This window comes from Enterococcus sp. HY326, from assembly GCF_026157065.1.
In the GTDB taxonomy this organism is placed as follows: domain Bacteria; phylum Bacillota; class Bacilli; order Lactobacillales; family Enterococcaceae; genus HY326.
Genome location: NZ_JANLGQ010000002.1, coordinates 1 through 115343, shown reverse-complemented (window position 1 = coordinate 115343; position 115343 = coordinate 1). Strand labels below are relative to the sequence as shown.

120 protein-coding genes, 1 other RNA gene, 1 pseudogene and 1 riboswitch (1 of these 123 running past the window's edge) are annotated in these 115343 nt (G+C 38.9%); of the genes and pseudogenes, 32 read left to right on the top strand and 90 right to left on the bottom strand.

The window, feature by feature from the left end; all coding sequences use genetic code 11:
- From thrS to ORH16_RS05160, 5 genes are all read right to left on the bottom strand, one after another.
- Positions 1-288, bottom strand: the 5' end (the start) of a protein-coding gene (thrS, locus tag ORH16_RS05180) for a threonine--tRNA ligase (protein ID WP_265456874.1). Its footprint begins 1653 nt before the window's first position; only the first 288 of its 1941 coding nucleotides appear in the window; its start codon is at positions 286-288; its stop codon lies beyond the left edge, outside the window.
- 311 nt (positions 289-599) lie between these two features.
- Positions 600-776 (bottom strand): 2-hydroxymuconate tautomerase, encoded by a 177-nt coding sequence (locus ORH16_RS05175; protein WP_265456872.1) that lies wholly within the window; start codon positions 774-776, stop codon positions 600-602.
- A 109-nt stretch (positions 777-885) separates the two neighbouring features.
- Complete coding sequence (locus tag ORH16_RS05170) at positions 886-1437, bottom strand: GNAT family N-acetyltransferase (protein WP_265456870.1); 552 nt, start codon at positions 1435-1437, stop codon at positions 886-888.
- Between the two features lie 98 nt (positions 1438-1535).
- A complete protein-coding gene (locus ORH16_RS05165) occupies positions 1536-2042 on the bottom strand; it encodes a DNA topology modulation protein FlaR (protein ID WP_265456868.1) in 507 nt (168 codons plus the stop codon).
- Between the two features lie 19 nt (positions 2043-2061).
- Entirely contained in the window at positions 2062-2514 is a 453-nt protein-coding gene (locus ORH16_RS05160) for a GNAT family N-acetyltransferase (protein ID WP_265456867.1), read from the bottom strand.
- 128 nt (positions 2515-2642) lie between these two features.
- Here ORH16_RS05160 and ORH16_RS05155 point away from each other — a divergent pair, with 128 nt between their 5' ends.
- The 4 genes from ORH16_RS05155 to ORH16_RS05140 all read left to right on the top strand — a co-directional run bounded on the left by ORH16_RS05155 (position 2643) and on the right by ORH16_RS05140 (position 6646).
- Positions 2643-3236, top strand: a complete 594-nt coding sequence (locus ORH16_RS05155) for a YdcF family protein (protein ID WP_265456865.1) — start codon at positions 2643-2645, stop codon at positions 3234-3236.
- Positions 3237-3358: 122 nt separating this feature from the next.
- Positions 3359-5635, top strand: coding sequence for an RNA polymerase recycling motor HelD (gene helD, locus ORH16_RS05150; protein WP_265456863.1), 2277 nt, complete (start codon positions 3359-3361; stop codon positions 5633-5635).
- Between the two features lie 19 nt (positions 5636-5654).
- The gene (locus tag ORH16_RS05145; protein WP_265456861.1) at positions 5655-5975 is read left to right on the top strand and encodes a hypothetical protein; all 321 of its coding nucleotides are present in this window, start codon (positions 5655-5657) and stop codon (positions 5973-5975) included.
- Positions 5972-6646 (top strand): hypothetical protein, encoded by a 675-nt coding sequence (locus ORH16_RS05140; protein ID WP_265456859.1) that lies wholly within the window; start codon positions 5972-5974, stop codon positions 6644-6646. The genes ORH16_RS05145 and ORH16_RS05140 overlap by 4 nt, the downstream gene beginning before the upstream one ends.
- A gap of 126 nt (positions 6647-6772) precedes the next feature.
- Here ORH16_RS05140 and ORH16_RS05135 read toward each other — a convergent pair whose 3' ends face one another.
- Both ORH16_RS05135 and ORH16_RS05130 read right to left on the bottom strand, forming a co-directional pair.
- Positions 6773-7495 (bottom strand): YebC/PmpR family DNA-binding transcriptional regulator, encoded by a 723-nt coding sequence (locus ORH16_RS05135; RefSeq protein WP_265456858.1) that lies wholly within the window; start codon positions 7493-7495, stop codon positions 6773-6775.
- A gap of 107 nt (positions 7496-7602) precedes the next feature.
- Entirely contained in the window at positions 7603-8757 is a 1155-nt protein-coding gene (locus tag ORH16_RS05130; protein WP_265456856.1) for a nucleotidyltransferase, read from the bottom strand.
- 134 nt (positions 8758-8891) lie between these two features.
- On the opposite strand from ORH16_RS05130, the gene ORH16_RS05125 reads away from it, so the two are divergent.
- Together ORH16_RS05125 and ORH16_RS05120 are read left to right on the top strand one after the other, a co-directional pair.
- Positions 8892-9620 (top strand): hypothetical protein, encoded by a 729-nt coding sequence (locus tag ORH16_RS05125; protein WP_265456855.1) that lies wholly within the window; start codon positions 8892-8894, stop codon positions 9618-9620.
- Positions 9621-9624: 4 nt separating this feature from the next.
- Positions 9625-10149, top strand: a complete 525-nt coding sequence (locus ORH16_RS05120) for a hypothetical protein (RefSeq protein ID WP_265456853.1) — start codon at positions 9625-9627, stop codon at positions 10147-10149.
- Positions 10150-10347: 198 nt separating this feature from the next.
- On the opposite strand, the gene ORH16_RS05115 is transcribed toward ORH16_RS05120, so the two are convergent.
- Both ORH16_RS05115 and ORH16_RS05110 read right to left on the bottom strand, forming a co-directional pair.
- Positions 10348-11844, bottom strand: coding sequence for a sensor histidine kinase (locus tag ORH16_RS05115; protein WP_265456850.1), 1497 nt, complete (start codon positions 11842-11844; stop codon positions 10348-10350).
- Positions 11841-12563, bottom strand: coding sequence for a response regulator transcription factor (locus ORH16_RS05110; RefSeq protein ID WP_265456848.1), 723 nt, complete (start codon positions 12561-12563; stop codon positions 11841-11843). Before ORH16_RS05110 ends, ORH16_RS05115 begins: the two co-directional genes overlap by 4 nt.
- Before the next feature lie 217 nt (positions 12564-12780).
- On the opposite strand from ORH16_RS05110, the gene ORH16_RS05105 reads away from it, so the two are divergent.
- The 4 genes from ORH16_RS05105 (at position 12781) to ORH16_RS05090 (ending at position 15720) form a co-directional block, all read left to right on the top strand.
- A complete protein-coding gene (locus tag ORH16_RS05105) occupies positions 12781-13551 on the top strand; it encodes a Cof-type HAD-IIB family hydrolase (protein WP_265456846.1) in 771 nt (256 codons plus the stop codon).
- A 131-nt stretch (positions 13552-13682) separates the two neighbouring features.
- Positions 13683-14050, top strand: a transfer-messenger RNA (tmRNA) gene (ssrA, locus tag ORH16_RS05100).
- 281 nt (positions 14051-14331) lie between these two features.
- Positions 14332-14910 carry a histidine phosphatase family protein gene (locus ORH16_RS05095; protein ID WP_265456844.1) on the top strand — a complete coding sequence of 193 codons (579 nt, stop codon included), beginning with the start codon at positions 14332-14334 and terminating at the stop codon, positions 14908-14910.
- A complete protein-coding gene (locus ORH16_RS05090; protein ID WP_265456842.1) occupies positions 14911-15720 on the top strand; it encodes an MBL fold metallo-hydrolase in 810 nt (269 codons plus the stop codon).
- Between the two features lie 84 nt (positions 15721-15804).
- Here the strand turns inward: ORH16_RS05090 and ORH16_RS05085 are convergent, their stop codons facing one another.
- From ORH16_RS05085 to ORH16_RS05060, 7 genes are all read right to left on the bottom strand, one after another.
- Positions 15805-16788, bottom strand: coding sequence for an aldo/keto reductase (locus ORH16_RS05085; RefSeq protein WP_265456841.1), 984 nt, complete (start codon positions 16786-16788; stop codon positions 15805-15807).
- Between the two features lie 60 nt (positions 16789-16848).
- Positions 16849-18312, bottom strand: coding sequence for a 6-phospho-beta-glucosidase (locus ORH16_RS05080; RefSeq protein ID WP_265456839.1), 1464 nt, complete (start codon positions 18310-18312; stop codon positions 16849-16851).
- Between the two features lie 21 nt (positions 18313-18333).
- Positions 18334-20175, bottom strand: a complete 1842-nt coding sequence (locus ORH16_RS05075; RefSeq protein WP_265456837.1) for a beta-glucoside-specific PTS transporter subunit IIABC — start codon at positions 20173-20175, stop codon at positions 18334-18336.
- Between the two features lie 175 nt (positions 20176-20350).
- Positions 20351-20752, bottom strand: coding sequence for an SIS domain-containing protein (locus ORH16_RS18900; RefSeq protein ID WP_322597288.1), 402 nt, complete (start codon positions 20750-20752; stop codon positions 20351-20353).
- Positions 20725-21243, bottom strand: a complete 519-nt coding sequence (locus ORH16_RS18895) for a MurR/RpiR family transcriptional regulator (RefSeq protein ID WP_322597287.1) — start codon at positions 21241-21243, stop codon at positions 20725-20727. The genes ORH16_RS18900 and ORH16_RS18895 overlap by 28 nt, the downstream gene beginning before the upstream one ends.
- Before the next feature lie 154 nt (positions 21244-21397).
- Positions 21398-22378 carry an aldo/keto reductase gene (locus tag ORH16_RS05065; RefSeq protein WP_265456835.1) on the bottom strand — a complete coding sequence of 327 codons (981 nt, stop codon included), beginning with the start codon at positions 22376-22378 and terminating at the stop codon, positions 21398-21400.
- Between the two features lie 150 nt (positions 22379-22528).
- Positions 22529-23536 carry an aldo/keto reductase gene (locus tag ORH16_RS05060; RefSeq protein WP_265456833.1) on the bottom strand — a complete coding sequence of 336 codons (1008 nt, stop codon included), beginning with the start codon at positions 23534-23536 and terminating at the stop codon, positions 22529-22531.
- Positions 23537-23813: 277 nt separating this feature from the next.
- On the opposite strand from ORH16_RS05060, the gene ORH16_RS05055 reads away from it, so the two are divergent.
- Positions 23814-24716: a diacylglycerol/lipid kinase family protein gene (locus tag ORH16_RS05055; protein WP_265456831.1), complete on the top strand. Its 903-nt coding sequence runs from the start codon at positions 23814-23816 to the stop codon at positions 24714-24716.
- Positions 24717-24778: 62 nt separating this feature from the next.
- Positions 24779-25252, top strand: coding sequence for a TspO/MBR family protein (locus ORH16_RS05050; protein WP_265456830.1), 474 nt, complete (start codon positions 24779-24781; stop codon positions 25250-25252).
- An 82-nt stretch (positions 25253-25334) separates the two neighbouring features.
- On the opposite strand, the gene arcC is transcribed toward ORH16_RS05050, so the two are convergent.
- The 4 genes from arcC to ptcA form a co-directional block, all read right to left on the bottom strand.
- Complete coding sequence (arcC, locus tag ORH16_RS05045; protein WP_265456828.1) at positions 25335-26267, bottom strand: carbamate kinase; 933 nt, start codon at positions 26265-26267, stop codon at positions 25335-25337.
- Positions 26268-26281: 14 nt separating this feature from the next.
- Positions 26282-27379, bottom strand: a complete 1098-nt coding sequence (gene aguA, locus ORH16_RS05040; RefSeq protein ID WP_265456827.1) for an agmatine deiminase — start codon at positions 27377-27379, stop codon at positions 26282-26284.
- On the bottom strand, positions 27333-28757 hold the full coding sequence (locus tag ORH16_RS05035; RefSeq protein ID WP_265456825.1) for an APC family permease: 1425 nt from the start codon (positions 28755-28757) through the stop codon (positions 27333-27335). The genes aguA and ORH16_RS05035 overlap by 47 nt, the downstream gene beginning before the upstream one ends.
- Positions 28758-28829: 72 nt before the next feature.
- Positions 28830-29849, bottom strand: a complete 1020-nt coding sequence (gene ptcA, locus ORH16_RS05030) for a putrescine carbamoyltransferase (RefSeq protein WP_265456824.1) — start codon at positions 29847-29849, stop codon at positions 28830-28832.
- A gap of 284 nt (positions 29850-30133) precedes the next feature.
- Between ptcA and ORH16_RS05025 the strand changes: the two genes are divergently transcribed.
- From ORH16_RS05025 to ORH16_RS05015, 3 genes are read left to right on the top strand one after another with little or no spacing between them, the layout of a single operon-like run.
- Positions 30134-31102, top strand: a complete 969-nt coding sequence (locus ORH16_RS05025) for a response regulator transcription factor (RefSeq protein ID WP_265456822.1) — start codon at positions 30134-30136, stop codon at positions 31100-31102.
- Positions 31099-31239, top strand: coding sequence for a hypothetical protein (locus tag ORH16_RS05020; RefSeq protein WP_265456820.1), 141 nt, complete (start codon positions 31099-31101; stop codon positions 31237-31239). The genes ORH16_RS05025 and ORH16_RS05020 overlap by 4 nt, the downstream gene beginning before the upstream one ends.
- Positions 31178-31885 (top strand): HAD hydrolase family protein, encoded by a 708-nt coding sequence (locus ORH16_RS05015; protein WP_265456818.1) that lies wholly within the window; start codon positions 31178-31180, stop codon positions 31883-31885. Before ORH16_RS05020 ends, ORH16_RS05015 begins: the two co-directional genes overlap by 62 nt.
- A gap of 274 nt (positions 31886-32159) precedes the next feature.
- Here the strand turns inward: ORH16_RS05015 and ORH16_RS05010 are convergent, their stop codons facing one another.
- The 5 genes from ORH16_RS05010 to ORH16_RS04990 all read right to left on the bottom strand — a co-directional run bounded on the left by ORH16_RS05010 (position 32160) and on the right by ORH16_RS04990 (position 37795).
- A complete protein-coding gene (locus tag ORH16_RS05010; protein WP_265456816.1) occupies positions 32160-33800 on the bottom strand; it encodes an amino acid ABC transporter ATP-binding/permease protein in 1641 nt (546 codons plus the stop codon).
- Positions 33797-35515 (bottom strand): ABC transporter ATP-binding protein/permease, encoded by a 1719-nt coding sequence (locus ORH16_RS05005; protein ID WP_265456814.1) that lies wholly within the window; start codon positions 35513-35515, stop codon positions 33797-33799. The genes ORH16_RS05010 and ORH16_RS05005 overlap by 4 nt, the downstream gene beginning before the upstream one ends.
- Positions 35508-35912 carry a YbaN family protein gene (locus ORH16_RS05000; RefSeq protein ID WP_265456812.1) on the bottom strand — a complete coding sequence of 135 codons (405 nt, stop codon included), beginning with the start codon at positions 35910-35912 and terminating at the stop codon, positions 35508-35510. The genes ORH16_RS05005 and ORH16_RS05000 overlap by 8 nt, the downstream gene beginning before the upstream one ends.
- A gap of 111 nt (positions 35913-36023) precedes the next feature.
- On the bottom strand, positions 36024-36695 hold the full coding sequence (locus ORH16_RS04995; protein WP_265457761.1) for an ABC transporter ATP-binding protein: 672 nt from the start codon (positions 36693-36695) through the stop codon (positions 36024-36026).
- Positions 36695-37795, bottom strand: a complete 1101-nt coding sequence (locus tag ORH16_RS04990; protein WP_265456810.1) for an ABC transporter permease — start codon at positions 37793-37795, stop codon at positions 36695-36697. The genes ORH16_RS04995 and ORH16_RS04990 overlap by 1 nt, the downstream gene beginning before the upstream one ends.
- Before the next feature lie 250 nt (positions 37796-38045).
- On the opposite strand from ORH16_RS04990, the gene ORH16_RS04985 reads away from it, so the two are divergent.
- Both ORH16_RS04985 and ORH16_RS04980 read left to right on the top strand, forming a co-directional pair.
- Complete coding sequence (locus ORH16_RS04985) at positions 38046-38519, top strand: GNAT family N-acetyltransferase (protein WP_265456808.1); 474 nt, start codon at positions 38046-38048, stop codon at positions 38517-38519.
- 129 nt (positions 38520-38648) lie between these two features.
- A complete protein-coding gene (locus ORH16_RS04980; RefSeq protein ID WP_265456806.1) occupies positions 38649-38798 on the top strand; it encodes a hypothetical protein in 150 nt (49 codons plus the stop codon).
- A 410-nt stretch (positions 38799-39208) separates the two neighbouring features.
- Here the strand turns inward: ORH16_RS04980 and ORH16_RS04975 are convergent, their stop codons facing one another.
- The 7 genes from ORH16_RS04975 to ORH16_RS04945 all read right to left on the bottom strand — a co-directional run bounded on the left by ORH16_RS04975 (position 39209) and on the right by ORH16_RS04945 (position 45530).
- Entirely contained in the window at positions 39209-40060 is an 852-nt protein-coding gene (locus ORH16_RS04975) for a GRP family sugar transporter (protein ID WP_265456804.1), read from the bottom strand.
- 22 nt (positions 40061-40082) lie between these two features.
- A complete protein-coding gene (locus tag ORH16_RS04970; protein WP_265456803.1) occupies positions 40083-40868 on the bottom strand; it encodes a glucose-1-dehydrogenase in 786 nt (261 codons plus the stop codon).
- Positions 40869-41021: 153 nt separating this feature from the next.
- Positions 41022-42185 (bottom strand): MalY/PatB family protein, encoded by a 1164-nt coding sequence (locus tag ORH16_RS04965; RefSeq protein WP_265456801.1) that lies wholly within the window; start codon positions 42183-42185, stop codon positions 41022-41024.
- Positions 42182-43039, bottom strand: a complete 858-nt coding sequence (locus ORH16_RS04960; RefSeq protein ID WP_265456799.1) for a DUF3737 family protein — start codon at positions 43037-43039, stop codon at positions 42182-42184. The genes ORH16_RS04965 and ORH16_RS04960 overlap by 4 nt, the downstream gene beginning before the upstream one ends.
- Before the next feature lie 191 nt (positions 43040-43230).
- A complete protein-coding gene (locus tag ORH16_RS04955) occupies positions 43231-43632 on the bottom strand; it encodes a cyclophilin-like family protein (RefSeq protein WP_265456798.1) in 402 nt (133 codons plus the stop codon).
- A 162-nt stretch (positions 43633-43794) separates the two neighbouring features.
- Positions 43795-44511 carry a DUF2087 domain-containing protein gene (locus ORH16_RS04950; RefSeq protein ID WP_265456796.1) on the bottom strand — a complete coding sequence of 239 codons (717 nt, stop codon included), beginning with the start codon at positions 44509-44511 and terminating at the stop codon, positions 43795-43797.
- Between the two features lie 98 nt (positions 44512-44609).
- Positions 44610-45530 (bottom strand): ROK family protein, encoded by a 921-nt coding sequence (locus tag ORH16_RS04945; protein ID WP_265456794.1) that lies wholly within the window; start codon positions 45528-45530, stop codon positions 44610-44612.
- A 424-nt stretch (positions 45531-45954) separates the two neighbouring features.
- Between ORH16_RS04945 and ORH16_RS04940 the strand changes: the two genes are divergently transcribed.
- Positions 45955-46302 carry a DUF2200 domain-containing protein gene (locus ORH16_RS04940; protein WP_265456792.1) on the top strand — a complete coding sequence of 116 codons (348 nt, stop codon included), beginning with the start codon at positions 45955-45957 and terminating at the stop codon, positions 46300-46302.
- Between the two features lie 62 nt (positions 46303-46364).
- On the opposite strand, the gene ORH16_RS04935 is transcribed toward ORH16_RS04940, so the two are convergent.
- From ORH16_RS04935 to ORH16_RS04885, 11 genes are all read right to left on the bottom strand, one after another.
- Positions 46365-47102, bottom strand: coding sequence for an EAL domain-containing protein (locus tag ORH16_RS04935; protein WP_265456791.1), 738 nt, complete (start codon positions 47100-47102; stop codon positions 46365-46367).
- 37 nt (positions 47103-47139) lie between these two features.
- On the bottom strand, positions 47140-48990 hold the full coding sequence (locus tag ORH16_RS04930; RefSeq protein WP_265456789.1) for a lantibiotic ABC transporter permease: 1851 nt from the start codon (positions 48988-48990) through the stop codon (positions 47140-47142).
- Positions 48956-51202 (bottom strand): glycosyltransferase, encoded by a 2247-nt coding sequence (locus tag ORH16_RS04925; RefSeq protein WP_265456787.1) that lies wholly within the window; start codon positions 51200-51202, stop codon positions 48956-48958. The genes ORH16_RS04930 and ORH16_RS04925 overlap by 35 nt, the downstream gene beginning before the upstream one ends.
- A 4-nt stretch (positions 51203-51206) precedes the next feature.
- Entirely contained in the window at positions 51207-52253 is a 1047-nt protein-coding gene (locus ORH16_RS04920; protein ID WP_265456785.1) for a bifunctional glycosyltransferase family 2/GtrA family protein, read from the bottom strand.
- A 62-nt stretch (positions 52254-52315) separates the two neighbouring features.
- Positions 52316-53359 (bottom strand): sensor domain-containing diguanylate cyclase, encoded by a 1044-nt coding sequence (locus ORH16_RS04915; RefSeq protein ID WP_265456783.1) that lies wholly within the window; start codon positions 53357-53359, stop codon positions 52316-52318.
- Positions 53360-54103: 744 nt separating this feature from the next.
- Positions 54104-54847, bottom strand: coding sequence for a hypothetical protein (locus tag ORH16_RS04910; RefSeq protein WP_265456782.1), 744 nt, complete (start codon positions 54845-54847; stop codon positions 54104-54106).
- Positions 54844-55503: a hypothetical protein gene (locus ORH16_RS04905; RefSeq protein WP_265456781.1), complete on the bottom strand. Its 660-nt coding sequence runs from the start codon at positions 55501-55503 to the stop codon at positions 54844-54846. Before ORH16_RS04905 ends, ORH16_RS04910 begins: the two co-directional genes overlap by 4 nt.
- Positions 55503-56195 (bottom strand): ATP-binding cassette domain-containing protein, encoded by a 693-nt coding sequence (locus ORH16_RS04900; protein WP_265456779.1) that lies wholly within the window; start codon positions 56193-56195, stop codon positions 55503-55505. Before ORH16_RS04900 ends, ORH16_RS04905 begins: the two co-directional genes overlap by 1 nt.
- A complete protein-coding gene (locus ORH16_RS04895; protein ID WP_265456777.1) occupies positions 56192-56557 on the bottom strand; it encodes a GntR family transcriptional regulator in 366 nt (121 codons plus the stop codon). Before ORH16_RS04895 ends, ORH16_RS04900 begins: the two co-directional genes overlap by 4 nt.
- Positions 56558-56719: 162 nt before the next feature.
- Positions 56720-57892 carry an NAD(P)-dependent malic enzyme gene (locus ORH16_RS04890; protein ID WP_416207835.1) on the bottom strand — a complete coding sequence of 391 codons (1173 nt, stop codon included), beginning with the start codon at positions 57890-57892 and terminating at the stop codon, positions 56720-56722.
- Between the two features lie 48 nt (positions 57893-57940).
- On the bottom strand, positions 57941-59278 hold the full coding sequence (locus tag ORH16_RS04885) for a 2-hydroxycarboxylate transporter family protein (RefSeq protein ID WP_265456775.1): 1338 nt from the start codon (positions 59276-59278) through the stop codon (positions 57941-57943).
- Positions 59279-59833: 555 nt separating this feature from the next.
- Here ORH16_RS04885 and ORH16_RS04880 point away from each other — a divergent pair.
- From ORH16_RS04880 to ORH16_RS04870, 3 genes are all read left to right on the top strand, one after another.
- Positions 59834-61387 carry a Spo0B domain-containing protein gene (locus ORH16_RS04880; protein ID WP_265456774.1) on the top strand — a complete coding sequence of 518 codons (1554 nt, stop codon included), beginning with the start codon at positions 59834-59836 and terminating at the stop codon, positions 61385-61387.
- Positions 61359-62093: a response regulator gene (locus ORH16_RS04875; protein WP_265456773.1), complete on the top strand. Its 735-nt coding sequence runs from the start codon at positions 61359-61361 to the stop codon at positions 62091-62093. Before ORH16_RS04880 ends, ORH16_RS04875 begins: the two co-directional genes overlap by 29 nt.
- A gap of 108 nt (positions 62094-62201) precedes the next feature.
- Entirely contained in the window at positions 62202-62807 is a 606-nt protein-coding gene (locus ORH16_RS04870) for an HAD family hydrolase (RefSeq protein ID WP_265456772.1), read from the top strand.
- Positions 62808-62868: 61 nt separating this feature from the next.
- Here the strand turns inward: ORH16_RS04870 and ORH16_RS04865 are convergent, their stop codons facing one another.
- From ORH16_RS04865 to ORH16_RS04785, 17 genes are all read right to left on the bottom strand, one after another.
- The gene (locus ORH16_RS04865) at positions 62869-63267 is read right to left on the bottom strand and encodes a phage holin family protein (RefSeq protein WP_265456770.1); all 399 of its coding nucleotides are present in this window, start codon (positions 63265-63267) and stop codon (positions 62869-62871) included.
- Positions 63268-63364: 97 nt separating this feature from the next.
- On the bottom strand, positions 63365-63667 hold the full coding sequence (locus ORH16_RS04860; RefSeq protein ID WP_265456768.1) for a DUF5960 family protein: 303 nt from the start codon (positions 63665-63667) through the stop codon (positions 63365-63367).
- A complete protein-coding gene (locus tag ORH16_RS04855; protein WP_265456766.1) occupies positions 63664-64068 on the bottom strand; it encodes a hypothetical protein in 405 nt (134 codons plus the stop codon). Before ORH16_RS04855 ends, ORH16_RS04860 begins: the two co-directional genes overlap by 4 nt.
- A gap of 214 nt (positions 64069-64282) precedes the next feature.
- Entirely contained in the window at positions 64283-65626 is a 1344-nt protein-coding gene (locus tag ORH16_RS04850; RefSeq protein WP_265456764.1) for a Y-family DNA polymerase, read from the bottom strand.
- A 435-nt stretch (positions 65627-66061) separates the two neighbouring features.
- Complete coding sequence (gene lepB / locus ORH16_RS04845) at positions 66062-66862, bottom strand: signal peptidase I (RefSeq protein WP_265456763.1); 801 nt, start codon at positions 66860-66862, stop codon at positions 66062-66064.
- On the bottom strand, positions 66859-67545 hold the full coding sequence (locus ORH16_RS04840) for a hypothetical protein (protein ID WP_265456761.1): 687 nt from the start codon (positions 67543-67545) through the stop codon (positions 66859-66861). The genes lepB and ORH16_RS04840 overlap by 4 nt, the downstream gene beginning before the upstream one ends.
- Before the next feature lie 17 nt (positions 67546-67562).
- Positions 67563-68696 (bottom strand): DUF916 and DUF3324 domain-containing protein, encoded by a 1134-nt coding sequence (locus ORH16_RS04835; RefSeq protein WP_265456759.1) that lies wholly within the window; start codon positions 68694-68696, stop codon positions 67563-67565.
- Between the two features lie 231 nt (positions 68697-68927).
- Entirely contained in the window at positions 68928-69812 is an 885-nt protein-coding gene (locus tag ORH16_RS04830; RefSeq protein ID WP_265456758.1) for a WxL domain-containing protein, read from the bottom strand.
- 89 nt (positions 69813-69901) lie between these two features.
- Positions 69902-70714, bottom strand: coding sequence for a WxL domain-containing protein (locus ORH16_RS04825; protein WP_265456757.1), 813 nt, complete (start codon positions 70712-70714; stop codon positions 69902-69904).
- The gene (locus ORH16_RS04820; protein ID WP_265456755.1) at positions 70704-71057 is read right to left on the bottom strand and encodes an LPXTG cell wall anchor domain-containing protein; all 354 of its coding nucleotides are present in this window, start codon (positions 71055-71057) and stop codon (positions 70704-70706) included. The genes ORH16_RS04825 and ORH16_RS04820 overlap by 11 nt, the downstream gene beginning before the upstream one ends.
- A gap of 18 nt (positions 71058-71075) precedes the next feature.
- Positions 71076-73847: an isopeptide-forming domain-containing fimbrial protein gene (locus ORH16_RS04815; RefSeq protein ID WP_265456753.1), complete on the bottom strand. Its 2772-nt coding sequence runs from the start codon at positions 73845-73847 to the stop codon at positions 71076-71078.
- Positions 73848-74238: 391 nt separating this feature from the next.
- On the bottom strand, positions 74239-74553 hold the full coding sequence (locus tag ORH16_RS04810) for a hypothetical protein (protein ID WP_265456751.1): 315 nt from the start codon (positions 74551-74553) through the stop codon (positions 74239-74241).
- A gap of 212 nt (positions 74554-74765) precedes the next feature.
- Positions 74766-75320 carry a hypothetical protein gene (locus ORH16_RS04805; protein ID WP_265456749.1) on the bottom strand — a complete coding sequence of 185 codons (555 nt, stop codon included), beginning with the start codon at positions 75318-75320 and terminating at the stop codon, positions 74766-74768.
- 295 nt (positions 75321-75615) lie between these two features.
- Complete coding sequence (locus ORH16_RS04800; RefSeq protein ID WP_265456747.1) at positions 75616-76344, bottom strand: winged helix-turn-helix domain-containing protein; 729 nt, start codon at positions 76342-76344, stop codon at positions 75616-75618.
- A 302-nt stretch (positions 76345-76646) separates the two neighbouring features.
- Entirely contained in the window at positions 76647-77750 is a 1104-nt protein-coding gene (locus ORH16_RS04795; RefSeq protein ID WP_265456746.1) for a tyrosine-type recombinase/integrase, read from the bottom strand.
- Between the two features lie 446 nt (positions 77751-78196).
- Positions 78197-78268, bottom strand: a riboswitch (Fluoride riboswitch).
- 109 nt (positions 78269-78377) lie between these two features.
- Entirely contained in the window at positions 78378-78872 is a 495-nt protein-coding gene (locus ORH16_RS04790) for a GAF domain-containing protein (protein WP_265456744.1), read from the bottom strand.
- A gap of 46 nt (positions 78873-78918) precedes the next feature.
- Positions 78919-79575 (bottom strand): GAP family protein, encoded by a 657-nt coding sequence (locus ORH16_RS04785; protein ID WP_265456743.1) that lies wholly within the window; start codon positions 79573-79575, stop codon positions 78919-78921.
- A 342-nt stretch (positions 79576-79917) separates the two neighbouring features.
- Here ORH16_RS04785 and ORH16_RS04780 point away from each other — a divergent pair, with 342 nt between their 5' ends.
- Both ORH16_RS04780 and ORH16_RS04775 read left to right on the top strand, forming a co-directional pair.
- Positions 79918-81183 carry a murein hydrolase activator EnvC family protein gene (locus tag ORH16_RS04780; protein WP_265456741.1) on the top strand — a complete coding sequence of 422 codons (1266 nt, stop codon included), beginning with the start codon at positions 79918-79920 and terminating at the stop codon, positions 81181-81183.
- Positions 81184-81331: 148 nt separating this feature from the next.
- Entirely contained in the window at positions 81332-82309 is a 978-nt protein-coding gene (locus ORH16_RS04775; RefSeq protein WP_265456739.1) for a peptidoglycan DD-metalloendopeptidase family protein, read from the top strand.
- Between the two features lie 61 nt (positions 82310-82370).
- Here ORH16_RS04775 and ORH16_RS04770 read toward each other — a convergent pair whose 3' ends face one another.
- The 18 genes from ORH16_RS04770 to folB all read right to left on the bottom strand — a co-directional run bounded on the left by ORH16_RS04770 (position 82371) and on the right by folB (position 98175).
- The gene (locus ORH16_RS04770) at positions 82371-83603 is read right to left on the bottom strand and encodes a serine hydrolase domain-containing protein (RefSeq protein ID WP_265456737.1); all 1233 of its coding nucleotides are present in this window, start codon (positions 83601-83603) and stop codon (positions 82371-82373) included.
- Positions 83604-83620: 17 nt separating this feature from the next.
- Positions 83621-84892: a D-alanyl-lipoteichoic acid biosynthesis protein DltD gene (gene dltD, locus ORH16_RS04765; protein ID WP_265456735.1), complete on the bottom strand. Its 1272-nt coding sequence runs from the start codon at positions 84890-84892 to the stop codon at positions 83621-83623.
- Positions 84892-85134, bottom strand: coding sequence for a D-alanine--poly(phosphoribitol) ligase subunit DltC (gene dltC / locus ORH16_RS04760; RefSeq protein ID WP_265456733.1), 243 nt, complete (start codon positions 85132-85134; stop codon positions 84892-84894). Before dltC ends, dltD begins: the two co-directional genes overlap by 1 nt.
- 23 nt (positions 85135-85157) lie before the next feature.
- Positions 85158-86366, bottom strand: a complete 1209-nt coding sequence (dltB, locus tag ORH16_RS04755) for a D-alanyl-lipoteichoic acid biosynthesis protein DltB (RefSeq protein ID WP_265456731.1) — start codon at positions 86364-86366, stop codon at positions 85158-85160.
- The gene (gene dltA, locus ORH16_RS04750) at positions 86366-87880 is read right to left on the bottom strand and encodes a D-alanine--poly(phosphoribitol) ligase subunit DltA (protein WP_265456729.1); all 1515 of its coding nucleotides are present in this window, start codon (positions 87878-87880) and stop codon (positions 86366-86368) included. The genes dltB and dltA overlap by 1 nt, the downstream gene beginning before the upstream one ends.
- Positions 87881-87891: 11 nt before the next feature.
- On the bottom strand, positions 87892-88041 hold the full coding sequence (locus tag ORH16_RS04745) for a teichoic acid D-Ala incorporation-associated protein DltX (protein ID WP_265457757.1): 150 nt from the start codon (positions 88039-88041) through the stop codon (positions 87892-87894).
- Between the two features lie 139 nt (positions 88042-88180).
- Complete coding sequence (locus ORH16_RS04740; protein WP_265456727.1) at positions 88181-88915, bottom strand: hypothetical protein; 735 nt, start codon at positions 88913-88915, stop codon at positions 88181-88183.
- Positions 88915-89637 carry an ATP-binding cassette domain-containing protein gene (locus ORH16_RS04735; protein WP_265456725.1) on the bottom strand — a complete coding sequence of 241 codons (723 nt, stop codon included), beginning with the start codon at positions 89635-89637 and terminating at the stop codon, positions 88915-88917. Before ORH16_RS04735 ends, ORH16_RS04740 begins: the two co-directional genes overlap by 1 nt.
- Positions 89638-90130: 493 nt before the next feature.
- On the bottom strand, positions 90131-90838 hold the full coding sequence (locus ORH16_RS04730; RefSeq protein WP_265456723.1) for a response regulator transcription factor: 708 nt from the start codon (positions 90836-90838) through the stop codon (positions 90131-90133).
- On the bottom strand, positions 90835-92301 hold the full coding sequence (locus ORH16_RS04725) for a sensor histidine kinase (RefSeq protein WP_265456721.1): 1467 nt from the start codon (positions 92299-92301) through the stop codon (positions 90835-90837). The genes ORH16_RS04730 and ORH16_RS04725 overlap by 4 nt, the downstream gene beginning before the upstream one ends.
- A 70-nt stretch (positions 92302-92371) precedes the next feature.
- Positions 92372-93520 carry a serine hydrolase domain-containing protein gene (locus ORH16_RS04720; protein WP_265456719.1) on the bottom strand — a complete coding sequence of 383 codons (1149 nt, stop codon included), beginning with the start codon at positions 93518-93520 and terminating at the stop codon, positions 92372-92374.
- Positions 93521-93728: 208 nt separating this feature from the next.
- Positions 93729-94832, bottom strand: a complete 1104-nt coding sequence (locus ORH16_RS04715; RefSeq protein ID WP_265456717.1) for a glycerol dehydrogenase — start codon at positions 94830-94832, stop codon at positions 93729-93731.
- A 158-nt stretch (positions 94833-94990) separates the two neighbouring features.
- A complete protein-coding gene (locus ORH16_RS04710; RefSeq protein WP_265456715.1) occupies positions 94991-95308 on the bottom strand; it encodes a hypothetical protein in 318 nt (105 codons plus the stop codon).
- Positions 95309-95329: 21 nt separating this feature from the next.
- Positions 95330-96121 carry a dihydropteroate synthase gene (gene folP / locus ORH16_RS04705; protein ID WP_265456713.1) on the bottom strand — a complete coding sequence of 264 codons (792 nt, stop codon included), beginning with the start codon at positions 96119-96121 and terminating at the stop codon, positions 95330-95332.
- A 59-nt stretch (positions 96122-96180) separates the two neighbouring features.
- Positions 96181-96771, bottom strand: coding sequence for a non-canonical purine NTP pyrophosphatase (locus tag ORH16_RS04700; RefSeq protein ID WP_265456711.1), 591 nt, complete (start codon positions 96769-96771; stop codon positions 96181-96183).
- Entirely contained in the window at positions 96764-97330 is a 567-nt protein-coding gene (gene folE, locus ORH16_RS04695; RefSeq protein WP_265456710.1) for a GTP cyclohydrolase I FolE, read from the bottom strand. The genes ORH16_RS04700 and folE overlap by 8 nt, the downstream gene beginning before the upstream one ends.
- Positions 97331-97813: a 2-amino-4-hydroxy-6-hydroxymethyldihydropteridine diphosphokinase gene (gene folK / locus ORH16_RS04690; RefSeq protein WP_265456708.1), complete on the bottom strand. Its 483-nt coding sequence runs from the start codon at positions 97811-97813 to the stop codon at positions 97331-97333.
- The gene (gene folB, locus ORH16_RS04685; RefSeq protein ID WP_265456706.1) at positions 97810-98175 is read right to left on the bottom strand and encodes a dihydroneopterin aldolase; all 366 of its coding nucleotides are present in this window, start codon (positions 98173-98175) and stop codon (positions 97810-97812) included. Before folB ends, folK begins: the two co-directional genes overlap by 4 nt.
- Before the next feature lie 200 nt (positions 98176-98375).
- On the opposite strand from folB, the gene ORH16_RS04680 reads away from it, so the two are divergent.
- The 5 genes from ORH16_RS04680 to ORH16_RS04660 are packed head-to-tail and all read left to right on the top strand — an operon-like array spanning position 98376 to position 102018.
- A complete protein-coding gene (locus ORH16_RS04680; protein WP_265456704.1) occupies positions 98376-98753 on the top strand; it encodes a GntR family transcriptional regulator in 378 nt (125 codons plus the stop codon).
- Between the two features lie 5 nt (positions 98754-98758).
- Positions 98759-100135, top strand: a complete 1377-nt coding sequence (locus tag ORH16_RS04675) for a PH domain-containing protein (protein WP_265456703.1) — start codon at positions 98759-98761, stop codon at positions 100133-100135.
- A gap of 19 nt (positions 100136-100154) precedes the next feature.
- A complete protein-coding gene (locus tag ORH16_RS04670) occupies positions 100155-100346 on the top strand; it encodes a PLD nuclease N-terminal domain-containing protein (protein ID WP_265456701.1) in 192 nt (63 codons plus the stop codon).
- The gene (locus ORH16_RS04665) at positions 100346-101257 is read left to right on the top strand and encodes an ABC transporter ATP-binding protein (RefSeq protein ID WP_265456699.1); all 912 of its coding nucleotides are present in this window, start codon (positions 100346-100348) and stop codon (positions 101255-101257) included. Before ORH16_RS04670 ends, ORH16_RS04665 begins: the two co-directional genes overlap by 1 nt.
- Positions 101254-102018 carry an ABC transporter permease subunit gene (locus ORH16_RS04660; RefSeq protein WP_265456697.1) on the top strand — a complete coding sequence of 255 codons (765 nt, stop codon included), beginning with the start codon at positions 101254-101256 and terminating at the stop codon, positions 102016-102018. Before ORH16_RS04665 ends, ORH16_RS04660 begins: the two co-directional genes overlap by 4 nt.
- Before the next feature lie 72 nt (positions 102019-102090).
- On the opposite strand, the gene ORH16_RS04655 is transcribed toward ORH16_RS04660, so the two are convergent.
- Positions 102091-102582, bottom strand: a complete 492-nt coding sequence (locus ORH16_RS04655) for a GNAT family N-acetyltransferase (RefSeq protein ID WP_265456695.1) — start codon at positions 102580-102582, stop codon at positions 102091-102093.
- A gap of 202 nt (positions 102583-102784) precedes the next feature.
- Between ORH16_RS04655 and rplS the strand changes: the two genes are divergently transcribed.
- The gene (rplS, locus tag ORH16_RS04650; protein ID WP_265456693.1) at positions 102785-103132 is read left to right on the top strand and encodes a 50S ribosomal protein L19; all 348 of its coding nucleotides are present in this window, start codon (positions 102785-102787) and stop codon (positions 103130-103132) included.
- A gap of 614 nt (positions 103133-103746) precedes the next feature.
- On the opposite strand, the gene ORH16_RS04645 is transcribed toward rplS, so the two are convergent.
- From ORH16_RS04645 to ORH16_RS04630, 4 genes are read right to left on the bottom strand one after another with little or no spacing between them, the layout of a single operon-like run.
- Positions 103747-104445, bottom strand: a complete 699-nt coding sequence (locus tag ORH16_RS04645; RefSeq protein WP_265456691.1) for a CPBP family intramembrane glutamic endopeptidase — start codon at positions 104443-104445, stop codon at positions 103747-103749.
- A gap of 33 nt (positions 104446-104478) precedes the next feature.
- The gene (locus tag ORH16_RS04640; RefSeq protein WP_265456689.1) at positions 104479-105165 is read right to left on the bottom strand and encodes a hypothetical protein; all 687 of its coding nucleotides are present in this window, start codon (positions 105163-105165) and stop codon (positions 104479-104481) included.
- Between the two features lies 1 nt (position 105166).
- Positions 105167-105961 (bottom strand): hypothetical protein, encoded by a 795-nt coding sequence (locus tag ORH16_RS04635; protein WP_265456687.1) that lies wholly within the window; start codon positions 105959-105961, stop codon positions 105167-105169.
- Positions 105951-106676 carry an ABC transporter ATP-binding protein gene (locus tag ORH16_RS04630; protein WP_265456685.1) on the bottom strand — a complete coding sequence of 242 codons (726 nt, stop codon included), beginning with the start codon at positions 106674-106676 and terminating at the stop codon, positions 105951-105953. Before ORH16_RS04630 ends, ORH16_RS04635 begins: the two co-directional genes overlap by 11 nt.
- Positions 106677-107031: 355 nt before the next feature.
- Between ORH16_RS04630 and ORH16_RS04625 the strand changes: the two genes are divergently transcribed.
- Together ORH16_RS04625 and ORH16_RS04620 are read left to right on the top strand one after the other, a co-directional pair.
- Positions 107032-107718, top strand: coding sequence for a response regulator transcription factor (locus ORH16_RS04625; protein ID WP_265456683.1), 687 nt, complete (start codon positions 107032-107034; stop codon positions 107716-107718).
- Entirely contained in the window at positions 107688-108767 is a 1080-nt protein-coding gene (locus ORH16_RS04620) for a sensor histidine kinase (protein WP_265456682.1), read from the top strand. The genes ORH16_RS04625 and ORH16_RS04620 overlap by 31 nt, the downstream gene beginning before the upstream one ends.
- A 308-nt stretch (positions 108768-109075) precedes the next feature.
- Here ORH16_RS04620 and ORH16_RS04615 read toward each other — a convergent pair whose 3' ends face one another.
- The 3 genes from ORH16_RS04615 to ORH16_RS04605 all read right to left on the bottom strand — a co-directional run bounded on the left by ORH16_RS04615 (position 109076) and on the right by ORH16_RS04605 (position 111827).
- Positions 109076-110287 carry an ABC transporter permease gene (locus ORH16_RS04615; protein WP_265456680.1) on the bottom strand — a complete coding sequence of 404 codons (1212 nt, stop codon included), beginning with the start codon at positions 110285-110287 and terminating at the stop codon, positions 109076-109078.
- A gap of 289 nt (positions 110288-110576) precedes the next feature.
- The gene (locus ORH16_RS04610; protein ID WP_322597286.1) at positions 110577-110969 is read right to left on the bottom strand and encodes a hypothetical protein; all 393 of its coding nucleotides are present in this window, start codon (positions 110967-110969) and stop codon (positions 110577-110579) included.
- A gap of 300 nt (positions 110970-111269) precedes the next feature.
- The gene (locus ORH16_RS04605; protein WP_265456678.1) at positions 111270-111827 is read right to left on the bottom strand and encodes a DUF6434 domain-containing protein; all 558 of its coding nucleotides are present in this window, start codon (positions 111825-111827) and stop codon (positions 111270-111272) included.
- A 148-nt stretch (positions 111828-111975) separates the two neighbouring features.
- Here ORH16_RS04605 and ORH16_RS04600 point away from each other — a divergent pair, with 148 nt between their 5' ends.
- Positions 111976-112350, top strand: coding sequence for a hypothetical protein (locus tag ORH16_RS04600; protein WP_265456676.1), 375 nt, complete (start codon positions 111976-111978; stop codon positions 112348-112350).
- A gap of 57 nt (positions 112351-112407) precedes the next feature.
- Here the strand turns inward: ORH16_RS04600 and ORH16_RS04595 are convergent, their stop codons facing one another.
- The 4 genes and pseudogenes from ORH16_RS04595 to ORH16_RS04580 all read right to left on the bottom strand — a co-directional run.
- Positions 112408-112809 carry a DUF805 domain-containing protein gene (locus ORH16_RS04595; RefSeq protein ID WP_265456674.1) on the bottom strand — a complete coding sequence of 134 codons (402 nt, stop codon included), beginning with the start codon at positions 112807-112809 and terminating at the stop codon, positions 112408-112410.
- Between the two features lie 150 nt (positions 112810-112959).
- Positions 112960-114355: pseudogene (locus tag ORH16_RS04590) on the bottom strand (oxaloacetate decarboxylase subunit alpha).
- A 12-nt stretch (positions 114356-114367) separates the two neighbouring features.
- Positions 114368-114493 (bottom strand): OadG-related small transporter subunit, encoded by a 126-nt coding sequence (locus ORH16_RS04585; protein ID WP_265456672.1) that lies wholly within the window; start codon positions 114491-114493, stop codon positions 114368-114370.
- A gap of 91 nt (positions 114494-114584) precedes the next feature.
- On the bottom strand, positions 114585-115343 hold a 759-nt coding region (locus ORH16_RS04580), incomplete at its 5' end, for a sodium ion-translocating decarboxylase subunit beta (protein WP_265456670.1).

Genomic DNA, 115343 nt, shown 5'->3' with positions numbered 1-115343 from the left:
ACCCACACCAAAATGAATGTGAGGGAACAAACGGCGTAGTGCATTGGCCATTAAATGCGCCGTTGAATGCCGTAAAATGCCTAAAGCATCTTCATGATCGGGAGTTACAATTTCAATTGTACCGTCCTCTTCAATTTCACGGTTTAAATCAATCAGCTCACCGTTAAATTTGCCGGCTAGCGCTTTTTTAGCTAAACTTTTTGAAATTCCTTCTGCAACATCAAAGGTTGTCACACCTACCTCGTATTCACGAATGGCGCCATCAGGAAAAGTAATTTGAATTGACATGGAAATCCTCCTTTATTTTGATTGATTGAAGAACCGGACAAATAAAAAAGCCCTAGTATCTGTCTAGATACTAGGACGAATCATCGTGGTTCCACCTAATGTTTGAACATATTGTTCCTTGAACGTGATAACGGAACGACCGCCTCTGGATTTAGCAAAGGTTTAAAAAAGTGGTCAGCACTTGCGGATTTAGAAAACTTACAGCCGGGGTTTTCCTCTCTAAAAAATCTTTAACAAGCTCTGTTGTCTTTTTCTTCAATCAATTATAGAAATTATTTAAACACTTATTCAATGAAAATGCAAGTAAAAATCTAGCGCCACTCGCCACCTTGCGCATAAGTCCCTTTTTTCATCTCATTAATAATCACATGGATGTTTTCCTTGGGTGCACCAGAATTCTTGGCAACAACCTCAGTGACCTCCTTGACCATTTTTGTCAGCTGCTCTTGCGTGCGACCTTCTAAAAGTTCAATGTGAACAAATGGCATGATGTTTTCCTCCAGAAATTTTATTTTTTTATTTTCATTAAGTTTAGCAAAACTTGACAAAATTTGCTAAGAATCCCGTGACATAAATACAACTTTTTTCTATCTTATTTCATTTCTCTTCATTCAAATTAACCAAAACCGCAGTCCCGTGTAACTTGCTTATACCCCGCAAGGATTCCCGTTTTTCTCGGCTCGTTTCTACAAAACCATTTTTTTCTAGCACACGACTGCTAGCAGCATTTTCTATCAAATAATGTCCAACTAATTCTGTAAGCTCCATATCAGCAAATGCTAATCGGATGATTTCTGCGACTGCCTCTGTCGCATAGCCTTGATTCCAGAAATTTTTATTTAAGGTATATCCTAGTTCTGCTGACTGTTGGTCCTCAGCTAATCGCAGCGTAATATGACCAATCATTTTGTAATTTTCCTTCAAGATGATGGCATAGCGGCCTAATGGTTGAGCCAAATTCCACAATACCAGCGACTCTTTACTTTCAGCCAGTGACGTTGTTGGAAAGAATTCATAGGTCAACGTCTCTTCATCTGAAATATATTCATGGTAATCTAAAAGATGGTCAAGTTGCAAAGGCTCTAGCAAGAGTCGCTCAGTTTTTAAATACTGCTGCTTTGCTAATACAACCAATTTATTTTCTTCCATAGAACTCTCCTTTAAAATAAATCTCAAATCTGCAAAAGTTTACTATCAAAATTTCCTGTTGAACTGATGTAAAAAATAGGTTTGCAGAAAAAAATTTATCAAGAAATTTTTTGATAAAAAGCGTCTAACTGTTTTTGATTTTTAATTAAGACAACCTTTTGCGGATAGCCTTGCTGGATATCAGTAAACATTTGCCGACGTTCTTTGGTGCGACCTTGATAGAGAACCCACCAGATAAAATCCCAATCCAGCTTTTCAGGATTGCCTTCTGCCATCGAGGGTCGGGTTTTGCCACGATAGGTCAGATATCTTTTGAAGACCCGCCACAAAGCAGCAAATCTAGAAAAGGTCATGATAATTATTTGATCAGCGGCGGCAATTCGTTCTTCGAAAAAAAGTGTTTGATAATTGCCGTCAATTATCCAAGCTGATTGCTGCAAAAAGGTTTGCACTAGCTCTTCTTTTTCTGCGAAATCACGCTCCTGCCAGTTTTGGGTAAACTGAACCGAGTCTAAAAAAAGCAGCGGTAATTTTTTCTGCTCGGCCAAATAGCTGGCCAGTGTTGATTTGCCGCTGCCAGAATATCCGACAATTTGAATTTTCATAAGACCTCCTTAAAGGTGTTTATAAATCAATAGCTAGACGTACCATATCCTTTAACACTAAATTATTTTCAATAATCGGTTCTGGATAGTGTTTAACAAAAAAATCTTGTTCAATCGCCACCATACGAAAGCCGCATTTTTGATAGAGATACAATTGCTCAAAACCAGTCGAGCCAGTGCCAATCTCCACTCTATGGTATTTAGCTTTACGGGCGTAATCCAAAGCAAATTGAATTAATTTGGTAGCGATACCCTGCCCACGAAAATTGGCATCGGTAGCGATATTGACAATTTCTAATGTGTCTGGTCTCGTTGGCAATAACACCATGATGCCGACAACTTTGCCAGCTTTCTCCATGCCAAACACACGGCTGCGATTTACATACGCTGCCACCAACTCTTTTGCGGGGTCGGCGTCTAATAAAAGTGCCCATTCAACTTCAGTTATTTCTGTAATTTCATGAATCTCCATTAGTAGTCCTCGTTTTTCTCTTATTATAACAAAGTTTATCTTCAAAATTTATTTAAAATATTGTTTTGTTCTCGAAAAATGCTAAGAAGACTGCTAGACTGTTCAAGGAGAAATGGAGGCTTCACAGCGTGAGGAAAAAAATTTATAAAACACTGATTGCAAGTGTTGCACTTATTTTCATCTTGTTCACTGGCGTTGGCCTGTTGATTTTTTTGCTAATTTTTTCAAAACGCAAGGCTCGGCCAAAAAAGTCAGCTGAAACCATGCTGATTTTGGGCACTCAAGTAAAAACTAGCCACGGCACCACCCTTCCTAGCCAAACTTTAAAGGAACGGCTGGATACCGGCTTTACTTACCTGCAACAACATCCTTCAACCACAGTGATTGTGTCTGGTGGCCAGGGAGCCGACGAATCAGCTAGCGAAGCTGCGGTGATGAGTCGCTATCTACAGCAGCGTGGTCTAGCCAAAGAGCGAATTATTGAAGAAGATCAGGCGACAACCACCAAAGAAAATCTGCAATTTTCTCATCAGCTTCGCTCTTTAACGGATGCCGTTTTAGTCACTAGCGACTTTCATATGTACCGTAGTTTACTGATTGCCAACCATCAAGGGCTGCATCTGCAGGGCTTAAGTGCAGCCACTGAAAATTCCTCAAAATATTACAGTTATCTGCGGGAAACTTTGGCGCTGGCCTTCACGCTGTTGAAAATTTATCTTTAATAAACAGCCTTTTGTCTTTTTAGCGCTGGCTATGCTATAATTTTTAATCGCAAATATAAAAAAAATCACGAATAATTTACCGACTGAAGCGTTTAGGCTGAAGCTAAAGGAGCTCTTTTGATTTGAAAACAGAACGTCAATTAGAACAAGGACATGTGGCTGAAACTATTGCCATTATCGATAACGAAACACAATTATTAAAAAAACAACAACAGGTTGCCCAATCGATTATGAAGGAAGCCAGCAGTCAAACCGGCGAGCAGCAAATTCGCTTTGGCTCGGATGAAGCTTTTTATGAATCGGCGATGGATTATCGCCTGCATGAGCAGGAATTATTAATCCGCTATAAAACCTTGGAGGCCCAAGAAAAACGCCTAAAAGCGCTGGATATTATGGAGGGCAATCCTTATTTTGCCCGAATTGATTTCACTGAAGAAGCCGAGCAGGAAAAACTTTATATCGGCATCGCCTCTTTAAGAGATACGAAGGAAAATCCAGTGGTCATTGACTGGCGGGCCCCGATTGCAAATCTGTATTATGAAAGCGAGCTTGGGGAAACTTCCTATGAAGCCGTCGACGGCTGGCACGATGTCAGTCTTGATTTAAAGCGTCAATTTAAAATTCGTGATGGCGAAATCCAGTCGATGGTGGATACCTCCGACACCTTGACGGATGATTTTTTGTTGGATATTTTGGATGAGACCTCCTCTGATAAAATGAAAAACATTGTTTCAACTATCCAGAAATCGCAAAATGCTATTATTCGGGACAAACACAAACACCTGATGGTCCAAGGGATTGCCGGTAGCGGCAAAACCTCGGCGTTATTGCAGCGGGTCGCTTATATTATTTATAGCAATCGCAAATGGCTGGACCCAGAACAAGTGTTGTTATTTTCTCCCAATCATTTATTTAGCGATTATATTTCTACCGTCCTGCCTTCATTAGGGGAAAGCGGCATCCCGACGGAAACCTTTCAGATTTTCCTGAGACGTCTGTTGCCACAATATACGATTATCAATGAAATGCAACAGGAGGAGAATTTTTTAACCGGCAAGGAAAATAAAAGCAATCGCTTAAAATCTGGTATCAGTCTGCCGGCCTTTTTAGATAAATATGCGGCTTCTATCACTGAGCTGGGACCTTTGTTTAGCGATTTGAAAATTTCCGGCGAAACCATTATTCCAAAAGAAAAAATTCGTTTTTGGTATCAAGAAACCAATGATCAGTTGCCGATGTATCAAAGAATGCAGCTCTTACAGACGAAGCTCTTGAAAAAAATCGGCGGACTCCAAAAGGACGAAGCGAAAAAAGATTGGGTCAAAGCTGCCGTTGAAGCGGTGATTGATGAAGTAGTCGCCAACGATCCAAATTTTGAAGACACGGAGCAAAATGAGCGCAAACTTCGTCGGAAATTAGCTCAAAAAATTGTGGCAGAGCGCTTTAAGCCGCTAGTCAGAAAAATTCATCGCTACCGCTTTATTAATTATGGCAAACAGTATTTACATTTTCTACAATCAGTCCCGCAAAGCATTTTGCTGGCCCGCAATGTCAGCCCAGCCGAATGGGCGCAAAATAGTGGTGAAGTTAAACAGCGTTTGCGCCAAAAGGAACTTTTACAAGAAGACGGCGTCCTCTTTTTCCTTTTAATGAGTAAAATTTATCCTGTGGATGTCTATCAGAAGGCTCGCTTCATTTTCATCGATGAAATGCAGGACTTCTCTCCTTCACAGGTTTGGCTTTTAAGAAATTTATATCCACGAGCTGGCTTTAACTTCTGTGGAGATTTGAATCAAAAGGTGTTTGATAACGAAACGATTGTCACCTTGATTGACCAGCTCTTTCCTGATCAAGAGGTACATCAGTTTGAACTGACTACTAGCTACCGTTCTACCAAACAAATCACTGATTTTTCCAGTTTTCTTTTGGCTGAAGAAAGCCCGATTGAAGCCACCGCTAGAGATGGAAAACTGCCAGTCCTCCTGGAAACTGACAATCAAGATGCGGGAGTCTTGCAACTCTCTGCAAAACTCACAGAATTTTTGCAAAAAAATTCCTACTGGCGCACAGCCATCATCGCTAAATCTTTGGCGGATTGTCAGGCGCTGTATCGCTCCTTAGCAGAAGACTTGCAAGTTGAGCTTCAATTTATTGAAACAGAAGATGATTTCATGAAAAAACAAATTATTTTGATTCCCGCTTATTTAGCAAAAGGTTTAGAATTTGACCAAGTTTTTCTTTGGGATGCCAATGAAACGAACTTCAATTCGCCACAGGATCAATTGATTCTTTACACAATGACCACTCGTGCCATGCATGAATTAACAATTTTTACCAATGGTCCAACTAGTCACTTTTTACAAGCTGTTCCAGAAACGGCTTATTTACAAGAAGATTAAAAAATCTTTTAGGCAACAAATGAAACGCCCAGTCAATTTTTTGAGAAAGTTGATTGGGCGTTTATTTTGTGGAGGTGTTTGTGAAACTGATGTAAAAAAGGAACAATACTTGGTTTCAAAACTTATAAAGATTATCAAAATTAATTTTCAGCAAATAAAAAAGCCGTTTAAAATGTTTGTTCAAATTTACCAAAACTATCAAACGCTCATTTTATCGCCGCAAAAACAAAACCGAAAGAAAATGATAACCTTTCGTAAATCTCCTTTAAAAGCTCTATCTCAGTCGCTAAATTTTTGTTATCATAAAAAAAAAGTGATTATTTTCGGAGGCATATTGTGAAAAAAATATTGGGAATCCCTTTAGTTCTAACTACAGCTTTACTTTTGACTGCTTGCTCAACTGATGACACGCAAACCGATTCATCCTCCAGCAGTGAAACCGTCAGCAGTACTACGACAACTGATTCAAGTAGTTTAAACAATTTGAGCACATCAGCAACGGAAACCTCCACAGCTGATTCTGAAGGCTCGACACCTGCGATTGAATTAGGAGCAAAAGAAAATCCAGCGCCATTAGGTCAGCCGTTGAATTTTCAATTTAATTTTACTGACCAAAACGATGCGCTTCAGTCCGCCATGCTTTCAATCAACTTGACCAATATTGCCACCGGTGAAGAAGCCTACTACCAAATGCATGATTTGGACCCTTCTAATCCAAATGTGCCTGAAGGGCAAGAATGGCTCTTGTTTGAAGTGACCATCATGATGAATGCAGAAGACGCTACTGCACAAGTAACCCTTGAAAATACGTTTAGCATTGAAAATGCTGAAGGACAGCTGATTGAACAAACCTTAAGTCCTAACATGGCAGAACAGGCTCTGCAAACTTCTATTTTAAGTAACGGCGCAATGGTTAGCGGCAAATTTGCCTTAATGCATCCAGTTGGCGATGCGTCGACCATTGTCTTTACCGCCCCTGATGGCACAACACAAGCTTACTGGCATCTATAAAAAAAGACTGTGACATTAGTTAAAACAGAACTGATTTTTCCGAATTATCTTATATTTGGCAAACACCACCAATTACAAGATAATTCGGAATTTCATCTGTTAGAAACTAATGCGCAGTCTCTTTTTCTATTCTTCAGCGTCCGCTACGTTATGGTAAACGTTTTGAACGTCATCTAAATCTTCTAAGACGTCAATCATTTTTTCAAATTTTTCTAAGTCCTCACCAGTTAACGTCACTTCGTTTTGCGGAATCATTTGCATTTCTGCAATTGAAAAATCTTCAATGCCTTTTTCCTTCAAAGCTTCTTGAATAACGTGGAAATCATTTGGTTCACCGTGAACGATGATTTGGCCATCTTCTTCAACGACATCTTTGACATCGATATCTTTTTCCATCAAATATTCTAAAATATCATCGGCATCATCGCCTTTAAAACCAAACAAAGCAGTGTTATCAAACATATAGGCAACAGCACCAGAGACACCCATGTTTCCGCCATTTTTACCAAAGGCGGCCCGCACGTCAGCGGCTGTCCGATTGACATTATTTGTCAATGTATCCACAATCACCATTGAGCCATTTGGTCCAAAGCCTTCATAGCGCAACTCTTGGAATTGTTCATCGCCAGAGCCTTTTGCTTTTTCAATCGCCCGGTCAATAATATGTTTTGGTACGTTATAAGTTTTTGCCCGTTCAATAACGAAACGCAATTTTTGATTGGCATGGGGATCAGGATCACCTGATTTTGCTGCTGCATAAATTTCGATTCCGAATTTTGCATATACTTTACTGTTGTTTGCGTCCTTGGCGGTTTTTTTCGCCACGATATTCGCCCATTTACGACCCATTTGTCTCACTTCGCTTTCTGCAGTTTATTTCTTTAAAAAGAAATTCATCCTTTAATATTATACTCGCCCACGGCTTTTCTGTGAAGTATTTTCTTTGATTCGCGATTTTAAACTCTAATCGGTGGTCGTCCAAAATTTTCCTCGGGGATTTTAGCATCTGCTAGTTGATACACCCGATCCAGTTTAACCGTCAAGTTCCACGCTGAGCCACTTTCTTTACTGAAGCGGCTCAGCCATGGCAAGTGGCGATTTTCGCTGATAAAATGTTGACCACTTTCTGTAAAGCCTAAAATTCGCAATTGCGAATTTGCTTGTGCTTGTATGACTTCCTCTTCGGTCACTTTTCCTAAAACATAAAGACAGAGCCGTTGCAATCTAACCCACGTATAGCGTTTGCTTTTTAAAGCTTCAATAAAAGTTCCAAAATCCTTAGCTGTCACAACAGCTTCTTTAAATAAATATTCCAACCCTTCATTCATCTGATAAATCTTTGCTAAATCCTCTAAGCTGCTAGTCAGAATTTGATATTTTAAATAAGGCCACAGTTTTTCCCAGTCAATCAGCGGTGAGTCCTTTAATGTTGCCGCCATTTCTTGCGGCATAAAATCATCAACGGCTGCGTTTTCCTTCAGCAAATTGCGAATCGCTGTCGCGCTGGCAATATCACCGTTACCGGCTTTTTGGTCATGATAGCCGGCCTGCTCCCGCTGAATCGGCAACAGTTTCATTGGCTGAGGATACTTGGCGTTTTCTTTGGCATAGCTCAGGCCCAAAATATGATTCGGTGTAGCAAAATCCAATTGATTCTCAGGGTAAATTTTGCGAAAGACGGCGGTCATTTTTTGCGGATAATTTAAATCACTATCTGCTAAGCTTTGAAATGTTTCGTCAATTAGAGGCTGCTGCTGGCTAACAAACTCACCAAATTTTTGATAATCAAAATGGTTTTGACTGTCTGTCCCAAAACAAAGGGCCTGACAATTTATTTCCTGCAGTATTTTGACAGCCCCTTTTGCAAAATAATCCGCAGATTGGACTGACCATTGAACAGGTAATTCCAAGACTAAATCGGCGCCATTTAATAAAGCAGCGTTGGCCCGTTGCCATTTATCGACAATCGCCGGCTCGCCTCTTTGCAAAAAATTGCCACTCATCACAGCAATCACAAGATCCGCTTGACTTTCCTGGCGAGCCTTTTGCAGATGATAACGATGCCCGTTATGAAAGGGATTGTATTCAACAATCACACCACAAGTCTTCACAGTTTTCCTCCTCATTTAACATAGCTGCCATAATCATAGCTTAAAAACTTGGGAATTTCCAAACAAATCCTTACAGTTTTCATAAATTATTCACAGTTTACTTTTATAATTAGTTGATAAAGAGGTGACTAAAAATGCAAGAGTTGCGCTATGCGCTGTCGGGGGCCCAGTATTACAAAAAGCAATCGATTTTAACCGGTATTGTTTTAGGGCTTTTTATTTTTATTATCAGTTTGTTATTCAATTTACGTTCCAGTGCACAATTGCTCTATATGCAAATCTTGCAAAAAATCAGTTACTTCAGCTCAGACACCAGCACACCTTTTTCAGCAAATCGATTAGCATCGGTTGAGGAGGTTTATGAAATTGCCATTCTCGTAACGATTGCGATTTTTGTTGTTCTGATGTTTGCGATTTTATTTTTCTTTTTAAAAAATAAATTAGCTGAATTACTTAATTGGAAGCTTCTTGGTTTTAACTTTTGGCAAATTTGGGGCATTTCCCTTTTAGAATTGCTGATTCCCCTTTTATTTGTTTGTTTGATTATTGTGACTTTATTATCAGTTTTTGATAGCTATTATGAAACGCTTTTGCAACAAATAAATTTTGGCGTATTGCAGCATTTGACAAGTGAAAATCTAGCGAATCAATCGTTAGCAGTCGCCACCAACGATACTTTTTCTGTGACCTTCTCTGATTTAAGCAGCTCGCTGTTTTATATAAATTTTGAAGAAGGCTTTAACCTACTGATGATTTTACAAAACTTTGCTAAAAGTTTAGGCTTAGTGCTCGTCCTTTTGAGCCTGATGCTCGGGCTTTGGCAGTTCATCGGATTACGCTTTTTAACCAAAAAATTGAGGTGAGGATATGATTGCAACACCCGGAGCATTAGACAACCAAAAATCAGGACTCTTCATTCATCTAGATTCCTCTGAAAATATCGGCCAGCAATTAAACCAAAAGCTGGCGCAACAACTGGTCAAGCCAGATAAAAATTTAGCGATTATCAGCAGCAATCAAGAGGGACAGATACTTGGTATCCCCTACCTTACCGTCAATGATACCCTTTATCTTGGCAGTAAAAAAAATAGCATCAACGAAACCGAATTGCAGGCTTTAGCAGCTGAATTAGCGATTCCCACTGCTAATTTTCAAAAGAAGTTTTCAGAAGTTACTTTGCTAAACGCAATTAAGCTACAGCTGTTGTTGGCCCTAATTCAAAATAAAAAAATTATCTATCTAAACGATTTTTTTGATCAGCTAGATACCAAGGAAATTCAGCACCTGCTGATGCTGTTGCACCAAGTGGCCTACAATGAACATTTGGAAATTTACTGCTATACAAATAATATCGCCATTGCCAACAGCAATTATGTGGACGCTACATTTTAAAATAAGTTTCATCCCACACTGTGAGTTTGATTTTACTGCAAAGTAAAAGTCGAGCTTGCAGTGTTTTTTTGTGTTGACTATTCCTCTTAACTAAAGAACTTCATCAATTAGGCGGTTCTGAAAAACTTGACGGCACAATAAAATACCGCCACTAACTACCAGCCCATTTTGGCTATAGTTAGCGGCGGTTCTTTATTCTTATTTACTGCTTTCTTCAGGCAGCTGCGGCTTTTCTTCCCCATCAGCCAATTCAATATCAGGGAAGGAAATTCTAAAGGTTGTCCCCTTACCGGCTTCACTCTCCACCTCAATCGAACCTTTGTGCAATTTGACTAACTGTTGCACAATCGATAAACCTAAACCAGACTCACCATATTTCGTGCTGGTTCTCGAAGGATCTGCCTTGTAGTACCTCTCCCAAATATTTTTCCGTTGGGCTTCGTCCATGCCGATACCCGTGTCCGTAATTGATACGATGGTTTCCAGGTAGCCTTTGTCAACAGCAACTGAAATGGTGCCGTCATTGGTAAACTGAATAGCATTTTGTAAAATATTAACCATAATCTGAGTAAACCGGTCATAATCTGCAAAGACATCGACTGCGTCTGTGGTCAGCAATTCCAATTTATCATTGGAGGCTTGGGCTTTACTTTCCAGCTGATTTAAAATTTTCGCCATTGTTTCCGTGGCGTCAAACTTCTTGATCACAATGCTCAACTGATTGGTCCGAATTTTTTCGTAATCGAGATTTTCCGTAACTAAGCGAATCAAACGCTCCGTTTCCGTCTGCATCAAATGAATCGCATTTTCCTTTTGATTCTCAGGAATCGCATTGTATTCTAAGCCCTCTAACAAGCCTTTAATCGTCGTCAATGGCGTCCGCATTTCATGGGAAGCATCCGCCATAAACTGCTTGCGGCGTTCCTCCTGACGTTCGATTTCTTCATTTGATTCTTTTAACGAGCCCGCCATTTTATTGAAATCTTGCGCTAATTCATCAAACTCATCTTTGTTGTGATTGGGAATTTCCACATCAAAATTCCCTTCAGAAATTTGCTTGGTAGCCTGCTTCAAACGATTGATTTTTTTGACTTGGAAACGGGCAAAATAATAACTCATGATTAGGGCGATAAATAAGGACACGATAAAACCTTTGATTAAGTTTGAATTAATCGCTTGGATACTTTGTTGCAGATTACGGGCAGGTTGGCTAGTGACTAAAACGCCTAAAAACTCGCCAGTAGAACCATTATACATTGATCTGAACACGTATGAAGTTGTTTCTGTTTTGCCGTAAAGATCTGTGCTCAGGGTTTTCGTAATCATTTGTGTATTATTATCATCACTGAGTTGCGCCCATTCACTGCTAGTAATCAAGACTGAGCTTTCTTCAACAGAAGATTCCGCATTTTCAGTTGCTGAGACATAACTTAAACTGCCGTCCGTTCCAAAGATAGCAAAAGTAACACCTTGTGGACTAAATAAGTTGGATGCCGAATCTAAAACCTGATTAAACTGCAATTGTGAATTATTTTTTGCCAAATTAAATGCAGAACTCGAATAACTAAACAGCTGCTGATAATTATTCTGCTCCATGGTGTTTCTGGTCAGTTGGGTGAAAGAAAAGCCAATGATCAGCATCACGATAATGATGACTGACCAAAAGGCTAAAAGTTGTTGATAGAGGTATCTCATTGTTCAGCACCGGAGTCGTCGAATTTATAGCCGACTCCCCAGACGGTCTGAATAACTTGTGGACCGACCTTTTCAATTTTTTGCCGCAATTTTTTGATATGGGCATCAACCGTCCGCTCATCACCAAAATATTGATAATCCCAGACTAATTCCAGCAGCTGTTCTCTGGAAAATACTTGCCGTGGTTTGTTGGCTAAAGTATGAAGCAAATCAAATTCCTTCGGCGTCAAGCCTTCAATCAACTTACCATTGAGATAAGCTTCCCGGGTTTTAGTATTCATTTTGAAATGATCTGTTTGCACATCAAAACTATTATCACCGCCGCCTTCACTCGGTCCAGCTGTTTCGGCAATTTCTGAACGACGATGCAAGGCTTTAATTCGAGCAATCAAGGTCAACGGGCTGAAGGGTTTTGTCACGTAATCATCCGCACCCATTTCTAAACCGATAACTTGATCACTTTCTGAGTCGCGGGCCGTCAACATAATAATTGGCACCGTGGAGGAAACTTTGCGAATTTCTCGACCAATAACCATACCATCCATCGTTGGCAGATTTAAATCCAAGGTGACCATATCCCATTTTTCGGGTTCAGCTAAAAAGGCATCTAGGCCCTCTTTGCCGTCATATTTAAAGGTTGCATCCCAGCCTTCGTTCAAAAAGAACATCTGCATCATCTCAGAGACAGATTCATTGTCTTCAATCATTAAAATATTCATCCATTTTCGCTCCTTTTACAATTTCATGATATAAAATTTCTATTTTAAAAAAATTCTGCACTAAGCAAACCACTTTTTATCTAAAAATGAAATATCCTCTGCTTTAGTATACAAGAAAATCCTTAAAAGACCAATGTTGACGGTCTTTTTTCAAGAAAGTTTCCGTTTTTCTTCACAATCTGCTAAAATGAGAGAAAATTGTCTAAAGGAGTTTTCCATGAACGAGCTAAAAGCGGTGGCATTTTTTGATTTAGATGGCACTTTATTAAATGAGAACAGTCAAATTACTCCAGAAATAACCGAAGCCATGCAGCAACTAAAAGAAAATCATGTGCTGCCGGTGATTGCTACTGGCCGGACAGAAGTTGAAATAGACACAATTATGCAGGCAGCTGGCATTGATTCCTGCATTGTGATGAACGGCCAATTTATTCGAGTTAATGGCGAAACGGTCTATCAAGATATTTTCCCGCCAGAACTCTATCAGCGTTTTTACCAATTTGCCAAAAATTTAGGTCATGAGGTCAGCTTTTACAATGCCCGCCGAATTTGGGCCTTTGACACAAATGATTCGATGGAAAAAGCCTACAGTTTTATTCATGCCAACATGCCAGAAATTGTTTCCGAATTTCCAGATGAAACAGTGAATATGCTATTGGTTCTTGGTAGCGACCATGATGAACAATATCTTGCCGCATTTCCTGAGCTAACTTTTTATCGTAACTCGCCTTTTTCAATTGACACGGTAAAAAAAGGCACCAACAAAGGAACTGGTGTAAAAAATTTATTACACAATTTGAACTTAACAGATGTGCCAACTTTCGGCTTTGGCGATGGTTTAAATGATTTAGCTTTGCTAGAAGCTTGTGATACAGCAATTGCGATGGATAATGCTCGCCCAGAAGTGAAGGAAGCAGCTGACTACATCACGGCTAAAAATACTGAAGGCGGCATTGTGCCGGCGCTAAAACATTTTGAATTAATTTAAATTTCCACCCAGCAGATTTCAATTAATTTCTGAGTACAACAAGTTTCTTACTTTTTGAACTGCGAGCTTTGCTTTTTTTTGCAGACGTGTTATACTGTTTGAGCACAAATCCCGTGCACCCTTTAATTTTCGGGGGCGTTACGGATTCGACAGGCATAGTTTGAGCTTGAATTGCGCTTCGTAGGTTACGGCTACGTTAAAACGTTACAGTTAAATATAACTGCTAAAAACGAAAACAACTCTTACGCTTTAGCAGCCTAAAAACTGCTTGCGTAGATCCTCCCGGCATCGCCCATGTGCTCGGGTAAGGGTCTCAAAACTAAGTGGGATACGCTAAATTTTTCCGTCTGTAAAATTTAGAAGAGTTCATCAGACTAGCGAAGTTCGTCGCCTGTCATTCGGCAGCGGGCCAAGCGAAACTCAATTGAATTGACTATGAGCGTAGAAGTTGAAGTGGCAATGTGTTTGGACGCGGGTTCGACTCCCGCCGTCTCCATTTCTATTAATTCTGTGGAAATGAGCAAAACTCCGAAACCTGAGCATCAAGGGTTTCGGAGTTTTTATTTTCTGAGTTTTCAACGACAGAAAAATATTTCTGCATCATTTCTGCATTATCACATTCATCCGCCAGATTAATTTCTTATCTTCTCTCTCCCCCCACCTGTCTATTTCAAAAATAATTAAACCACTCTTTTCTCCAGCAAACATCATTTTACAAATCCCCCCTTGACTTCCAGTGACCTTTAAGTTGTACACTAAAGAAAAACTTTGGAGGCCACAATGAAATATTTATACCTTATGCGCCATGGCGAAACTTTATTTAATCAGCTGCACAAAATCCAAGGCTGGTGTGATTCCCCGTTAACGGAAGCTGGTAAAGCACAAGCCTTGCAAGCAAAACATTATTTAACTCAGCATAATATCACTTTTGACCATTATTTTTCTTCAACACAGGAGCGGGCCTGTGATACACTTGAATTAATCACGGATCAGCCGTATAGCCGCCGAAAAAATCTCAAAGAAATGAATTTTGGCAGCTTTGAAGGAGAAAGTACGCGCCTGCAACCGGTAGGACCGGAAAATTATGAGCATTTTTATGAACAGTTTGGCGGAGAATCAGCGGAGGAAGTGCGTCAAAGAATGCGTAAAGAATTGACTTCTATTATGAAGGAGACTCAAGAAAATGCTTTAGTCGTCTCCCACAATGGTGCTATTTTTTATTTTTTACAACAATTTTATCCTTTGAGTCAGCAACCCTTACAGCTGGCAAATTGCGGCTATATAAAATTTGCCTACCATGAAGAAGGCTTCACTTATATTGAAACGATTAATCCATCAACGGAAAGGAAATCAAATTAAATGAAAAATCAAAAAGGCCAAGCCATTCCAAATGAGACACAACCTATTCCAACGAAGGCTTTTAACAAGCAAGAGGGAACCACTTTATACTGGTTGGGAAATTCTGGTTTATTAATGAACAGTAGGGGGACGACCATTTTGGTGGACCCAGTGCTTGAAGGCTTTGACATTCCGCTTTTAATTGATATGCCTTTGAATGCAGCGGACATTCCTCAACTGGATGCAGTGCTCTTAACTCATTCTGATAATGATCATTTTAGTGTGCCCACATTAACAAAATTAAAAAAATTAGAACCGGCTGTCTACGGACCAAAATATGTCGCTGAATTATTTACAGAAAAAATTGGCGCACCAGCTAGCGGCCACGACCTTCATGACCATTTTAAGGTCAAAGATATTGAAATCGAAGTCACACCGGCTGATCATGCTTGGCAAAATGACACGACAAAATTCGATCGTGTCTTTCAGTTTGAAGATTTTTGTGGTTTTTATCTAAAAACCGTTGATGGTTCACTTTTTATTCCCGGTGATTCGAGATTGCTGCCAGAGCAATTGACTTTGCCTGAACCGGATGCAATTCTTTTTGATTTTTCAGATAACAGCTGGCATATTGGTTTTGAGAATGCTATGAAATTAGCCAACACTTATCCCCATGCCGATTTACTTTTAAGCCATTGGGGTACTGTTGACGCCTTTGATAAAGATGTCTTTAATGGCAACCCTGATGATTTATTTCCAGTCGTCACAAACCCTGAACGAATTCAGGTGTTGGCCGCTGGAGAAGCTTTTTCATTAGTCTCTCATCAGTAAAAATATAATCCTCATCCTCTGTTAGATTAAAACAATCTAGCGAAGATGGGGATTTTTTTTGACTCATCTATCAATTTTGTAGAATTACTTGCCTGTGCGTTCTTTTTCACTTTGGGGATAGCGGTCTCCGACAATTGTAATCGCAGCAAGTGCTTGATTCAACTTGCTTAATTCTTCTGCTGTAAAAGAAATTGTTGCAGCCTGAGCATTTTCTTGGACACGCTCGTTATTTGTGGTGCCTGGAATCGGAATAATCCACGGCTTTTGCGCTAAAATCCAAGCAATTGCAATCTGGGCCAAGCTGGCAGCTTTTTCCTGAGCAATTATTGTCAAGAGGTCTAATAATTTTTGATTGGCTTCTAACGCTTCTTTGGTGAAGCGGGGCAGCTCTTTGCGATTATCATTTTTCGTAGCAATCGATGCAGCCGTGACTTTCCCGGAAAGATAGCCTCTGCCTAATGGACTATAGGCTACTAAACCAATCGACAGCTCCTCTAAGATTGGAAAAATTTCTTTTTCCAAGTCACGCCACCAAATTGAGTATTCACTTTGAATAGCTGTCAAGGGCTCAATGTTATGGGCGCGTCGAATTGTTTCACCATTGGCTTCAGAAAGTCCCCAATGTTTGATTTTCCCTTCTTTTTTAAATTGCTGCATGGTAAAAGCAACTTCTTCGATGGGAACATGGGGATCAACACGATGAATGTAATACAAATCAATGGTTTCAGTTTGCAATCTTCTTAAGGAACCCTCAAGCGATTTCCTCAAGGTTTCAGGGCGGCTGTCTGGCCAATTTTTCAAGCCATCAATTTGAAAACCGCCTTTTGTAGCAATTTGTAACTGATTGCGTTTATCCTTTAAAGATTGTCCCACAAGTTCTTCATTTGTATAAGGTCCATACACTTCCGCAGTATCAAACATCGTATAGCCAGCATCGAGGGCTTGATCTAAAATTGCTTTGACTTCTTTTGCTGATTTAACAACGCCTCGATGGTGGTTTAATCCCATGCAGCCAAACCCGATGGCTGATGAAAGAAAATGATTATTACCTAACATTCTTGTTTGCACATTTCTACCTCCTTCAAGTTGGCTTTCCATAAATTATTTTTTTGATAGTTAAAATCAATTTCAGCTCTTGACTGAACTTGGTGCTGCCATTTCAATTGTTGCCAAATTTTCTCCGTTGGTTTCAATGACTTGTCTGTACCAATAAAAAGATTTTTTTCTGCTTCTAGCAAAGCTGCCATTGCCTTGATTGTCGCAATCGACATAAATGAAGCCATAGCGTTTGCTCATCTGTCCGGTGGAAGCGGCAATTAAATCGATACAGCCCCAAGTTGTATAACCGATTAGTTCAATGCCATCGATTGTGACCGCATCGGTGAAAGCTTGGATATGCTGTCTTAAATAATCGATACGGTAATCATCTTCAACAAAGCCTTCAGCATTGGGGGTGTCAACGGCCCCCAAACCATTTTCAACAATAAAAAGTGGCTTTTGATAGCGATCATAGAGCTGGTTTAAAGAATTCCGCAGACCCAATGGATCAATTTGCCAGCCCCATTCAGTATTTGTTAAATGAGGATTTTTAATCGTGCCATAAATATTGCCGGTGTTTTGTTCATAATCCTCTTCGTGGGCACTGACGGTTCGGGAAGAATAATAAGAAAACGATACAAAATCAACCGGCGCACTGGCTAAAATTTTCGAATCTTCTGGATCCATCTCAATTTTTAAGCCTAAGCGTTCAAAACGCTTTAAGGCATAATTGGGATATTTGCCTCGTGCTTGCACATCGATAAAGAAATACCCTTCACGGTCGCGATTGATGGCTTCTTGATAATCTTCAGGACGGCATGTATAAGGATAATTATTGCCTCCTGCTAACATGCAGCCCACCAAATTCTCCGGGTCAATTTCGTGGGCCTTTTTAGTCACTAAGGCACTCGCAACTAACTGATGATGGGCAGCTTGGTATTTGATTTCTTCTTGGTTCTCCCCTGCTTCAAAAACTAATCCGCCGCCGACAAAGGGTTGGTGCAATAAAATATTAATTTCATTGATGGTCAGCCAATATTTTACCAGACCTTTAAAGCGAGTCAGAACAGTTTGGGCATAGTTCACATAAGCCTTGATCATCTGACGGTCTCGCCAAGCACCGTATTTTTTAATCAAAGCCAACGGCACATCAAAATGGGCAATCGTTACTAATGGTTCAATTTGATGCTTTCTTAGTTCTTTGAAAATTTTTTCGTAAAACAGCAGGCCAGCTTCGTTGGGCTCGGCATCGTCACCATTAGGAAAAATTCTGGTCCAAGATAACGACATACGATAGACCTTGAAGCCCATTTCTGCAAATAATTGAATATCATCTAGATAGCGCTGATACATGTCAATCGCCTTTTGAGCGGGATAATAATGCTCATCATCCCACGCCAACATTTTCAATTCTCCCAAACCGACCGCTTTACGATCAGCTCCTAGGGGCAACATATCAATATTTGACAAGCCCCGATTGTCTTCAAGGACACTTCCTTCTGCTTGATTAGCAGCTGTTGTACCGCCCCATAAAAAATTTTTAGGTAAAGACATTAGTCATTCCTCCACTTTTTCTTAAACTTTAATTGCTAAAACATTTTCATTGCAAGTTGTTGGACCGGCCACTAACGGTTCAATTATTGAATATTGCGGCGTGTTAGTGACCACAACTGGTACTTGAGTGCTGTAACCAGCGGCTGTAATTTTTTCAATGTCAAAAGTCGACAACAGCTGCCCCTTCGTAACTCGTTGACCATCTTCAACAAAGGTTTCAAAAAATTGACCGTTTAACTCCACTGTATCTAGGCCAACGTGAATTAAAACCTCGACGCCAGTATCAGATTCCAAACCGATTGCATGCTTCGTTGGGAAAATTGTCACGACTTTGCCATCAAAGGGCGCTAAAACTTCCCCTACACTTGGTTCAACAGCGAAGCCTTTTCCTAAGGCTTCTGAAGCGAAAACTTGATCTTTTACTTCACTTAAAGGAATAATCTTTCCTTTAAGCGGACTAACCAAGGAGATATCTTCTAAAATAATTTCTTTGACCTCTGGAATCGTCGTGTCTTCAAATTTAAAACTTAAAACATAAGTTAACACCGCCGTCACGGCAGCTGAAATAATCAAGGCGATAATAATATTCCAGAAAAACGTCATCGTGTTGTCGCCAATATAAAGTAAAACCGCAGGCAAACCAGACGAACCTGTAGCAAAACGATGGGTGTTGGTTAAGCCGGCGTACAAGCCGCCTAATCCGCCACCAATCATTGCCGCCACTAACGGATATTTTTTCGGTAAATTAACGCCGTACAAGGTTGGCTCGGTAATGCCCATATAAGCGGTGATTGAACCGGATGTGGCAATCTGCCGCAATTTTTTATCCTTTGTTCTAAAGGCCACCACGGCTGAAGCTGTTGCTTGAGCGATATTGGAACAAACGCAACCGGGACCAAAAATACTATCGTAGCCTAATTCTGCCATTTGCATCATCCCTAAAGGTGCAACCCCATTGTGTAGACCAAACATCACCATGATTGGTAAAAAGCCACCGATTAACACTGCTGGTACCCAGCTGGCGTTGACGCTTAAGAAAGTAAAGAAGCTGGCTAAGTAGCCACCCAAGACACTGCCAATAGGACCTAAAACTGAAAAAGCTAGCGTTCCCATAATTAAAAAGGTCAACAGCGGTACAAAAACCAGTTCGACTGATTTTGGTATAATACGATTCAAAGCTTTTTCAACATAAGATTGTACAAACACAATAATTAATATCGGAATAACCGTGCTGGAATAAGTTGCTAAAGAAAAAGGAATAATATTAAAAAGTTGCACGGGGTCCCCTGCGGCGACTAAACTGGCCCAATTGGGATGCATCATCATCGCTGCCACCGCCACGGCTAAAATCGGATTTGATTTTAATTTCTGCGCTTCGGTAAAGGCCAATAACATTGGTAAGAAATAAAAGACACCATCAGCAAAAAGATTTAATAAATAATAGGTTTGTGAATCCGTAGTAGTGAGATTAAAAACAACTAGCAAGGCTAAAACCGCTTTAACCATCCCCGCACCGGATAAGGCTGGAATAACCGGCTGAAACGTACCGGAAACAAATTCGATGATTGTATTTAAGATGCCTTTTTTCTCGCCATTTTCAACAGGACCACTGACATCAATATCTTTTTCGACTTCTTCAAAGACCTCTTTCACATGGGTGCCAATCACCACTTGATGGACCCCACTGCTGACAAGATATTTTGCTACTCGATCCAAATTTTCAAGGGCTTTTGTCTGCACCTGGCTGTCGTCTTTGTTTTTAAACCGCAATCGGGTTTGACAATGATAGGCGTCACTAATATTTTCTTTGCCGCCTAAATCTTGGATAATTTCTTTGGCTAATGCTTTGTATTTTTTACTCATGAAGAGGCTCCTTTCAAGTCCCACAAAAACTTTTCAACGTTTGAACTAGTTCTATAGCAGAAGATTAACACGGAAAGTTAACGCTTCCAATAGTTTCCAGCAACAACGAAACGGGTTTCGAGAAAGTTCTCAAAACCCGTTTTTTTATGAAATTTATTCCATCTTTTGAGCGTTTTTAAAAATCCTCCTGCATCGCTTTAAAATTACTCGCCCGTTCTGATTCCAAATCTTTGGCATTATTAATTTTGATTGCAAGATTTTTTTGGTAATCCAACGCAAAAACTTTTCCGTATAACACATCTAGGACTAGCATAATTGATTCTTCCGTCGCAAAGTTAGTAATTTTAGAATAGAGCTTTTCCCGACTAGAAATATTTAATACTACCGTCGCATAATCCCGCAGATAATTTTGCCCACCGCTAGTTAAACCGATAATCGGCACCCCGTTGCGCTTTAAAATTTTGACACTGCTGATGGGATCTTTTTCTGGACTATTACCAGAGTATGAAATGATTAAGCCGCAATCAGCAGGAGTCAGTGAGTGGGAAATCAGCCCCATTTCACTGGGGCGGGCCATAAAGGCTTTTTTTGGATGGAGAGTAGTTTTCGACGGAACAATTCTCCGTAATAAGAATTAGGGCTCGCTCCATAAATCACTAAATTTTTGGCTTGATTAATTAAAGCCGCCGCCATATTTAAATCCTCTTCTTCAAAAAGGGCCACTGTTTCCTGCAGGCTTTGCATTTTCAAATTGGCAATGTTTTCAATGATTTCCAGGGTCTTAGAATTTTCGTCGAAGGGTAGATTAGGGGCGACACTGTCACTGGCGCTTAATTCTAAGCTGGCAACCTCATGGGTGAAGGCGTAAATAAATTCCCGCCAGCCGGAATAGCCGAAATATTTGGCAAAGCGCACCAAGGTCGGCTTAGAAGAAAACGTTCGCTGGGCGATTTCCTGCATCGTCAGATTCGCCAGCTGATCTTTATTTTCTAAAAGAAATTCGCCAATCGAACGGCGGGCATCGTTTTCTTTAAAGGCCGCATCTTCTATTTTTTGAAATAAATACATCTTCTCACTCCTTAAAAAAAGACTGGAGACCTAAGTTTCAGCAGCAGCAACTTTTTTCTTTGTCCATAGCCGGCAAATTTTGAGACGGTAGACAAGATTTCAGTTGCTGCTGTGATAAAACTTATACACTCACAGTCTTTTTGCAAACATGCTATTAGTTAAAGCCGACGATTGAATGAGGCAGATAAGGTTCTTCTAGATAAGCGATATCGGCTGGTGTTAATTTCATGTCGACAGCCTTCACTGCGGTTTCAACGTGGGACAATTTGGTAGCACCAATTACTGGGGCCGCTAAAGTTGGTTTACTAAAGAGCCAGCTTAAAGAAATTTCGACACGGCTCACACCATAGCGCTCTGCTAGTTCTCCAACGCGATCAATAATCAGCTGATCTTGTTCAGCAGTTTTATCATATTTAGAACGAGCCGTATCATCTGTTTCCAAGCGTTTAGAAGATTCATTATTATTGCGGGCCAATCTGCCAGAAGCCAGTGGACTATACGGTGTCAGTGCAATTCCTTTTGATTCACAATAGGGAATCATCTCCCGCTCTTCTTCCCGATAAATTAAATTCAAATGGTTTTGCATCGAAACAAATTGAGTCCAGCCATTTTTTTCAGCAACATTATTGGCAGCTTGAAATTGAAACGCATGCATGGCCGACGCACCGATATAACGAGCTTTGCCAGCTTTAACTACATCATGCAAGGCCTCCATTGTTTCTTCTATTGGCGTTGTATAATCCCAGCGGTGAATGATATACAAATCGACATAATCTGTTTGCAGGCGTTTTAAACTTTGGTCAATTTGCGACATAATATGCTTGCGGGACAGCCCGCCGCCGTTTGGCCCGTCAAACATTTTTTGATGAACCTTGGTAGCCAAAACAATTTTATCCCGGTCAGCGTAATCCTTTAGGGCAGCACCTAAAATTTCTTCGCTGCGGCCAATTGAATACACATTGGCCGTGTCAAAAAAGTTAATGCCTAAATCCAACGCGCCTTTAATAATCGGGCGACTGGCATCTTCCTCTAGCACCCATTTGTGAAACCAGTTGACTGGGTCGCCAAAACTCATTGCTCCCAAACAAATTTTTGAGACATCTAAACCAGTATTTCCTAATTTTGTATATTCCATAAGACCGCTCCTTTAAAATTAATTACCCATTAAGTTTACTGCTAGGGCTTTTTTTCGTCCAATACTTCTCTAGCAAACTTCACTATGCTTAAAAGGCATTTGACGTTTTTTTGGTTCAACGGACTGCTGCCGCTTAAACCGTAATTTTTCTTATTTTTTTGACCATTGTTGGCCAAAACTTGCCTGTTGTGATTCAACATGGCCCCGATGACCATGAACAGTGATTTTATCAAGGGCGGCTTCTAAAGCACTAAACTCTTCTTCAGTTAGTGTCACATTCCAAGCTGCTAGATTTTCTAAGATGCGTTCTTGATTTTTAGAACCGGGAATCGGCACGACATTCGGATATTTATGGAGCATCCAAGCTAAAGAGATTTGCGCATTGGTCGCTTTTTTTTCTGTTGCAAAGCGCTTTAAAATTTCCAACACCGGTTGATTGGCAGCAATATTTTCTTTAGAAAGCTGGGGCACAAATTTGCGCACATCGTCGCCTTCAAACTTAGTTTCACTGGTCACTTTTCCCGACAAAAAACCACTGGCAATCGGTGAAAATGGTATCACTGTGATCCCATTTACTAAGCAGTAAGGAAAAATATCTATCTCAGCATCCCGCTCCAGCATTGAATACAAATTTTGAACAGCGGCCACTGGTGTGACTGCATGGGCTTTGGCTAAAGTTTCCGCTGAAACCTGTGACAGCCCCCATTCTTTGATTAAACCTTCGGCAATTAATTCGCCCATCACCGCTGCGACATCCTCTAAAGGAATCGCTTCATTGATACGGTGGAGATAGTATAAATCGACATAGTCTGTCTGCAAATTTTTTAATGATTGCTGCAGGTGTTCCCGAATGACTTGGGATAAATTTTTTTCAGCCGTCAGCTCTTTTTCGTCAATATGCAGCTTAGTAGCAAGGACGACCTCGTTACGAAAATCTTTAACCGCTTTGCCTAAAAGCTGTTCATTGTGACCCGCAAAAAACATTTCTTTTCCGTAAGCTTCTGCTGTGTCAAAAAAATCACAGCCAAATTCATAGGCTTTTTGGATAGCCGCAATGGCGTAATCTTCATCAGGTACTGCACCGTAGCCGTGGGAAAAGCCCATACAGCCCATGCCAATTGGTGCCACTGTTAAACTGCCGATTTTTCTTTTTTCCATTGAATACGCCTCCTAGATTTTTCATTCTACTTAAGCCTACAAGTTATAAAAATATTTGTCTAATACTCTTTCAAATTTCACCTATGCTTTTCAGGCATGTAAGTAACTGGTGAGATGACGCTAAGCACTACGAAAATTTTTCCTTCGCATAAAGTTGAATTTCTTCACTCAAGCGCTGTCAAAAATTTCGCATATTATTTTTTTCAAAAATCAAAATAGCTTACCCTTAAAAAAATCCGTGCTATCCTTAGTGTAAATCATTTAAGGAGGTCATCACATGACTAAAGTTTTATTAATTGTCAATCCAAGTTCAGGCGGCGAGAAAGCCGCAGAGTACAAAAAAATGGCGCAGGAAAGTTTACAAAAAATGTTTACTGAGGTCGTAACCAAAGAAACGACTGGCGATGGTGATGCGACAAAATTTGCGAAAACCGCCGTTCAAGAAAACATGGACGCTGTCTTCGTTATGGGGGGTGACGGCAGTGTCAACGAAACAATCAGTGGCTTGGCGGGTGCTGAGCAGCCACCAAAATTTGGTTTCTTTCCTTTGGGCACCGTCAATGACTTAGCGCGGGCTTTAGAGATTTCGCTAGACCCGGAACAAGCGATTCAAGAGGTCGTCGCTTATCAGCCACGTCCATTAGATGTCGGCAAAATCAATGACAGCTATTTCATGAATTCCGTTGCATTAGGCGATATTTCTGAGGCGGTGAACAATGTCAGCGTTGAGGAAAAAACGAAATTAGGTAGTCTAGCTTATTTCGTTGCTGGTGCCAAAAGTTTTATTAAAAATGAGCCCCATGAATTCCAGATGGTCATTGACGGACAGCAGGAAATTTTTGTCGGTAGTACGGTAATGATTGGTTTGACCAATTCGATGGGGGGCTTCGAAAATTTATTTCCTGATGCGAAAGTTGATGACGGGAAATTTCATATGATTTATTTAGAAGATCAAAATAAATTAGACATGATTCGTTCTGCTCCCCAACTGCTGATGGGCGTCACAGAGGATGGTGCCAAATTAAGTTATCGCACCTTTACCGAGGCTGAAATTTCTTTAACTGATCATCAGCAGCTACCCGTGAATGTCGATGGTGATGGCGGTTTGAAGCTGCCAATTCATTTAAAGCTCCTACCGGCACACTTAGAAGTTTATTGTCCAGTAAATGATTTGTCCTAATCAGTCAATCCGCTCTTTTCGCCTACTTCTGCTAGACTAAAGAAAAACAAGGAGGCGTTAACATGAACAAGAAAAGATGGCTGATTTTACTAGCCGCCGTTGTTGGGACAGAATTAGTTGGTAGCTTGTCAGGACTTTTAGCCGGCGACATCCGCGGCATGTATGAATCCTTTAATCAAATTCCCCTCTCACCGCCAGGCTCACTTTTTGGCATTGTCTGGCCGATTTTATATTTTCTAATGGGGCTTTCACTATTTTTGATAATCATCACTCCGGCAAAACGCTCTACTAAGATGTTTGCCTATGGAATTTATGGCCTGCAGCTTTTATTAAATTTCACCTGGAGTTTGGTTTTCTTCGGTGGCGATCAAATGTTTTTGGCGATTTTTAATATTTTAGCCTTAGACTTACTCGTCTTGTGCCAAATTATTTATTATCGGCGGATTTCCAAGTGGGCGGCTTATTTATTAGTCCCTTATCTGGTGTGGATTTTATTTGCCACTTATTTAAATATCGGCTTTGCCTTGGTCAACTAACAGAATTTTTTAATTCTTAGTAAAATACTAAAAACCTATTTAAAGCCCGATGAAAAACCGGGACTTTAAATAGGTTTTTGGATTAATTGACAATCACTGTTCCACTAGTACCGGCAATCGCTTCTGTCGCTTTTTCCAAAGAAGCGATAATCGCTTTGCGGCCCTTTTTGGATTCTGCAAAATTAATGGCGGCTTCCACCTTAGGCAACATGCTACCGGGGGCAAATTGGTTCTCTGTGATATAGTTTTGCATCGTTGAAACATTTTCTTCAATTAAAGCTTTTTGATTTTCTTGTCCAAAGTTGACAAAGACATGGTCAACAGCTGTTAAGATGATGAAAATATCGGCGTCAATCAGAGCCGCCATTTTCGCTGCGGCAAAATCTTTGTCAATTACCGCTTCAACACCTTGATAGCGAGTCCCTTTGTACTCAACTGGAATACCGCCACCACCACAGGCAATTACAACTTGCCCAGCCTCTACTAAAGTTTTTAAACTAACTTTTTCATAGATATCAACCGGTTTTGGCGATGCAACGACTCGCCGCCAGCCACGACCAGCATCTTCTTTATAAACATCGTGACTTTCAGCCATTATTTTTTTTGCTTCCGCTTCTGAATAATACCCGCCAATCGGCTTTGTAGGATTTGAAAAAGCTGGGTCATTGGGATCGACTACAACTTGTGTCAACATTGAGATGACTGGAATATTTTGGAAGCCACGGCTGACTAACTCCTCATCAATCGCTTGTTGCAAATGATAGCCGATATACCCTTGGCTCATTGCTGTACATTCTGGAAAAGGCATTATTTTTTCTGGTTCAGCTGCATCAAATTTTTCAAAAGCCAAACGAATTTGTCCCACCTGTGGACCATTGCCGTGGGCGATGACCACCTGATGGCCGGCACTAATTAAATCGGCGATGGATTTAGCCGCTAATTCAGCCTTAGTCAACTGCTCGTTTGCAGAATTTCCTAATGCATTGCCCCCTAAAGCAATTACTACTTTTGCCATACTATCCTCTCCCTCTACCGTTCTGGTTGTTGTTGGGTAATGCAATGAATATTACCGCCGCCATAGACCACTTCAACCGTGTTGACGCCAACCACTTTTTTATCAGGAAACATTTTTTGGATTTGTTCTAACGCTAAAGCATCATTGACATCACCATACTGAGGAACAATCACGCCGCCATTAGTAATTAAAAAATTCATATAAGAGGCGATGCAAATGTCGCCATCTTCTCTCGGCATCGTCCCTTCAACATAATCGATTTTAAACTCCCCTTTAATCGTGACATTTTCAACGGGGCAAGTCAGCTTGTGAACCTTTAACTGACGACCTTTGGCATCGGTCATTTTACTGAGACGTTCATAGGCATCTTTAGCGGCGGCATAAAAAGGACTGCTTTGATCTTCGGTGTAAATACAAGCAACTTCGCCGGGAGCGACAAAGCAAGCAACATCGTCGACATGGCCATTAGTTTCTTCTGGATCAATACCGTCTTTCAACCACAAAACTTTTTCACAATTTAAATATTCACAGAGCATTTTTTCAATTTCTGCTTGAGTCATCTGAGGATTACGGCCCTCACTAAGCAGACACATCTCAGTTGTCAAGACTGTTCCCTCTCCATCAACATGGAAAGAGCCCCCTTCTAACACAAAATCCTCTGTTCGATAGGAATCTGTTTTTTCAATTTCGCAAATTTTTTGTGCTACTAAGTCGTCTTGGTCCCACGGAAAATACAAACCGTCTACCAAACCGCCCCATGCATTGAATTTCCAATCGGCAGCCCGCAGCTCACCTTGGTCGTTAATTAAAAAAGATGGTCCACAGTCTCTGATCCAAGCGTCGTTATTCGACATTTCATAAACCGTAATTTCCGGTGGCAGCTGGCGGCGGCAATTTTGAAATTGCTGCTGGGAGACCACTACATTCATCGGAGTAAACTCACTAATTGCTTTAGCCACAGCGGTAAAGGCCTCCTGTACTGGTTTACCTCCGTCCCGCCAATTATCTGGACGCTCTGGCCAAATCATCCAAACCTTTTCCTGAGCTGCAAATTCAGCCGGCATTCTAAAGCCGTCCTGTTTCGGTGTTGATGTCGCAATTCTCTTTGCCATCTTGATTTTCTCCTATCTTCGTTTTCTTTATTTTTTTTATCCAAATAATTCCTTCACCAAATAAGATAAAAACGATTGCCCCGATTGTAATCGGCAGCTGCTCACTTAACGAAGCTGCATCGAATTGTAAAGGCAGTGCCGTGAAAATGAGTGAGATAATAATCATCACCATTGGTAAAACGACTAGTGAGCCTAAAAAGAATTTCCCGCCGCCAACCTTAAAAGGTCTTGGCGTATCTGGATCAATTTTTCTCAGTTTATAAAATGCTGGAAAGACTGGCACATAAGACAGTAGGAACATCACCAAATTCAAAGAGAAAAAAGCCCAGAATAAATCTTGATTTGGTAAAATCGGTGCAATCACCACCACGACAGAAGCGACGATACCATTCATTAAGGCCGCACCAGTTGGCATGCCGTTTTTTTGACTGCGTTTTGTGAAAAATTTTGGCATATCGCCATTTTCAGCGGCGTAGCAGGCTGTGTTATTGACTCCTAAGGACCAAGAAATCATATTTCCAAACAGCGTCAGTAAAAATAGAAAGGCCATCGCAATAATAAACCAGCCGGTAGTTGAACCGGTCAACAATTTAAAGCTATCCATCAAGCCACTGCTGGTGCTAATTTGATCAGTCGGAATTGCCACACCGATCCCAAAAGCAGAAAAAATATAGATCGCGGCAATCACTAAACCAGCGGCAATAATTGATTGGGGAATTTGTTTTTTTGGATTTTCCATGTCATCGGCAAAGGTACAAATGACCTCAAAGCCCAATAAATTAAAAATAATCACCGAAATAAAGGATAAGCTGTTCAAATCAAAGCTCGGTAAAAGTGAGCTTAAAGTAAATTCATTGGCCATACCTTTTGTCAACGCAACATAGACACCTAAGCCGCCGATTAAAACCGCCAGTAGCATTTTAATGACTGCTGCACCATTTAAAATCCAAATGCTATCGCTAACCGGATAAAAACTAATCCAAACAATCACCCAGATAAAAATCAGCTCGATGATGATCGCACCGATTGTCGGAAATTCGATTCCGGTAATAGTTGTCACCAACTCCGGACACATGACCGCTAAAGAAGCCAGCCACAAAGGATAATTAATCCAATAATACCAAGAAACCCGTGAACCCCAACGATGACCAAAAGCTTTGGTGACCCAATCATAAATGCCGCCATCGCCAAGGTAAGTCGTGCCTAATTCAGAAGAAATCAAACCATAGGGGAGTAAGAACGTTATCAGTAAAAAAATCCACCAGAAAAATTGCGAATTGCCGATGGCTGCTACCGGAGCTGCTGCTTCTGCTACAAAAACGACACAGATAACCGACAAGATGGCACTCATCAAGCTAAATTTTTTCTTTTTTTCCATGCTGTTCATCCTTTCTATCACTGCAATTGTGGAAGCAAATGAAAAATTTGCTTCCACAATTGCCACGAATTTTTACAGTGGTTTGCCTAAGAAAATTTCCAAATCAGCTTTGGCTTCGGCTTGTTTAGCACTATCAATTAGATGATTGGCTGCATAGTTGTCCATTAAATACACCAGCAGTCCCCGAATTGAGGTCAAACGATTTTCTGCTTCGTCAAAACAAATTGAATTTTTGCCATCAATGACGTCATCGGTCACCTCTTCACCACGAGTGGCCGGCAAACAGTGCATAAATTTCGCATTTTTTCCTGCTTTGTCCATTAATTCTTGGTTGACTTGATATTTTGGATAGAAGACATTCATTCGTTCCTCTTCCGATAACTCCGCTTCGTATAAGCCATACCAAACGTCTGTGTATACAAAATCAGCGCCGACAATCGCTTCCAAGTCATCGGTCACCACAAACGTTCCACCGGAGACTTCACAATTTTTTTGCAGTTTCGCTTGATGGTCGGCATTTAATTGGAAACCCTTTGGTCCAAATTGCACAAAATCCATGCCCATTTTGGTTGTAATCAATCCTAAAGAGAAACAAACTTGCGTCGCATCTCCAATAAAAGCGACTTTACAGTCTTCGATTTTCTTACCCGCTGGTAGATGTTCAAACATAGTACACAAATCGCCGATTTCTTGTGTCGGATGGTTGTAATCAGACATGCCGTTAATCACTGGAATCGTTGCATGGGTCGCCAAATCATTAACACTGTGATGGCGTTCTACTCGAGCCATTAAAATATCAACTAAACGTGACAAAACACGACTTGTATCTTCAATTGTTTCGTGACCGCCTAATTGAATTTGTCCAGGAGCTAAATATTCGGCATGACCTCCCAATTGCGTCATGGCTGTTTCAAATGAAACCCGTGTTCTAGTAGAAGATTGTTGGAAAATCATACCTAAAGATTTGTTTTTCAGCAGCTGCGGATAAAAACCATTTTTGATGGCTGCTTTAATCTTTAATGAAAGATTGACGATTTTCAAAATTTCCTCCTTGTTGTAATCTTCTGTTGTAATAAAATCTTTTGTACTCATTTGTGTTTCCTCCTCAAATTTATCTTTCTTGCACCCTCAAGTTAACAATTTTTTGGGGGGTTTACGATAAACCATAAGATGTAAACGCTAACAAATTAAAAAAAACAATGAAAATACGGGTTTAAATTGAGGTATAAACCTAAGATTTATCAAGGGTTTAGAAAAGTTTAGGTGAAAGTTTAGCAGAGAGGACAAAATAACTGCGGGGAAAAATGTTATACTGAACCTGTCAAAGAAAAAGCAGCTTGATATTTTTGTCTCTGCTGATTGAAAGGGTTTTTACGATGATGGTTGCTATTTTTATTTATAATATTTTACTCCTCTTGCTTTACACATTTAGTTTGTCATTGGTTTTTGTCAACTATCTTAAAGAGAAAAAATCGCTTCTTTTAGCTATCATATGCTTATTGAGTTTTTTTATTCTGGATAATGTCATCATTTATATGACGGAATTTTTAGCTGGTTTTGCAGACGGCTACAACTCATTATTTATGCTTGTGCCAATTGTCAAAGCCCTCATTTTATTAATGAACAGTTTTTGTTGCATTTGGATTACTAATTCAATTTTGGAAGAAAAAATTAAAACCAGTCAAATTGCCATTTTAATCATCATGGCAATTTGGATGCTCTCAGTGCCGATGTTAGCCGATTCAGCTTTAAAAGTTTGGCTCTTTTACCTGCCAAACCAGCTCCTGCTGTTTTACTTAGGCGGTTATTGTCTGCTTCAATTAAAAAGCAAGCAGCTCAGCCAAACAGCAACTTTTTATTTAAAGGCAATTGCTGTCTTAGCTTTAATCAGCGGCATTTGTATTTTAAGTGAAGATACGTTTGTTATCTTTAATCTTGACCAATACAGCTCTTTAACCTTAAAAATTTTCAATCGCAACTTTAGTGAAGATTTATTTTCAATCGTCAGTTGCCTTTTAATTTTACGTTACATATTGAAGGACTTTTCGTTTACACAGACCAGCTCACAAGCATCATCTGACAAGTCTGAATTAATTGATAAAAAAATTTGTCGGGCCTTTGAAAGCCATTATCAACTGACACAGCGAGAAACCGAAATCTTTCAGCGGCTATTGCAACAAGAATCTAACCAAGAAATTGCCGACAGTTTGTATCTATCCATCGGCACTGTCAAAACCCATGTCCATAATATTTTTATTAAGTTGGAGATTAATAAGCGCAATCAGATAAATTCTGTCTATCAAAAGTTTATCTCTGACTTTAATGTTAAAGGAGAGTCCCAATGACCGCTTATAAAATTGCTTTTTTTGATATTGACGGCACTTTAGCTGATAATCAGCTGCCTAAAAATTTAAGTATTTATGATCGAATTCCCGCTTCGGCTAAAAAAGCGTTGTTGCGATTACAAGAACAACAAATTTGAAACGGTAATTGCCACCGGGCGCAGCTATTCTTTCATCAAAGATTTAGCAGCTCGTTTAAAAATTGGCAGTGTCATCGCTTCTAACGGGGCCCAAGTTACTCATCACGGGCGAACTATCCAACAGCATGCATTAGCCCCTCAACTAGCTCAGCAAGTTATTAAAGAATTGGAAAAGCGCCAGATAGACTATTTGATTGAAACAACGGAGGCTATTTTTTATCCTCCGGGAGCTGATTTCCGTGGCGATAGTCAGCTGAATCCACAACCTTTAACAAGTAAAGATCAATTGCCACCAAATATTTTACAATTTATTTGTCAGCAAACTGATAACCAGCCACTTTCCCTAACTAATCCAGCGGTAATCGGTGAAAAAGTTGCCCCGACAATTGCTAATATCCACGCCGAAAATGTCAGCAAAGCATCCGGAATTTCAGCGCTGCTTCATCAGTTAAAGCTTACACCTGATGAAGCGATAGCCTTTGGTGATGAAGAAAATGATTTAAAAATGTTTGAAGCCGTTGGTCTTCCAATCGCCATGGGCAATGCTACTGCCCAGCTGAAAGAAAGAGCTCGCTTAGTCACTGCAGATGTGGGCGATGATGGTATTTGGAAAGCCTACCTCCAGTTAGGATTGATTCAAGACTAACGATTGAAATTTCCGGCTGAGGTTATCTTTCATTTGATAGACTTTTCTATTTTTCAGCTATCAGGATACATTTTTTTGACAGCAAATTTTTGAGATAAGATAATTACAAAGCAAATGACAAGGAATCACAGCAAACCGCTTGATTCCTTGTCATTTTTTTGTTACTTGATTTTATGCTCTAAGTGCAACAAAAAAATTCCTCGATTAAACTCACCACCACTCAATTAACTGTAAAATTAATTGAGTGGCTCGTCTGTTCAATCGAGGATTTTATTTATGGTTTTAGAGTTTTTCCACTCACATGCAATTGTTTTTGTGTGATAGCCAAAGTCGTTGGACGATGGGAAATCAATAAAACAGTTTTTCCGTGAATTTTCTTGGTCAAGGTGCTGAGGATACTCCGCTCATTTAGATAATCTAAATTGCTAGTCGGCTCATCTAATAAAAGTAGCGGAGCATCATAGGCTAACATTCTGGCAATGCCGATTCTTTGCCGCTCGCCGTCAGATAAGCTGCGGGCCTGGCTACCTACCACCGTCTGCAGGCCATCTGGTAGAGCGTTTATCCATTCTGCAATTTCGGCTTCCTCAGCAGCTTTTAAGACAGCTGCTTGTGAAATAGCGGCATTATCTAAACGAATATTTTCCAACAAAGTCGTCTCAAAAATAAACGTCTGCTGCTCCATCAAGCCTTCTAATTGATGGAGGGCTTCTTCCGAAAGTTCACTGAGATTATTTTGATTGATATCAATTTGACCACTTTCAGGATTCCAATAGCGCATCAATAATTTCACCAAGGTGCTTTTACCACTACCGCTTTCACCTCCGATACCCAGCCATTCCCCAGGTTTCAAAGTAAAATTTATATTTTCTAAAATCGTTTTGCCCTGCTCGTAGCTAAAAGCAACGTCTTGCAAGCTCACCTCATCTAAAGCAAAAGTTTTATCTGTTGTTCCAAAAGTCACAGCTGGAACTTCTTGCATTAAAGCATAAATGCGGCGGCCACTGGCAAAGGTCATCAATAGATCATTTCCCAAGCCATTTAAAGCTAACACTGAACCAAAGCCGCTTAAACTCAAAATTGGTGCCACGATGATGGTTTCCATTGGCAGCTGCCAAAAAACAGCTAAGACTAGAATAATTAGCGATGTGGCGATCAAGGTCACTTCTCCAGCTATCCGCAAAACACTCCCCTGTTGCAAACGCAAGCGATATTGCTGATTCAAATTGGCTCCTTTTTGCTGCAGCTCTAATAATTTTTCTGTCTGGAGATTGTATTGGTCAATGTCCTGTAGACTGGCAATATCCTCCATCACAGCTTGATTTAAAGCGACAAAATTCTTTTGATAATGATCGCCAATCTGCTGATGCTTTCGATAACTGAAAAATGGCAGCAAAACGCCAACAATTAATTGCCCCGCTAATAAAATCAGAGCCAAACCCAAATGATAGCGAGCTAAAAAACCAACTGTCAAAATGGTCGTGCCGCAAGCAATTAAAACTGGGGAAACGGTATGAGCAAAAAAGACCTCTAGCGCTTCAACATCGGTGGTAATGGCTGTGATTAAATCGCCACTTTTTTTACCACCCAAGCGAGCCGGTCCTAAAAGGCGCAATTGAGCAAAAATTTTCTCCCGAATAATTGCCAGCAAGCGAAAGGCAATATTATGATTTAAATACTGCTCGCAATAGCGGGCAACACCACGAATGACACCACAGCAAATTAAGACAATCATAATCGCTGTCAAATTGATCGTTACACCACTAAAAATTTGAAAGGCGGTCACCGCCGCTAATACCGGAATGATAATCACTACAATATTACTAATGATGCCTAAGCTGACTGCGCCAGCCATCAGCCATCGGAGTGGTTTGACAAAAGCTAAAAGCCAGCGTATTAAATTTAGATTCGTCATTCTATCACGACTCCTTCCAGCTGACGTTTTTCCTCAGCAAAATAGTCTCGATAAAAAGCTGATTTTTCGGCTAATTCTTCAGCCGAACCTTGAGCAGCTAGTTCGCCATCTTCAAAGACCAAAATTTGATCAGCATGGGCAATATTGTATAACCGATGGGAAATAAAAATCACGATACGATCTTTGGCTAATTCTGTCAGCACCTGCAAAATAATTTTCTCACTGGCTAAGTCAATCCCCGAAGTAATTTCATCAAAAATAAACAACTCGGCTTCACTTAGTAAAGCCCTAGCCAGCAATAACCGTTGACGCTGGCCGCCGGATAAATTGCCGCCATTTTCAGTTAGAACTTCTGCCAATTGCTGCGGCAATTGTTCTACAAAATTTCGCAATTGAACTTTTTCTAAGACCCTCCATAACTCAGCCTCCGTGGCAGTCGGCTTAGCCAGTAATAAATTTTCTTTTAAGCTGATGGGATAGAGATAGCCGTGATTATTAACCAGTTTGCCCCGCTGATTAATTTCAGCGCGGGATAAATTACTTAAAGACTGCTGATTCCATAAAATTTCCCCTTGATAATCCACCAGCTGATGGGTCAGCAACTGGACAAAGGTGCTCTTGCCGGAACCTGATTTACCGACAATGCCGGTGAACTGTCCTTTTTTAAAGGTCACCTGCAGGTTTTTCAAAATGCTCCCTTGATTTTGATAACCAAAGCTAAGATTTTTCGCGGTAATACTGGTTAACTCTTCTGTTAATTGTTGACTACCGTAAGTTATTTCCGGTCGTTCCAAATAATCGAATAAATTTTTGCAGGCACTGATGCCATTCATCGCTACATGAAAGAGTGAACCTAGCTGTCGCATTGGTAAGAAGAATTCAGCGCTCAATAAAATAAACATCAGTACACCTACCAATGTGAGTTGTTCACCTTGATAAGCGATTAGCGCTAGCCCGATGCCCAAAGCAGCACCGCTATAAGAAACAATATCCATAATCGTGATTGAATTTAATTGCATCGACAAAAGACTCATGGTCACTCTGCGGAATTTTTCAGCATCCGCTGCCATCTCTTGTTGTTTAGCTCGGTCCCGATTAAACGCCTTTAAGACACTTAGACCCTGAAGATTTTCGTGAAATTTAACTCCTAGATTTGTATAATTTTGCCAATAGCCCGCTAAAATTCTTTTAGCCAGCTTCATCACCGCCATGATGACAATCGGAATAATCGACAAGCAAATTAATAAAATTAAAGCCGGCTGCCAAGCAAATTGCGCCAGCACAATAAAAATAACTAACGAAGCGGCTAAACAATAAAAAAGCTGCGGCAAAAAGCGCGCGTAGTAAATTTCTAACTGCTCGATACCATCGACTGAGTATTGACTCAAGCGGGTAGCTGAAATTTGGGCTTGGCTATTGCCTAGACGAAATGCTTTGGCCATCACCTGTTCTCTTAATTGTAGACGCAAATTGGTAGATGCCGCATAAGTTGCGTGATCCGTCAGCTGGCTCAAGCAAATTTTACCAAATAAAACCACCAGTCCGCCGCCTAAAAGCACAGCTGGATTGATGGTACCCTTTTGGATATAAGAATCAATCGTTTCTGCGATTAAAAACCACAGCAAAACAGATAATAAAAGATTGATTAGTTTATAACATACTAATAGAAGCAGCGGCTTTTTCGCCGTCAACTGAAAAAGTCGTTTATCAATCATAAGGTTTTTGCACCTCAGCAACTTTCCTATTTTTAGTTTTACGTCCTTTGATATACCAAGACAAGGCAATCACATGGACAACATAAACAATCGCCATTGTGACCCGCATCACGAGATTATCGACTAATATAGCGGGAATCAAAAAGACCAGTCCAATCACAAAAAACATGCGAATCAAACTTTTTGTTGAAATATTTTTTTTGACAAGCGTCTCTACCACATAATTTTGATATGCATCTGAAGAGACTAGCTTGCCATGTAATTTCTCAGAACTTCTCACCCAGAAAAAGGCGGTCAGCAGATAGAAAACAGCCGTTGGTAGAAATGGTAAAAAAATACCTAACGTGCCTAAACCAAACATCAAGCCACCTAAAAGAATAAACAGGATTTTTTTCAACAACCACACCTCACTCGCTTTATTCGTTAAGTATATCACAACTAAGCAGAGTTGAGAATGGTTATCAGTTATAAAAAAATCAGTCCAAAATAAATTTTGGACTGAACTTTTTTACATTTGCGGAATTAATTGACCGTCTTCCATTTTTAAAACGCGATCAGACCATTCCACCATTCTTTGGTCATGGGTCACCATCACTGTTGCTTTTTCCTTGGCATGGGCTTCTTTAACTAAAAGCTTAACCACATCATAAGCGTGTTCTGTATCGAGGCTGGCAGTCGGTTCATCTGCTAAAATTAAATCTGGGTCATTGAAAAGCGCCCGACCGATAGCCACCCGTTGTCTTTCACCACCGGATAAATCTTTCGGATATTTATCTTTTAAGTCATAGATATCGAGAGACTCTAATAAATCTTTGGCAAAGTCAGCCTTTGCTTTGTGTTCAATTTTTTCAACAAATTGAAATTGTTCTGAAACCGTTAAAAAAGGAATTAAGTTGGCTGATTGTAAAATAAAACCAATTTCTTTAAAACGCAGTGCAGCTCTTTTTTTCTCCTTTAAATGCGTAAAGTCGTTGCCAGAAATTTTAATGGTGCCAGAGGTTGGATTTTGCAAGCCACCAGCGATGGTTAAAAAGGTGCTTTTTCCTGAACCTGAAGGACCGATAATACTGACAAACTCACCTTTTTCAACTTTAAAATCAATTCCTTTGAGGGCTTCGACCGCTGTGTGGCCGCTACCGAAAGATTTTTTGATATTTTCCATTTCTAAAATTGCCATGATTATTCTCCTCCAATCGCTGTAATCGGGTCAACCTTGGTGACGGTTCTAATTGAGAAGACGCCGCCTAAGACTGCTACGACAATTAAAATTCCGCCAAAACCGACCCATTTGATTAAATCAACTGCAAACGGCATTGCTGCTGGTAAGATGAAACTCGTGCCATAAGACAACGCAAAGGCGATAATGACGCCAAACAAGCCAACAAAGAAGGCTTGCGCGATAATTGAGCGCACAATATATTTTGTTGCCACACCCTGAGCTTTCATCACACCGAAGAGACTAGTTTTTTGCAAAGTCATCACATACATGAAGATACCGACAATTGCTGCAACTACTACAAATAAGAAAGCAATCATGGAATTCAAGGTTAAACTTTCAGCACTGTAGCCGGGAATATTTTCAATGAAGGTAGCTTCATCAATCGCTTCGATTTTAGTATCGCCATCAGCATTTGTCACCGTAACATTGTCTTCATTTTGGACCACAATCAAATTGACGGGAATATTTTCAGCGCCGCCGAAATCCTGATCTCCGTATTTAATTTTCGCTTCAGTTGCTAGTGAAGTATAAATAATTGGTGCAACATTATAAGAAGAGCTTGGAATAATACCAACAATGGTTAAACTTTCATCATTGCTAATACTAACGGTATCTCCCACTTGATAGCCTTCTTGATCAGCTAAGTTTTGGGAAATCACAATTTCATCATCAGCCGTATATGTCGTGCCGCTCGTTACCTCAGGGACAACAAAACTAGTTTGATCTGCACCAAAAACGGTGATATTGGTTTTATCATCAGAGTCGGCATTTTCACTGATTGATCCAGAAAAAATACTGACTGCTGCCTTATTTTCATCATCTGTGCTGACTCGGTCAATATCGCCGGCAGTCAGTTGGGAAGCCGTGGCAACTTTATTGGCATCCTCTGATAAAACAATTTCTGATGCTTGCCAATCTGTTACGACTTTTGTATGACCGCTAGCAAGTCCATCGGCTAAGCCAGAGAGCATAAAAACGACATAGCCGACTAAGACCATGATGCCGATAATTAAACTGTAGCGAAGTTTTGCATATTTCATTTCTTTTATTGCTAAGAACATCTCAATCACCTCTTAATTTATTTCGTAGGTTAGCATACCATCGCTCAACTAGATTTGATATTTTTTGAAACTGGAATGAACACTTTTCTGAAAAGTGTTTTCTTGCTGATAAAATGACATCTTTTTTATTTATTTTTTGAAAACTGTTTGGTTTTAAAGAGAAATGAAAGGCTTTTTTTACGCATCAAAAAAAATTTTGGCTAAAGCTTCTTTTTAGGTTATGATGAAAAAAACTTCTAAGGAGCAGGCAATGGAGCTACGAGAAATTCAACCGGCAGATAATTTACATATTAGAGATTTGATTCAACATTCATTAAAGCAGCGGCACATGGACTTACCGGGAACCGCTTATTTTGATCCTTATTTGGCTCAGCTTTATGAATTTTATCAACAAGAAGCCTTTGGCACATACTGGGTGATTCCTTACCAAAAAGAAATTATCGCTGGTGTCGGCATCGGCAGTTTTCCTTACCCAAACACTTGTGAGCTACAAAAGCTTTATGTTCGAGATGACTTTCAAGGTCAGGGCTTAGCTAAATTATTGATGAACACTGCATTGACTTTTGCCCGTCAGCATTATAGTGAGTGCTATTTAGAGACTCATTCAAATCTGGCTGAGGCTTGTCAATTGTATGAAGCGTTTGGCTTTAAAAGACTATCTGCACCACTGATTGAAACAGAGCACACTGCGATGAATCGATGGTACTTGAAGAATCTTGGGTAAAAATTAAGAGATGTTAAATTTGTCTACTTGCTTATTACCCCTTGGTGTGAATTTATGCTATAATAACAATTGGAATTTCGTTATCAATACATCGTTGCCTTTCCTAAGACAATTGAAAGGAGAATGACTATGACATTCGATAACAAAAATTTTCAATACCGAGTAACTTTGGATACTAAATTAAATTTGTTTGTTGTCTTCAACAAAGTAAATCCTAATCAAGTAGCCACGGGTACGACGATTGAAAAAGCTGTACAAGAATTGAAAAAATCTATCTAAGGAGTGTCTACTCACGTGAAGAACTATTCTTCGTACCATTTATAAAAGCATCTGCCAATCCTCATGGTGGATGCTTTTTTTGTGGGATTTTTTATGGGAACAAATTCTGCTCTATTTCTCAGACTTAAGACGGATATTTATTAAGTTCCCTTAAGATTTCAGCGGCTTGACCTTAAGATATGCTATAGTTTTATTACACTAAAATATTTTTATGCGACAATTTAATTTATTTTGAAGAAATTTATTCTCACTGGCGTAGCTTGAGAGCTGCAAGGATGACATAGAGGTAGGGATGTCATTGTTTAAATGAGAAATAGTTAACTGATAGTAATAGTTTTACCTGTAAGCTTTAAATTATGAATATTCTTTAGTTAGATAGCCACCTCAAGTTGAGGTGGCTATCGTTCATTTTAGAGAAAAACAGTGATAATGCTACCGCCGACAATCAAAGCTAAGCCGGCTAACGTCAGACGCAATTCTTTAGGCGTTTTCTTTTCCTTTAGAAAAACAATACTTCCCAAAGTTGCGACAATAACATTTAACTGCGTGATAATATAGGCAGTTGCGACGCCATTTTCTTCTGCTGAAAAAATGTAAGCTAAAGCACCGATACTAAAAATCACCCCGACAATACTGGTTTGCCAACTTTTTTTCTCGGTAAAAGCTTTTGGTTCTTTAATAAGCGTATAGACAACAGCGCCGGCAAAAATTCCTAACATTTGCGGAAAGAAAATCGCTAAGCCAGAGGCATCAATTGCTTTGGGAATGACGCTATAAATCCAGTAACCAAAGCTGGTCAAAGCTAAAATACTAATTCCCTGTTTTAACTGATTGTTACCGCCTTTGCTTTCGCTAAAAGAGGTCATGCTGGCACCGATAATTAATAAAATAATTGCGACTGCTCCAAAAATTTTATTGGTAACCCCTGGCCATTCACCAAAGGCCAGCACGCTAATTAATGAGGTTCCCACCAATTGCAAGCCCGTGGTAATCGGCATCGTTTTGCTGACGCCCATAATTTCTAACGAGCGGTATTGCCCCGATTGTCCTAAAATCCAAAAAGCACCTGAGGCCATGCTGACCAAAAAAATCGGCCAAGAAATCGCCGCCGGTGAAAAAAATATTTTGATTAACAGACCAACGACAAGCGCGCCAATTCCTGTTCCTAAAACTTCATTACTAGTTTTCCCGCCTAATTTTCCTAAGATTAACGGCTGTAAGCCCCAACCTAAAGCGGGAATTAATGCAATTAAAATTCCCATGAGTTCTCATCCTTTTTTTATTTTAGCCTCGTCCGCCTTGAAATGAGGGATATAAGGTCATCCCGCCATCCACAAACAAGGTAATGCCCGTTACATAGCTAGACTCGTCTGATGCCAGCCAAGCGACAGCTGCCGCTACTTCTTCTGGTTTTCCAATCCGTGCCATCGGAATCATGCTGGTGGTCGTTGCCAACTTTTCGGGATCCGCAAACTTTTCAGCATTAATTGGTGTGTTAACAGCTCCGGGTCCAATGCTGTTGACACGAATTTTTTTAGCTGCATATTCCATTGCAATAGTTTCGGTGAACAATTTCACGCCACCTTTAGATGCTGCATAATGGGCGAAGGTCGGCCAGGGAATTTGTTCGTGCACTGAAGACGTATTGATGATATTACCTCTTTTATCTTCCCTCAAAAAATAATTAAGGGCTGTCTTAGCGCCGAGAAAAACGCCAGTCAGATTTGTACTCACAACTTTTTCCCATTCGTCTAACGGCAACTCATGGGTATTGTACTGATTTTCCAGGCCAGCATTATTGACCCAGATATCTAAATCCCCAAAGGCTTTTAGGGTTTCAGCTAATAACTTTTGATTGCCTTCTTCTGTGGCAACATCTGCTTGAATGGCAATACCTTGTCCGCCTGCTTTTTCAATAATTGCGACGGCTTCATTAGCGCCCGCTTCATCAGAATGATAATTAACGGCTACTTTCATTTTTTCTTTACCGAATCGTTCAGCGATGGCGGTGCCGATTCCCTTTGAGCCACCGGTGATAATCACAACTTTATTGACTAATTCTGAATACATCTAACCACTTCTTTCCTTTTTTAAAAATTATGGCTTCTTTTTAAAACAAGCCATTTAAACTGTCTTAAATTATTCTATGTCCTTCAAAAAAATGCAAAAAAACAGCTTAAACAAAGATGTTTAAGCTGTTAATGCTTGCGTTTATTTTTTATTTTATAACAAAAATTCTCTAGTCCCTTTTTCAAAGCGCCCCAAGCCGTCTTGTAGACGGCTGACAGGACAAGCATAATTCCAGCGAACAAATTGCTGACCATTGCCGCCAAAAATATCCCCTTCTGATAAGATTAAGCCGGTTGTCTCCCTTAAAAACTGACAAAAATCAGCGGTATCCTTTGTCAATGCAGAGCAATCCAACCAAGCCAGATAGGTCGCTTGGCTTTCAATCAGACGAATTTCAGGAAAACGCTTTTTAAAAAAATCCGTCAAAATCTTTCGGTTCTGACTTAAATATGAATTTAGTGCCTCTAGCCAAGGTCGCCCGTTAGTAAAAGCTGCGATTGCCGCCTGAATGGCAAAGGTATTCGGTTCCGCCACTTCATCTGTGTTAATCCCCCGATTTACTTTTTCAAAAAGGGCTGGATTTTCCACATAAATTGCCGAAGTTTGCAGTCCAGCTAAGTTAAAGGCCTTCGTTGGTGCCAAACAAACTATCAGTTGTTGAGAAATCGCCGATGAAATATCAATAAAGGACCGATATTGATAGCCTTCATGGGTCAAATCACAATGAATCTCATCACTTAACAATAGCACCTGATGTTTCACACAGAGGGCGCCGATTTTTTCCAAGTCGGCCTGCGACCAAACTTTGCCAATGGGATTATGGGGATTACAAAAAATAAAGAGCGTCGTTTCCTTTAAGGCTAGTTTTTTTTCTAAATCTTCAAAGTCAATCTGATAATTTCCTTCGTGATAACTCATTGGTGAAGCTAAGACCTGCCGTTGATTATTTAAAATCGAATTGAAAAAAATATTATAAACGGGCGTCAAAATAACGACATTATCATTGACCTCAGTCACCTTGCGGACAATCGATGAGATTGCCGGCACGACACCCGTACAAAACATCAGACCTGATTTTTGCATACTCACCTGATGATAGTCTTGCCACCAATTGATAAAGCTTGCGAAAAATTCTTCGGGGACTGTATTATAGCCAAATGCATTTTCCTCTAAGCGTGATTTTAAGGCTTCGGTAATAGCTGGAGCAGTCGCAAAATCCATATCCGCCACCCACATCGGCAGCTCATTTTCTTTAATATCCCACTTGTAGGAATTATTTTGCCGACGATCTATGAGCTGATCAAAATCATAGCTCATAGGGCCACCTGATTTTCATTGCCTAATGATAATTTCGTTTGACTGAAGTCGATGGCACTATCGTCGAAAATAATTTCTTCAATGGCAGCGGCCTGAATTTTACCGGCAAGCGGATTTTTGATGCTTTCAATCACTGAATCAGTCGAAACTTGAACTGTTGAATATTCAAAGGCTAAATCGGTGTTGACAATTTTGCAGTCAATCATTTCCAGATTTTTCATGTAACACATCCCTTGGTTGCTTTCCACCAAACAATTAATCAATTTAATATTTTTGGAATTCCAGCCGAGGTATTCGCCGATAATGACCGAATCTCTAACCACAACATTTTCGCAATTCCAAAATGCATCTTTACTGAGGATGCGGGCGTTGCTGATTTCGATATTTTTAGCCCCGTCAAAAGCGTAATTACCAGAAATAGTAAACTGATCCGCTTTAATATCCTGGCTGTTCATAGCAAAATAATCGCCAGTTGCCTGAACATTGTTTAAGGTAATCTGCTGACAATTCCAAAAAGTTTCTTCCGCATTTGGCAACTGGACATCCTCCAAATGGATATTGGAGGCTCTGCGGAAAGTTTTAGGCGCTTGAATTAGACTGTGTTTGATTTCAAGATGATGACTGTACCAGATACCAGAGCGAGCCGTCTCAGTTAAGGTGATATTTTCCGCTTCTAAAAAGTTGCTATACCACAGAGGATACTTCCAACGAAAAATATCATTGACCAATTCCAAATTGCTGCTTTCTTTTAATGGTGATTCGCCATCTAGAAAAACTGAATCTTCAATTCTCAAATTTTGTGCTTTAAATAAAGCCCGTTCGCCACTTAAGACGGCTTGTTTAATTGTTTTCATAGTTAAATCCCTCTTTTATAAATTTCTATAGCTTAAGCCTACTCCTTAAAGCTGACTTTAAGTCAAGGGGATTTTAAAAAAAAATCAATTAATTTTATGGCTATTTTAAAATGCACCTACATCTCGAAGAAGTTTCAGTTAAAGCAATTGGCTAAAATAAAAAAAGTGACAGCATTATTTCTCACTATTGTTTACAACTGCTTAATGAATTTTACATCCCAATAGACGATGGCTTCCTCATAAGTTGCCAAAGTCTGAAGTTTTAAAAGACTGCCTTTAATACGCCCAATTTTGATGCGGGGGACGCCTAACGTCAGCTCCTCATCCGCCAGCGCAATGCCAATACATTGGCTATTTGGAAAATAACTAACATCCCCTACAGAAGAATATTCTTTGACATTTCCAGTTAAATCCATGCAGACTGGATCGGAGAAATAATAGTTTTCCAGCTTATTTTTTTCAAAATAGATTGGTGTCTGCAAACTGCAGCCCTTGACCTTCAAAAGAATCTCTGACTCGATTGCGATTTCAGATAGCGTATCCCCCATCTGAATCATCAGCTTGGATTCTTTAACTTGCCATTTATAAATCATCTTGCTTCCCTCATTTAATTGAACCTTTGCGTATTATTTCCCTCAGTGTAAGGCCTGAAGTGGACTTTAAGTCAAGCAGAAGTTTCTTTTGCTCGCAATTTTTTTAAGATTAACTGGCGAACTGCAAGAATCCATCAATTTTTTGAATTTGGCAATTTCAATTTAAATCCGCCAATATTTCTGACCGTCTTTTGTTCGACCTAAAAAGCCGTACTGAATCAGATAACGGCGGACACTGACAAAGTCTGCAAACATCTGCTGGATAATTTGATTGACTTGGGTCTCGGTATACGTTTTTTCTTCGTTAAACTCGCCAATTAGTTTTTGCAAAAGAATAATCTTACTTTTTTCTTTGCTGGGAATAGTTTCCGCCCAACCCTTTTCATCCAAAAAGTTTTGCAAGACCTTCTGCCGCTCTTTTTCAGAAATATTAAACCGATCATCATAATTGGCACTACTGATTTCTTCTGCTTGCATTTTTTTGTTGCTCCTTTCTAATTGCCCCATAACCGCCAAAAAATATTGGGCCTGACGTTTTTTCTCCTTTAGTTTGAACCGATGATTGCGAATAGTTGAGGTGCTGACCGCTAATTGCTGGGCAATTTCCTCATCCGTTAAGTCGACAGCAAACAAACTTAAAATATTCTTTTGGGTTGCCGAAACTCCAGTAGTCTCTTGGGGCAGATTTAAAACTGCCTTAAGGACACCTCCATGAACTTTTGAAATGTGCTGTTGCATCTGATAGCGGCTCGTGAAAAAACGGCCATCCTCGGCAAAAATTTCTTCTTTTAGATAGCTGGCTCCACAAAACAAACACACCAACTCGCCGCCTTTTTCAAAATAGCCAGCTTCAATAATTTCCGAAGTCAATTGTTGCATACAAAAACCTCCTTTGTTGGTAATTATACAATCAAATTTAAATTTTATCTACAAATAAATAAACAAAGGTAAAATAAAAAGACTGCCGAAGCAATCTTTTATTTTCCTTGGACAACTTTATGAACTTGATAAACTGCGCCAATCAAGCCGGCATTATTTTTTAGTTTGGCCGGTAAAACCTCAGCAAAAGTCTTATCCATCAGAAATTTAATACTTTGATGATTGGTTTCTAAGTCAGTTAAAGAACGTCTCAGATTTTCCATAAATTGCTGGTTCTCGCTAATACCGCCGCCAATCAAAACTACTTCAGGATCAAAACAAGAAATTAAGTTGAGCAGGCCAACGCCTAGATTATGATAAAAATCAGCCATGACCTTGACTGCATTGGCATCCTTTGCTTCCGCCAGCTCCATAATTTTTTCTGAGCTGAAAATCGGTTCAGCGTCGGGCTGTAATTTATTATATTGATTACAAATGCCACCGATAACAGAAGCTGTTTGATTCAAGGAAGCCGCTTCAACATCATTAGCAACAGTCACATCTTTAGTGACCATAAAACCAAATTCACCCGCCATACCATGAGCTCCTCGATAAATTTGGTCATTGATAATAATACCGCCTCCCATGCCAGTGCCTATCACGACGCAAAGGTAATTTATTTTACCTTGAGCATTGCCTACCCATTGCTCAGCAATCGCCGCGGCATTGGCATCATTCTCAACAAAAATTGGCAAGTGAACTCTTTTTTCAATCAATTTTTTTAAATTCACGCCGTACAATTCACGAATCGCTCCGCCGGTAGTCATAAAGCCATCACTTTGAATAATTCCCGGAGCGCTAATTCCAACGCCTTCAACTTGCTCTTCTTTTTGAAAGTTTGTAATGATGGTGGTCAAATCAGTCAAAAGTCCCTCAAGAGAGTGATCAGTCTTAATTTTTCCACTTTTGCTCACCTGTCCCGCAACATTGACTAAACCATATTTAATACTTGTGCCGCCAATATCAATTCCTACATACATTTGCCCATCTCCATTTCAATTTTATCGGTATCTGGTATCTTTACCACTTAATATTTTCAAAGAAAAAAAATATCCTGCTCTCTATCCAGCTTTTGTTTAATAAAATGTACTGATAGCTACTGTCCCTGTTACAAAACTAGTCAAGTCGTTTTACACTGAATCAAGCGAACAAAAAAAACTAATAATAGCCAAAGTTTTTTTCTGATAGTCTTTCAAAAGGAGCGGTTCTTTTCTCTAAAAATTTTTAATTGCTCATTTCATTATAATATAAAGTAAAGGGTTTACAGCATTTTTCTTTCAGGAACATAAAAATTTTGTCGCTATTTTTTCCCGAGATACCTCGCACTTTCCCAGACAAGTTGCAAAATAATTCCCATCGAATCGCCAATCGCTTATACTAGAAAAAAAAGACTTGGAGGTTATTATGGCTACTCCCAAAATTTATCAGATGAGCTTTGCTAGCGTCTATCCTTTATATGTTAAAAAAGTTGAGAGAAAAGAACGGACGGTTGCCGAGTTGCAGGAAATTCTCCAGTGGCTGACTGGTTACACTCCCGCGCAATTACAAGAGCAGATTCAACGGGAAACAACCTTTACTGAATTTTTCGCTGAGGCACCGGAGCTAAACCCTGATCGGCACTTAATCAAAGGGCTGATTTGCGGTGTGCGGGTGGAGGACATTCAAGAACCGCTAATGCAGGAAATCCGCTATTTGGACAAAATGGTTGATGAATTAGCCAAAGGTAAAAAAATGGAAAAAATTCTCCGCTAGACCAAGCAAAACTCCCTAATCAATCTCAGGAAATTGAGCTTGATTAGGGAGTTCTTTTATTTTTATACCTGTTCTAAGTCTAGATAATCCAGCGGCTGACCAAATAAAAATCCCTGTTGATAGACAATTCCATTTTCCAGTAAAAAATCAAAGGTCTGACGATTGTCAATGCCTTCGACAATCAGACGCAACTGATGCTTGACGGCAATTTTTTGCCATGTTTGAGTAATCCAAAAAATTTCGGCAAAGCTCAATTCTTTAAAGGAAAGTAAGGATAACTTGATTGTATCAATGTCTCCTAAGCATTGTGAGACGAGCTCAAAATCATTTAAGCCGCTGCTGACATCATCAAAGGCAATTTGAAAGCCCAAGCCTTTAATTTTTTTGACCGTCTGCACGAGTTTTTTTATTTCCAGCTCCATGTCCGCCACATTTTGATAATAATGCTCCGTCACTTCAACTGTCACATTAGCCACTGAAAACTTGCTAGCCAGTTGCTCTAACATCTCTAAAGTCTCTGGAAAACGCAGCTGTTGTGGGTCTAGATTAAACCCGAAGGCAAAAGTTTTTTCTTCTAAAACCTGGCTGATTTTGGAAAAATACCAGTCCATCAGCTGACGGTTATGCTCTTGCGTGGCAATCAGCTCTTGAAAAACTTGGAAGGGAAATCCGGGATGGCTTTTACTGCGGAGCAAGAGTTCATATTTTAATACTTGCGGCTGACCTTCTTTATTCACTTGGAAAATTGGCTGAAATACAAAATAAAAATCAGCGAGTTCCTCTTCTATATGCAATGCCATTTGCTTTCCCCCTATTTCTAATTCTCTTTTGCTATGTTTAACTCTCGTTCGTTAGTCCAAACGTTTCTTCAATATTGTAAATCCCCGGCTTTAAAGTAAATCCGTACAGTTTTTCGGTCATGGCGTCAAAGGTATAGTGGTCTTCTAAAATTACCAATTGATCATATTGGTTTAATAAATCGATAAAGGCTTGATCATCCAGCACAAAATTTTCCTGACCGGTAACATTAGCGGAAAATAAATAATAAGAGCCAACATAGCCGACTAGATAGCTATCCACATCAGTTTGATCGGTGGAAACGACTAGATATTTTTGCTCGTTCAACATCATTTGATTGCCGGTTACTTCTTGATATTGCGCCGGAATTGAATCCTTAAAGGTGGCATTATTGTACATCATGCCATTATTTTCCGATAAAATCATCAAGGTCGCAAAAAATAGAAAGCCCAAAGAAAAATACTGGTACCACTTTTTTGTCTTCAAAGATTTGAAACTTCTAAAGCTGCGGACAGCAATATTTTGTTCGAAAAATGAATAATCAATTTCCCTGGCTAAAACAAACATCACCAAACCTAACGCAAAAATAACAATACTAGAAGCATAACGCTCAAAGCCCGCCAAGGTCAGGGCTTCATCTGTGGGCATTGAAAAAAGAAACATGCCATAAATTCCAAGATAGTAGCTGATAACAATCACATTCATAATCCCCCAATAACGCAGCAGACTATTTTTGCGATGCAAACGATAACGGATTACTAAAAAAGCTCCAAGAATCAAAAGATTTGCCAATAAAATCCCCTGTGTGGAAGGGGTACTTAAACTTGCGATGGTTTTCAAAAAGACCGAACCAATTTGGCTGATGGTCTGACTGCCCTTTTCGCTAAAAATTTCTTGATACGAGCTGAGACTAACCTCGTGTTTAGACTCAGTAAAGGTCGCCGCTACATGACGGCTCCACACTAAGTAAGGGGCAATCGCCGCAAGCATCGTCAGCAGACTGACACCTACCAGCTGAAATTTATTTTTTCTAAATTTCCACAATAAGACGACACGGGAAAGATAATAAATCAACAGAATTGCAACAAAAAATAGCGCGCTATTTTTCACGATACTCAAGGCTCCACCGATTAAAATCGTGTAGCTAGTCATCTGCACAAACTGCCGCTGCATTTTATAAATGCCAGCAATCCCGGCTAGAGTTAGTAACGGCAAGAGAAAATCCACCAATAAATTATTCATGCGAATCGCAATATTGAAATAATTAAAAACAGCGATAAAGCTGAACATCATCGTGATAATCAGCGTCCGGCTCTCATCTCTAACAATGGCAAAAAAAGCATAGAAGCAGCTGAAGATCAAAATAAATTGCGTCAGTAGCATCACATTATCACCAAAGCAGGCAATCAGTGTTCCAAAATAAACAAACAGAGAGCTGCCCATCGGATAAGAAGTAAAGCTGATAATCGTATCCGCCGCTGTCGGCAGGCGGCCTTCCGCATACAAAAATTTGACGATTGTTGCCCAATGGGAAAAATTATCATAATGAACCAGATGGCTTTGCAATAGCGTATAAGCAAATAATAAAAAGTAAAAAACTAACCAAACTCTTAAAGTATCTAAAGGTGGTAAATGTAAATTTTTTTTGCGCCAGCCTTGAAAAAGATAAACGGCGGCCCGCAAAATTCCAGCGACAAATAACAGATAGCCGGCAATTGCTAACAGGCTCAGGTAAGCGGCCAAATATAAGACCCAAATAATTGCCGCGATCCCAGCTAGCCAGCTAACTTTGGCATTGAATTTTAAGTCTTCTCGAAAAAAAATCGCCCAGCCATAAAGGGCAACTATTAATACACTAATACGCAAAACTGTTAGTATCACTTTCGTCACCCTTTTCTACCCACTTGTGGATTAATTTTTTAAACGACACTGTTTGAATGATGTCACTGAGATTAGCCACTCGATAGCGGTAATCCCCTTGGTCTGTCTGCCCTAAAAATTCTAAATCAAAGGGCACTTCATCAATCTGCAATTGAATGTTTTGTAGTTCCTTCAAATTCTCAGCCGCCGCAAAACTGATTGTCTGATAATCAAAATCCCGCAAAAGCACATCAAAATCGGTCAGCTGTATCACTTGATTTAAAGGAATCGTCGGCTGTGCACTAGCAGCCGGTCTTTTTTTGCCGACGTGTTGCAGTCGTTCTTTTAGATTGGCGAAAAACAAATCAAAGGGCGTTACCCACGGATCACGAAATTGCGGCAAGCTGCGATTAAATCCATGATAAATAATTTGCAGATAGACCAGATAAACGGCCTCTGTCATCTCAGATAAAGCAACACCGTAGACCCAATCCTCTTCTTCACGGTAGACTCGGACTATTTTTCCAGTCAGCTCCGTTTGATAATCGCCTTTTTTTATCGAAAAATTTAGCAGTGCATCTTCTGGAAAATAAAGGGGTGCAGTGCTGACAAAGGACAAACCATCCTCAGAAATATTTTTAGTCTTCAACTCATAGGATTGACCTTGGTAGTTGACAGTCACCTGATTTTCAGCTAGGAAGTGCTCATTTTTACGATAAATCGGCCGTCCTAAATAAAATAAAACTGAAAATGTTAAGTTAAACAAATGGGTCAGCAGCCAAAACGTAATTACAGCTCCGTAGAAAATTTCAGAACCATATTTACCATAGTTAAAACTAACTAATCCCACGACTGTCAGCACCCACAAAATCAAATGGGGCAACACATAGAGGTAATCTCGTTTTGATTGCTTGGCATTTTTATTAGTCACTTTAAATTTCGTTTCCTTGATGCCGATGGTTTGTAAAAAAATCGGCAAAATTAGAAACGGCGCAAAAATGGTTTCCTGAACTTCCCCCCAACGCTGGGTGCGGATGTCGCTGGATAAATCCTGCATCGCCAAATGTAAAAAATAATAGCTAGGTAGCCAAAACAGTAATAGATTCCAAAAGTTTGTGTCCACGACCATCACACCGAAAACAGTAAAGAGAATCGGCGCTAGAATATAGAGCAGCCGACGGAAAAAAGACCACCAGTACAAAAAACCATTTAGATAAACCAATTTTTGCTGCAACGTCAAATTTTTATTGGTTAAAATATGCAGATTGCGCACACTTTGGACAACACCCCGGCCCCAACGAATCCGTTGTTTTAAAACACTGGGAATATCTGTCGGCGTTAAGCCGCTAGCCATCGGTTCCAAGGTAGAAATATTTTTATAGCCCTTTGTATTAATTAAGGCGCCTAATTCAAAATCCTCGGTAATCGTATCAGTAGGAAAACCCCCGACTGCTTCAATCGCTTCTCTGGCAATCACTGTGTTTGAGCCGGTGTAAATCGCCGCATCATGGGCATTATTTAAAATATTGACCTCTCTGGAAAAGAAATCCTGCTCATTAGGAATCGAAGCCTCGGAAAATAAATTGAATTGAAATAAATCAGCGTTGTAAAAGCTTTGCGGTGTCTGGACAAGCCCGATTGGTTTAATTTGCTCATCTTCAGCCCGCTCTTTTGCATTGCCAACAAAATAAGGCACTGTCTCCATTAAAAAATCTGAATAGGGAATCATGTCTGCATCGAAGGTGGCAACTAAAGGTGACGTTGTATGGGCCAAAGCATTGTTGAGATTACCGGATTTAGCATGTTTATTATTTTCTAAACCTAAATAGCCAACGTCAAATTTTTCCGCCAACTCCTTGACCTCAGGGCGATTGGTATCGTCTGAAAAATAAATATGGACTTTCCTTTTATCTGGATAATGCATGTTGACTGCGGCATTGACCGTTTTTAAAAGTAACGGTACCTCTTCATTATGAGTGGCAATCAAAACATCAACATGGGGATATTCTGTAGCCGCAATCTCCGGTTTTTCAATTTGCTTGGCTTTATTTTTGCTCCAAATCAAAATCACAGCGGTAAAATTGGAAATAATTTCACTAAACCAGAGCAAAATACCAAAAATAAGGGCAAATAATGAACCACCGAAGGGCAGCGTATAAACACCCCGCCAAACCAAATAAATAATAGAAAAGAAAAAGGCTAGGATGTAAATCAGCTTTCTAGGAATTTTATACTTCGACATGGAGTCACCCTCTAAAAATATATTTTTTTTGAATCTGATAGCTGAGGAAAAAGAGGAGACTGTCCACGACAATTTTCAAAATAACTGTGCTGTTGACTCCTAATAATAAATGCAACAGATAGACAATCAAAGCAGAGGTCACAATCTGAATAGCCACTAAGCTAAAATATTTCACCAGACTGTAAGAACTATCTTCATTGAATACCAATTCCCGATTAACAAAATAATTGAAAATCGCTGAAATAACTCGAGCACCAATCGAAGCCAACAAAATTGCTGACAGCGTTAGATTCGTTAGTAACTGAATCAAAATTGCATAGGCAACCACGTCGACTAAAAATGAAGCGACTGAGGAGAGCAGGTATTTGAAAAAAATTCCGTAAATCGCCACTGAATCGGCAATCACGCGAAAATGCGAAGAAGCATTTTCCTCAAGATAGATCGTCGAAATCGGCTGGGTTAAAAGCGGCCACTGATTATTCTTGGTTGCAATCAGCATATTGGTTTCATACTCAAAACGTTCTCCTGCCACCTGCTCAAAATCCGCCATCATACTTACAGGAATCACTCGTAAGCCGGTCTGCGTGTCTTCTATATTAATTCCCGTCGTAAAGCGCAAAATATTTCGAGTCAAAATATTGCCAAATTTACTTCTAAAGGGAACCTCTTTTCCAAAACTGCGGGTACCTAACACCAAGGCATCTGGATTTTCTTCCGCAAATGCAACACATTTCATCATATCTTCATAGCTGTGCTGACCATCTGAATCAATTGTCACCATCTGCTTTGAGTCGGGATAGTCGGCTTGAATAACTGCCATCGCTTTCTTGAGAGCGGCTCCCTTCCCCTGATTTTCTGAAAAATTAATCAAGTTAGCCTGATAATCCGCCACCGCCTCTTGAAAAATCGGCTGATAGTCCGGTCCGCTGCCATCATTAATAATTAAGATGGGCAGTTGATGATTATGTTGACGAATATTTTTTAAAAGTTGAATTAATTTGCCGTCTGGTTCCAATGACGGAATCACAACAACTGTCTCTGCTGCATTCATTTGTCTCACTCCTTTTGATTCACTACAAAATTATTAATAGACAATTTGTAAAAAAATTTTGTCTACGCAATAACAATTTGATTGCGGCCTGAGTTTTTCGCCGTATATAAAGCGCCATCGGCTCGAGCTAACGTCCGATTGATTTCTTCAAGGATTCCTTGATGGGCAACTCCCATTGAAGCTGTCACTTTTAACTTCTCTGTCATTCCGTAATCAATTTCTAAGAGCGCCAGCTGCTGATAAATTTTATTGGCGAATTCAAAGGCGCCAAAATCACGATTATCTGATATCAGGACAACAAACTCCTCGCCCCCAACTCGATAAAAGCTAGCCTGAGGATTTGCTAACCCTAAAAATACTTGGGCAACCTCCTTTAGCACAAGATCGCCAACGTGATGCCCATACGTATCATTAAAGTATTTAAAATGATCGATATCCAGCATAATCATCGAACAACGCTTTCCCTGTTTTTCAAATTGGCTACTGTCTTTTTGAAACTTACGAACATTCCCCAGCTGCGTCAATTCATCAATATTGACTAGAGTGAATACTTTTTCAACATCCTCATAAACAAAATAAAGTAAAATAGTCAGGCCGGAACCTAAAGCCAACAAGATAGCATTGATTGCTAGCATTTCCTGCAGCTCGTCTAATAAAATTCCCGTGGGAACTAGCACAACTAAAATTGTATAAGTTTGTAGCCATAACAATTGTCCCAAATCATCCAAATGCTTCATTAAAAATTTTAATACCAGCGGCATCGTCAAAATTAAAAAGAAGGCGACACCGATATTGATCCAAGCTGCGCTACTCGCATCGAATAAAAAGCGAGCCAAGGCGACTAAAAAAATGGTCGGCAGTGAAATTCTCCAACCGAGATATTTTAAAGCTAAGGCAAACAGTAGAAAGCGAAAATCAACCCGTACATTAATCAACACATTAGAAAATTGCATCAGCAAAATTCCCACCAATGTTTCAAGTAAAATAAAAAAGACTCTTTTCTTTAATGACGAATATCCCCGTGCTTCAAATTCACTATTTAAGCGAAAAATCAAATAAATATTTAAAATAATAATGCCTACATTCGCAAAAATATTGAGTAACACCAGCATCTCCTCCTTTTTTTTTATTGATTTTGGCGAATTCGCTCATAATCAGCCGAATTATCATTTAACTATTGAATAAAATCCAATAATATAACTAACATAAATTTTAAATGCGTTTTTTTATCAAAAGGAAATAATTTTTTTGTTAAAATTAATTTTAGATAAGATTACCATGATAACTATTACCCAGCAATTTTAAAAACTCAAAATGGCATTCATTTTTTTTATGATTTGCATCTTTTTTGAAAGATTAAAATAACACGATATATTGAAATCGTTTTCTTTATATTAAAAGTCTGTTTCCATAGGCAAATTAGCCTGATGGTCAGAGACAATCAGCAACCATCTCGCTATCTTTTAATCGCTTTAACACCCAAAAAAAATTTATATTTATAAATGAAAATTTTAATGCTCTTTACAGACTCGTTTCAAAATTATGCGTGAGTACAAGCTTTTTATTAACCTTTTCTTCAGAAAAATCTTTTCAATAGTAGCTATGGACTCAGTTTCTGAACGCAAAAAAAGCCCTGCAGGTGGAGACTCTTTAAACGTTACACTTTCGCAACCTTTAAAAAAGCTCCCACAATACTAGGGCTTTGTATATAAATGAAATAACTTAGAGTCATGTCTCTTTTAACTCCAAATGTCCCGCAAGCTGACCTGCTTTTACTTCAAAGCTGACCTGCTGGATAATTTCCCTTCAACCAATTGTTTTAGAGAGCTTCTCCGTTTTTAGAACGTTGGTCATGCCTGCTGGCTCCCTTCATAAAATTTCTCTAAGCAAAAATATGACACTATCGCCATTAAAATGACTTGAACTGCATCATAGATAAAAATCAAACCATCATTTGTATTTAACGTAGAGATGCCTATATCAAAGCCAAATTCTGTTGTTCCCCTGTAGATACTCGGCATTCCCGGCAGCAAACTGGTTAATGTGACGATTACTGAAAATAAAAGTACAATCAATAAAAATCTGATAGCCTTTTTGCCACGACGAGGCCAAAAATCTGTAATACTTTTAGAGACTAATCCAATCGATTGAACCATCATTGTAACCCCTAAAAAGAGGTCCACCGCCATAATAAATACGTAAATCATCGTGTCAATACTTGGTAGACTGATAATTCCACTGACACTACCAACTCCATACCAAGCAAGATACGTCACGACGCTCCAGCCTAAAAAACCGAACAGACCAAACAAAACATTGCCAAGCAAAAATTTCAAATTGCTGATTGGTAAAAGGCGCAAACGAGCCTTGCCCCACGCTTTAAAGATTTCTTCGTTCTCGAAAGCCAGAAAATAAACGATTGGCATCACTAAATAAATAGGATATGTTGCGACGTCTAATCCATACCGAAGGGGATCAAATTCATTTCTTTGAAATTGGAACCAGGCAAAACCTGCAACCAGTACCAATACAATTCCTGTCAAACTATATCTTTTCTTTCTCTCAAGCAAAAGCTGCTGCCAAAGTGTAATCATCGCATTTCCCCCTCAATATAGTGGCCAATTAAATAAACAGAACCGACCAAAGAAATAGCCAAAAACAATAGATAAACTAGTAGCAAGCCAATCGCTGAAAGCTCTGGTAAAATCGTATTGCCTAAAAGGCCTAATAGAGCCCAAATCATTACACCCAAAATCAGCAGTTTGACCAGCGAACCAAGCTTGCTACTTCCCTGCCAGATTGAATTAACTAATAAAAATAGAAATAGCATCATTAAATAAAAACCAAAAACAATTAACCAAACTCTTGGCCCCGCTATTTCAAGATTGGGTATCAAGAAACTTTGGTAGACAATTAAATGACTAAATCCCATTAAGAAAACTAATAATCCAACCAAAAGGAAAAAATTAATCACTGTTAAAGCCACATTGATGACATATAACTTGATAGCAGAAGCAGCTAATAGCCGAACTTTGCGATCAGAAAAAAATTGAAAAAAACGCCGTCCATCATAAAACAAAAATTGTGACATCATCAAGACAATCAAAACGATTGAAGTAGCAGTTAAAAACTGCCCATTAGAATGATAATATCCCCACAAATTGGCAATAAAATAAACAATAGCAGCAATGACACCAGTCCCATAGAGGCTGGCTATTTGCTTATTGAGTAAAAAGCTTAACCATTTCATCAGCCCAGCACCTCCCGATACAAACTTTCCAAACCAAGTCCCCGTTCTTCCCGCAATTTTTCAATGCTTTGGTGTAAAACAATTTCCTGATCCTTTAAAATCATCACTTCATCGACAATATTTTCAATTTCTGCCATTTGATGGGTGGTAATTAACAGCAAGCTGTCCTCTTCAAACCAGCGTAGTAAAGATTGAATGATTTTTTCACGGGTTAATAAATCAATTCCACTCAAAGGTTCGTCTAATAAATAGATGGCGGCCTTGCAGGCTAAGGTAGCAACTAAGGCGACTTTTTCCTGCTGTCCCTTTGATAGTGTTTTGAGTTTAGCGTTGACATCCAGCTCCATAAAAACTATTAAATCCTGAGCTCTCTTTTCTGAATAGTCCGCATAGAAGCGGCGATAAAAATCTAAAACCTGTTTAACGGTAAATTCTTTTGAAAAATCTTTTAAATCAACTAAAAAAGCGACTTGATTTTTGGTTTTATAAGAAAGCTCCGCATTATCAACGGTAATCTTTCCCTTCCAATTAAGGGCTAAGCCGGAAAGCAAACGCATAATCGTCGTTTTTCCTGAACCATTTTCCCCCAACAGGGCAATGATTCGACCTTTTTCTAAATTGAAATTCAAATTTTTAAAAATTTCTTTGCCACCCTTGCGATAGCTGACTTGTTGCACCTCAACAAAACTCATTTGCTTTCCTCCTCAATAAACCTCTGCATTTTTTCCAGCGCCTCCGCTGCGGTAAAACCTAATTGCTCCATTTGTGACAAATAATCGGTAATCACTTGAGTAATTTTTTGTTGATTTAAGTTCGTTAATACCCATTGATCTTCAGTAACAAAACGTCCTTTGCCCCGCTCAGAAAATAAAATCCCCATCCGTTCTAATTCTTGTAACGAGCGTTGCACTGTATTGGGATTAGTCGACATTTCAACGGCCATTTCCCGCACCGCCATAACTTTTTCCCCCGGCTGCAATTTACCAGTAATGATTTGTTGAATTATTTCATCCATGATTTGCAAATAAATTGGACGGTCCTCGATAAAATTCACAACTTCGCCCCCTAACAAACTAGTGTACTAACACAATAATACACTATGACAATTTTTTGTCAATCCTTTTAAATAAATAATTTTTTTGCTTTCTACCAATGCAGACAAAAAAACCGTTAAAATTATTCCACGGGAATAATTTTAACGGTTTTAATTTCGGTTTTATTGAACAGCTTCGCTAACACTTTTCGCGACAACTTTAGCAACATTTTCGTTAAAAGCATCTGGAATGATATAGGTTGTGGTCAACTCTTCTGGTTTGACTAAACTAGCAATCCCCTTGGCTGCGGCAACTTTCATCTCCATAGTAATCTTAGTAGCTCGTGCGTCCATCGCTCCACGGAAAATCCCTGGAAAAGCGAGCACGTTGTTAATCTGATTTGGAAAATCACTGCGGCCAGTCCCGACAACATAAGCACCAGCAGCTAATGCTTCATCTGGGAAAATTTCCGGTGTCGGATTAGCCATCGCAAAGATAATTGGTTGAGCTGCCATTTCAGAAATCCACTCTGCTTTTAAAGCCCCCGGCGCTGAAACCCCAACAAAAACGTCCGCATCTTTTAAGGCCACAGACAAATCACCTGACAAGTGTTCCAGGTTAGTCACTTTCGCAATCTCTTGATGATATGGATTATAGTCGGCATCTTCATTTTCATTTAAAATGCCGAAGCGGTCCACCACGACGACATGTTTAACATCGGCTGCCATAAAGGTGCGGGTAATTGATAGACCAGCTGAACCGCCGCCGTTAACCACCACTTTGATGTCATCAATTTTCTTATCCACCAACTTTAAAGCATTGTATAAAGCGGCTAAGACGACAATTCCAGTGCCATGCTGATCATCATGAAAAACCGGAATATCCAACTCTTCAATCAAACGCTGTTCAATTTCAAAACAACGGGGAGCACTGATGTCTTCTAAATTAATTCCGCCAAAAGTTGGCGCAATTAATTTAACGGTCTGAATAATTTCTTCCACATCTTTAGTATCTAAAACGATTGGAATCGAGTCCACGTCGGCAAAGCGTTTGAACAATGCGGCCTTGCCTTCCATGACGGGCATCGCCGCTTCTGGACCGATATCGCCTAATCCTAAAACGGCCGTGCCATCGCTAACCACCGCTACGGTATTTTTTTTCGTTGTCAGCTCGTAGGCCAGCTCACGATTTTCAGCAATTGCCGAGGAAACAGCGGCTACTCCCGGTGTATAAGCGATACTTAAATCTTCTTTGTTGTTGATGGTAACCTTAGGCACCACTTCTAGCTTGCCGCCATTTTTTTTAGCCTGTTCTAAGGCCATTTCCTTCACATCTTTTTTTATTGTTTGTGTCATTTCAATTTCCTCCAAAATGGTTTTTTTTCAAAATTTTTAATTAGCCGCTTAAAAAATCATCCGTAAAATTGCGGTCATAGAAATAACGGTGATGGCACCACCTAAACGAGTAGCAACTTGCGCAAAAGGCATTAAGTTCATCCGATTAGCTGTACTTAAAATCGCAACATCCCCAGTTCCTCCCATACCGCTTTGACAGGCTGAAATAATTGCCGCTTCAACAGGATTCATATTCATAAAACGGGAAACAAAAAAGCCAGTGACAATTACCGTGAAAACGACGCTGATGACAATGATAAAATACTGCCAAGTCAAGGCGCCGACCACATCCTTCAGAGGAATATACAACAATCCTAAACCAGCCATCAAAGGAAACGTGAAATTACCTGAAATAAACTTATACAACATCTTCGAACCTTTTTGGGTATCTACAGGTACTATATTAACATATTTTAACAAAGCTGCTGCGACAATCATCAAAACCGGTCCCGGAAAACCAGTTAAATGTTCCAAAAGACCGCCAAGAATAAATAACGTACAGGCAGTCAGAACACCTGCTCCCATTTTTTTAATATCAATCGGATCATCGGTTTCGTCCAAGGCGTCACTTAAATCATCTTTGTTCTTTTTATTAAAGCGTAACAGCTGACCTTGACCAGAGAGCTCAGGTCTTTTTTCTCCTAAGCGACTTAAGAGAGCCGTACACATGATTGCAAAAAAGTTACCAATAATTGTCGCCGGAATTAATTGCGCCACCAGCTGTTCACTCGCAATGCCCGTGATTGCGCTATACCCAAGAGAAAGCGGCAAAATTCCTTCACCAATCCCGCCAGCTAAAACCGGAGTGACGATGAAAAACAACGTGTGCTGCCAGTCCATCCCTAAAAGAACGCCTACTAAAGTGCCAACACCCATCGCCGCTATCATGCCAATTAGCATTGGGATAATCATGCGCATTAATCCCTGCACTAAAATTTTACGATTCATGCCTAGAATACTGCCGCAAACTAGACAAGCGATGTAAAAATATAAGAAGTTAGCTTCCCGCATTAAAATATTGGCGCTGTCTAATACGTTTTGATTTACAAAATTGAAAAAAACTAAAATTGAAGGAACAAGTAAAGAAAAAATTGCTGGACCGCCAAAGTTTTTAATGATTGGAATATTGCCGCCAATTGTGCCCAATAGCCAGCCTAAAGTTAAAATTACGGCAAAACCGCCAAGCATATTAACTGGCAATTGCTGTAGCAAAGCCGTTGCGAAGATGACTGCCGATAGAGCGCAGTAAACTGGTAGTGAGACAGAACCAACTTGAATTTTCTGCCACCATTTTTTCTCAACAAGCGATTTTTGGCTGATGCTAGTTTGTTGTAATTTTGTTTCCATTTTCTTTCCTCCTAATTTGCTTTTCTTAAATCTGTTTGACTTAACTGATAGGTTAGCCACTTTTGATTGCTAGAATTTGATTAACTTTTCAACTCTGCCCTCAAAAATGTAAGCTCTTTCTGATAGCCTTATCATAATCGGCAGGGCTTGAAAAAAACACTTTATTTAATTAACTTAACTAAATGAAACTTATTTAATTGATATGGTATAATTTCCCGGAGAGCGCTAATTTCACAAACAAATCGGAATACAGAAAACAACTAATTATGTTTCTCAACATTAGCAAGGAGACAAGCTAATCAAAATTTTTCAAAAGGTTATGTAAGAAAAACAATTAAGAAAAAAAGGATAACTACTATAAAATTACAATTTCGGTGCGTCATATTTAAAAAAATGTACCTGTCAGTCCCACTGACCCATGAAGCCAAGCTATTCATTAAAAATGGGCTTCAGATATTATCTTAGTTAAAGTTTGGCTGTACCATGCCGCTTTAAAAAGTTTTTTTGCTTTAGACTTGAAAAAATACCAGCGACAGCAGATAGAAAGGAGTCAAGATGAAAAAGGGAATTCGCTTATGGACTTTATTAGCTACAATCTTTATTGCAACTTTACTGTGCACCCTGACACTTTTTTATCTGCTGACCCTTTTGCAGCAAAATCGTGAGGTGCAACAAAACGAAGAAAATCTTTTGTTAGCAACTGGTCGAATGCTGGCCAAAGAACCACAAGTCATTGAAGCTTTACAAGCTGATGCCTCTTCTACTGAATTACAGGATTTAACACTACGAATTAGTCAATCCTATGAACTGGATTTTGCAGTGATTATGGATATGCAGGGAATTCGTTTAACTCATCCTGATGAAACTCAGATTGGCCAGCCCTTTATCGGTGGCGACGAGTCCCCCGCCTTAGCGGGAAATGAACATCTATCAACTAGTGAAGGCAGCTTAGGTGAAAGCCTGCGGGGATTTGTTCCTGTTTTTGCCGAAGATGGTCAGCAGATTGGAGTCGTTGCCTTGGGGATTACCCTAACCAATTTGTCGACCTTAGTTGAAAATTCTCAGCAAAATTATACAACGGCGTTAGTCGCCAGTGTTGCCTTGGGGCTGTTAATCTCATTTATCGTGGCCTACTACTTAAAAAATCAGCTGCATAATTTGGAACCAAAAGAAATTTCTCGATTATTAGAAGAACGAAATGCTATGCTGAATGAAACGGAAAATGTCGTGTTGGTCATCGACATGCAAAAAAAGATTTTGTTGGCGAACAATCAAGCCCAGCAGATGTATCAGCTTCAGAAAAAAACTGAGTCAGTGTTAGTTGGCCAGATGCTTTCTGTTATCATTTACCATCTGGATAAGCTCAATTTCCAACAAAAAACAAAGCAGCTTTATCAACAAGAAGGGGAAGATTTCTTCTTTTCAGTGGCGCCAATTATAGTTGGGCGCCAAGTTGGTTATATTGTTTTTTTGGAAAACACAACGGAAACTTTATTTTTAGCCGACCAATTATCTAACACCAGTCGTTATGCTTTGGCATTGCAAAGCCAATCCCACGAATTTATGAATAAGCTGCATGTGATTTATGGCCTTGCGGATTTAGGTGCCCATCAGGAATTAAATGACTATCTAACGGATATTATTCAACCGGAGCGGGAGCTGACCCATCGTTTGGCCCTTTTGGTACAAAATCCAATTTTCGCGGCCTTTTTATTGGGAGAGCGCCAAGCTTTTTCAGAAAAAAATTGCCAACTGTGGATTGAAGTTACCCCGGAAATCCCTAGCAATGCTCATACCTTTGAAACCGACACAATTTTGAATATTTACCGTTATCTGCATCATTTCTTTTCTGAACAGCAGATGCCAGATGAGATGCTGCTTCAATTAACTTATCAACAGCAAACTTTGACCAGCGAATATGCTTTAGTGGCGGATGAAGTATTTGTCAAAGCCTTGGAAAATGCTTTGCAGGCCCCCTTCTTTGTCCGCTTATTGAAGGATAGTCACGGAAATATTCAGTGGGACTATCAGCAACAATGGCTGCAACTAAAAATTACAACTTTATATCGAGGTGAAAAGGATGACCAGCATTTTAATTTTAGAAGATGATCCGATGGTGCAATTTATTCATAAAAGCTATTTAGAAAAAATTGATGCCACAGCTGAGGTCACTGTCAGCTTGAATGCTAAAGCTGCTGAAAACATCCTTGCTGAAAAAGAAATTGATTTAGTGCTCTTGGATATTCATTTGGGCCAGGAAAATGGCTTAACCGTGTTAAGAGAATTGCGCCATCAACATTTTGCCGGCGAAGTAATTTTGATCAGTGCGGCTACCGAAGTTCACTACATCAAAGAGGCTAGCCATCTAGGAATTTTAGATTATCTGATTAAGCCCTTTACCTTTGAGCGTTTTCAAGAGAGCTATCTGCGTTTTTTAGAAAAACGTCAGCTGCTAACTACAGACACACTGCCACAAACAAAAGTCGATGCGTTGTTTCAAACAGCTTCGGCAAAAACAAAAATCACGGCAACACCTGAACCCTTTGAATTAGAAAAAGGCTTAACGGAAGCAACTTTAGGACTGATTTTTGCAGCTATGCGCCAATTCGATGGCGCCTTTACTATCTTAGAGCTCTCCGAAAAAATCGGGCTTTCCCATGTTTCCGTAAGAAAGTATGTGCAGTTTTTAGAAAGCCAGCAAATCATTAAATCAGAAACCATTTATCGAAAAATTGGCCGGCCCTATCAAGTTTTTCAGCTCATTAAAACAACTAGCCCCTTCATGACTTATTTGGAAGGCTTGACGAAGGATTAGTGAGGAAATTTTTTTCTTTGATTTTTAAACGAACTTTAAAAATTACAGTGTGAGTTTTAGCGCTTTCTTGCTACAATAGAACAAAAGAGATTTTTGAGGAGGAACTCTATGATTAAACAAATCGTTTTTGATTTAGGGAATGTTTTAGTGAAATTTCAACCAACAGAATTCATTAAAAGTTACACCCAAGATGCTGAGGTAGAAAAATTTCTTTTGCAAAATATTTTTCAGGCACCGGAATGGATTGCTTTTGATCGGGGTACGATTACAAAAGCTGAGATTCAACGAAAACTGATTGCTAAACGACCGGATTTAAAAGAAATTATTACCGAAGTATTAGCTAACTGGTACCATGAAATCAAACCTTTTTCAGAGATGGCGACCGTCGTTTCTGCTTTACAGAAGCAGGGCTATCCAACTTACCTTTTATCCAATGCGCCAACGGACATTTACGAGATACTTAAAACAATTCCTGCTTTAGAAAACATGTCCGGCCTTTTTATTTCCGCCGACTGGAAAACAATTAAGCCGGAAAAAGAAATTTATCGTTGTTTTTGCAGTCATTTTGGCTTAGTTCCTAGAGAATGTCTGTTTATTGACGATTTAGCCCCCAATGTCGAAGCCGCTCAGCAATCTGGTATGGAAAGTATTGTCTTTCGGCAAGATGTTCAGCAGCTAAAAGCTGAATTGGCGACCTTTGATATCATTATTTAACAAAAAAAGACTTTAGCCTGAAGCTGGTCATTACTGACTAAACTTCTAGCTAAAGTCTTTTTTATTCATCCGCTTTATCCTTCAGCTGACTAAAATACTGGCGGATTTTTTTCGGTAGTGGAATCACACTGCCAATATTTTCCAGCAGTGATAAGCCCTCGTTGGCAAGGTAAAACATAATTGTCATCTCACGAAAAGGTAGAGTCTGCCCCAAAAGCTTCTCCAGCTCAACTGAAATCATAATCATCAATAGAGTTAAACTTTTTTTCACTAAGCCTTGAAAGCCAATTTTACTATTAAGAACTTTGTGATAACCCGCCTGAAAAATGCCCGATATATAATCAGCAATCATAAAGAAAAATAAGCTTTGTAACAGCTGATCCACCCCGCCTAATAAATCTGCCAAGCTGCCTCCCACAAATGCCAGCCACCAAACTACCCCAGAAAAATATCGTTTCATCTTGACCACTCCTTGTGTTTATTTGATAAAACTTGTCTATAATAAACACAACTTGAGCCGCTAAAAAATCAACACCTAAAAAAAATAATTTGGCTAGTTATTGCTCTAAAGGCTGAGGCCTTCTTTTAATATCCATTCCTAGATACTGATAGGTCCGCAATTTTTGATTTTCCTCAACCTCTTTGATTTTAAAGTAAAAAATATGCTCCTGACTATCGACTGTCATATAGGCTGGAATCCGAAATTGCGTAATCTCGCGATGATTCATCAAGTATAGCAATTCCTCCTGCAGGGCAAAAAAAGGAATATCGGTAACAACAAAATTCAGAAAATCCTTGATTAATCGCTCGGAATTTTTTGTGTGGTATTCAAACTCGGCATCCTCCACATTCAACGTCATGAAACATCACTCCACTTTAAATTGCTGATTAAGCTGGCATGATAAATTGAATCATGTTGAACGAACTGAACATCCCCCTCTAAGGAACCTAAAAAGATTGTTGTTTCATCCATCCCTTCAATTGTCCCAGTTAAATCAGGAAATGCTTGTCCTTGTTCATCTAAAGTGCTTAATTGCAAAGTGACTAGCTGATGGTCAAAAAAGGCAGTTTCTAAAACTTCAGAAATTTCTAAGTCAGTCATTTGCTGCTGATGTTGCCAAGTTGTCTCACGAGTTTGCTTTTCCTTGCCCATTTCAGCTGTATGCTCACTTAAATAAAAGCCCAACCATTTTGCCATCCCCCGATCTTGATACTCTCGAATCCAAGGATCTTGATGATAACTCATAAATGCTTCTCCCATTCTAACCACCTCCAAAATAGAAAATTAGCAGTCCATTGGCATAAAAAAAATTCTGTAAAACCGTTCAAAATCATCATCACTCTTATTCAATAAGTTTGAATAGAATTGCAATTATTTAATGTTTAATTATGTAAACTGAATGTTGCCAGCTTCGCTTTAGCCAACTTGAATTAAAATAAAATTAACTGACTCAGCTAAAAATTTTGCAGCCTGCTTATAATCCATCTAAACCACCCGCACCGCCACCGCCATCGTGTCCCCCTACCAAGTGGCTGCGGGGCAAGCTGCGGCCATGCTCCAAGGTTGAGCTGGCTCGCACAATCGAAACAAATCCGTATTTCTCTCTAATCCGATCCATCACCAAATCGATTTTTTCATCTTTAATCTGCTCTTCAGGATCCTCAAATAAATTCAACTGACTACCGCTATCATAGTGCAAATCAGAATAAGTTACCCCTAAGTGCCGCACCAAGTCGCCATTGTAAAATTTATGGAACAGATACAACAAATGTTTAGTTAATTCATCAGTATTATCAGTGGGCGTGATTTTAACTTGGCGGCTAAAGCCTTTATCCGTCTCCGCTTTAGAGTAGCCAACATATAACGAAACAACGCCCGCCTTAGCCTGATGGCGCCGTAAACGAATCGCCACCTGCTCGGCCATTTCCCGCACCAATAATGGCATCTCTTCCCCCAAGTAATCCCTTGGCAATACTTGACTATTGCCGAGATTTTTCGACTTCGGCTGATAGACATTTTGCAATTTGCTGCGGTCAATTCCATTGGCATGATGATAGAGCTGCAAACCCATAATGCCAAATTTTTCTTTAAGTTTATAGGGACTGGCGTGGGCCAATTCTTTTATACTGGTAATCCCCATCTCCATCAAATTGCGCTTCATGCGACTACCAATGCCCCAAAAATCACTCATATCGACAATCTTCCAAACCTTTTCGGCAACATTTTGATAATTCCACAAAGCCCGCATCTGTGGCTGCTTCTTGGCTTCATTATCCAATGCCAGTTTAGCCAACAGCGGATTACTGTTAGACATGCCAATAGTTGAAAAAATTCCTGTCTCACGAATAATATCCTCTTGAATTTTTTGACTGACATGGTCAAGTTTTTCTGCTCGTGACTGATTACCGGGAACAAAATAATTTAGACTGCGGGAAAGATCAACAATCCCCTCATCGATGGAATACCACATGATGTCCTCATCCGCGGCATATTGGCGAACAACATTTTGAATTTTCAAGTTTTCCGCAATATAATAGCGCATCCGCGGTGGCGCAATAATCAACCGCTCCATTGCGGGGTTCTCTTCAACCGTTGGCAACTCAAAAATCCGCGTCACATTCGTAATTCCCAGTAGCTCTTTGGCCTTGGGACTACTGGCCAAAACTAATCCTGAGGTGTTATCCGCATGACTCATCACAATCAGCAAGTCCTTTAACGGATGGCGGCCTCTCGCAACTATTTCGCAACTAGCATAAAAAGATTTCATATCAATAAAGGCATAATCCCCTGTTGGTTCCAATTCATAACGAAAATTCATCCTGCTCACCTCAAACAAAAAACAAACGTATGTTCGTGTTTATTTTACTCCGCTAATTGTGAAGGTGTCAAGGAAATAAAAAATTATCTAAGCTGGCGGAATGATGGCTTATGGTACGAAGATTTCTAGATTTTTAATCTCGTTTAAAATCTACATAATCTTTGCTATAACGCCAAAAAATTTATAGCCTCTACGATTAGTTAATCAAATAATTTTATATGATTCAGATTTCTATCATCTTTTACAGATGTTTTTTTAGGTTATTCTATGTTCCAATATTTAAATAGTTGATAAAAATTTAGAACTTAAAAAGACTGATACTTTTAAAAAATTACAAAAGTACCAATCTCTTTTCTACTTTGATTTATTCAACAATATACAATACTGCTTGCCAAGTTAATTGAGACCGATTTGAATTGGTTCACAAAGCAGCTATTATCTTATGCTTTCCATTGCATCTAAAGGCAATAAGCGGATTGATGTTTTTCCGAGAATTTGACTCTTCTCAACAACACCATAATTTCGACTATCCAAACTGTACTCACGATTATCGCCCAGTACAAAATAGCTATCTTCAGGAATTTCCGTCTCGCCAATAATATCAACAAGGCGAAAGTCTTCCGTAAATAGGCTGCCATTATTATGAGCATTATTGATTTCATCAACAATAAATCGCTCGATAATTGGTTCATCATTAATATAAAGCGTATCATCTTGATAATTTAAAGTTTCCCCAGGCAAACCAACGACTCGCCGTATCAGCGTCTGAGTTCCCTGGCGATAGACAATTAGATCAAAGCGTTGGATTTCAGCTTGTTTTTGCAGCAAAACGACATCGCCATTGCGCACTGTCGGAACCATGCCAAAACCCGAAATTTTACTAAAGGAAAAAAAGAGGGACCCTATTCCTAAAAAAAGAACAAAGGCTATCAAAAGACTAAGCCCTAAATATAAGCTATTTTGTTTAATCTGTTTGATTTGTTTTTTTCTTAACCGCTGTTTTTTTCGATTTTTTTTCTTCCTTCGTTTCTGAGGAACAGTTCTTTTAGTAGTCGCTGATTGCATTTTCTTCTTTTTATCATTACTTGCCTTAATCTTTTTTCGCTGTCCCTTTTCTGATAGGGAGAAACCCGCCCTCTCTAATTGAGAAGACGGGCTTTTTAGGGATGGTTTCCGTTTGGGTTGCTGTGAAATAATCTGCTGCTTTTTCGATACTTCTTTTATTTTTTTTGTCATTCAGGTTCACTCATTTCAACCTCTGACGCCAGAGCCTCTTCATCTACTTCATAATAACCAAATGCTTGTTCTTCTAACGACATTACTCTTTCAATATCACGCTGATAAGTTGCCATTAGTTCCGTGTTGCCATAGAAATCGTTGACCTCACGACTGGCATTCATTCCTAATTGACCTAAAGCGGCATAATACCGATTTAAGGCTGTTTGTCCATCGACAGTATTTATATTACTGGCAGTAAAGCTGCTATAGCTTGCCATTTTCGATGATAGGTAGCGAAGATCCCGCTGAAGTGCATCTTCCTCTTCCGCTTGATTTGCAGCCTTTACCACCTGCGTTTGAAAATCTCGCACTAAGTAATAGGAGCTAACAACCCGATCAGCATCTTCACTAGATAAATTGGTTGATTGATAATAACTACCATAGGCTGTTCCACCACCAAACATTATTAAAAATAAAAATGTGACAATTAGGAACTTGACTGAAGAACGTTTCTTTTGGGCGATGTCTCTTTTAGCCAAAATGATTCGACGACGCTTCTTCTTGTTCTTAGGTAAGCGTTTCGGCAATTTTTTCGCCTTCATTAAATTGATGATTAGACGAATAAAAAAATAGCAGAAAAAAACAAAAATGATAATCGTTGCAGAGATCCCCGCTATCAAAAGCCATTCTAAGATATTCATTGGCTTATCCTCCGCTATTATTCTTTAGGTTTAGATGATTTTTTCTTGTTTTTATTGTTTTTCGCCTTACTTTTCTTTTGCGACTGAATCCGTTTTACCACTAAAAAGATCAGAATAACTATGAATAAAAAGCCGCCGACAATTGCGGCAATGATTTTCCAATCAATCGCCCGACTTTGTTGTAAACCGACATCTCGTTCATTATAAGTATTTGCTTCTTCTTCAGTGATTTCGAAGTCTTCAGTCCAATCCCACTGTAAACCTTGCGCATAAGCTGTCACATGGGCTGTATAAGTTCCAGCCTCCATCCGATCATTTCCCATACTAATTGGATAATCCATAAAGCTGTTTGGTGCCATCCGCATCGCGGTCGAACGAGATTCCCATAGCACTTCTTCACTGCCACTAGGAGTAATTTGTGCATCAACTGTCAAGCCGGAAAGATAATCTGCTACAATATTTGAAAAACTTACAAAAACCGTATTGCGCAAATTTTGTTGTCCAGCATAAGCTCGATTAAAACTTAGATCTGGTGTCAGTTCGGTCTGATCTTCCCGTAATAAAATAACTATCGCATAAGCATATTTATTATTTACATAAGAACCAGTACCGCCTTCATCACTACTACTTGAATCATCAGCCTGTATAGTTAACCCACCTGCAATAATTCCTTGAAAAGCAGTCTCAGGCATCTGGACATTTAATTCAACAGTTTCGGTTCCTCCAGGAGCGATCTCAACACTTTCAGGGCCTGTCACAATATCTACAAAATCAAATTGTAAAGAAGCGTCATTCTCAATATCTGAACGACTATATTCAATTACCCCATTATTATTGGTTTTAGCAGAATTTAGCGCTAAATTGATAGTCAGTGGCTCTGTACCCAGATTATTCAGGCGTAAAACCAATGTCTCTTGTTGAGCCGGCTCTAATAATAAATCGTAGTAACCTGCGTCACCGATAAATTGGCTTGCAGGCATTTCCAACTCATAGGTAAAACCAGTTGCAGGACCACCATTGCTTGCTGAACTATCCGAAGTAGCAGTTGCCTTAACATTTATGGGAAAAGAAAATAAAATCACTGCAATTGTCACAACCCCGCAAAAAAATAAGAAAATTTGTTTTAAATTATTCCGGCATATTATTTTCATTATGTACCTCTTCAACATTAGTTTTTAAAATATTGCTGCATAAGCTTAAAATCATTTCGAAATAAAATTATGTATAGCAACAAAAAAACAAAGTCTTTGAGTAAGACCAATCCTAGATAGAAAGCTAACACAGGCAACAGATATTAAACTGTCACCTATGTTAGCTCAACAAAATCAAAGATAACTCATTTTAGAAAAGACTTATTTCTTTGCCTACTTTTGACTTATGAATTAAATTGTTGGACCAGAAGTCATTGTCCAAGTAATGTCTGCAGTATAGTTACCAACAGTTAAACTACCTAGAGTAGATAATGGTACATACAATTTCACTGAACTATCTGCAGTACCTACAGCAGGAGTTCCCCCAACATTTTTATTAACTAAGTTAGAGTTAGTTTGATCATAGTCTTCACTTTGACCAAATTCTAGGACATATTTACCTTGACCTTCATTTGCTCCAGCTTCAACTACAGGAACTGAGTTACCTGATTCAGTAATCGCAGCTAATCCTCCATTAAGTGTACCAGGTGTTGCAGTATTTGTAGATTTTGTTTCCATGATACCATTATCGTAAGTGATTGTTGCTCCTGTTAATGACTTAGTTGTGTCCCAAGTTGTTGCCGCACCAGTAGTAGGATCTGTAGCTGTTACTAATTGGAATTGACGAGTCATCCGAACTGATACATCATAGCCATAATTCAAACCACGGTTATCACCAAACTGAACCATCGCACCACGCTTAACTGCTTGTGTAGTAGTAAGAGTTTCATCTGTAAAGACATCTACATCAACTGCTTCTGCAAAGTAATCTGTCTTATCAGTACCTACTAGAATTGTACCAAAGTTCAATTTAGTAACGTTGGTAATCCCAAAAGCACCAAGATTTTCACCAGGAGTAATTTCTGGATTATCTGGATCAATTCCTCCAGGATTGTCTGGATCTTCCGGGTCAATCATTGGATCTGTTGGATCTAAAGGTTCAACATCAACTATAACACGTCCTTCACTGATTACTGAGTGAGGTGATGTTGTTGCTGCTCCGGCAACTGCTGGCGCTAATGTACCGACAGCAATGACCGTTAATAAAGTTGTTGCGCATAAACTTTTGAATTTCATTTTATTTCCTCCTAATTTTTCCCTTTTTGGTTTTATTTACAAATAAGGTTTCCCCTAATTTGTCAGAATTTAAGGTGTTACTAAGTTTTTTAATCTGTTGGACCGGCAATCAGCATCCAAGTCAGAGACGTCGTGTATTTGACTGGGTGAATCTTGGTAGAATTTGGAATTGTCAGCTTAATTGCTGAGTTACTATATTCAGCCTTGTTGAATGTTTCATTGACAACAGCGTTGCCTTCACTGTCAACGAGAGCTGTTAAAGTATTTTCCAAATTATCTTCATTATCCCCCGAAGCGCCAAACTCAATGGTCCAAGTACCGACCCCTTGATTGTCACCAGCAACGGCAACCGTGTACGCATTATTGATATCGTTCATCAATATCGTGTCACTCGTTACCTGCGGCGTTCCGCTTGTGCCAACAGAGTTTGCCCAACCTTTGTCAAAGGAGAGCGTTGCACCTGCTAGTTCTTGTTCATTGACATCTTGAATGATGTCATTGTGAAACTGATTCTCTTGAGAGACTTGCAGTTCCCAACCATTTGTATCTTCTCGCCTATCTGTTATTTGGACGTAATAGCCTCTAGCATTAGTATCGTCATGAAATAATTGTGCTAAAGAAAGGTATTCTCGATTTGTGTCTGTGATTTTGTTCAAACCAAAGCGCAGTTGTGAAACAAAATCAATCCGCAACGGTCCAGTTGTCGAAGGCGTTTCGCCAGGATCGACTTCTTTATCTGGAAACTCTGGATCAACCGGTGGGGTGACGCCAGAGTCAGTCACTGATACGGAGCCTTGACCATTAAGACTATGGGAGGCCGCCTGAACTGATGGAGCTGTGCCAATTAATGAAAAAAGAAGACTGGCAGTTAAAACAGAAAGTAATTTTTTCTTATTTTTCATCCTGCGTCCCTCCTTTTTTTCTTCTGTACCAGACGAACAGTACAAAAAGTAATAAAAGGCCGGCACCTAGAAAGCTCATATTACGAACAACTTCCCCAGTATTTGGTAATTTTCCGCCACCGCCAGTTATCGGCAGTTGACTGCTAGATGTGGTGGTGACACTTTCACTCGAGCTGCTATCACTAGATGATGAAGATGTGGAAGACTCTTCATAAAAAGTTATCCCACCTTCAACTGTTACCTGACCGTTACCAGTATTTGTTGCTAAACTAGTGGTCTGACCCCAGAAGAGACCAACAACAACACCAAGGATGAGAAGAAAAACCCATTTTTGTTTTTTCATTTTTTCCATCCTTTCATGTTATCCCCCTTCATTTACGGGACCAGCAATAACCGTCCAAGTAATCTCACCAGAGAAACTACCGACACTAGAAACAATTAAAGTATCATCTGTGCTATTCACAACTTGTTTTGGATCGTAAACCAATTTCAATCCTTCTGATTCTTCAGTTGTGCCCCACGCATCAGAAATAGCTAAGTTACCGCCGGCAGATTGGAAACGAATGTTTATCGCAGAAGAGCTTAGCGTTTTTTCCGTTCCGTCATTGGTACGATACATCAAAGCATTTTTCATGATAATATCTGAGTCTGACACATTGGTCATTTCTCTAGTTAAGCTAGCTTGTAGAGTCCAGCCGGTCTCTTGCTTAGAACGGGTATCTGTGACTACCAACTTGTCACCACCTAAATCTGGATCTGATACTTTTTGAATCGCAGAATTATAAGTAATCGACTTAAAGTCAATTACAGATGGAGCGGATACGGTAATCGTTCCTAAAGATTCAAACTCATAAGTCGCTTCGTTACCGTCTCCTGTAATTGTGATAGTTTCAGGACTTGGCCGAGAAGTCACTTCATAGTTAACTCCTTCCAATTCCGCAATCACATCTTGAACTGCTTCGTTTTGAGTTAAGTCCACAGTTGAATCTACAGGAGCATAAATGGTAATTGACGGACGCAATGGCGTACCAGTTGGATTATTTGTATCCACGAAATGAACTATTAAAGCATTGTTTCGTACTGTCGGAATATCGACTCTGTCAGTATCTTTTTCAACGGTATCTCCATCCTCATCCACTCCAGCAGCATGACCCATATTAGTAATAGTATTGCCTATTGCAGAAGCTTTGACCGTTCCCGTGAAAGTAATTTCTTTTGAAACCCCCGGGCCAATATCTCCCAGTGGCACGGTTAAGAGATTTCCAATATAAGTAGCATTTGTAACTGCTGCTCCGTCCACGCGAACACTGCTCACATCGAAGGTTAGTCCTTCATCGATTTCATCTGTAAAATCAACGGATTCCCAGATTAAACCACTACTCACAGTTTCGTTGTTAGCAATATTGATAGTGTAAGTCACTATCGTATCGGCACCGACCTTCGTGACATCATCAAATTTAGTTGAATCATTCGGGTGATTAAAGCTTTGTGTTTTGGTAGCTGATACATTTTTCAATGAATCATAGCCAACCGTTATCGGAACCTCGACAGTATTTTGGATGCCATCTTTGGTTTCTAATAATACAATCAAGGTAATCACAGCTCCAGGAACTAAGCCAGAATTACTTGGACTACTAGAATCATAAGAAACATCAATAATCCGATTACCAGAAGAATCTAAAATCGATTCTCCTGTGTCTAATCTCAAGTTTTTAATTATTGACTCAGGATCTGAGTAAATTGATGCCGCTATATCAGTATTGAAAGGAATTGTCAGTCCTAAAATCGGATCTGCATATGGCGTAGCTTGGTACAAAACTTCAGCGATTGATCTTTCATCTGCCACACTTGTCAATATCTCATCAACTTTACCAGCTTTTGAATAGGTATAGGTAGTCTTTGTTAAACCACCCAACTGATAATGCATGTAGTTATCTTCATAATTATCATCAGTTACGTCAAAATCAGTAATTTTAAATCCATTTGTTGTATCACCAGTTCTATTTATTCGACTAGCTTCTATTGAGATATCAAACACATTTCCAACAAATGCGTCACTATCAGGATCTTTCGCTGTGAAAGTAATCGTTTTACCATCTTGCGTGATTTCAAACAAATCCTTCAAATTAACATCAGTACCATAATTAGTAATCGTAATATTATTAAAATCTTCAGTACTCAACTCATATTTATCTGGCAAAGTTGTTTGAATAACAAGTTTTTCATCGCGGTTATCCGCCTTATTATTAACTACCGTTTGAACAATCCGATATTTCAGTTTACCGTAATCAGGATCAGTATTAGTCGCGTCGTTAGTCTCACCTATAACGATTGGTGTGGCTGGAGCTATTCGAACAATCGGGTCTGTGACATAAAATACCAGCATCCCGGACCTACGAGAGCCACCATCTGAGGTTGTAGCTGTCATTGCTTGATTAATCTCTATTTTAGGACTCTCTAATAAACGACTCATTTCTCCTTCTGGATTATTAGTAGCTAATACTTTTAAACTGTTACTCTTGATTTCTATCTCACCTAGACTGTTTATTCTATAACCCATCAGATACTTATCTGATTCGGTCGTTGGATATGGATTGATTAAATCTAAGCTATAAACAAATAAATCATTAAAGTTGTTTTCAGCTTTAACTGGCAAAGTCAGTGTTTTGTAACTATTGATGTTAGTAAAGTTCCAAAAACCTTTGTAGTCAGTGATAAGTTGATTAGTCCCTGCATAGTATATTTCATAGTTATACTTGATGGAATCTCCGGTGCTAATCTGTTCACTGAAACGCACATCATCGTCAAAAGTACCTGTATATTCATCATAAGCATTTTTAGTACCTATCCCTGAACTATAACCTAGTGCTAAAAAAGAGCTTAGAAAGCCTCCATTACTACCTACTATTGCAGTATTTGAATTTGCATAATCCGCATAGGAGATAGCAGTAAAGCCCAAATTAGCATATGTGCCATCAGCTTGAGCGGTAGTATTTTGCTCCAAAATATTAATCCTTAAATCTATTTTTTCACCTTGAAATAGACCAGCGTTTTTGACTATGATATATTTCTCTTCATCAGTATAATTTGGATCAAAACGATACAAGACACTAGGATTATTACTCCTATCCATTGAGGTCCTATACTCTCGAATATTGTAAGGATCGGCCGGGTTCAACCCATGAACCTCATAGGATGTCTCTTTAGTTAACTGAAAATAAGAAGCATAGTCTCCAGAAATCTCTATGTTGCTATTTTTGCCAACAATGTTTATACTCGGTGCTTCAAGGATACTCGTAAAACCATCAGGTACATTCGTTGATGCAAATGCACTAGTAGGAATAAGCATCAGTAAAAGTAATAGCACTGGGGCTAAAATTTTTAGAATCAGTGACGGCTCATTTTTTTTCATCACTCAATCACCTCCTTATTTTTAATTTTTAAAAGTATAGAACTCAAAGTGAAATCTTATCATAGTTTACATGACCCTTTGAGCCCATACATTTTTACCGATTCATAAAATTTTAATAAGTAATTGTAGATACATTAGAAAAGCGCAAAATATGGCGGCTTGGAGCTTTAATTTCGGTAGGTTCACTTTTAATGTTAGTTGAACGAACCCCTTCCAATGTTGATTGGAATAAATCATTCAAAAGCAGTCCTGTCGGAGTTACCTCTACTTGGCCACCCAATCCTCCGTAGACACTCCATGCATAATTTTGAATGTTTTTCATATTCCGATTAATTGAAGCATATTCTAAAATATTAACTGGCTCACCTGTTGACCATTTAATTGCTAGCTCTTCATCAAAATCTGCAAAACGATACTCTTCAATCACAGTTGAATTTCTGTAAGAGCGTAGGTTTTCTTTTTGGCAATGTAACGCGCTTAGCGGACTGTTGATATTTCTAGAAACACCATGGATTGTACTACCATCACGAGCATCGATGTGAGCGATTTGGCTGTAACCACCAGCTTGACCACCTTCACCGTAAACGCTAGCGCCATCGTAAGCATAGATATCACGGTAAGCCCAGATACCAATGCCATCTACATTAGAGGCAACGGCTTTGATTGTTGCGCTGTAATGCGGCTGATATCGTTGTTACACCATAAACCGTATTGTTGGCCATAGGCTTCGATTGAACCGCCTTCCATTTGCACTTCATTTTCAACACGCATACCTGCTTCAGTACCAGTAGCAACTACTTTACCAACACCGTTTTTGGTGTATTTGAAAGCTTTTAAATGATTTCCGACATTCAATCCAAACTGACCTTCAGTATCAGCAATTAACTCTCCTGCACCGCTGAATTCCAAATCTTTTTTGGTGTAGATGGAATCAATTGTGACGGGTGTTGTATTATTTAGATAAATTTTCAAATCCTGAGAACTGTAAATTTGACTATTTTCATCTAAATCCCAAGTTCCTTTTTTTGTGGAGATAACATTTTTGCCGTTGACCGTACTGATAGTTGCGTCATAACCTTTTAAGTCAGTATTAAAATCTATGCCTGCAGCATCAGCCTTCAAGCCTCCCGCTAAAAATGTAACCGCCAAAACACCTGCAGTAACCAACACTTTTTTCAATAAATTGAATTTCATAACCTTTTACATCCCTTCCTTCAAACCTTTTTAGATACCTCCCGCAATCTCCTTTTCTTTTTTCAGCTGTATGAGATTGCTTGCCTATCTTTCAGATATTCATTAATCTGGAATGACTAACAAATTTCTTACCTGATAAACTCACAGCTTTCTAGTACCCAACGACCCCTCCCTCATTCGTGAATCTTTGATTTCTCTTTGTAAAAACAGAGATATCTATCTTTAAACATGACATAGCATGTCTAAAACATTTCTTAGTGAGTAACGATGTTTAGATATATTTGTGCATCAATGACTAGAAAATTTTTTCGCCCATATAAATGTCAATATTTTCACAAAAAACTTTGCTCAGAGCGTATCCTTTATTCCAATGAGTCTCAATAAGCTCTTCATCCAATCCAATTTTTTTCATCTTTGCCTTCAGTCGCCGAACTATTTGCGAGAGTTGCGTCAAGGAAGAGTTGGAAACTTCCTGTCTCCAGATTGTCTCGCTTAGCTCGACACGGGAAACAAAATCACCATGTTTTTCATAAAGCAGATGAAACAACTCCTTTTCCTTCTTCGACATTGTTGAAACGAGTGTAGCAATCAGATGCACTGGAATTCCCTCAAATTGATCTGAACTGTTTGGATTGGATAAAACAGTTGTTAAAATTTTAATAGAATTCTTATTGCATAAGTTTTCACGAAGTTCATTTAGTGTCATTTGAGAATTGAGTACAATAACCGTTTCTTGTGTCTTATCCCCTGTGTTAACTTCACTAGGCAATGCTTGCTCATCAATCCTAAAGAAAGATACATTATTTGAAGTATTAGTCTGTACTACTTTAGCCACTTCTTCATTTGTAACACTTTCACTAAAAATTACCGTTTTGAACAAGCCAAATATCATGTAGTCTCTCTTCTGCAAAATTTTCTCTAGCAATTGAGTTGAGCAAAATACTTCGTAACCTAGCTGCTGTATTCGATTTTGCCATTCAGCTTCGACAAAAATGTTTTTTGTTAATAAAAGAATTTGTTTCAACTTATCCACCTCAATCTCTAATTTTTTTAAGTATTAATTCCACCTTTCAAATATTTCCAATCTCGAGAAAAAGATGACGAGAAACAGAGCGGATAATTGCTTGATTATCTTCCACACTATGATTAAAATTTCAGATGGTCGAAATTTGAATAATACTTTTTTTCTTAAAACTATATATTTCAAGAAAAACTATGTCTTTTCCTTGTGCTGTAACAGATTGATATGCTAGTGACGGCTTATTTTGACGGCATAAAAAAACTAGAAAAATTTTTTTCTAGTTTTTTTATTATTTATCACGATGATTATTGATAGATAAAATTTATTTTTTTCATTTCTTTAATCCTTTGTTCCATCAACGAGTCACTGTATGTATCTAAAGTTAACTTAATTGATTGATGTCCAAGGATTCTACTTAAACTTGCAATATCCATTCCCTGTTCTAAACATCGTGTAGCAAAAGTATGTCGCAATACATGAAAATGAGTATTAGAAAAATCAGTATCTTTTATAATTTGTTTAAATCGATAACTTATTGTTCTTGGTTCAGCCAATCCATGTATAGTTGAGATAACTGGCTCACTATCAGTCAAACCTCTGTATGGAAGTAAATAGTCACATAAAGTGTCTACTAAAGGAATCACTCTGTTAGAATACATCGTTTTAGGAGAGCTAATAATTAATTTCGTTTTCTTAGAACTACTGCTATCTTTGATTCGACTAACAGTTTTATTTACCTTTATCAATTTTTGCTCAAAATCAATATCTCCCCAAGTAAGCCCACTAATTTCACCAATCCTTAACCCAGAATATAAAGAGATAAGGATTGGTGGGCCAAATGAACTCTTCCTTGCCAACTTTTCGAGTTGACTTTGCTGGGTTAAGCTCAGCGCAGCAACTCGGTTCCATTCCAATTTAGGTAAAACAACTCTCTTCAAAGGATCTTCAGTTAAAAGTTCATATCTGAGTGCCTCCCTAATCGATTGTTTCACCAGACTGAAAATTAGTTGTATAGTATTCGGCTTTAGACTTTTTTCTACTAATGTATTGATGAAATTTTGCAATTTATTTCCATCTAACTCAACAAAAGTAAAATCTCCCAGAAAGGGTATTATGTACGTTTCAATAATTCTAGTGTAGCTGGAATCTGTGGAATCTTTAATTCTTCCTTTCAATTTAGGATAATACTCTGTAACAAACCATTCCCCATATTTTTGACTTTCTTTATCCATCTCCATTTTTATTTCTGTTTGTATCTTTAAAATCATTAGATTCTTCTTCACTTCATCATATCGTTTTCCATAGACATATCCATAGACAATTTTATTTTCCATAGTCCTTCCTTTAACATATCTTCCTTCCCAACGACCATCCTTTCTTCTGTAGATATTTTCACCACGTTTTGCCATTGAAATCAGCTCCATTTCTGACGTTTTTTTGACGGCTAATAGCAAAGCCATTTCTAAGACTTGATAAATCAACATTTGCTAGCTTTAGGACGAAATTAATAATCCCTACTTTTATATTCTTTTTTTTGTAAGTATTTTTCCGAATGTATATTTTTGTAATATTAACTGTTTTTCACTATTTTTTTATCAAATTTCATAATATTTTATACAAAATAGGATTGACAGAAGAAATGATTACATTTAAAGTCTAATTGTAAACAAAATTAATTTAATTTATTTAACAAGTTCGTATAATATATAGTTTCAAGAAAATTTTAAGTTAATAATTCTCAATTTAACATTTTTTTGAAAAATATAGCTAAAAATATTGTTAATAACTTTCACATGTATACACCACGTCTTTCGTATAAAATTTAAAAAAGAGCTGATGACTTCTACAAATAAAATCATTTGTAGAAGTCATCAGCTCTTTAGCAGTTTTGGATGAACCAAGGGAGACATTCATTCCCTTATTCAATTTGTTAGTTCTGATAAAAACTAGTTATTTTATAGCATATGGCTTGAAGAATGTCAAAAATTTATTCTGAAAAAATTCGGAATAAGACTTTTATTTTAAACTAGCAGAAATTACCCCACCAGTTCAGTAATTTGCATTTTTTCAACTAGTAGTTCAACGTACTTTTCTAAAAATTCATGATCGATTTCATCGTAGCTGTCTGTTATGCTGCTATCAATATCAAGTACACCTAGTAAGCGGCCATCTTTGACCATTGGTACAACGATTTCTGACATGGCTGCTGAGTCACAAGCAATATAATTTTTATGCAAACGGACATCTGGAACAATCAAAGTTGTTTTAGTTGCTGCCGCTTCTCCACAGACTCCTTTACCCATAGCAATTCGTGTGCAGGAAACATGACCTTGAAAAGGACCTAAAATTAATTCTTCACCATTGTATAAGTAATAACCGGCGAAAACCGTGTCTGGTAAAGTTTGATTCAAAATTGCTGAAGAGTTAGCTAAACTCGCTAAATAATTGGTTTCGCCCTCTAACAATCCTGCCTGTTGTAATAGTAATAAATCATAAGCAGCTTTTTTTTCTTTTGCATCTACCCAAGCCATTTGCTTAGCCTCCATTTGAAAAAAATATTCTTAGATTTGCATCATACTAAAAATACCATGAACAAGCAAGCCAAAGCAAGGGAATAACTTTGCTGATGACGAACCCCATCAGGACTGTAAATTTTTTATAGAAGCGATCTAAATGATCACTGAAGTATAAGGAACAAGCAAAAATCACAATTAGCGGCATAGAATAAATCACATTATAAATCGCTAAAATTGCCACGACTCCGATAAAAGGCAGTTCATATTGTAAAAGAATGGCTAAGAAAGCAAAATATGGTAACGCACTAGTTAGCTCTAGTCCACAGGAAATGATGCCTAAGCCAAACAATGTTTTAAAATCCAAAGTCTTAGTTGGTTTTTTGATTTCTGTTTCTTCATTTGTCACAACTGCTTTGCGACGGACCCAACGATGAACCAAATAGCCCACTAGGACAAGACCGATAATTATCTCGCCTATTGGAATAATTTGCGGATAAGCAGTGAGGATGCCCGTCAAATACCGCTGAACTAAAGCGGCAAGACCGTAGTAAACTAAAACACCGGCAGCAAAGTTGGTTAACCCAATGCCTAAAATAAAGCCGATAATATCATTTTTTTTGCGGCTAACGGATTGGAAAACCAATTGTTGGGCAATTGCAATTGGATTTAAACTATCGGCAGCACTAGTGACTAACGTCATGGATAATAAAGTAAACATATAAAACACTCCTGAAATTAAATTTGCCTAAAAAGAAAAGATGTCCCCTTCACACCATCTTGGCCTAGGCGTGAAGGACACATCTGTTAAGTGTCCGGCGACACAAAATTATCCGTATTTCACTATAGAATAGCACGCTTTTTTTTGAGGGTCAAGCCGATTGCTTGCCTACTTTATAATTATTCTCAAAAAGCTCAAGTAAATTGCAGAATATCAGGTAATATTACAGACATATTACTTTCATGAAAAAATACTACAAACGTCATAAATTCACAAAATCTTCACATTTGATTAATAAACTGATTGAGGATATTAAAAAAAGACATGCGGGGAAACTCTTATATGAATAAATGGACAAAATTATCAACGATTACCTTGGCAGCTAGTCTTCTTTTGGCGCCGATTGCTGTTAATGCGGCTGAAATTGACGACCGGATTGCAGCCCAAGAAGAAAAAATTGCTGCTTTAGAAAATCAAGGTGCCTCAGCCCAAGCGCAATTAGCGGCGATTCAAGCAGACGTTACTGCAATTGAAAATGAAGTGACGGCTGTTTTAGCAGAAAAAACAACTGCTGAGGAACGCTTAACAGAAATCAATAGTCAAATTAGCGAATTGGAAGTTACAATTGCTCAACGGACAGACCAAATTGAAAAACAAGCCCGTGACACACAAACCAATCAAAATGCGACTTCTTACATTGATATTGTTTTAAGTGCTGAATCTTTAAGTGATGCCGTGACTAAAACAATGGCTTTAACAACTTTAGTCAGTGCCAACAATGAGATTATTCAAGCGCAAAAAACTGACAAAGAGCAATTGTCCGCTCTACAAGTTGAAGCGGAAGAACATTTAGTATTAATTACAGAAAAAACAAGTGAGCTACAGGATAAACAAGATGAGTTATTAGAAGCTCGTCTTAATCAAGAAGTTGAAATTACTGCTTTGAGTGCTCAACTGGCAACCGAAGAGGATCAAAAGGCTGCTTTAGAAACTGAAAAAGCGGAAGCAGAAGCTCGCCGTCAAGCCGAATTGGCGGCCCTTGAAGAAAAACGTCTTCAAGAAGAAGCAACGGCAGCAGCTCTTGCAGCCGAAGCAAAAGCCAATGAAGAAGAGCCGGCTGTTTCAAATCTAGGCAGCAACGGTCAAACCAGTGTCGAAACAAATTCTGGTGGCTCAACAAGCAACACAACACCGCCTGCTACTAACAGCAGCGGCTGGTCAGCTCCTCTTTCTTCATTAAATGTAACCAGTCCGTTTGGTATGCGGAGTGACCCATTTGGCGGCGGCGGTTCTAGCATGCACAATGGTATTGATTTTACCGGCTATTCAGGTATGCCGGTGATGGCTGCTAAAGCTGGCGAGGTAGTCTTTGCCTCCTATGAAAGCGGCGGCGGCAATGTTGTCATTCTTAAACACAGTGATGGCTACTATTCTTACTACATGCACTTAAGCAGCTTTGCTACTTCCACTGGCTCACAAGTCAGTGCCGGACAAGTGATTGGCGGCATGGGCACGACGGGTGCTTCCACTGGCGTTCACCTACACTTTGGAATTTCCACCGGATTTTGGTCTGGCTATGTTAATCCTTCTTCATTTTTAGGAGTATAACCTCAGCAGTCTTCTCTTTTTAGCCCCTCGCTGATAAGAGAAGATTGTTTTTTGATATAATTTTTGAATTTTGCTGAATTCGTATTTAAAAAATAGGATTTTTTTTATATAATAGAGGTAACGGAAACTTTAAGGGGGCGCAAAAATTTTGAAAAAATTAATTTTGGGCAGCTTGCTGCTAGGACTATTGGCAGCACCGGCAACTGTTTTTGCGACCGATGATTTATTTGGCCGCCCAATTGAAGAAGGCAGCAATGCCCAATTAGAAGCTCAACAATCTGAGGCTGAAGAACGTTTAGTCACAGTTCAAACCGAGATTACCTCTCTCAAAGAGCAAATTGATACATTGACAGAGGAAAAAACAGCTGTCGAAGAAAGATTAGCCAGCTTAAACGAGCAGATGACTGAGTTGCAAACAGCGATTGACAAAAAGACCAGTGAAAAAAGTACGACAGCCTCTTTTCTTCAAACTGTTTCCAATACGATTACACTAACGAATCTAACTAGCAAAAATGAAGAATTGGGTTCAGAGGGCTCGACAGAAGTTGCGGAAATGGACACTTTGAATCAGCAATTATTAGAATTGCAGCAAAATTTTGACCAGCTAGCAGCGGAACGTATGTCCTTAGTGGAAGTCTTTACGGGCACAGCAGCCCAACTTTCTGCTGAAGAAACAATGCGCTATACCGCAGCGCAAAATTCTGGCTTCTTTATTAATAACCCAGACGGCTGGGTGGCACCTCTCACCTCGCTGAATATTACCTCGCCTTTTGGCAGTCGTTCGAATCCTTTTGGCGGCGATAGCAGTGAGTTTCACAATGGCATTGATTTTTCTGGCTATTTAAATATGCCGGTGATGGCCACTCGTGAAGGACAAGTCGTTGTAGCTGAAAATAATAGTTCTGCCGGCAATGTTGTCATTATTTTACATGCGGATGGCCTCTATTCTTATTACATGCATTTAAATAGCTTTGCCGTTAAAGCCGGCGATACCGTTTCTGCTGGACAAACGATTGGCGGCATGGGGACAACTGGCCGCTCAACCGGGGTGCATCTACACTTGGGGGTTTCCACAGCGCTTTGGTCTGGCTACATTGATCCAACTACCGTTTTTTACAATCCCTAATACATCAAAACAGCGGACTTGCTGAGGATTCTCCCTCATCAAGTCCGCTGTTTTTATTTTTTTAAAAATCTAAAGTGACTCCAGTCAGCTCTTTGTATAAATCTGTCAGCAAAGTCCGGTCAATTTTAGTTTTGTCTTGGTCTTGATTGCTGGCGATAATCACAGCTGTTTGACCATCTGGTGACAAAGCGACATAGGTTTCATAGGTCAGCTCTTGACCATGACTGGCGTAATAAGTTTTTTCATTGTAGAGGCCGCTGGCGTAAGGCGCGCCGCTGGCTTCTTCTGGTGTTTGCAGCGTTTTAACATCCGCCGCAGAAATTAGTTGGCCAGACAGCAATAATGAATAATAGCGGTACAATTGGCCGGTACTCATAAAGACATTACCGGTACCGAGTTCTTTAATGTAGTCATTCGCACTCTCGGTGGTGATAGTGCCATAAGGCGTTGTGCCGTCATTATTTGAATAAGGGACAGCCACATTCGGGTTATTGGCAATATTTTGATAAAAACTATAATTCGTAATGCCAGCTTTTGTACCATAGTAATTATCAAAAATGGTGTAATAATTTTGCTGATACACTTTTTCTAAAATACCGGCGAGTAAATTAAAATTAATAGGCTGGTAGTCAAACTTACCGACAGTATTTTTGACGGCAGCATTGGCAGTGAAAAATGGCAAGGCATCACTATCCTTCGCTAAATTTTTAGGCGAATTCGTCAGCTGCAAGCCAGAAGCCATATCCAACATCATTTTTAGCGTCACTTGATCACTACCGGCAATCTGTGGATAATATTTTGACAGCTTGTCACTTAATGCTAGTTTCCCCTCTTCTGCCGCCTGCATAATCAAGGTGCCAGTCATCCCTTTTTGAGTGGAACCAATATTGTAAAGGGTGGTTGGCGAATTGGCAATTTGCTTGGCATTATCGGCATTGCCATAGCCTTTGCTTAATTTTATTTGACCATTATGCACAACCAGAACGGAGCCGTAAAACCCGCTTTTTTGAACGATTTGATCATAATCGGTCCCCTCATTGCCAGCGACTACAGTTTGGCCATTGGTTAAGTTGGCATAAACTGTTGCATCAGTAGCTGAGCTTGTTGCTGAAGACGAACTGGCAGCTGTGCTAGTTGTGCTGCTAGTAGTTGTACCACTAGCAGCTGTCGGTTCATTGGCTGACGCATTCGATGGTGTCTCTTTAACAAATTGGCTGGCTCCCCAAACAACACCCAACATTAAAAACAAAACAAACCAACCGAGAATAATCCGGTGACGTCTTTTATGTTTCACGGGAAGCCCTCCTTAAATTAATTTCCTGGTAATGCATCTGGATTTTGATTTTGCCAGTCTGTGCTTAGAAAGTCATTATTGATTTGATAGTTTAATTTGCTAGTACTGTTCTTGTCTAAAAATGGTTCAATCGCTTGATCAGCAGCCAACCAGCCACGCCAACCTAGATGAATCGTGTCTTCCATAAAATAATCTTCATTGCCATCACCGCTTAAATCGGCAATATTCGTGAAGCCTTGACTGGTTAATTGATACCGAACTTTTTTAGCAAAGCCAGCGAGCATCTCGTTGGACAACCGTGTATAGTCCATCCATTTTTGATTGATGGGCGGAATGATGAATAGGACATCCACATTATTTTGGGCAAACTCATTTAGAACCAATTGAAAATCGCTGTATTCAGGACTGTAACGATAATCCCAATCCTTTTGCGAACCTGCTAACTTTTTGATATCTTTTTTCAAACGGGAGCTGTAAAAGGAATTTTTAATGCCTAAATCATTGTTGCTAGTGTCATTTTTACCCTCTGTTGTTGCCACTTGATCAATGGCACTTTCGTCATATTGCTCTGGCAAAGCTTTAGCCGCTTGATTGATATCTTTTTGTAGGTTACGGTTGAGGCCGATGCCACTGAAGAGCTCATCTTCCCTAGAAAGCAGATTGCTTTGCAGCTGGAAATAATCCAGTTCACTTTGCTCTGGCAGCTTGCCTGCCGCAATTTTTTCCAAGGCCGCTACTAAGGTATTATTGCTTTTAACAATGTCAAATTCTTGTAAACGTTTTGCGTAGTACTGGTCATCGGCTGAAATATTTTTCAAAGACAGCAACCATTGATAGGTCTGTTCTTCTGAAAACCAATTTTTAAAATAATCTTTATCCACGCCCTTTGGTGTAAACCATTGAGGGGAAACGATAAAGACAGCTTTTTTGCCACTCAACTCTTTGGCAAGGGAATGAATCATGGAAAACTGCGACAACGACTGTGTGCCTGCTGCTCCTAATAAAAATGGCGTATAATTCCGATCGTATTTTTGGGCTAATACGGATGGATGTGTGGAGCTCACACGATTTAATTCTGATGAACCGAAAAATGGTACATATTTTCCTGAGGACAAAGCTTCTGAGGTAATCTCAGTGCCCCGCAGCACACTGTTTGCCATTGAAGTTGAGGCCTTCGCTATCACCTTTGAGTCGCTCACATCAAACTTCCAAGGGCTATAGAAAAAGCCTCCCAGAAGGACCGCAGCTAAAATTAGCGGCCCAAAGATAGCTAGAAGTTGTTTTTTCATTAGGCGGCTTTCAAGGCGTCAACTTGAGCGATAATTTGAGCGGGAGTACTCCAGTCAGCACGGTCAAATTCTGAAACTGGGACTTGCACGCCTAGTTGGCCTTCTAATTCAACGAGCAATTGGACAGTGGCTAAAGAATCCATCAAGCCTTCATCAAATAAATTCACATTCAAATCTTCTCTAACTTCATCGGTACCGGTAATCATTTCTAAAATATCTAAAACTGCATCTTGTGTGTTCATTTAAATCGTCTCCTTAAAAGTTTTTAGTGGTGGAAAAATAATTGATCTAAAACGCCTGAAAAAATCAGGAAGCTGAAACAAACTGCTTGAAAGGTTAAGAAAATTGCCAAAGCCTTCGTAAATTTATTGGAGGGCAATTGTTTTTTATGTTTCTTTTTAAATCTGAGCCAAGCATCGGTCAAACAAATCAAGCTGGCATGATAAAAGCCATACAGTAGATAGTACCAAGTGAGACCGTGCCAAACCCCCATAATCATAAATAGGGCAAAGTAACCAACATTTGAGGCGACAATCCGACTTTTAAAGACTTTCTTTTTAATCAAAGTGAACATCAGACGCATGTAGATAAAATCTCTAAACCAAAAGGATAATGTCATGTGCCAACGATTCCAAAACTCTTTGATATTGTCAGATATAAAGGGCTTATTAAAGTTTTTCGGTGTATCATAGCCCATCAAGTTACTGACACCGACTGCGAATAAACTGTAACCGGCAAAGTCAAAAAACAGATACATACTGTAACAATACATGTATAAAATCAAGCTCCAAGAGAAGAAGCCTTGATGCATCAAACTTTTATTTAACAGTGGTAGCCAAACCTGACCGAAATAATAGCCGAGAATAAATTTGTAGAAAAAGCCTAAGAAAATGCTCCAGATGCCGCGGTTTAATAACCCGGCATACACCTCTCTGGTGGGTGGCTCCAACAAATCTTTTTCAAAGCGGCGATACCGGTCAATCGGACCAGATGAAATCGTCGGGAAAAAGAGTAAAAACTGAATGTATCGCAATGGATGGTATTCTTTAATCGTGCCATCCCGCATTTCCATAATCATTTGAACTGACTTAAAGGTTAAATAGGAAATACCTAAAAAGCCAAAAATCGCTGCTGCCCCGCCATCGACAAAGGGAATTACTTTGACTAAGGTCAGCGGCAGGATTGCTAAAGCAACCGCCAAATAAAAAATTCCTGAGGCATTTTTTTGCTGCCGATAATGATGATAACACCAGACTAACAGGGTTTGAAAAATCACATAGCCGATTAAAGCGAGGCCCTGCTGCCAGTATTTGCCGCCAAAACTAATGTAAAGAAAAATTAAAGTAATTAAACTTTGGTACCAACCCCAGCGCTTGCCTTTGATTAACAACATAAAAATCATCGGCAACAGCGCAACGGCTAACCAAAGAAAATAGATCGGATTCGCATAAGGAATCACATGAGGCCAACTCATCAGCGGTTTGCCTCAGCAATCAAGCCTTTACGATCGACCTTACCATTGGCGGTCAATGGCAATTCCTCCACGTAAATAAATTTTTGCGGAACCATGTAGTCCATCACCAAACCAGCTAATTCCTCTTTAATCGCCTTGGTCAATTTAAATTCTTTTTCAAAATCATTTGCCTCGGGTACGACATAGGCGATTAATTGTTCTACTTTATTTTCTACATATTTGGGTACGACTGTCGCTTGTTTGACCAAGCTGACATCATCTAAATGATGGTCAATATCTTCCAGCTCAATTCGATAGCCGTGAAATTTCACTTGAAAATCGATGCGGCCTTCGTAAAGTAACAGGCCCTCTTTGGTCATCGAGCCACTGTCGCCGGTATGATAAGCCGGCACTCCACCATATTCAAAAAAGGCGGCAGCTGTTTTTTCGGGATTATTTAAATAGCCCTTTGAGACACTGGGACCAACAATAACAATCTCTCCAACAGCACCATTTTCCAACACCCGGCCCTCTTCCATAAATAAAATTTGCGTGTCCTCTTTGACATAGCCAATTGGAACCCGCTCGTATTTTTCTAAAAGCTCACTGGTGATTTCAACTCCTGAAACAGCCACGGTTGCTTCAGTCGGACCATAGGTATTGAAAATTTTCGCTTGAGGGAAGCGAATCAATAATTCCAAAGCTGTTGATTTCGGCAGCTCTTCTCCACAAAATAGAAAAGTCTGCAAACTAGGAACATGCTGGCCATCAAAGGTCGGCTCCATCAAACAAATTTTCATAAAGGACGGCGTTGAAATCCAAACATTGATATCAAGCTTTGGCAATGTGCTAAACAAACTGCGAAAATCATTGATGGTCTCTTTTTTCATTGGAACCAAGGACCCGCCTGAAGTCAGAGCTGGATAAATCCCCATCACAGATAAATCAAAGGAATAAGGTGCCTGTGACAAAAAGCTGGCGCCTTCTGGCAAGTCAAAGTCAGTCAGTTCCCAATTGACAAAGCTCAATAAATTTTTGTGGGATATCTGTACTCCTTTTGGCACACCAGTAGTTCCAGAGGTGAAAATAATATAATACGTATCATCTGGTTTAACGATTGAAAAATCTTTTACCTCAGCCTCATTTTCAAAAATGGCTTGTAATTCCAAAGGTGAAATAATTGGAATTTCGTTGATTGCGGGACCCGCCCAGTCGGCCACTGCTAAAATGGCCGCCGGTTTGGCAACTTGTAAAATCAGCTCCACTCTTTCTTGAGGAGTATTGCTTTCAATCGGGATATAAGCTCGCCCAGTTTTGGAAATCCCCAGAAAAGCGGCTAGCATTTCAAATTCTAATTCACCATAAACGACGATTGGGCCGGCTGCCTTTATTTTGCTTGTTAAAAAAGTAGCGACTTGATCAGAATATTTTTTTAATTGTCCATAGGTAAACTGGCTCGTTTCATCACGATAAGCAATCCGCTGTGGGTCAGTTACGCCATAACTATCAATGGTTGTTACAATATTGGTCAGCATCTTGCCACCTCCTAAAATTCATTGTAGATAAATGTGCCGCCTTGAATATTTTTATAATGGTATAAATAGACGAGCATCACGACGACCGCGAAGAAAAATATGGTTTTTCCGACAAATTTCAGCCAGTATTGAACGGCTTCATTGGTCCACCAATTTTTAATTAATTTCATATGCGTCCTCCTGTAAAAAACTCTTAATCTGAGTATATGGTTAGTATAAAAGCTAAAGTTAAATACCCAACCGCCAAAAGATAAACAATTGTTAAACTGATGATTAATTATCATGAAATTTTCTCGTCATTTACAATTCAACCTGCTTAAATCGTCGTAAAGCTAGCCGATAAACCACGATTGAAGCCAAAATTGTTAGCCCGAAAATCAGAAAAAACTGGCCGATTGTAAAAATATGCCCAGAATAAAACGTACTGGAAGCTAGAATCCGTAATTCCTTTTCCTTGAAAACTGTCAGCTCAATTTTTTCCAAAACAAGCAAACTATAATACACAATCATGTTAATCAAAAAAGCAACGGAAGCCTGTTTAACAAGTAACACGACTAGAAAAGCTAATGGAATGATTGGTAAAAATCCCAAAAAACTACTGGCATAGACAAACAGCACTTTGATAACAGAAACAGCTGTCAAGCCGCTAAAGCTTAAGGTCACTATTAAGCTGACAATAAAGCTCACTCCGTAAACTAATAAAATAATCCCTAGTGTAGCAAGCATTTTCCCTAAAAAAATACTGCTTTTAGAGGCGGATTGTAAAAACCATAGGCGAATTTCCTGATTTTTCAAGGCTTTGCCAATCAGTTGATTGCCGCAGAAAAAGATAAGCAAAGGAATTATCACTAGCTCCAGACAATGCAAAACGAAATAAGGATAGGCACCACCATGATTTTGCAGCCGAGGAGAAAAAGCTCTAGCAATAAAAAAACCGCTGATAATTGCAAAACAAATCACTAGCAGAGTTCGTTTAAACCAATTGGAGCTTCGTAACCGATTAAAATCCAGCTCAAAGGGAATCAAAAAGCCCATCACTTGACCTCCTCTCCCGTATAAAAATCATAAAATTCAGCTAACGTACTGAAGGTTTTATGGATATCTGCTTGGCTACTGCTAACTGCCAAACGGCCCTGATGAGCAATGGCAATTTCCGAGGCTGCTTCTAAAGGTGGCGTCAGCTTTTCAACCAACATGAAAATCGTTTTTTTCTGACCAGCTTCTGTTAAGAATAACGCTATCAATTGCTGGATTTCATTGTCCTTTAATCCCTCAAAGGGCTCTTCGACAATTATAATATCTGGATTATGTAACAAAGCCAGAGCGAAAGCTAACTTTTGTCGTTGAAAGCTGGTTAAAGCATTGACCCGTTGCTTTCTGACTTCTGCTAAAGCTAATTTTTTTAGTAAATACTCCTGTCGTACCTTTGAATAATTTTTTTGAAACCGGCCAATAGCGGTGATATTTTCTTGAACGGTCAATCTTTCTTGCAAAATATCTTGACTCATAACACCGATTTTTTGAAACGCCTGCCTGCGCTGAGTTTCTTGGTTAATATCAAAATGATCAAGAAAAATTTGGCCGGTTGCTGGCTTTTTTAAGCCTAGCAATAGCTGCACAAACTTTTTTTCAGCGGCACTGGTTAATCCAGTCAACACAAAAAAGTTGCCTGGTGCAACTGAAAAATTTAGATTGCTAAAGGACTCATCTGAATGATCCATAATAAATGAGACGTCTTTAAATTCGATTGCTGCCACTTGATTACCTCCGCTCATTTTATTGAAGCCAGTTTAACAAAGGGAAATAAACAAGACGTCATGAAGTGTTAAACAAAAGATAAACTTTTTGGAAATCAAAAAAGTTTAGTGAGGAGGCCTTTGTTTAAAATAAAGATAAAAAAACTATCTATTAGTAGCAGTCTTGGTAGCAGCTTCTAATTTTATTTTGAACAATTTGCTTTGACGGTTTTCTTTGTAAAATGAGGGTCCTCATGACTCTTTTGCCTATCTCTAAATCTAGTGTTGCCCTATAAAAAGTGAAAATGATGGTCGTGTTATGATGTTCATTAATCGAAAAGAGTGAAAAAATAGGAGGACTAACTAAGAAATTGAGCCAAAAAAATAGCCTCAAAAATTATTTTTCTTAGGCAAAGCGGCCAAAATAATTTTTGAAGCTATTTTTCAATCGATAATTTTTCTTATCGAAGTAGCAAAATTTTTCTAGTTTCGTTTTTAAACCAGTTGGAAATTTTTAGGGAGCAAAGCGATAGCCAGCGCCCCAGACTGTTTGCAAGTGCTGCGGATTACTGGGATCTTTTTCGATTTTCTCCCGCAAACGATTGATGTGAACTGCCACCGTTCGCAAATCACCGATGGCATCAAAGCCCCAGATTTTTTCATAGAGTTCTTCTTTGCTGAAGACCATCTCGGCATTTTCCATTAAAAATAGTAACAGCTCATATTCTCGGTGCTTTAAAATAACCTCTTGCTTGTTTAAAAAAACACGATGAGTTTTCGGATTGATAGTAATAGGTCCTTTTTTAATGGTATCCTGGCTTTCGTTGACAGCAGGACCTGCAGCGTGGGCTTTAATCCGGTCGTATTGGGCCAAATTTGCTTTGACCCGAGCAACTAATTCTGTCGGCGAAAAAGGTTTGGCAATATAATCATCTGCGCCTAAGCCTAGGCCTCTTAGCTTGTCAATCTCTTCAGTCTTAGCGGTCACCATGATAATTGGAACGTCAACTTTATCGCGGATTTGTTTGCAGATTTCAAAACCGCTCATCCCCGGCAGCATTAAGTCCAGTAAAATTAATTGAAATTGATTGGTTAAAGCAGCTTGATATCCTTCCAGGCCGTCTGCCAAGGCAGTTACCTGATAGCCTTCGATTTCTAAAAAATCAACTTCAATGCTAGCAATGTCTGCATCATCTTCTACAACCAAAATTTTCTTGCTCATCTTTTGTCCTCCTTAAACAACGGCACTTTAATTATGACACCAAAGCCGCCTTCTTCCGGCAGGAAGGCGCTAATCTCTCCGCCGAAGCCTTCGATTGTCTTGCGGGCAATTGCTAAGCCTAAGCCACTGCCATCACTGGGATTGCTGCGGGCTTGGTCACTGCGATAAAAAAGTTGAAAGAGCTGCGGCAAATTATCTTCAGCGACACCGGGTCCATTATCCAGCAGCTGAATTTCTAAATCATCCGCTTTTCTCTGATAACTCATACGATTAATCGTCAGCTGTTTGTCAGAATATTTTAGTGTATTTTCCAATAAATTCGTTAAGACACTCCGTAATTGAGCCACATCAATTCTAATTGGTAGGCGTTCTTCAAAAGGTCCCGTTAAACTAACCTGTAAGCCACGGTTGTGATATTCAGGCTTGACCACCTGCAAATACTCCTGCAAAAATTCACTGGCATTCACTACTTCAAAATTGAAGGGAAACTCACCAGTATCCAATTTTGAAAAAAGAAAGAGCTGGTTGATGATATGCTCCATATCCTTAGTTTTTCGTTTGATGGTTGCAAAATACTTATCCCTCATCTTCGGTGTGGCCGCCACGCCTTTTTCTAATCCTTCAAGATAGGCTTCAATTGAGGTTAGCGGCGTCCGCAAGTCATGGGAAATACCGGCGACTAATTCCCGGCGACTATTTTCATTTTGATCTCGTTCCTTAATAACCAATTCTAACCGCTGAGCCATCTGATTGAAATCAGACATAATAGGAGCAAACTCATCATTTCTTTGATAGTCAATCTGATAATGTAACTCCCCTGCTTTAATCTGTTGGAAGCCGAAAGCCAGCTCCTCCAGTGGCTGAGTAATACTGTTAGTTAAGCGCTTCGTTAAAAAGCGATTCATCAAATAAATCACCAGCAAAACAGCAATCAAAATCAAAATTAAAATATTCGACATGGCGATGTCGTAATCTTTATCCCAAATCGGGTTTTCATAATACAAATCATTGGTGTAATTCGTATTAAATAAAATCACATCGTATTGAGTCGTTTTAAAACTGGCGACAAAAAGCTGGTCGACAATATAGGTGTGGTCGCCGTCTTCATTCAAAGCGACTGCCAATAAATTACTATCTGGGACTTCCCCGATTGAGTCGATTAACTCACTGTTTTGATAAACTAAAAGAGCGATGCTGGTGGAAAAATAATCTTGATAAAAACCCTCGACATCCTCAATAATTTGCTGTGTACCGGTATCTTCACCCTCCCAAGAGTTAACCAACTTTTCAACTTGGGCATACTGCTCCCGAAATTGGTAATTTTCATCAGAGGCCTTTTGATAGCCCCCCCAAAAATATTCGTAAACAAAAACTAAAGCACCAGTCAGCACTAATAAACTCAATAAGACTGGCACGACAATCATAACGATATGGGAGATAAATAACTTGCGCTTAATGGTCATAGGATTTCCTCTTACAAAAAATTTAAGGTCTGAGTGTCATTGAACTAGCTAAAAAATCACAGTTGCGTTATTAAATGGCTATCAAAGAATAAATATCTTCTGCCAGTGTCCCAACATCACTTAAGCCAACTTGATTTTCCAATAAAATCACGATATTTCGAAATTGCCAGTCAGTGTAGATGATAGAGGTATAAGCACCTAATACACCGGCGCTTTCCAGCTGCTCTCCTTGCCAATAGCCGGCACTATAGCCGCTGTCAGTTTCTAAAAGTTCTGAAAAATCCTGGCTGCTAATTAGCGTTTGATCCCGCAACGCTTCTTGTATTTTTAATAAGTCCCCAGAAGTCATCAATAGATTTCCGGCACCTAAAAGGCTGGAAAATAAAGGTCTGTCACGAACAAGCTCCGGACCATAGTCAAGATACTCCGTGTTCGTTTCCAAATCATAATAATAAGGATTGGGAACTGTCACATTTTCCGGCAGCGTGTCCCAAAAATAAGTTCCTTGCAGATTCAAGGGCTGAATTATTTTTTCTGTTAAATAGGTTTCATAATCAACACCACTAATCTGAGAAATAATTCCCGCCAATAAAGTATAGTTGGCATTGGTATAATAAAAATCAAAATCGCTCGTTGAAGTTAAACTGTTTAAAACATAATCCAGCTGTTCTGCTTGCGTCGACAAAACCTCAGCAGGAGCAATCTCGTCCATTTGAATGCCTGAAGTTTGGTTCAAGAGCATGCGCACCGTGATGGCAGAACTATTTTCAATCTGCGGATAAAAATCGTTGAGAGTTTGATCATAGGATAGCTCACCAGCTGTAACTAGTTGGGCAATCAAAATGCCCGTCAGAGTTTTTTGAATGGAGGCCACAGGAAAAGCCGTCGCTGCTTCATTTGTCTGAGCGTTTGCCGTATCCGCATAACCATAGCCTTGGTTGCTAAACAGCTGCCCGTTTTGAACAATTAAGGCGACACCAGAAAAGCGGTCCTCCGCTAAAATTTGATTGATTTTTTCCTTCGTTGCGTTTGAATCATCTAAATCATTGGCTTGGGTTGGTTCATCTAAGCTGGCTTCACTAGCTGTTGTTTCGGTCGTTGTTGCCGTCGCTGTTTGACTGCTGACACTTGGCGTTGCCGCCAACAAACGCCAACTAACCAAACCAATTAAACCAATAATTAGTAAAGCTCCGCTTAAAATCCACCATTGTTTTTTCAACTAGCTCACCTTCATCATCTATTCAATCAAAATAAAAAAATTTGTTTTCTGCAGTTCTCACTCTAATTTCAGTAAATCATTTAAAAGCTATACTAAGTTAAATATGCCATATTTTTTCAGAATATGATAATAATTGCACTTTCCACTAAACATAGACGTTGCAATAGTCTTTCTATTTAAGAGCTGAGCTGATTTGGCTAGCTGCAACTTACTTACCTTCATTTTTTAAACTTTTCACATAACTATCAACTGCCAAAAGGCAATCAGCTACATCAGTCGCTTCAATTTTAAAAGGCATCCGGCTCATCGTTTCCTGAGAAATTGTCGCCTGCTGCCCCACCTCCAGCAGTTGAGAATAATTCGTTTCTAAATGTAACTCTGCTAAAGTCGTCGGCAAGTTTAAATCTTGGTAAAAATCAATAAAACGATCCAGCTCGGCTTTAGGACGATTTTCTAAAAAGAGTTGCGTCAGTGTTCCGTAAGCCACTTTTTCTCCGTGGGTCAGCTGCTGAATCTCTCCTGTTAATTTCGAAAAGCCATTGTGGATAGCATGGGCTGCCGCCAAGCCACCGCTCTCAAAACCGATGCCACTCAATAACGTATTGGCTTCGACGACTTGCTCAAAGGCCTCTGTCACAACTTTTGCTTGATTTGCAGCTAGCGCTTGTTTGCCAAATTCAAACAAGACGGCTTGGCATTTTTCAGCAATCGCCTGCGCCGCTAAAGTCACGCCGCCACCTAATAAATTTTTGCCACGACTTTGCAGCACAGCCCGCACCTCAACCCAAGTTGCCAAAGCATCGGCAATTCCTGAAGCTAATAAACGAACTGGCCCTTGGACGATGATTTCGGTGTCAACTAAGACGAGCTGCGGACTTTTTTGATAGTACTGATATTTTTCAAAAACGCCGTCTTCTGAATACATGACCGAAATCGCTGATGTCGGTGCATCAGTGGAGGCTGTTGTTGGTAAAATAACCACCGGCAAAGATAAGCAATCAGCAATTCCTTTGGCGCTATCGATTGTCTTTCCACCCCCTAAGCCTAAAACAACATCCACATCCGCTCCCTTAGCTTTTGCTAGAATTGCTTGAATGGTTTTTTCAGAAGACTCCCCATTAAAAGGCAGGTGTAAAACAGTGAGTCCTTCTGTTTTTAAATTCTCAGCAAATGCTTCGCCGCAAAGTTGCCAGACAAAATCATCGCAAAGCAACAACGATTTTGTACCAATTTTTTTAATATGAGAAATACCACTTTTTAAAACGCCCTTGCCCTGAACATAACGGGCCGGACTGATAAAAATTTTTTCCATAAGTACGCTCCTTTGTGTTTTTTATCACAAGTCTAACTACAGGCTAACAAAAAAGCCAGACTGATTCCACAGTGAGCATTCGTTAACTTGAAAGAGCTAACGAATAGTCACCGTCTGATTGTTTAAATCCTTCAGTTGGCTTTTTTATTAAAGTATTGCTAAACCTTGACTGCAAAAAATTTATTCTTTAAATTTTCTAAGGCCAGCGTTAATTCTGCTGCTGTTTCTGGAGAATAGTCAATCAGTTGAACAGGCGTTGCGACAACATCCATCAAAGAAATCGGCACAATCTGTTCGGCTTCAACCGCAAAACGGATGCGGGGATGATACTCACTGGTGCCGCAATTTCCTGGCAAAGCAAACATGATTTCATATTCATCAGCTGCTAGTTGTTTGAAACGATAATAACCATCAGTGAGATAAACTTTTTCCTCAGAAAAATTTTCCTGCAGGAATTTTAGTTCCTCAATTGTCATCTTCACAACTCCTTTTTCAGATTAGTTTAAATTTTTTAAAGCCTCCCACATGGTTAAAGCCTGCTTCATGCCGGCAACATTGTGTACCCGCACCATTTCAACTCCCTGCTCAAGGGCAAAAAGCGAAGCTGTAACTGAAGCATAGTCTCTTTCAAGGGGATTCGTTTCTCCCGTCACTGTGCCAATCGTGCGCTTGCGGGAGACGCCATACAACAGCGGCAGTTTCTCAAAACGAAAATCTTGTGGCTGAGCCATAATCGCTAAGTTTTCTGCGACAGATTTATGAAAGCCGACACCTGGGTCAAAGGCGACCCGCTCTAATGAGATGCCGTATTGTTGACATTGAGTTACTTTTTCTTGATAAAATTCCTGTAGGTCAGCTATTAATGAACTTTCTCGGCGTTTGCGGGAATGCATAATGACCACTGCAACTTCAGGATTAGCCGCCAACAGCTCCGCCATTCCCGGCTGACCGAGACCTTGAATATCATTGATAATTTCCACACCTGCGCTAATCACTGCTTGGGCGACTTCAGGAAAATACGTATCCACTGATAGCGGCACAGAAATTCTTTGTTTGACTGCCTCCACCACTGGTAAAATTCTGGCTAATTCCTCTGCTGGTGTTATCTCTTGATAGCCCGGCCGTGTCGATTGGCCGCCGATATCAATCACGTCAGCACCGGCTAGCGCTAAAGCTTCAGCCTGCTCGACAGCCGCTTCGATATCTGTGTAGTGCCCACCGTCAGAAAAAGAATCCGGAGTCACATTTAAAATTCCCATGATTTGCTGCTTTTTTGTAAAATCAAACATTGGCCTGCCTCCTTTTTGTCAGTCTAGTCTCTAAAAGTAAATTTTCTTTGGCTTTTTTCTTAATGAACACTTAAGCTGGCTAAAATTTTCGGCAAAATTATTTTTAGCGCCTGTATTCTAGGGCTTAAAGTGTTGCGCTGGGCTAACGGCATCTCAGCCAACGTTTTCTGATAAATCGGCAGCCATAAAATAGAATCAAATCCGTAACCCAGCTGACCACGGGGTGCAACAATCTCACCGGCTAGCGTTTTTTCCACCTGAAATTCTGCTTTTCCCCAATAAACCAACGCTGCATGGAGCACAAACTTGCGATTTTGTTGCGGATTTTTTTGATACAAATTTAAAATTTCTTGATTTTGTTCTGGAGCAGTAGCAGTCTGAAAAAATTGATGAGTCTGCACCCCAAGCAACTTCGGAAAAGCTGCTAGTTCTAGTCCGCCATCATCGGCTAAGACTGGCTGTTGCAATGCTTCTGCATAATACTTAGCTTTCAGCCGCACATTTTCCAGATAACTTGAGCCGTTTTCAACTGGACTTTTCAAATCTGGGGCTAATTCATGAAGACCAATTAAACGAATTTGGTCGCCAAAGGCTTTTTGCATCTCCTGCAATTTTCCTAAATTTTTTGTTGCAACAATCAAGCTAGTCATGATTAATCGCCGCCAAAAAGTCTCGCTTCCACTCCTGATCTTCTTTAAAGGCACCAAGATAAAAGAAGGTTTTCGTTTTACTGTCAGGAGAACGTACGCCACGCATTTCCATGCATAAATGCTTGGCCTCAATGGAAACCGCCACGCCAGAAACTGGAACATGCTCGGCAATCAATTCAGCAATTTGCCGCGTTAAGTTTTCCTGAACGCTGGGCCTCTTTGCACAGTATTCAACAAGTCGGGGCAACTTGCTTAGTCCCAAGACTTTATTTTCAGAGGGAATATAGGCGATGTGAACCTTGCCGAAAAAGGGCAACAAATGGTGTTCACACATGGAATAAAAATGAATATCTTTGACGACCACCATTTCACCGGCACTGCCGGCATCAAATAATTTAAAATCATCAAAGTCTGTCGTTAAGCCGCTAAAAATTTCTTGATACATGCGGGCAACCCGTTGGGGCGTTTCGATTAAGCCGGCCCGCTGTGGGTCTTCGCCGACTGCCGTCAAAATCTGGGTCACGGCAGCTTCAATTTGAGCAATCTGTTCTGGATTCATTTACCATACCTCTTTTGCTAATCTTACTTCTTGCTGATTTCCACTGGCTTCAATCCAAGCCGCTAAACTTTTGTTGAAAAGCTCTCCATGATAGACATCCCTTAAAGGAATTAAGACAAAGGAGCGCTTTGTCATTTCTTTATGGGGAATGGTTAATTCCTCAGTGGTGATGTTCAAATCACCCATCAATAAAATATCAATGTCAATGGTGCGTGGTCCCCAATGAACCAAGCGTTTGCGATCCAAGGCCGCTTCTATGTGGTGGATTTTTTTTAACAAGTCTGCCGGTTGATAACTCGTGTCGATTTTGATGACAGCATTTAAAAAATTTTCCTGTTGGGTGTAACCGTATGGATCAGTCTCATATAATTTTGAGGAGGCCAAGACTTCGATTTGAGAGTCAGCCGCCAATTTTTCTCTGGCGGCCTTCAATAATTCTAAACGCTCTCCCATATTACTGCCTAAGGCTAGATAAGTTATCATTTGAAGGCTCTTTCCATTTCGATTTCAATATTGTCAAACAGTCCGGGCATCGGTACGCTGTATTTACGAATTCGCAGCAGTACGCTGGTTAAACGGTTGCCAAAATCCTTTTGAATATCATCTAAAATTGCCGCAGCCAAGCCCTCCATTAAGTTATACGAACTGGTTGTTACTCGCTTGGCAATCAAATCATTAATTTCTGCATAGCTGACGGTATCTGCCACATCATCACTCTTGCCCGCAGCAGTTAAATCTAAGCTTAGTTCAACATCAATTTCGATTTGCTGGCCTAGCACTCGTTCTTCCTTCAAGACACCATTTTTTGTAAAATATTTTAAATTATTTATGCGAATTTTTCCCATGCATTTTTTCCTACCTTCAAAAAAATTTGCTAAAACTTCTTCATTAAATATACAGTTTCCAAAGACAATTGTCATCTTAATAAATCTCTGTTGCCAGTAAAAAACTTGAAAAATCCTGTTGACTTGTCACTTGTTTAAAAAAGATTTTTGTATTACAATATATAATACAAACAATACAAAAAAAGAAATCAGGTGACCATATGCTTTTTGAAATCTCCACGACATCGGAAATTCCAATTTATAAACAAGTGCGGGACCAAATAGTTATCGGCATTGCCAAAGGCCAGTTAAAACCAGATGAGCAGCTACCCTCTGTTCGTCAGCTAGCAGATGAAATTGGCGTGAATAATATGACAATTTCTAAAGCCTACAATCAATTGAAGGATGAAGGATTTTTAATTACCGATCGAAGACTGGGAACCAAAGTCGCTCAATTAAAACCGCAGCCTGGTCCTTTACCGCCGGATTTATTTTTCCAACTGACCTTGATTTTAGCAGAAATTCGTTTGCACGCCGTCAACACCGAACAAATTGAAAAAAGTGTCCAACAAATACTAACAGATTTTTTTGAGGAGTGATTTACATGTCTTTTATGATTCTGATTGAAATTGCATTATTTATTTTAATGGGCTTGATGGGCATCATTCCCAGCCGGCCCCACGCCAATATTATTTTAGAAAATACGTTACCAAAGGATAAGTTAAACGCTCCTGTCGTGAAAGCTTTAATCAAAGACTACCGCAAAGGACTTTTAATTATCACAATAATCTTTAGTTTAACAACCATTCCACTGATTTTTTTGCCTTATGATTCTATTTTATTTACTGGCTTTATGCTGGGGATCTTTGGTTTTCTAGGTACGATGTATCTCTACCAAGTCCATTACATTCATAAACTTCACGATCTGCAAGCTAAAATGGGCTGGCTGTTACAAGCACAGCCGATTCTGATTGATACCCAAGCGATTCAATTAAAAAATCGCAAAATGCTGTCAATCAAATGGTTGCTAGGCAGTCTGCTGCTGACGATTGTCGCAGCAGCCATTTCAATCCTTCAGCTAAATAGCTTCACAATGAACCTCGTGATGATTGTGACAGCAGGGATTTTATGGCTGCTTAGTCTGGCAATGTATTATTACATCCGCCACTTTCCAGTGAAGGCTTGGTCACAAAAGACTGAACTCAACCAGCAATACAATGATTTGACGAAATTTTACTGGTCACTGATTACCGTTATCTTGAGCTATATGTTTGTTCCTTTGATTTTATTGCCTTATGGTCTGTTGACCTTTAATCCAACAATTGTGACGGTCATTTCGGTAGCCTACTTCTTAGTGCTCTTTATCGGCTGTGGGTCCACGATTGCTCTTTTATTTAAACTACGGAAAAAACAGGATCAATTAATGGCGCAAACCGGTGAACAACGTTACAGCGGTGACGACCAATATTGGCGCTATGGTGTTTATTACAATCCCAATGATAATCGTCTGATGCTACCAGATCGTGTTGGTATGAACATTACTACGAACATGGCAAAACCTGCTGCGAAAATCGGTGGTGGGATTCTCGTCGTCTTTTTGGTGGGGATTTTAACTTTTGTGATGGTACCGATGTTTCAATATGATTTTCAAACGAATTCGATTCGCATGGAAATCACTCAAGAAGATGTCGTGATGACAGCCCCGCTTGTCGGCAAATCCAGCGTGCCCTTTAACGATATTGAGTCTGTTGAATTGATAACTGATTTGCCAAAAGGCTTATTCCGAGTGAACGGCATGGGTACCGAAAACTATGCTACCGGTTCTTTTGCCGGAAATGGTCGCTCGGCAACGCTCTATGTCCGTCTTGATCAAAAGGAGATTATTTATTTAAAAACAGCGGACCGGGATTATTATTTTACCGCCAGTGATGCAGAGGAAACAAAAAAAGAATACCAACAAATTTTGCAACATATTTCTTAATTGATGAGGAGGAGTAAACATGAGTGCCGATCTTTTACCCATTTTGATTCCCTTAATCATTTTGGAATTCGCCTTAGCCGCAGCCACGATTATCCATGTGTTACGGCATCCCCACTACCGTTTTGGCAATAAATGGCTCTGGCTTTTATTATCTTTTGTCACAATTATCGGGCCTGTCCTTTACTTTTCTATCGGGCGAGGTGATGCTTGATGGCAGCTATTGAAGTAAATCATTTGCATCAAAATTTTGGCAAACAGCAAATTCTAAAGGATGTTTCCTTTGAAGTCCCGGAAAAAGCTATTTTCGGTTTTCTCGGGAAAAATGGTGCCGGCAAAACTACCACCATGAAAATTATGTTAGGTTTATTGAAGCCCACTTCGGGAACTGTCAAAATTTTTGACGAGTCTGTCGCCTTTGGCCAAACTAAAACCAACCGCTTTGTCGGCTATCTACCAGATGTTCCAGAATTTTATGATTTTATGAAACCCGAAGAGTATTTGAAGCTCTGCGGAGAGATTACCTACATGCCCGCAGCCAAAATTAAAGAACGAAGTGCTGAATTGTTGGAGCTTGTTGGCCTTGAAAAAGAACAAAAAAAAATCGGCGGCTTTTCTCGGGGAATGAAGCAGTGCTTAGGCATTGCCCAAGCTTTATTAAATGAACCACGACTGCTGATTTGTGATGAACCGACTTCTGCTTTGGACCCTTTAGGCCGCAAAGAAATTTTAGAAATTCTGCTGCGGATTAAAAACAAGACCACCGTCTTGTTTTCAACCCACATTTTAGCGGATGTCGATAAAATTTGTGACCATGTGGCCATCTTAGATCAAGGGGAAATTGTGTTAAACGGCGCCATTCAAACGTTAAAAAATCAGCAGCAACAAGAAACGATTCTTTTAGAATTTAAAGATGACAGCAGCCTCAAAAAATTTACAGACAGGGCTGCTCAATCTTTTACAATTGAGCAACAAAATTCTGACCAGCTGAAAATCAGCACCCTCCATGCTGATCAAACTATTTTTGCTCTAATGCAGCTTTTGAACCAGCAGCAGCTTGTGCCGGTAAAATTGGAATTCCAAGAACCGACACTGGAGGATTTATTCTTGGAGGTGGTGAAATGAGCGCTTATCTAGCCTTTACCAAAAAAGAAGGTTTAGCGGTATTAAGAAACGGCAAATTATTGCTACTAACGGTCATCTTTTTATTGCTGGGCTTAATGAATCCTTTGATTGCAAAATTTACCCCGGATTTAATTTCAAGTTTATCACTAGAAGGCATCTCCTTGACCGTTCCAACGCCAACTGCCTTTGACTCATGGACGCAATACTATAAAAATCTGCCACAGTTTGGTTTAATTATTTTGGTGATTGTTTTCAGCAGTAGTCTGACTAGTGAACTGACCAAAGGAACTCTAGTGAACATGCTGACCAAAGGACTCCCCCGGACAACCGTCATTTTTTCAAAGCTGACGGTCAGCGGCCTGTTGTGGACCTTGGGAAACCTGTTAGCTTTTGTTGTTACCTATGCTTATACGGCCTTTTACTGGCCAACTGATCAGCAAAATCATTTGTTCCTAGCGGCAAGCTTTCTATGGCTTTTTGGAATATTTCTCTTGACCAGTATTTACCTCGGTAGTGTTCTTTTCTTTGAAACCAGCGGCACTTTACTTTTTTGCGGCGGACTTGTTGCCTGTCTATTTTTGGCAAATATTTTTCCGAAAGTCAGTGAATATAACCCACTCTATCTAGTTTCACAAAATCTGCAGCTGATTAATGGTAGCCTACAGCTATCAGATTTTTATCCATCTATCCTAGTCACACTTATTTGGATTATTTTCAGTTTAATTGCTAGCTGTCTAATCTTTAATAAAAAAGCCCTATAAAAAAGAATCGGCTGAAATAATTTCTACAAGCTAGCTTCACCTGTAGAATATTTCAGTCGATTCTTTTCATTTTTATAAAGTGTCTTCTAAATAATAAGCATAATGATAATCATCAACCCAATGGTTATTAATCCAAAATTCATTTTTGTAATGGGCTTCCCGAACAAAGCCCAACGCCTCATAAGATTTTCTAGCCCGTGGATTACTGTCCATCACTCTTAAGGAAAGCTTGCCAATATTTTGCTGGCGGGCTTTTTCAATAACAGCTGCAATTAATTTTTTACCAATCCCCTGTCCTTGGGCCTCCTCAGCAACACCGATTCCTAGCTCCCATTGACGACTATGACTGCTCATCGTTGTCGGATTTTTATAGCTGATAAACCCTAATAAGCTATCATCATTTGCCGCCACTAAAATTTCTCGATCCTTTTGACTTTTTTCATAGGCATCAAAGCTCAGCTGCTGATTGGCATTGGGTGTATTATCGTTGGTCCACATATTTTCTTCCAATTTCCATAAAACTGGAATATCACTATCTTGAATTGCCCGAATCGTTACTGTCATGAGCCACACTCTTTTCTAATTCATTTCCTAAATTATAGCAAACTCCTTGCCTCACAACAAAAATTTGCACCAGTCAAGAAAATTATCTTTACAGTCAAAATGGTCTATGGTAATATTATTTGGTGAGTGTAAACACTCATCTATTACGATATTCCGCTGGGGCAGCTGTCCTATGAATGTTTGGAATAAGGAGAAGGAATAAATGAACCCATTAATTCAAGAATTAACTCAAGAACAACTACGTACGGATATTCCAGCGTTTCGCCCTGGTGACACTGTTCGCGTTCATGCGAAAGTAGTCGAAGGAACCCGCGAACGTATCCAGCTTTTCGAAGGCGTAGTCATCAAACGTCGTGGTGCTGGCATCAGCGAAACTTACACTGTTCGTAAAATTTCAAACGGTGTTGGTGTGGAACGGACTTTCCCAGTTCACACTCCTCGTGTCGCACAAATCGAAGTTGTTCGCTACGGTAAAGTTCGTCGTGCAAAATTGTACTACTTACGTGCTTTACACGGGAAGGCAGCTCGTATCAAAGAAATCCGTCGTTAATATTTGTTTTACAAATCAACGTCAAGCCCTTGAGAAATCAAGGGCTTTTTCTTTTGGCTTGAAACTTTTAGCATTGCATTTGAATATGGAATATGCGTCTAAACTTGACAAAAAAGACCCCCATTGGCGGAGACTGATGGCTAGGATACTAGTTCAACTTTCAACAACATTTAAACAAATCTTGCTGCTTCACTCCTAGTTAAACGTATGTGACCTAGAACTCTTCAGAAAATCTTTTTTCTGAAGACAAAAGGGAACCCGCCAGCGGGGACTGGCGGGTTTAGGAGTAAAAAATGAAAAAGTGTTTTATTGGGTTTGTTTTATTGGGATGAGTTCATAATAACCTGTAAATGTGAATTTTTTGTGTAATGAGTATTGTAAAAGTTTGAAAAGTTTATTATGAGTGTATGAAATCTATTTTTTTTAGATTATTGTATTCTTGAGAATGATTGATTTTTGGCAACTTTGTAAATCAAATAACTTTTTTCAATTGGTCTACTATTGAAAACGATTCATCAAAAATCTATATCTGAACATATAAAAAGTGCATAAATATTGCTCCACGAATCCATTATTATAAAAAGAATAAAACTATTAACCAAAATAGTTCCAGTCTAGATTATCAATAATGTAAAGTTCCAAATCATATGAATTACAATTGGAACAATGATGTTTTTACTTTTTATGAAGGACATAGAGAATATGGCACTTAATATCAAGACATTAATAAATGCCCCTGAAGTAAAATTTGAAAGAAGACTTCCTGTTTTTATCCAGATAGGGAAATGTATGCATAAAAATAGGATTGAGGAAATGGAGACTGCCCAAAATTTTGTCATTTTTGGCAACAATGCATTCAACAGCCACCCCCTGAATACGACCTCCTCTGTTATTCCCACAAACAATACTATGCCTATTAAATCAGCCCCATTAATTGGTGTAGTAAGTTGTAAGCTTCCATTTTCTAAAAAATTTCCAACGAAAAGATAACTCACCATCAAGAAGACAAGTAGGAAATACGGAAAAATAGTAAACTTATTTTTAAATATCTTGTCGAATGGAATGTAGAGAAATTTACTCCATGCTTTTGTTAAGACAAGAGCTGGAACTGTCCACGTTAAGAATTTAATGATAGAGCTGGATATTGCTTCTGCCAAAGGTGATCTAAATAACTGAACTCCTGATAATTCATATACTGACCACCAAAGAAAGAAGACGAGCAAATAGATTAAAATCACTCTGACTAGTTTACTCTGCTCATTATTTATTGAAATTTCTTTTAGTTTAAAATCTGTTTTTCTATTATTTTCCATAAATACCTCGCTGATGAAAGTTTTACTACCTTCTCATGCCTGCTTTCTAAATTGCAAATAAGTTAACGCAATGACAAGTATTAACAAAATAAATAAATACCAATGTGAAATACCAAATTGTGAACTGTTTATACTAGCTGTTATAGCGTTATAAATAACAAGAGGCACTGTGTTAGGAAACATTCTTTCTAAATAAGGACTGATTATTAGCGGAAAAATCAATAGTATAGCTAGAGCTATCATTGCGCTTTCAAAACATAGTGTTAAAAAATAAGCTAAAAAAGCAAAGGTGCACCCTCCTAAAACAAAAGAAAGCATCCGTAAAATTTGTATCTCTTGTCCTGAATACAAAACACCATATAACACATTAATCATCCCGAAAATAAAGAAAGATTGAAAAATATAGTCCATTACCTCCACAGTCAGCGAGTAAAATATAGTCTTGGATTTACTTCCTACTAGTAAACCCAATTGTATAGATTCATGATAATTGATTTCTATCTGCCCACTCAGCAGCCCACAACTTATAAAAAGAAAAACGATAATGGATAAAAAATTAGTTAAAGAAAGCTGCACAGGCCCACTCCCATTCAATTGAAAAGGGATTAAACTTAATACACATATGAAAAATGCTGCTCCACCGATAAACAAAATTTGGTACGCTTTACTTTTCAAAGTGTACTTTTTGTATAAGAGAGCTTTCCAGATATTAATAGCCATGTTAACACCTTTGCTCTTTCTTCCACTCAATACCATATATCATGGAGCATGATAAGACAGACTCAATTAAGAGTAACAAAAAGCCGTATAATTGAGAAGTTTGACCCGCTTCCACTCTACCAAAAGCAAATGATTTTGCACCTAATAAAGGTAATATGTTATTCAAATCAGGAGCTAATATTCCCAATAAGCCAGTTAAAGATAAAATCAATAGCAGCACAATTAAGACCAGAGAAGGAATGGATTTCTTTGTAAGTGTTACAAACACTAAAGACAATAGTCCCAACACAACTGAAAATAAAAGTACCCTCAAGGTCACTTCTCCGACTAGAAAAAATGTCAAAAATGTTTTTAAAGTTGGTGTTAGTAGAATAAACAACAAAAGGCAATTAACTATCGCGAAGACTAGTGTGACTATGCTTACTATCACAAATAAACTAATGATTCTACCAGTAGTCCTTTTTTGCCAATTAGTAATTAATAATTGGCTTTGCAACTCTTGCCCGAATTGATATTCTGTTGCATAAACTAAGGCAATTAGAATCGGAAGGAATAGTACGCTCGTTTGATAAGGTGAAGAAAGAATGGCATCTCTGACAAGTATAGCTGGTGTCTCAGATAAAATATTTGATTCAAGATTAACAGATGCAAAATTTCCAGAAAACATCGCATTGATGGCTTGAATATTTTGAATTGAAAAGAAAATACTAATGCCAAAAACGAATATGATACCAAACCAAAATAGAGGAAAAGAGAGAACTTTATAACATTCGCTTTTTATGATTTTATTCAACATTAGCGTCACCATTTTTCTTCGTTTTGGTAGAGTCAAAATAGGCATTTTCAAAGGAACCGTATTCGGAAATAATTGTATCTCTATCCGAATGTAGGACAATTTTGCCGTGAGATAAGGCAACTACCTTATCAACAGTTAATTCTAGCTCACTCATATAATGACTGGACATCAACACCAATTTCCCTTGATTAACAAATCCTTTTAAAAAGTCTCTCACCCATCTAATTCCTTCTGGATCCAATCCATTAATCGGTTCATCTAACACTAAGATTTGTGGATCTGCTAAAATAGCAGCAGCTAGCCCTAATCGTTGCTTCATCCCCAGAGAATAATCTTTAATTTTTTTCTTTCCTACTCCAGTTAAACCGACAATTTCCAAACATTCCAAACATCTTTTTTTATCAATACCACAAGCTAAACCAATCCATCTAAGATGACTCACACCTGTTCGTGAGGGATTTGGCGAACAACTATCTAGAAAAGAACCGACGATATTATAAGGCTGTTCCCTCAAGTCCATATACTTTTTTTTGTTGATCAGTGCTTGTCCTTCTTGACTTGTTTCGAGTCCCAGTAAAATTCTCATCAGTGTTGATTTTCCTGAACCGTTTGGTCCAATTACCCCAGTAATTTGCCCTTTTTCAGCAGTAAACGAAACCTTATCTAAGACAACTTTATTACCATATTTTTTCTTAATATTCTCAATCTCTATCATTTCTTACCTCCAACAAAAATATCCATTTGAATTGTATTCAAAACCTTGTGTCACCTACTGAAACATCAGTCATTTGGCTGAATTCAGTTAACCTTCTAGCTGATTGCTGTTGCGGTGTCATCATCCAAGTGATAACATTAATCAGTATTATCTGTTTTAAATTCAATTAACTAAAAAAAGTAAACAAGGTTTTGCAGTAGCGCTTAATCAGCTATAAACAAAGTCTACAAAACAATTTTCGGATATTTTTCAGATTTCGGTTTTTTTCTAAAAATAATTTGGTTTTACCTACTTCTATCACTAGTCACAATGGATAAAATTGTGGAAATAAATTAAACGATTGGGGATGAATTAGATGGCACATAAAATACTTGTTCTGGATGACGATATAAGTATTCTTAGACTCATAAAGAATGTCTTAGAAGATGCAAACTATACTGTAGTGACCCGCTCAAAAATCACAGACATTGATATTTGTGATTTTACAGGGTTTAACTTAATCATCCTTGATGTCATGATGCCTGTTAATGGTTTAGATATTTGTGCTTACATTCGTCAGCCTATCCAAACACCGATTCTTTTTCTAACAGCTAAAAATCTTGAACAGGATATGCTAGCAGGAATTCAAGCTGGAGCTGACGACTATATTACGAAACCGTTTAGCGTAAAAGAATTACTTGCAAGGGTAAACATGCACATTCGTCGTGATGAACGACATAACCTGCAGACACAACTGTTAACATTTGGTCAGCTTAGTATTGATTACGCAAGTAAAGAAGTTAAAATCCTAAATGAACTTCTTCCAATAACGAAAAGAGAATTTGAGCTGATTTATTTATTAGCTAGTCATCCTGAACGCCCTTATACCATTGATGAAATTTATGAGTACCTCTATCCACAAAGTTCAGATACTCAGTGGCGGTCTATATCAGAATTTATTTATCAAATTAGACAAAAAATGAAGCCCTATCATATCAATCCGATTAAAACAATTTGGGGAGGTGGCTACCGATGGCAACTACCAGAAGCTTTAAACAACTAGTTCGACACACCTATTGGAAGATTTTCAAGCAGTCTCTAATTAATATTCTATTTTTCTATTTCTTACCACTTGCTTTTACATCCTTTAGCAATATTACCGAGAGAAATATTCAGTCTTTTTCCATCTTTTTTAATGTATTTTCAGGTGTTTATCTTAGTATCATCATTATTGCAACTATCGTAAAAAATGTCTTGGAATTATTAAAAACTATAAAAACAGAAATGGATGCAGTTTACGAACAAAGTAGTTGGTTTGATGAAAGTTCTGCTACAATCAATAAAACTGAATTAACCTTAACTGAATTTATCGAAACAAAACAGCACATTGAAACGATGCAACAAAAGATTAAAAATATGCTCGAAGATGAGAAGCAACAGAAACAGGAACTAATGTTTCAAGTTTCAGCTGCTGCTCATGATTTAAAAACACCGTTAACAGTTATTAAAGGAAACGCAGAATTTTTACAAGCTAGCGAAACAACCCTTCAAGAAAAGCAATGTCTCTCTGATATTGAAGGCGCCAGTATAAGGCTCAATGATTACTTTGAACAGTTCATCCAGTATTCAAAAACTTTTTATGATATGGAAAATGAACTACAAGCTTGTTCTATCAGTGAGCTAATTGAAATCTTGGAACAAGAAATACACTATACAACACAAAAAAAAGCTATCTTTACCATCGATAGCCATGTAGATGAAACGATAATAATTCGAATCAATCTGAATTTAGTAATTCGTGCCCTATTAAATTTAGCTACAAATGCTTTACATTATTCAAATGAAGAAACACCTACTATTAGGCTAACTATCAATTCTACAAAAGAGAAGCTATGCATTTCATTGTGGAATAGCGATTCGGAGTTTTCACAGAGGCTACTCAATAATGTTGGACAGCTTTTCTATCAAGATGATACAGCTCGAAACCCTGAATCAAATCATTACGGTATCGGCCTAGCTTTTGTCCAAAGAGTTGCTCGACTTCATCAGGGGAACATCAAGCTATCCAATCGCTCAAACGGAGCAAATGTCGACATTTTTCTTGCTATTTAGTTACTTACTGTCAATAGTTTTGCTATATCTTCAAAAATAATAAGTTGAAATTAGCTTGAGACATCCAATAAAAACCGGCAGAAATCCACTTCCTTCGAAGAATCTGCCGGCTCTGTTTGAATTTGTCGATACTAATACATCCATTCATGCCTAGCCTGTTAGGCATAAATTATTTTTATGATTTCCTTCTACTGAGAAAAAGCCACAATTAAACTACCAAAGCCTCAATTGAATAACCCATTTCAAAATAGAAAATAGAAATACTGCAAGATATGGATTAAAGCTAAATTGGCTTTGAATACTTTTGGCTATAAATATTTGGTGATTTTATAAATTAAGTTAGCTTGGAACATTTTTGTATTTGCCGAAGTAAGCCAAAAAGATAGATCCCCCCCACTAAGTGGCAACATCCACAATAAAAGCTTACTGCTAAATACCAACGAAATAAGAAAAGATGGGGCAAAAAATATAAAAAAGAATAGCCAAATACCTAAACCTAATATCAAATATTGTCTTTTTGACCTATTCATTATCGGATAAACCCTTCGAGTAGATTCTTGGAAAAATGATACTGAATACAGTAAATGAATCACCAGTGGAATGATTATTCCAATTAAAGTATTGGTTAATGATACTGAGACTACAAAAACTGAAATAGTGACAACAAACAAGTTCACTCTATTTTCAGATTTTCGACAAAAAGATCTTAAATAGATGTACAACATTAAGTATTCTTTGTTTTTTGGAATGCGATCAAGCAACTTTTCCAGCAAAATTGATTGTGAAATATTTGATTCTTTTTCTTTTATTTTTACAAAATTGCCGAGAAGGAAATGGAGTTTATTCCATGATTGATTCTCATTTTCCATTAATTTTTTCCAATTTAATTGAATTGTATTCTTATTTAACATCTCTTTTTTTATGATAATAATCAAACACACAAGAAGCGCATATGAAAAAAAGTACAACTTAAAAGTTAACAATAAAAAAGTTACTAGCACAAAAATATTAAAAAAAGAGCTGGAAAAAGTATGCTTGGCTGTTATTTTATAAATAGGAATATTGAATTTGACCCATTGAAAAAATTTCAAGACAAAGATTAAATTACATAGGAGTATTAGTCCATGATCAATATTAATTATTGAAAGGGCTAGATAGGTTAAAAAATAAATGGGGATTTCTATTACGCTAGAAATGGAAATTTGTTTAAAAAAAGATTGTCTTATTACTTGAATAATCTCTTTTTCCTTCGGACCTAAAAAGATCAAGTCTGGTTCTTCTATGAAAGTAAAAAAATTTTGTCTCATTACGAAAGCCGTATAAAGTCCAGCAATTATCACTAAGAATAAACTTTCATTGATAGTCCTCATTGACAAAACTAAATCTTTTAAATCCGAGTACATAAAAATTAAGACAAATAAGATAATTGAAACCAATGAGTCATTCAGAACAAATTTTATTGATTTCAATAATAATTTTATGAAAGCATGTTCTCTTTTTTTCCATATATCAAAAATCAATGCTACGTCCTCTTCAATCAACAGTATTTAGAAATCCACTTTTATCAATGAATTATAATAAGTATTCGTCAGTAATAACTCTAGCAGAAAAGAAGTAAAATGCAATGAAATTAAAGAAGCGTCTTGAGTGAAGTAAATTAAAATCTTACTGGTGAAATTTTGATATTAATAATAAAAAGCCCGGTAAAGCTATTAGAAAAAATTGATTATTTATTTGCATACAAAATCTATCATTGGAGGACTCAATTGGAAGCCAAATATTGAATAATCTCGTTTTGAGTTAAACGCCTTACTTCAGTTTTGGGAAAATTATATATTCTTCCCTCTGAAATAAAGCATCCTTAGTCAAAGAATGCTTCCCAGTACGTTTCAAATAAGAAATGAAATCTTCGCTTGTTGGAAATATTTTGTAAGATTTTCTTCCTGACTCGTCTACAATCTGATAAACGCCACAACTGTTTTGCTCTGTATAGTCCGCCGTTCTCAAATAAAGTTTAGCCATTTCAAGAGATTTGAAAGGGAAATTCCAACGACGAACATTTCTCTTAGAATCAGGTTCGATACAAATACATCTGCCACACGTACCACAAATATATTGAGTATGCTCTTTAAGACAGGATTCTTTGTTCCGTAATGGAGTTGCCTTATTATTGCTACTATAACATTCTGGACATTCAACCATAATTATACCTCCTCAATTATATTGTAGTATCAACAACTGTTTTGGCAAGTGTTAGTCAATTTTTTCATTACATCCAGACTGTGGCTATTCCTAAAATCACCTAAATTTTACAAATTAGCTGTCTTAAATTATAGTAGAAAAACAACGTCAAAAATATTTTTACACTAAGACTTAGATTCAAGTCCAATAATCCTTGAGCGTCACCACTCAGAGATTATAGTGTCCCGTCCCACGAGAAAATACTCGCCTCACGTTGGTATGGCGAGCAGCTTTAGAGTATACATTGAGCAAAGTAAGAGATTAAATAGCTTTTAAATCATTGGCTTCATATTTATTATGCCCAGGTAGTCCTTTTTTATAGTTCCAGCATTTTATGGCATCTGACAAATTTCGATTTTTATTTTCTAAAAAGAAATCTCGAATATAAGTGTTGTATTCAAACTGAGCGTCAATTTTGGTTGGCTTCTTAGTTGAAATTGTGGGATATACTGAAATTGCTTCGGCATATGTTTTTCCATGATTGGCTTTAAGCCATTGTTGAAAAGCTACTTTAAATTTAAAATGAGAACCAATTTCTTTTAAGAAAAAACTTCTATGGGTTTCGGAGCAAACAATATTTTTTTCAATTATGCTATTTACAGTGAGTTCACTGGGGATAGCGGCAGACTTCTTATTTTTTGGTCTTGCTTTTATCTGACCACTTTTTAGATATTCAACTATTCTTTCAGTCAAGACTTCCTTATTCCCAGAGGTTGGAATATTTTCAGATTTACAAAAGGACACTAATTCTTCTTTTAAATAGTAAAAATCTTGAAAAATATCAGGATTCATATTTTTTGAAATTGCCGGACGTTTCATAAAACATACGCTCCTCTCCTATACTTTAGAGTATAACAGATTTTTATTTTCTTAATTTTACTTGGCATATGGATAGATTATCTCTGTAACCACTGAATTAACATAGCAACTATAATAATCCCATTTTTTTTGCAAAGGGGCCTTGGATATGGCAACTAATTTTACACTAACCATCGATGGCAAAATTTACAACTCTGATGATATTACAAGTGAACTTATCACAAGTTCATTGGTCAAAAAGGAAACTGAGTTCGTTATTCTAGAACCGGAAAAGCCAATTCATGATAGCCTTTATCTCCAATATGCGGCAGCTGTCGAAATACGCTTTTTGTCACCAGCAGGCGAAATGTCTCACTACTCTTATATTCCAGATAGCGGTGAAGAAATTGTTCCAATGTTTTTAAATTATTTTACAAAAAACGAAATTCCTGATATTCAAGGTTGGCAGGATATAACCTCTTCCTTTCGACCTCATTTATTGAAAAGAATTATGAATAGGTTCAAAAAAAGAGAGAATGAGTAATTCCTTGTAACTCTTAGCCTGTCTACCAAAAAAGATTGCCGAAGCAACCTAGTTTAATCAAAAATCCGATTGGTTGATAGGCCATCTCTTGTTGAAGCTATATCTGCCCGGTGAAATCAGTTCGAAAAAAATAATTAGCGCACCTATTAACGGCAGTAAGTACCAGGCTATCCACCAATTGCTGTGATCTCGATCATGTAGTCTTCTGGCTCTAACTGTAAAATTGGCGAGCCATATCAGCATACCTAAAAGGACAAACCCGATAGTTACCATATTCCATTCTAAGACAACATAGCGATCTCTTGTCGTAAACTCAACATAATTTTGAATCCCAACTATAGATGAATAAACTCCCATTACAAAGTAATTGACGACCTGTGGCCACCAGTATTGGCTTCTTGTGGCAGAGCCTTCCATATTGGTAATGTTTTGCCAATATTCTTTATACGCTTTAATCATTTCGTCGCCCCCTTTACTAAAAATATTTCAAAAAACAAAGAAAAAGTCAACTTGTATTTGTCTGTTAAATCAATTCGAGTCAGAGATGACAACAAAAAAAGATAAAAAATCACGAAAGATTTTGTGATTTTCTATCTCTAAAAAGTTTTTTTATTTGGCTTCAATTGTGACACTTACCGTTTGCACTGGCACATCATAGAAAGGATCTTCTCTGCGGCCTAAGAAGTCTTTGGCTTGTTGTGGGAACAAAGCGTAATCTAAGAAATCTTCTTCTGATTTTGCGTACTCTTTGATTTCTTCTCTGAATTCAGGTAACTGGGGCGCAATTAAATCAGCTGGACGAACGGTCACCACTGCTTCGTCGCCGATGATTTTTTCTTTAATGTCTTCTGAAATAGCGACAGGTGGCTGGCCGTATAAGCCCTTCACGTAATCTTTAATTTCAGTTGGAATTAATTTGTAACGCTCACCAGAAATCACGTTCATCAACGCTTGAGTCCCTACCATTTGAGACAATGGCGTTACCAACGGAGGATAACCTAAATCCGCCCGCACTTTTGGCACTTCAGCTAGTACCTCATCGTATTTATCTTGTAAGCCTTGTTCTGTTAATTGGCTCAATAAATTGGATAACATCCCACCAGGTACTTGGAAGATTAACGTTTTCGGTTCGACATCTTTCACCTTAGGATTCAAAATGCCTTCATTGCGGAAACGATCACGAATCGGATTAAAGTATTCGGCAATTTCGGTTAATTTTTCTTGGTTTAAACCTGTATCAAAGCCTAATCCTTCTAACGCAATCGAAACAGATTCCGTTGCTGGCTGACTCGTGCCACCAGCAAAAGAAGAAATAGCTGTATCGATAATATCTGCGCCCGCTTCTGCGACTTTCAAATAGGTCATTTCAGAAATTCCGCTAGTTGCGTGAGTGTGGACTTCTAATGGCAAGTCAATGCTGTCTTTGATGCGACTCACCAATTCAAAACCAGTTTCAGGCGTAAGTACTCTCGCCATATCTTTAATACAAATTGAATCTGCGCCTAAATCTGCCATTTCCTTGGCTAATTTTACAAAATAATCAACGGTGTGGAAATCACTGGTGGTGTAAGAAATCGCTGTTTGGATATGTCCGCCAGCTTCTTTCCCAGCTAAAACTGATGTTTTTAAATTCCGTGTATCATTTAAGGCATCGAACACACGAATCACATCAATCCCGTTTTGAATCGATTTGGTCACGAAATCCGTCACCACATCATCGGCATAATTTTTGTAGCCTAAGAGGTTTTGTCCTCGTAACAACATTTGTAATTTAGCATTTTTAACTTCTTTGCGAATGGCCCGCAATCTTTCCCACGGGTCTTCATTTAAAAAAAAAGCGCAGGCAGGAATCAAACGTTGCCCCTCCCCACATTTCTAAAGAATGGAAGCCGGCTTCGTCCATCGTTTTTAAGATGGGTAACATATCGGATGTCCGCATTCTGGTGGCGATTAAGCTCTGTTGACCGTCCCGCAAGACGGTTTCCATAAAACGAATTTTTTTCATTGCAATCCCCTCTTACTTCTTTACTGGAAATAATTTACTCAAAATCATTGAGGCAAAGTAGATGACTAGAATCACGACGAATACGCCGCCCCAACCAAAAACTAATAACTGCAACGCTGTTTGTAACGCTTCTGACATGTTGGTTCCTCCTCATTTTTATATCGTGTAATGCGCTTTGACAAGCTTCCTCAACGTGTAACAGGTTGAGGAAATGGAGACAAAAATTGTCTTAACCGCCTAATAAAGCTAAAACTAATCCACCAGCGATTACTGAAGCGATTTGTCCAGAAACATTGGCACCCGCCGCATGCATCAAGATAAAGTTTTGCGGGTCTTCTTCGGTTGCCATTTTTTGAATCACTCGACTACTCATTGGAAACGCTGAAATCCCAGCCGCCCCAATCATTGGATTGATTTTTTCTTTGCGGAATAAGTTCAAGACTTTGGCAAAGAGTACTCCACCAATTGAATCCATTACAAATGCAACTAACCCTAAGCCAATTACCATTAAGGTATCCACTTGTAGGAATTCGTTCGCTTGCATCCGTACAGAAATTGTCAAACCTAATAGAATCGAAATAATATTTACCAATTCGTTTTGGGCCGTTAACGACAGACGGTCTAACACGCCACATTCTCTTAACAAGTTTCCGAACATCAAGAACCCAACTAATGGGAGTGATGCAGGTGCAATTAACCCAGCCACAATCGAAATGACGATTGGGAAAATAATTTTCGCTGTTTGCGAGACTTCCCCTGCCCGGTAGTTCATGCGAATCCGGCGTTCATGTTTGGTTGTCACCGCTTTGATTGCCACCGGTTGGATAATTGGCACTAACGCCATGTAGGAATAGGCGGCAACCATGATGGCCCCTAGATATTTCGAATTCAAGGTATTGGCTACGAAGATGGAGGTTGGTCCATCCGCCGCGCCGATAATTCCGATTGACGCCGCATCGTTAATATCAAAACCAATTAATACAGCCAC

Bases quoted from the DNA above. Each gene is read 5' to 3' on its own strand.
- dltA (WP_265456729.1), bottom strand. From the start codon at position 87,880: ATGCTGACCAATATTGTAACAACCATTGATAGTTATGGCGTAACTGAC.
- ptcA (WP_265456824.1), bottom strand. From the start codon at position 29,849: ATGAGTACAAAAGATTTTATTACAACAGAAGATTACAACAAGGAGGAA.
- ORH16_RS04880 (WP_265456774.1), top strand. From the start codon at position 59,834: ATGAAAAAGGGAATTCGCTTATGGACTTTATTAGCTACAATCTTTATT.
- ORH16_RS04890 (WP_416207835.1), bottom strand. From the start codon at position 57,892: ATGACACAAACAATAAAAAAAGATGTGAAGGAAATGGCCTTAGAACAG.
- ORH16_RS05035 (WP_265456825.1), bottom strand. From the start codon at position 28,757: ATGGAAAAAAAGAAAAAATTTAGCTTGATGAGTGCCATCTTGTCGGTT.
- ORH16_RS04965 (WP_265456801.1), bottom strand. From the start codon at position 42,185: ATGAGCTATGATTTTGATCAGCTCATAGATCGTCGGCAAAATAATTCC.
- ORH16_RS05115 (WP_265456850.1), bottom strand. From the start codon at position 11,844: ATGAGATACCTCTATCAACAACTTTTAGCCTTTTGGTCAGTCATCATT.
- ORH16_RS04950 (WP_265456796.1), bottom strand. From the start codon at position 44,511: ATGCAACAATTGACTTCGGAAATTATTGAAGCTGGCTATTTTGAAAAA.
- ORH16_RS05075 (WP_265456837.1), bottom strand. From the start codon at position 20,175: ATGAGTAAAAAATACAAAGCATTAGCCAAAGAAATTATCCAAGATTTA.
- dltC (WP_265456733.1), bottom strand. From the start codon at position 85,134: ATGAACACACAAGATGCAGTTTTAGATATTTTAGAAATGATTACCGGT.
- ORH16_RS05120 (WP_265456853.1), top strand. From the start codon at position 9,625: ATGATTGCAACACCCGGAGCATTAGACAACCAAAAATCAGGACTCTTC.
- ORH16_RS04665 (WP_265456699.1), top strand. From the start codon at position 100,346: ATGGCAGCTATTGAAGTAAATCATTTGCATCAAAATTTTGGCAAACAG.
- ORH16_RS04655 (WP_265456695.1), bottom strand. From the start codon at position 102,582: ATGACAGTAACGATTCGGGCAATTCAAGATAGTGATATTCCAGTTTTA.
- ORH16_RS18900 (WP_322597288.1), bottom strand. From the start codon at position 20,752: ATGGCCCGCCCCAGTGAAATGGGGCTGATTTCCCACTCACTGACTCCT.
- ORH16_RS04605 (WP_265456678.1), bottom strand. From the start codon at position 111,827: ATGAAACGTCCGGCAATTTCAAAAAATATGAATCCTGATATTTTTCAA.
- ORH16_RS04730 (WP_265456723.1), bottom strand. From the start codon at position 90,838: ATGAGCAAGAAAATTTTGGTTGTAGAAGATGATGCAGACATTGCTAGC.
- ORH16_RS05065 (WP_265456835.1), bottom strand. From the start codon at position 22,378: ATGGAATATACAAAATTAGGAAATACTGGTTTAGATGTCTCAAAAATT.
- ORH16_RS04710 (WP_265456715.1), bottom strand. From the start codon at position 95,308: ATGACAATTGAGGAACTAAAATTCCTGCAGGAAAATTTTTCTGAGGAA.
- ORH16_RS05160 (WP_265456867.1), bottom strand. From the start codon at position 2,514: ATGGAGATTCATGAAATTACAGAAATAACTGAAGTTGAATGGGCACTT.
- ORH16_RS04595 (WP_265456674.1), bottom strand. From the start codon at position 112,809: ATGATTAAAGCGTATAAAGAATATTGGCAAAACATTACCAATATGGAA.
- aguA (WP_265456827.1), bottom strand. From the start codon at position 27,379: ATGGCAAAGAGAATTGCGACATCAACACCGAAACAGGACGGCTTTAGA.
- ORH16_RS05050 (WP_265456830.1), top strand. From the start codon at position 24,779: ATGAACAAGAAAAGATGGCTGATTTTACTAGCCGCCGTTGTTGGGACA.
- ORH16_RS04825 (WP_265456757.1), bottom strand. From the start codon at position 70,714: ATGAAAAATAAGAAAAAATTACTTTCTGTTTTAACTGCCAGTCTTCTT.
- ORH16_RS04975 (WP_265456804.1), bottom strand. From the start codon at position 40,060: ATGGGAATTTTAATTGCATTAATTCCCGCTTTAGGTTGGGGCTTACAG.
- lepB (WP_265456763.1), bottom strand. From the start codon at position 66,862: ATGACAAAAAAAATAAAAGAAGTATCGAAAAAGCAGCAGATTATTTCA.
- ORH16_RS04600 (WP_265456676.1), top strand. From the start codon at position 111,976: ATGGCAACTAATTTTACACTAACCATCGATGGCAAAATTTACAACTCT.
- ORH16_RS04865 (WP_265456770.1), bottom strand. From the start codon at position 63,267: ATGAAACGATATTTTTCTGGGGTAGTTTGGTGGCTGGCATTTGTGGGA.
- ORH16_RS04645 (WP_265456691.1), bottom strand. From the start codon at position 104,445: ATGGAAAATAATAGAAAAACAGATTTTAAACTAAAAGAAATTTCAATA.
- ORH16_RS04835 (WP_265456759.1), bottom strand. From the start codon at position 68,696: ATGAAAATAATATGCCGGAATAATTTAAAACAAATTTTCTTATTTTTT.
- ORH16_RS04785 (WP_265456743.1), bottom strand. From the start codon at position 79,575: ATGTTTACTTTATTATCCATGACGTTAGTCACTAGTGCTGCCGATAGT.
- arcC (WP_265456828.1), bottom strand. From the start codon at position 26,267: ATGGCAAAAGTAGTAATTGCTTTAGGGGGCAATGCATTAGGAAATTCT.
- ORH16_RS05175 (WP_265456872.1), bottom strand. From the start codon at position 776: ATGCCATTTGTTCACATTGAACTTTTAGAAGGTCGCACGCAAGAGCAG.
- ORH16_RS04670 (WP_265456701.1), top strand. From the start codon at position 100,155: ATGAGTGCCGATCTTTTACCCATTTTGATTCCCTTAATCATTTTGGAA.
- ORH16_RS04630 (WP_265456685.1), bottom strand. From the start codon at position 106,676: ATGATAGAGATTGAGAATATTAAGAAAAAATATGGTAATAAAGTTGTC.
- folK (WP_265456708.1), bottom strand. From the start codon at position 97,813: ATGATAACTTATCTAGCCTTAGGCAGTAATATGGGAGAGCGTTTAGAA.
- ORH16_RS04920 (WP_265456785.1), bottom strand. From the start codon at position 52,253: ATGAATGCAGCAGAGACAGTTGTTGTGATTCCGTCATTGGAACCAGAC.
- ORH16_RS04620 (WP_265456682.1), top strand. From the start codon at position 107,688: ATGGCAACTACCAGAAGCTTTAAACAACTAGTTCGACACACCTATTGG.
- folB (WP_265456706.1), bottom strand. From the start codon at position 98,175: ATGGGAAAAATTCGCATAAATAATTTAAAATATTTTACAAAAAATGGT.
- ORH16_RS05145 (WP_265456861.1), top strand. From the start codon at position 5,655: ATGAAACGCCCAGTCAATTTTTTGAGAAAGTTGATTGGGCGTTTATTT.
- ORH16_RS05090 (WP_265456842.1), top strand. From the start codon at position 14,911: ATGAAAAATCAAAAAGGCCAAGCCATTCCAAATGAGACACAACCTATT.
- ORH16_RS04945 (WP_265456794.1), bottom strand. From the start codon at position 45,530: ATGTATGTAGGAATTGATATTGGCGGCACAAGTATTAAATATGGTTTA.
- ORH16_RS04715 (WP_265456717.1), bottom strand. From the start codon at position 94,832: ATGGAAAAAATTTTTATCAGTCCGGCCCGTTATGTTCAGGGCAAGGGC.
- ORH16_RS04635 (WP_265456687.1), bottom strand. From the start codon at position 105,961: ATGTTGAATAAAATCATAAAAAGCGAATGTTATAAAGTTCTCTCTTTT.
- dltB (WP_265456731.1), bottom strand. From the start codon at position 86,366: ATGAGTTGGCCTCATGTGATTCCTTATGCGAATCCGATCTATTTTCTT.
- ORH16_RS04675 (WP_265456703.1), top strand. From the start codon at position 98,759: ATGTCTTTTATGATTCTGATTGAAATTGCATTATTTATTTTAATGGGC.
- dltD (WP_265456735.1), bottom strand. From the start codon at position 84,892: ATGAAAAAACAACTTCTAGCTATCTTTGGGCCGCTAATTTTAGCTGCG.
- ORH16_RS04955 (WP_265456798.1), bottom strand. From the start codon at position 43,632: ATGATTTATAAATGGCAAGTTAAAGAATCCAAGCTGATGATTCAGATG.
- ORH16_RS04855 (WP_265456766.1), bottom strand. From the start codon at position 64,068: ATGGGAGAAGCATTTATGAGTTATCATCAAGATCCTTGGATTCGAGAG.
- ORH16_RS04780 (WP_265456741.1), top strand. From the start codon at position 79,918: ATGAATAAATGGACAAAATTATCAACGATTACCTTGGCAGCTAGTCTT.
- ORH16_RS04840 (WP_265456761.1), bottom strand. From the start codon at position 67,545: ATGAATATCTTAGAATGGCTTTTGATAGCGGGGATCTCTGCAACGATT.
- ORH16_RS04935 (WP_265456791.1), bottom strand. From the start codon at position 47,102: ATGGCATTGCATATAGAAGAGGAACTCGCTGATTTTTATTTTGTATTT.
- ORH16_RS18895 (WP_322597287.1), bottom strand. From the start codon at position 21,243: ATGTATTTATTTCAAAAAATAGAAGATGCGGCCTTTAAAGAAAACGAT.
- ORH16_RS05170 (WP_265456870.1), bottom strand. From the start codon at position 1,437: ATGGAAGAAAATAAATTGGTTGTATTAGCAAAGCAGCAGTATTTAAAA.
- ORH16_RS04860 (WP_265456768.1), bottom strand. From the start codon at position 63,667: ATGACGTTGAATGTGGAGGATGCCGAGTTTGAATACCACACAAAAAAT.
- ORH16_RS04700 (WP_265456711.1), bottom strand. From the start codon at position 96,771: ATGACTAGCTTGATTGTTGCAACAAAAAATTTAGGAAAATTGCAGGAG.
- ORH16_RS04900 (WP_265456779.1), bottom strand. From the start codon at position 56,195: ATGAGTTTTGTTGAGGTGCAACAAGTCAGCTATCGCAAGGGTGGCAAA.
- rplS (WP_265456693.1), top strand. From the start codon at position 102,785: ATGAACCCATTAATTCAAGAATTAACTCAAGAACAACTACGTACGGAT.
- ORH16_RS04870 (WP_265456772.1), top strand. From the start codon at position 62,202: ATGATTAAACAAATCGTTTTTGATTTAGGGAATGTTTTAGTGAAATTT.
- ORH16_RS05080 (WP_265456839.1), bottom strand. From the start codon at position 18,312: ATGTCTTTACCTAAAAATTTTTTATGGGGCGGTACAACAGCTGCTAAT.
- folP (WP_265456713.1), bottom strand. From the start codon at position 96,121: ATGTTTGATTTTACAAAAAAGCAGCAAATCATGGGAATTTTAAATGTG.
- ORH16_RS04740 (WP_265456727.1), bottom strand. From the start codon at position 88,915: ATGGGCTTTTTGATTCCCTTTGAGCTGGATTTTAATCGGTTACGAAGC.
- ORH16_RS04790 (WP_265456744.1), bottom strand. From the start codon at position 78,872: ATGGCTTGGGTAGATGCAAAAGAAAAAAAAGCTGCTTATGATTTATTA.
- ORH16_RS05055 (WP_265456831.1), top strand. From the start codon at position 23,814: ATGACTAAAGTTTTATTAATTGTCAATCCAAGTTCAGGCGGCGAGAAA.
- ORH16_RS04805 (WP_265456749.1), bottom strand. From the start codon at position 75,320: ATGAAATTCAATTTATTGAAAAAAGTGTTGGTTACTGCAGGTGTTTTG.
- ORH16_RS04985 (WP_265456808.1), top strand. From the start codon at position 38,046: ATGGAGCTACGAGAAATTCAACCGGCAGATAATTTACATATTAGAGAT.
- ORH16_RS04925 (WP_265456787.1), bottom strand. From the start codon at position 51,202: ATGTCGAAGTATAAAATTCCTAGAAAGCTGATTTACATCCTAGCCTTT.
- ORH16_RS04885 (WP_265456775.1), bottom strand. From the start codon at position 59,278: ATGGAAACAAAATTACAACAAACTAGCATCAGCCAAAAATCGCTTGTT.
- ORH16_RS04910 (WP_265456782.1), bottom strand. From the start codon at position 54,847: ATGATTACACTTTGGCAGCAGCTTTTGCTTGAGAGAAAGAAAAGATAT.
- ORH16_RS04990 (WP_265456810.1), bottom strand. From the start codon at position 37,795: ATGTTCTTAGCAATAAAAGAAATGAAATATGCAAAACTTCGCTACAGT.
- ORH16_RS04940 (WP_265456792.1), top strand. From the start codon at position 45,955: ATGGCTACTCCCAAAATTTATCAGATGAGCTTTGCTAGCGTCTATCCT.
- ORH16_RS04585 (WP_265456672.1), bottom strand. From the start codon at position 114,493: ATGTCAGAAGCGTTACAAACAGCGTTGCAGTTATTAGTTTTTGGTTGG.
- ORH16_RS04795 (WP_265456746.1), bottom strand. From the start codon at position 77,750: ATGGCAAAACGTGGTGAAAATATCTACAGAAGAAAGGATGGTCGTTGG.
- ORH16_RS04850 (WP_265456764.1), bottom strand. From the start codon at position 65,626: ATGAATTTTCGTTATGAATTGGAACCAACAGGGGATTATGCCTTTATT.
- ORH16_RS05135 (WP_265456858.1), bottom strand. From the start codon at position 7,495: ATGGGTCGTAAATGGGCGAATATCGTGGCGAAAAAAACCGCCAAGGAC.
- ORH16_RS04830 (WP_265456758.1), bottom strand. From the start codon at position 69,812: ATGAAATTCAAAAGTTTATGCGCAACAACTTTATTAACGGTCATTGCT.
- ORH16_RS05060 (WP_265456833.1), bottom strand. From the start codon at position 23,536: ATGGAAAAAAGAAAAATCGGCAGTTTAACAGTGGCACCAATTGGCATG.
- ORH16_RS05020 (WP_265456820.1), top strand. From the start codon at position 31,099: ATGACCGCTTATAAAATTGCTTTTTTTGATATTGACGGCACTTTAGCT.
- ORH16_RS05095 (WP_265456844.1), top strand. From the start codon at position 14,332: ATGAAATATTTATACCTTATGCGCCATGGCGAAACTTTATTTAATCAG.
- ORH16_RS04960 (WP_265456799.1), bottom strand. From the start codon at position 43,039: ATGAAAACAATTAAACAAGCCGTCTTAAGTGGCGAACGGGCTTTATTT.
- ORH16_RS04875 (WP_265456773.1), top strand. From the start codon at position 61,359: ATGACCAGCATTTTAATTTTAGAAGATGATCCGATGGTGCAATTTATT.
- ORH16_RS05010 (WP_265456816.1), bottom strand. From the start codon at position 33,800: ATGACGAATCTAAATTTAATACGCTGGCTTTTAGCTTTTGTCAAACCA.
- ORH16_RS04815 (WP_265456753.1), bottom strand. From the start codon at position 73,847: ATGGATAGGAGTAATAATCCTAGTGTCTTGTATCGTTTTGATCCAAAT.
- ORH16_RS05005 (WP_265456814.1), bottom strand. From the start codon at position 35,515: ATGATTGATAAACGACTTTTTCAGTTGACGGCGAAAAAGCCGCTGCTT.
- ORH16_RS04905 (WP_265456781.1), bottom strand. From the start codon at position 55,503: ATGAAATGGTTAAGCTTTTTACTCAATAAGCAAATAGCCAGCCTCTAT.
- ORH16_RS05105 (WP_265456846.1), top strand. From the start codon at position 12,781: ATGAACGAGCTAAAAGCGGTGGCATTTTTTGATTTAGATGGCACTTTA.
- ORH16_RS04970 (WP_265456803.1), bottom strand. From the start codon at position 40,868: ATGTATTCAGAATTAGTCAATAAAGTTGTGATTATCACCGGTGGCTCA.
- ORH16_RS04625 (WP_265456683.1), top strand. From the start codon at position 107,032: ATGGCACATAAAATACTTGTTCTGGATGACGATATAAGTATTCTTAGA.
- ORH16_RS05015 (WP_265456818.1), top strand. From the start codon at position 31,178: ATGATCGAATTCCCGCTTCGGCTAAAAAAGCGTTGTTGCGATTACAAG.
- ORH16_RS05025 (WP_265456822.1), top strand. From the start codon at position 30,134: ATGATGGTTGCTATTTTTATTTATAATATTTTACTCCTCTTGCTTTAC.
- ORH16_RS05110 (WP_265456848.1), bottom strand. From the start codon at position 12,563: ATGAATATTTTAATGATTGAAGACAATGAATCTGTCTCTGAGATGATG.
- folE (WP_265456710.1), bottom strand. From the start codon at position 97,330: ATGAATCCAGAACAGATTGCTCAAATTGAAGCTGCCGTGACCCAGATT.
- ORH16_RS04640 (WP_265456689.1), bottom strand. From the start codon at position 105,165: ATGGCTATTAATATCTGGAAAGCTCTCTTATACAAAAAGTACACTTTG.
- ORH16_RS04610 (WP_322597286.1), bottom strand. From the start codon at position 110,969: ATGGTTGAATGTCCAGAATGTTATAGTAGCAATAATAAGGCAACTCCA.
- ORH16_RS05165 (WP_265456868.1), bottom strand. From the start codon at position 2,042: ATGAAAATTCAAATTGTCGGATATTCTGGCAGCGGCAAATCAACACTG.
- ORH16_RS04725 (WP_265456721.1), bottom strand. From the start codon at position 92,301: ATGACCATTAAGCGCAAGTTATTTATCTCCCATATCGTTATGATTGTC.
- ORH16_RS04660 (WP_265456697.1), top strand. From the start codon at position 101,254: ATGAGCGCTTATCTAGCCTTTACCAAAAAAGAAGGTTTAGCGGTATTA.
- ORH16_RS04980 (WP_265456806.1), top strand. From the start codon at position 38,649: ATGACATTCGATAACAAAAATTTTCAATACCGAGTAACTTTGGATACT.
- ORH16_RS05125 (WP_265456855.1), top strand. From the start codon at position 8,892: ATGCAAGAGTTGCGCTATGCGCTGTCGGGGGCCCAGTATTACAAAAAG.
- ORH16_RS04820 (WP_265456755.1), bottom strand. From the start codon at position 71,057: ATGAAAAAACAAAAATGGGTTTTTCTTCTCATCCTTGGTGTTGTTGTT.
- ORH16_RS04680 (WP_265456704.1), top strand. From the start codon at position 98,376: ATGCTTTTTGAAATCTCCACGACATCGGAAATTCCAATTTATAAACAA.